106 protein-coding genes, 1 tRNA gene and 1 pseudogene (2 of these 108 cut by a window edge) are annotated in these 114,630 nt (G+C 58.7%); 42 read left to right on the forward strand and 66 right to left on the reverse strand.

Going from position 1 to position 114,630, the window contains the following annotated elements; translation table 11 throughout:
• From ACYSTU_RS03040 to treP, 3 genes are all read right to left on the reverse strand, one after another.
• Window positions 1-907, reverse strand: partial view of a maltoporin gene (locus tag ACYSTU_RS03040; protein WP_122611855.1) — the 5' portion only. 317 nt of this gene lie to the left of the window's left edge; only the first 907 of its 1,224 coding nucleotides appear in the window; it begins with the start codon at window positions 905-907; its stop codon lies beyond the left edge, outside the window.
• 106 nt (window positions 908-1,013) lie between these two features.
• Window positions 1,014-2,660: an alpha,alpha-phosphotrehalase gene (gene treC / locus ACYSTU_RS03045; RefSeq protein WP_498995860.1), complete on the reverse strand. Its 1,647-nt coding sequence runs from the start codon at window positions 2,658-2,660 to the stop codon at window positions 1,014-1,016.
• 21 nt (window positions 2,661-2,681) lie between these two features.
• A complete protein-coding gene (gene treP / locus ACYSTU_RS03050) occupies window positions 2,682-4,124 on the reverse strand; it encodes a PTS system trehalose-specific EIIBC component (protein WP_125917649.1) in 1,443 nt (480 codons plus the stop codon).
• Between the two features lie 234 nt (window positions 4,125-4,358).
• On the opposite strand from treP, the gene treR reads away from it, so the two are divergent.
• The 3 genes from treR to ACYSTU_RS03065 all read left to right on the forward strand — a co-directional run bounded on the left by treR (window position 4,359) and on the right by ACYSTU_RS03065 (window position 10,599).
• Complete coding sequence (treR, locus tag ACYSTU_RS03055) at window positions 4,359-5,063, forward strand: trehalose operon repressor (protein WP_016773346.1); 705 nt, start codon at window positions 4,359-4,361, stop codon at window positions 5,061-5,063.
• Window positions 5,064-5,146: 83 nt separating this feature from the next.
• A complete protein-coding gene (locus ACYSTU_RS03060; RefSeq protein ID WP_257221704.1) occupies window positions 5,147-7,357 on the forward strand; it encodes a TerD family protein in 2,211 nt (736 codons plus the stop codon).
• A 116-nt stretch (window positions 7,358-7,473) separates the two neighbouring features.
• On the forward strand, window positions 7,474-10,599 hold the full coding sequence (locus ACYSTU_RS03065) for a dermonecrotic toxin domain-containing protein (RefSeq protein ID WP_498995866.1): 3,126 nt from the start codon (window positions 7,474-7,476) through the stop codon (window positions 10,597-10,599).
• Window positions 10,600-10,676: 77 nt separating this feature from the next.
• Here the strand turns inward: ACYSTU_RS03065 and guaA are convergent, their stop codons facing one another.
• The 4 genes from guaA to ACYSTU_RS03085 all read right to left on the reverse strand — a co-directional run bounded on the left by guaA (window position 10,677) and on the right by ACYSTU_RS03085 (window position 15,362).
• Window positions 10,677-12,254: a glutamine-hydrolyzing GMP synthase gene (gene guaA, locus ACYSTU_RS03070; protein ID WP_016773344.1), complete on the reverse strand. Its 1,578-nt coding sequence runs from the start codon at window positions 12,252-12,254 to the stop codon at window positions 10,677-10,679.
• A gap of 80 nt (window positions 12,255-12,334) precedes the next feature.
• Window positions 12,335-13,804 (reverse strand): IMP dehydrogenase, encoded by a 1,470-nt coding sequence (gene guaB / locus ACYSTU_RS03075; protein ID WP_016773343.1) that lies wholly within the window; start codon window positions 13,802-13,804, stop codon window positions 12,335-12,337.
• Window positions 13,805-13,909: 105 nt separating this feature from the next.
• Complete coding sequence (locus ACYSTU_RS03080) at window positions 13,910-14,458, reverse strand: hypothetical protein (RefSeq protein ID WP_016773342.1); 549 nt, start codon at window positions 14,456-14,458, stop codon at window positions 13,910-13,912.
• Window positions 14,459-14,594: 136 nt separating this feature from the next.
• On the reverse strand, window positions 14,595-15,362 hold the full coding sequence (locus ACYSTU_RS03085; protein WP_136492760.1) for a sulfite exporter TauE/SafE family protein: 768 nt from the start codon (window positions 15,360-15,362) through the stop codon (window positions 14,595-14,597).
• Window positions 15,363-15,581: 219 nt separating this feature from the next.
• Here ACYSTU_RS03085 and xseA point away from each other — a divergent pair, with 219 nt between their 5' ends.
• The 3 genes from xseA (at window position 15,582) to leuA (ending at window position 19,929) form a co-directional block, all read left to right on the forward strand.
• Window positions 15,582-16,961, forward strand: a complete 1,380-nt coding sequence (gene xseA / locus ACYSTU_RS03090) for an exodeoxyribonuclease VII large subunit (protein WP_498995871.1) — start codon at window positions 15,582-15,584, stop codon at window positions 16,959-16,961.
• A gap of 3 nt (window positions 16,962-16,964) precedes the next feature.
• Window positions 16,965-17,786 (forward strand): peptidoglycan DD-metalloendopeptidase family protein, encoded by an 822-nt coding sequence (locus tag ACYSTU_RS03095; RefSeq protein ID WP_136492758.1) that lies wholly within the window; start codon window positions 16,965-16,967, stop codon window positions 17,784-17,786.
• 463 nt (window positions 17,787-18,249) lie between these two features.
• Window positions 18,250-19,929: a 2-isopropylmalate synthase gene (gene leuA / locus ACYSTU_RS03100; RefSeq protein ID WP_016773339.1), complete on the forward strand. Its 1,680-nt coding sequence runs from the start codon at window positions 18,250-18,252 to the stop codon at window positions 19,927-19,929.
• 178 nt (window positions 19,930-20,107) lie between these two features.
• On the opposite strand, the gene ACYSTU_RS03105 is transcribed toward leuA, so the two are convergent.
• The 21 genes from ACYSTU_RS03105 to trmJ form a co-directional block, all read right to left on the reverse strand.
• On the reverse strand, window positions 20,108-20,899 hold the full coding sequence (locus ACYSTU_RS03105) for an amidohydrolase (RefSeq protein ID WP_024014208.1): 792 nt from the start codon (window positions 20,897-20,899) through the stop codon (window positions 20,108-20,110).
• Entirely contained in the window at window positions 20,887-22,035 is a 1,149-nt protein-coding gene (locus ACYSTU_RS03110) for a pyridoxal phosphate-dependent aminotransferase (RefSeq protein WP_217878788.1), read from the reverse strand. Before ACYSTU_RS03110 ends, ACYSTU_RS03105 begins: the two co-directional genes overlap by 13 nt.
• Window positions 22,036-22,326: 291 nt before the next feature.
• Window positions 22,327-23,799 carry a ribosome biogenesis GTPase Der gene (gene der, locus ACYSTU_RS03115; protein ID WP_024014210.1) on the reverse strand — a complete coding sequence of 491 codons (1,473 nt, stop codon included), beginning with the start codon at window positions 23,797-23,799 and terminating at the stop codon, window positions 22,327-22,329.
• A 135-nt stretch (window positions 23,800-23,934) separates the two neighbouring features.
• Window positions 23,935-25,086 (reverse strand): outer membrane protein assembly factor BamB, encoded by a 1,152-nt coding sequence (bamB, locus tag ACYSTU_RS03120; protein WP_051600540.1) that lies wholly within the window; start codon window positions 25,084-25,086, stop codon window positions 23,935-23,937.
• Window positions 25,079-25,720, reverse strand: a complete 642-nt coding sequence (locus ACYSTU_RS03125; protein WP_016773334.1) for a tetratricopeptide repeat protein — start codon at window positions 25,718-25,720, stop codon at window positions 25,079-25,081. Before ACYSTU_RS03125 ends, bamB begins: the two co-directional genes overlap by 8 nt.
• A 41-nt stretch (window positions 25,721-25,761) precedes the next feature.
• Complete coding sequence (gene hisS, locus ACYSTU_RS03130; RefSeq protein WP_016773333.1) at window positions 25,762-27,051, reverse strand: histidine--tRNA ligase; 1,290 nt, start codon at window positions 27,049-27,051, stop codon at window positions 25,762-25,764.
• 22 nt (window positions 27,052-27,073) lie between these two features.
• Complete coding sequence (gene ispG / locus ACYSTU_RS03135) at window positions 27,074-28,183, reverse strand: flavodoxin-dependent (E)-4-hydroxy-3-methylbut-2-enyl-diphosphate synthase (protein ID WP_016773332.1); 1,110 nt, start codon at window positions 28,181-28,183, stop codon at window positions 27,074-27,076.
• A 3-nt stretch (window positions 28,184-28,186) separates the two neighbouring features.
• Window positions 28,187-29,206 (reverse strand): RodZ domain-containing protein, encoded by a 1,020-nt coding sequence (locus tag ACYSTU_RS03140; RefSeq protein ID WP_498995887.1) that lies wholly within the window; start codon window positions 29,204-29,206, stop codon window positions 28,187-28,189.
• Window positions 29,206-29,964, reverse strand: a complete 759-nt coding sequence (pilW, locus tag ACYSTU_RS03145) for a type IV pilus biogenesis/stability protein PilW (RefSeq protein WP_016773330.1) — start codon at window positions 29,962-29,964, stop codon at window positions 29,206-29,208. Before pilW ends, ACYSTU_RS03140 begins: the two co-directional genes overlap by 1 nt.
• A 12-nt stretch (window positions 29,965-29,976) precedes the next feature.
• Window positions 29,977-31,125, reverse strand: coding sequence for a dual-specificity RNA methyltransferase RlmN (gene rlmN, locus ACYSTU_RS03150; protein ID WP_024014215.1), 1,149 nt, complete (start codon window positions 31,123-31,125; stop codon window positions 29,977-29,979).
• A 28-nt stretch (window positions 31,126-31,153) separates the two neighbouring features.
• The gene (gene ndk, locus ACYSTU_RS03155; protein WP_016773329.1) at window positions 31,154-31,579 is read right to left on the reverse strand and encodes a nucleoside-diphosphate kinase; all 426 of its coding nucleotides are present in this window, start codon (window positions 31,577-31,579) and stop codon (window positions 31,154-31,156) included.
• An 87-nt stretch (window positions 31,580-31,666) separates the two neighbouring features.
• A complete protein-coding gene (gene iscX, locus ACYSTU_RS03160; protein WP_016773328.1) occupies window positions 31,667-31,867 on the reverse strand; it encodes a Fe-S cluster assembly protein IscX in 201 nt (66 codons plus the stop codon).
• 14 nt (window positions 31,868-31,881) lie between these two features.
• Complete coding sequence (gene fdx / locus ACYSTU_RS03165; protein ID WP_498995893.1) at window positions 31,882-32,223, reverse strand: ISC system 2Fe-2S type ferredoxin; 342 nt, start codon at window positions 32,221-32,223, stop codon at window positions 31,882-31,884.
• The gene (gene hscA, locus ACYSTU_RS03170; protein ID WP_258707156.1) at window positions 32,223-34,088 is read right to left on the reverse strand and encodes a Fe-S protein assembly chaperone HscA; all 1,866 of its coding nucleotides are present in this window, start codon (window positions 34,086-34,088) and stop codon (window positions 32,223-32,225) included. Before hscA ends, fdx begins: the two co-directional genes overlap by 1 nt.
• Window positions 34,089-34,138: 50 nt before the next feature.
• Window positions 34,139-34,660 (reverse strand): co-chaperone HscB, encoded by a 522-nt coding sequence (gene hscB / locus ACYSTU_RS03175; protein ID WP_016773325.1) that lies wholly within the window; start codon window positions 34,658-34,660, stop codon window positions 34,139-34,141.
• Between the two features lie 8 nt (window positions 34,661-34,668).
• Window positions 34,669-34,992, reverse strand: a complete 324-nt coding sequence (gene iscA, locus ACYSTU_RS03180; RefSeq protein ID WP_003227904.1) for an iron-sulfur cluster assembly protein IscA — start codon at window positions 34,990-34,992, stop codon at window positions 34,669-34,671.
• A gap of 34 nt (window positions 34,993-35,026) precedes the next feature.
• A complete protein-coding gene (gene iscU, locus ACYSTU_RS03185) occupies window positions 35,027-35,413 on the reverse strand; it encodes a Fe-S cluster assembly scaffold IscU (RefSeq protein WP_003227907.1) in 387 nt (128 codons plus the stop codon).
• Window positions 35,414-35,513: 100 nt separating this feature from the next.
• On the reverse strand, window positions 35,514-36,728 hold the full coding sequence (locus tag ACYSTU_RS03190; protein ID WP_016773324.1) for an IscS subfamily cysteine desulfurase: 1,215 nt from the start codon (window positions 36,726-36,728) through the stop codon (window positions 35,514-35,516).
• 50 nt (window positions 36,729-36,778) lie between these two features.
• Window positions 36,779-37,270, reverse strand: a complete 492-nt coding sequence (iscR, locus tag ACYSTU_RS03195) for a Fe-S cluster assembly transcriptional regulator IscR (protein ID WP_016773323.1) — start codon at window positions 37,268-37,270, stop codon at window positions 36,779-36,781.
• A gap of 240 nt (window positions 37,271-37,510) precedes the next feature.
• On the reverse strand, window positions 37,511-38,287 hold the full coding sequence (cysE, locus tag ACYSTU_RS03200; RefSeq protein ID WP_122693176.1) for a serine O-acetyltransferase: 777 nt from the start codon (window positions 38,285-38,287) through the stop codon (window positions 37,511-37,513).
• Between the two features lie 3 nt (window positions 38,288-38,290).
• Window positions 38,291-39,061 (reverse strand): tRNA (cytosine(32)/uridine(32)-2'-O)-methyltransferase TrmJ, encoded by a 771-nt coding sequence (gene trmJ / locus ACYSTU_RS03205; protein WP_426160112.1) that lies wholly within the window; start codon window positions 39,059-39,061, stop codon window positions 38,291-38,293.
• Window positions 39,062-39,206: 145 nt separating this feature from the next.
• Between trmJ and suhB the strand changes: the two genes are divergently transcribed.
• Complete coding sequence (suhB, locus tag ACYSTU_RS03210; protein WP_263219697.1) at window positions 39,207-40,025, forward strand: type III secretion system regulator SuhB; 819 nt, start codon at window positions 39,207-39,209, stop codon at window positions 40,023-40,025.
• 240 nt (window positions 40,026-40,265) lie between these two features.
• On the opposite strand, the gene ACYSTU_RS03215 is transcribed toward suhB, so the two are convergent.
• The 6 genes from ACYSTU_RS03215 to queA form a co-directional block, all read right to left on the reverse strand.
• The gene (locus tag ACYSTU_RS03215) at window positions 40,266-40,814 is read right to left on the reverse strand and encodes a glycine zipper 2TM domain-containing protein (protein WP_007916907.1); all 549 of its coding nucleotides are present in this window, start codon (window positions 40,812-40,814) and stop codon (window positions 40,266-40,268) included.
• A 122-nt stretch (window positions 40,815-40,936) separates the two neighbouring features.
• Entirely contained in the window at window positions 40,937-41,851 is a 915-nt protein-coding gene (gene secF / locus ACYSTU_RS03220) for a protein translocase subunit SecF (protein ID WP_016773319.1), read from the reverse strand.
• Window positions 41,852-41,860: 9 nt separating this feature from the next.
• Window positions 41,861-43,729 carry a protein translocase subunit SecD gene (gene secD / locus ACYSTU_RS03225; protein ID WP_016773318.1) on the reverse strand — a complete coding sequence of 623 codons (1,869 nt, stop codon included), beginning with the start codon at window positions 43,727-43,729 and terminating at the stop codon, window positions 41,861-41,863.
• Window positions 43,730-43,794: 65 nt separating this feature from the next.
• Window positions 43,795-44,133 (reverse strand): preprotein translocase subunit YajC, encoded by a 339-nt coding sequence (gene yajC / locus ACYSTU_RS03230; RefSeq protein WP_016773317.1) that lies wholly within the window; start codon window positions 44,131-44,133, stop codon window positions 43,795-43,797.
• Between the two features lie 43 nt (window positions 44,134-44,176).
• Window positions 44,177-45,292 carry a tRNA guanosine(34) transglycosylase Tgt gene (tgt, locus tag ACYSTU_RS03235; protein WP_160768392.1) on the reverse strand — a complete coding sequence of 372 codons (1,116 nt, stop codon included), beginning with the start codon at window positions 45,290-45,292 and terminating at the stop codon, window positions 44,177-44,179.
• Window positions 45,293-45,306: 14 nt separating this feature from the next.
• On the reverse strand, window positions 45,307-46,371 hold the full coding sequence (gene queA / locus ACYSTU_RS03240; protein ID WP_263219693.1) for a tRNA preQ1(34) S-adenosylmethionine ribosyltransferase-isomerase QueA: 1,065 nt from the start codon (window positions 46,369-46,371) through the stop codon (window positions 45,307-45,309).
• Between the two features lie 108 nt (window positions 46,372-46,479).
• On the opposite strand from queA, the gene ACYSTU_RS03245 reads away from it, so the two are divergent.
• The 14 genes from ACYSTU_RS03245 (at window position 46,480) to ACYSTU_RS03310 (ending at window position 58,472) form a co-directional block, all read left to right on the forward strand.
• Window positions 46,480-46,564, forward strand: a tRNA-Leu gene (locus ACYSTU_RS03245).
• A 165-nt stretch (window positions 46,565-46,729) separates the two neighbouring features.
• Window positions 46,730-47,971 (forward strand): tyrosine-type recombinase/integrase, encoded by a 1,242-nt coding sequence (locus tag ACYSTU_RS03250; RefSeq protein WP_122507804.1) that lies wholly within the window; start codon window positions 46,730-46,732, stop codon window positions 47,969-47,971.
• A 246-nt stretch (window positions 47,972-48,217) separates the two neighbouring features.
• A complete protein-coding gene (locus ACYSTU_RS03255) occupies window positions 48,218-49,156 on the forward strand; it encodes a hypothetical protein (RefSeq protein WP_498995913.1) in 939 nt (312 codons plus the stop codon).
• Window positions 49,157-49,238: 82 nt separating this feature from the next.
• Complete coding sequence (locus ACYSTU_RS03260) at window positions 49,239-49,493, forward strand: helix-turn-helix transcriptional regulator (protein ID WP_498995916.1); 255 nt, start codon at window positions 49,239-49,241, stop codon at window positions 49,491-49,493.
• Complete coding sequence (locus ACYSTU_RS03265) at window positions 49,490-50,098, forward strand: hypothetical protein (RefSeq protein WP_475272594.1); 609 nt, start codon at window positions 49,490-49,492, stop codon at window positions 50,096-50,098. The genes ACYSTU_RS03260 and ACYSTU_RS03265 overlap by 4 nt, the downstream gene beginning before the upstream one ends.
• Window positions 50,095-50,400, forward strand: a complete 306-nt coding sequence (locus ACYSTU_RS03270) for a hypothetical protein (protein ID WP_475272592.1) — start codon at window positions 50,095-50,097, stop codon at window positions 50,398-50,400. The genes ACYSTU_RS03265 and ACYSTU_RS03270 overlap by 4 nt, the downstream gene beginning before the upstream one ends.
• Window positions 50,401-50,773: 373 nt before the next feature.
• Window positions 50,774-50,932: a hypothetical protein gene (locus ACYSTU_RS03275; RefSeq protein WP_498995920.1), complete on the forward strand. Its 159-nt coding sequence runs from the start codon at window positions 50,774-50,776 to the stop codon at window positions 50,930-50,932.
• Window positions 50,929-51,213, forward strand: coding sequence for a hypothetical protein (locus ACYSTU_RS03280; protein ID WP_083354188.1), 285 nt, complete (start codon window positions 50,929-50,931; stop codon window positions 51,211-51,213). The genes ACYSTU_RS03275 and ACYSTU_RS03280 overlap by 4 nt, the downstream gene beginning before the upstream one ends.
• On the forward strand, window positions 51,210-51,482 hold the full coding sequence (locus ACYSTU_RS03285; RefSeq protein WP_475272590.1) for a DUF3077 domain-containing protein: 273 nt from the start codon (window positions 51,210-51,212) through the stop codon (window positions 51,480-51,482). The genes ACYSTU_RS03280 and ACYSTU_RS03285 overlap by 4 nt, the downstream gene beginning before the upstream one ends.
• The gene (locus ACYSTU_RS03290) at window positions 51,479-54,385 is read left to right on the forward strand and encodes a DUF927 domain-containing protein (protein WP_498995924.1); all 2,907 of its coding nucleotides are present in this window, start codon (window positions 51,479-51,481) and stop codon (window positions 54,383-54,385) included. Before ACYSTU_RS03285 ends, ACYSTU_RS03290 begins: the two co-directional genes overlap by 4 nt.
• A 93-nt stretch (window positions 54,386-54,478) precedes the next feature.
• On the forward strand, window positions 54,479-55,423 hold the full coding sequence (locus tag ACYSTU_RS03295) for a chromosome segregation protein SMC (RefSeq protein WP_498995927.1): 945 nt from the start codon (window positions 54,479-54,481) through the stop codon (window positions 55,421-55,423).
• A gap of 215 nt (window positions 55,424-55,638) precedes the next feature.
• Window positions 55,639-56,004, forward strand: coding sequence for a histone-like nucleoid-structuring protein, MvaT/MvaU family (locus ACYSTU_RS03300; protein ID WP_498995930.1), 366 nt, complete (start codon window positions 55,639-55,641; stop codon window positions 56,002-56,004).
• Between the two features lie 324 nt (window positions 56,005-56,328).
• Window positions 56,329-57,591, forward strand: coding sequence for an AAA family ATPase (locus tag ACYSTU_RS03305; protein ID WP_498995933.1), 1,263 nt, complete (start codon window positions 56,329-56,331; stop codon window positions 57,589-57,591).
• Window positions 57,588-58,472: a hypothetical protein gene (locus ACYSTU_RS03310; RefSeq protein ID WP_498995936.1), complete on the forward strand. Its 885-nt coding sequence runs from the start codon at window positions 57,588-57,590 to the stop codon at window positions 58,470-58,472. The genes ACYSTU_RS03305 and ACYSTU_RS03310 overlap by 4 nt, the downstream gene beginning before the upstream one ends.
• Window positions 58,473-58,845: 373 nt before the next feature.
• On the opposite strand, the gene ACYSTU_RS03315 is transcribed toward ACYSTU_RS03310, so the two are convergent.
• The 8 genes from ACYSTU_RS03315 to ACYSTU_RS03350 form a co-directional block, all read right to left on the reverse strand.
• The gene (locus ACYSTU_RS03315) at window positions 58,846-59,475 is read right to left on the reverse strand and encodes a hypothetical protein (RefSeq protein ID WP_498995939.1); all 630 of its coding nucleotides are present in this window, start codon (window positions 59,473-59,475) and stop codon (window positions 58,846-58,848) included.
• A 931-nt stretch (window positions 59,476-60,406) separates the two neighbouring features.
• A complete protein-coding gene (locus ACYSTU_RS03320; RefSeq protein WP_498995942.1) occupies window positions 60,407-61,462 on the reverse strand; it encodes a hypothetical protein in 1,056 nt (351 codons plus the stop codon).
• A 1,063-nt stretch (window positions 61,463-62,525) separates the two neighbouring features.
• On the reverse strand, window positions 62,526-63,275 hold the full coding sequence (locus ACYSTU_RS03325) for a hypothetical protein (RefSeq protein WP_498995945.1): 750 nt from the start codon (window positions 63,273-63,275) through the stop codon (window positions 62,526-62,528).
• Window positions 63,276-63,878: 603 nt separating this feature from the next.
• Window positions 63,879-64,166 (reverse strand): hypothetical protein, encoded by a 288-nt coding sequence (locus ACYSTU_RS03330; protein WP_498995948.1) that lies wholly within the window; start codon window positions 64,164-64,166, stop codon window positions 63,879-63,881.
• Window positions 64,163-64,885 carry an N-acetylmuramoyl-L-alanine amidase gene (locus ACYSTU_RS03335; RefSeq protein ID WP_123444203.1) on the reverse strand — a complete coding sequence of 241 codons (723 nt, stop codon included), beginning with the start codon at window positions 64,883-64,885 and terminating at the stop codon, window positions 64,163-64,165. The genes ACYSTU_RS03330 and ACYSTU_RS03335 overlap by 4 nt, the downstream gene beginning before the upstream one ends.
• On the reverse strand, window positions 64,885-65,424 hold the full coding sequence (locus ACYSTU_RS03340; RefSeq protein WP_498995953.1) for a PAAR domain-containing protein: 540 nt from the start codon (window positions 65,422-65,424) through the stop codon (window positions 64,885-64,887). Before ACYSTU_RS03340 ends, ACYSTU_RS03335 begins: the two co-directional genes overlap by 1 nt.
• Window positions 65,425-65,590: 166 nt before the next feature.
• Window positions 65,591-65,947, reverse strand: a complete 357-nt coding sequence (locus tag ACYSTU_RS03345) for a DUF7079 family protein (protein WP_136493028.1) — start codon at window positions 65,945-65,947, stop codon at window positions 65,591-65,593.
• Window positions 65,948-66,118: 171 nt separating this feature from the next.
• On the reverse strand, window positions 66,119-66,337 hold the full coding sequence (locus tag ACYSTU_RS03350) for a DUF6429 family protein (RefSeq protein WP_498995956.1): 219 nt from the start codon (window positions 66,335-66,337) through the stop codon (window positions 66,119-66,121).
• A 221-nt stretch (window positions 66,338-66,558) separates the two neighbouring features.
• Here ACYSTU_RS03350 and ACYSTU_RS03355 point away from each other — a divergent pair, with 221 nt between their 5' ends.
• Window positions 66,559-66,888: a hypothetical protein gene (locus ACYSTU_RS03355; protein WP_016773313.1), complete on the forward strand. Its 330-nt coding sequence runs from the start codon at window positions 66,559-66,561 to the stop codon at window positions 66,886-66,888.
• 17 nt (window positions 66,889-66,905) lie between these two features.
• Here the strand turns inward: ACYSTU_RS03355 and ACYSTU_RS03360 are convergent, their stop codons facing one another.
• Window positions 66,906-67,274 (reverse strand): PH domain-containing protein, encoded by a 369-nt coding sequence (locus ACYSTU_RS03360; RefSeq protein WP_039761415.1) that lies wholly within the window; start codon window positions 67,272-67,274, stop codon window positions 66,906-66,908.
• A gap of 240 nt (window positions 67,275-67,514) precedes the next feature.
• Between ACYSTU_RS03360 and ACYSTU_RS03365 the strand changes: the two genes are divergently transcribed.
• The 3 genes from ACYSTU_RS03365 to ACYSTU_RS03375 all read left to right on the forward strand — a co-directional run bounded on the left by ACYSTU_RS03365 (window position 67,515) and on the right by ACYSTU_RS03375 (window position 70,641).
• The gene (locus ACYSTU_RS03365; protein WP_136492747.1) at window positions 67,515-67,808 is read left to right on the forward strand and encodes a hypothetical protein; all 294 of its coding nucleotides are present in this window, start codon (window positions 67,515-67,517) and stop codon (window positions 67,806-67,808) included.
• Between the two features lie 92 nt (window positions 67,809-67,900).
• Complete coding sequence (locus tag ACYSTU_RS03370; protein ID WP_498995961.1) at window positions 67,901-68,650, forward strand: hypothetical protein; 750 nt, start codon at window positions 67,901-67,903, stop codon at window positions 68,648-68,650.
• 71 nt (window positions 68,651-68,721) lie between these two features.
• Window positions 68,722-70,641: an alkaline phosphatase D family protein gene (locus tag ACYSTU_RS03375; RefSeq protein ID WP_498995963.1), complete on the forward strand. Its 1,920-nt coding sequence runs from the start codon at window positions 68,722-68,724 to the stop codon at window positions 70,639-70,641.
• Between the two features lie 123 nt (window positions 70,642-70,764).
• On the opposite strand, the gene ACYSTU_RS03380 is transcribed toward ACYSTU_RS03375, so the two are convergent.
• Window positions 70,765-71,937 carry an aspartate aminotransferase family protein gene (locus tag ACYSTU_RS03380; protein ID WP_498995965.1) on the reverse strand — a complete coding sequence of 391 codons (1,173 nt, stop codon included), beginning with the start codon at window positions 71,935-71,937 and terminating at the stop codon, window positions 70,765-70,767.
• Between the two features lie 102 nt (window positions 71,938-72,039).
• On the opposite strand from ACYSTU_RS03380, the gene ACYSTU_RS03385 reads away from it, so the two are divergent.
• Together ACYSTU_RS03385 and ACYSTU_RS03390 are read left to right on the forward strand one after the other, a co-directional pair.
• Window positions 72,040-72,966, forward strand: coding sequence for a LysR family transcriptional regulator (locus tag ACYSTU_RS03385; RefSeq protein WP_498995968.1), 927 nt, complete (start codon window positions 72,040-72,042; stop codon window positions 72,964-72,966).
• A gap of 134 nt (window positions 72,967-73,100) precedes the next feature.
• Complete coding sequence (locus tag ACYSTU_RS03390; protein WP_016773307.1) at window positions 73,101-73,802, forward strand: hypothetical protein; 702 nt, start codon at window positions 73,101-73,103, stop codon at window positions 73,800-73,802.
• A gap of 256 nt (window positions 73,803-74,058) precedes the next feature.
• Here the strand turns inward: ACYSTU_RS03390 and ACYSTU_RS03395 are convergent, their stop codons facing one another.
• On the reverse strand, window positions 74,059-74,550 hold the full coding sequence (locus ACYSTU_RS03395) for a RidA family protein (RefSeq protein ID WP_498995972.1): 492 nt from the start codon (window positions 74,548-74,550) through the stop codon (window positions 74,059-74,061).
• Window positions 74,551-74,954: 404 nt separating this feature from the next.
• Here ACYSTU_RS03395 and ACYSTU_RS03400 point away from each other — a divergent pair.
• Window positions 74,955-75,500 (forward strand): annotated as a pseudogene (locus ACYSTU_RS03400) (AAA family ATPase); the annotation flags it as partial.
• Window positions 75,501-75,710: 210 nt separating this feature from the next.
• Window positions 75,711-76,076: a DUF8462 domain-containing protein gene (locus ACYSTU_RS03405; RefSeq protein ID WP_498996193.1), complete on the forward strand. Its 366-nt coding sequence runs from the start codon at window positions 75,711-75,713 to the stop codon at window positions 76,074-76,076.
• 145 nt (window positions 76,077-76,221) lie between these two features.
• Here ACYSTU_RS03405 and cyoE read toward each other — a convergent pair whose 3' ends face one another.
• The 5 genes from cyoE to cyoA are packed head-to-tail and all read right to left on the reverse strand — an operon-like array spanning window position 76,222 to window position 81,057.
• Window positions 76,222-77,109, reverse strand: a complete 888-nt coding sequence (gene cyoE, locus ACYSTU_RS03410) for a heme o synthase (RefSeq protein WP_016773305.1) — start codon at window positions 77,107-77,109, stop codon at window positions 76,222-76,224.
• A 10-nt stretch (window positions 77,110-77,119) separates the two neighbouring features.
• Window positions 77,120-77,455 carry a cytochrome o ubiquinol oxidase subunit IV gene (cyoD, locus tag ACYSTU_RS03415; protein ID WP_011335842.1) on the reverse strand — a complete coding sequence of 112 codons (336 nt, stop codon included), beginning with the start codon at window positions 77,453-77,455 and terminating at the stop codon, window positions 77,120-77,122.
• Window positions 77,455-78,078, reverse strand: coding sequence for a cytochrome o ubiquinol oxidase subunit III (cyoC, locus tag ACYSTU_RS03420; protein ID WP_498995976.1), 624 nt, complete (start codon window positions 78,076-78,078; stop codon window positions 77,455-77,457). Before cyoC ends, cyoD begins: the two co-directional genes overlap by 1 nt.
• A gap of 3 nt (window positions 78,079-78,081) precedes the next feature.
• Complete coding sequence (cyoB, locus tag ACYSTU_RS03425) at window positions 78,082-80,112, reverse strand: cytochrome o ubiquinol oxidase subunit I (protein WP_016773302.1); 2,031 nt, start codon at window positions 80,110-80,112, stop codon at window positions 78,082-78,084.
• 3 nt (window positions 80,113-80,115) lie between these two features.
• Window positions 80,116-81,057 carry a ubiquinol oxidase subunit II gene (cyoA, locus tag ACYSTU_RS03430; protein ID WP_024014231.1) on the reverse strand — a complete coding sequence of 314 codons (942 nt, stop codon included), beginning with the start codon at window positions 81,055-81,057 and terminating at the stop codon, window positions 80,116-80,118.
• Window positions 81,058-81,407: 350 nt separating this feature from the next.
• Between cyoA and ACYSTU_RS03435 the strand changes: the two genes are divergently transcribed.
• Window positions 81,408-81,743 carry a hypothetical protein gene (locus ACYSTU_RS03435; protein WP_498995980.1) on the forward strand — a complete coding sequence of 112 codons (336 nt, stop codon included), beginning with the start codon at window positions 81,408-81,410 and terminating at the stop codon, window positions 81,741-81,743.
• A gap of 141 nt (window positions 81,744-81,884) precedes the next feature.
• Here the strand turns inward: ACYSTU_RS03435 and ACYSTU_RS03440 are convergent, their stop codons facing one another.
• Complete coding sequence (locus ACYSTU_RS03440; protein ID WP_498995982.1) at window positions 81,885-82,394, reverse strand: disulfide bond formation protein B; 510 nt, start codon at window positions 82,392-82,394, stop codon at window positions 81,885-81,887.
• Window positions 82,395-82,616: 222 nt separating this feature from the next.
• Window positions 82,617-83,798: an NO-inducible flavohemoprotein gene (gene hmpA, locus ACYSTU_RS03445; RefSeq protein ID WP_498995985.1), complete on the reverse strand. Its 1,182-nt coding sequence runs from the start codon at window positions 83,796-83,798 to the stop codon at window positions 82,617-82,619.
• 165 nt (window positions 83,799-83,963) lie between these two features.
• Between hmpA and norR the strand changes: the two genes are divergently transcribed.
• The 5 genes from norR to ACYSTU_RS03470 all read left to right on the forward strand — a co-directional run bounded on the left by norR (window position 83,964) and on the right by ACYSTU_RS03470 (window position 88,546).
• Complete coding sequence (gene norR / locus ACYSTU_RS03450) at window positions 83,964-85,526, forward strand: nitric oxide reductase transcriptional regulator NorR (protein ID WP_498995988.1); 1,563 nt, start codon at window positions 83,964-83,966, stop codon at window positions 85,524-85,526.
• A gap of 317 nt (window positions 85,527-85,843) precedes the next feature.
• Window positions 85,844-86,746: a chemotaxis protein CheV gene (locus ACYSTU_RS03455; RefSeq protein ID WP_016773296.1), complete on the forward strand. Its 903-nt coding sequence runs from the start codon at window positions 85,844-85,846 to the stop codon at window positions 86,744-86,746.
• A gap of 3 nt (window positions 86,747-86,749) precedes the next feature.
• Complete coding sequence (locus ACYSTU_RS03460; protein WP_498995991.1) at window positions 86,750-87,232, forward strand: GNAT family N-acetyltransferase; 483 nt, start codon at window positions 86,750-86,752, stop codon at window positions 87,230-87,232.
• 154 nt (window positions 87,233-87,386) lie between these two features.
• A complete protein-coding gene (locus ACYSTU_RS03465; protein WP_498995994.1) occupies window positions 87,387-87,713 on the forward strand; it encodes a hypothetical protein in 327 nt (108 codons plus the stop codon).
• Between the two features lie 83 nt (window positions 87,714-87,796).
• Window positions 87,797-88,546 (forward strand): YkgJ family cysteine cluster protein, encoded by a 750-nt coding sequence (locus ACYSTU_RS03470; RefSeq protein ID WP_498995996.1) that lies wholly within the window; start codon window positions 87,797-87,799, stop codon window positions 88,544-88,546.
• Between the two features lie 128 nt (window positions 88,547-88,674).
• Here the strand turns inward: ACYSTU_RS03470 and ACYSTU_RS03475 are convergent, their stop codons facing one another.
• Window positions 88,675-88,914: a hypothetical protein gene (locus ACYSTU_RS03475; RefSeq protein ID WP_016773292.1), complete on the reverse strand. Its 240-nt coding sequence runs from the start codon at window positions 88,912-88,914 to the stop codon at window positions 88,675-88,677.
• A 421-nt stretch (window positions 88,915-89,335) separates the two neighbouring features.
• Here ACYSTU_RS03475 and ACYSTU_RS03480 point away from each other — a divergent pair, with 421 nt between their 5' ends.
• The 7 genes from ACYSTU_RS03480 (at window position 89,336) to ACYSTU_RS03510 (ending at window position 99,385) form a co-directional block, all read left to right on the forward strand.
• Window positions 89,336-90,496 (forward strand): efflux RND transporter periplasmic adaptor subunit, encoded by a 1,161-nt coding sequence (locus ACYSTU_RS03480; protein WP_498995999.1) that lies wholly within the window; start codon window positions 89,336-89,338, stop codon window positions 90,494-90,496.
• The gene (locus ACYSTU_RS03485) at window positions 90,493-93,606 is read left to right on the forward strand and encodes a multidrug efflux RND transporter permease subunit (protein ID WP_498996002.1); all 3,114 of its coding nucleotides are present in this window, start codon (window positions 90,493-90,495) and stop codon (window positions 93,604-93,606) included. The genes ACYSTU_RS03480 and ACYSTU_RS03485 overlap by 4 nt, the downstream gene beginning before the upstream one ends.
• 7 nt (window positions 93,607-93,613) lie before the next feature.
• Entirely contained in the window at window positions 93,614-94,291 is a 678-nt protein-coding gene (locus tag ACYSTU_RS03490; protein ID WP_498996005.1) for a heavy metal response regulator transcription factor, read from the forward strand.
• Window positions 94,281-95,645: a heavy metal sensor histidine kinase gene (locus ACYSTU_RS03495; RefSeq protein WP_071173546.1), complete on the forward strand. Its 1,365-nt coding sequence runs from the start codon at window positions 94,281-94,283 to the stop codon at window positions 95,643-95,645. Before ACYSTU_RS03490 ends, ACYSTU_RS03495 begins: the two co-directional genes overlap by 11 nt.
• 299 nt (window positions 95,646-95,944) lie before the next feature.
• Entirely contained in the window at window positions 95,945-96,166 is a 222-nt protein-coding gene (locus tag ACYSTU_RS03500; RefSeq protein WP_016773285.1) for a hypothetical protein, read from the forward strand.
• A 194-nt stretch (window positions 96,167-96,360) separates the two neighbouring features.
• Entirely contained in the window at window positions 96,361-97,677 is a 1,317-nt protein-coding gene (locus ACYSTU_RS03505; RefSeq protein ID WP_498996009.1) for an OprD family porin, read from the forward strand.
• Window positions 97,678-97,876: 199 nt separating this feature from the next.
• A complete protein-coding gene (locus ACYSTU_RS03510; protein WP_498996012.1) occupies window positions 97,877-99,385 on the forward strand; it encodes a sensor domain-containing diguanylate cyclase in 1,509 nt (502 codons plus the stop codon).
• 148 nt (window positions 99,386-99,533) lie between these two features.
• Here the strand turns inward: ACYSTU_RS03510 and lpxC are convergent, their stop codons facing one another.
• The 13 genes from lpxC to ACYSTU_RS03575 form a co-directional block, all read right to left on the reverse strand.
• Entirely contained in the window at window positions 99,534-100,445 is a 912-nt protein-coding gene (lpxC, locus tag ACYSTU_RS03515) for a UDP-3-O-acyl-N-acetylglucosamine deacetylase (RefSeq protein WP_007916984.1), read from the reverse strand.
• A gap of 112 nt (window positions 100,446-100,557) precedes the next feature.
• A complete protein-coding gene (gene ftsZ / locus ACYSTU_RS03520; protein ID WP_016773283.1) occupies window positions 100,558-101,754 on the reverse strand; it encodes a cell division protein FtsZ in 1,197 nt (398 codons plus the stop codon).
• A 103-nt stretch (window positions 101,755-101,857) separates the two neighbouring features.
• Complete coding sequence (ftsA, locus tag ACYSTU_RS03525; RefSeq protein ID WP_016773282.1) at window positions 101,858-103,117, reverse strand: cell division protein FtsA; 1,260 nt, start codon at window positions 103,115-103,117, stop codon at window positions 101,858-101,860.
• Between the two features lie 15 nt (window positions 103,118-103,132).
• Window positions 103,133-103,999 (reverse strand): cell division protein FtsQ/DivIB, encoded by an 867-nt coding sequence (locus ACYSTU_RS03530; protein WP_039761388.1) that lies wholly within the window; start codon window positions 103,997-103,999, stop codon window positions 103,133-103,135.
• Window positions 104,000-104,003: 4 nt separating this feature from the next.
• Window positions 104,004-104,978 carry a D-alanine--D-alanine ligase gene (locus ACYSTU_RS03535; RefSeq protein ID WP_016773280.1) on the reverse strand — a complete coding sequence of 325 codons (975 nt, stop codon included), beginning with the start codon at window positions 104,976-104,978 and terminating at the stop codon, window positions 104,004-104,006.
• Complete coding sequence (gene murC, locus ACYSTU_RS03540) at window positions 104,975-106,435, reverse strand: UDP-N-acetylmuramate--L-alanine ligase (protein ID WP_125917615.1); 1,461 nt, start codon at window positions 106,433-106,435, stop codon at window positions 104,975-104,977. The genes ACYSTU_RS03535 and murC overlap by 4 nt, the downstream gene beginning before the upstream one ends.
• Complete coding sequence (murG, locus tag ACYSTU_RS03545) at window positions 106,428-107,498, reverse strand: undecaprenyldiphospho-muramoylpentapeptide beta-N-acetylglucosaminyltransferase (RefSeq protein ID WP_122611820.1); 1,071 nt, start codon at window positions 107,496-107,498, stop codon at window positions 106,428-106,430. The genes murC and murG overlap by 8 nt, the downstream gene beginning before the upstream one ends.
• Window positions 107,488-108,705 (reverse strand): putative lipid II flippase FtsW, encoded by a 1,218-nt coding sequence (gene ftsW, locus ACYSTU_RS03550; RefSeq protein WP_016773276.1) that lies wholly within the window; start codon window positions 108,703-108,705, stop codon window positions 107,488-107,490. Before ftsW ends, murG begins: the two co-directional genes overlap by 11 nt.
• A complete protein-coding gene (gene murD / locus ACYSTU_RS03555; RefSeq protein WP_498996025.1) occupies window positions 108,702-110,048 on the reverse strand; it encodes a UDP-N-acetylmuramoyl-L-alanine--D-glutamate ligase in 1,347 nt (448 codons plus the stop codon). Before murD ends, ftsW begins: the two co-directional genes overlap by 4 nt.
• 5 nt (window positions 110,049-110,053) lie before the next feature.
• The gene (gene mraY / locus ACYSTU_RS03560; protein ID WP_016773275.1) at window positions 110,054-111,136 is read right to left on the reverse strand and encodes a phospho-N-acetylmuramoyl-pentapeptide-transferase; all 1,083 of its coding nucleotides are present in this window, start codon (window positions 111,134-111,136) and stop codon (window positions 110,054-110,056) included.
• The gene (locus ACYSTU_RS03565) at window positions 111,136-112,503 is read right to left on the reverse strand and encodes a UDP-N-acetylmuramoyl-tripeptide--D-alanyl-D-alanine ligase (protein WP_024014246.1); all 1,368 of its coding nucleotides are present in this window, start codon (window positions 112,501-112,503) and stop codon (window positions 111,136-111,138) included. Before ACYSTU_RS03565 ends, mraY begins: the two co-directional genes overlap by 1 nt.
• A complete protein-coding gene (locus ACYSTU_RS03570) occupies window positions 112,496-113,959 on the reverse strand; it encodes a UDP-N-acetylmuramoyl-L-alanyl-D-glutamate--2,6-diaminopimelate ligase (protein ID WP_498996030.1) in 1,464 nt (487 codons plus the stop codon). Before ACYSTU_RS03570 ends, ACYSTU_RS03565 begins: the two co-directional genes overlap by 8 nt.
• Window positions 113,959-114,630 carry the final stretch of a peptidoglycan D,D-transpeptidase FtsI family protein gene (locus ACYSTU_RS03575; RefSeq protein ID WP_174823877.1) on the reverse strand. It continues 1,068 nt past the right edge of the window, so only the last 672 of its 1,740 coding nucleotides appear in the window; the start codon falls outside the window, past its right edge; it ends in the stop codon at window positions 113,959-113,961. The genes ACYSTU_RS03570 and ACYSTU_RS03575 overlap by 1 nt, the downstream gene beginning before the upstream one ends.

Here is a 114,630-nt window from a genome sequence, read left to right on the forward strand (position 1 = left end):
GGGACAGCCAGTTCTGGTCGGCGCCGCCCTGACGAATATCTTTCTGATACACCGCCTGGAATTGTCCGCCAAAACGTGGCGTCAGTTGCCAGTCGAAGAACTCGACGATGCGATAGCTCTTGTTGCGGTCATCAAGCCTGACGTTACCGGTATAGCCCAATCCGGTGCCCGGCCCTTCGCCGTATTGCAGCGCCAGTTTGTTCTTGCCACCGAAAAAGTCCTGCTGCACATGCTGGGTGGTGATCGCCCAGCCACGGTGGGCATCGCGGCTGTCGGGCTTGTCGATGTAACTCAGGCCGAACTCCAGTTCACCGCCCGGGTTACTGTTGAAACCGCCGACGTTGAAGTCGTGGCGGTTGATGTAATCCTTTTGGTAAAGGTTGTCCTTGCGCGAAAAGGCGTAGCTGTATTTCAGGCCGCCGAGCAACACGTCTTCAATGCCTGCCCCGGTGGCGCTCTGGTTCCAGTAATAGAAATCGGAAATATGGATGTCGTTACGTTTGTAGTAACGCCGCCCTGCCCACAGCGAGCCGCCGTTGAGCGCGGGCATCGCCGACCATTGCGCATACGCCTGCGGCAAACGAATCGAGCCGTTGTCTTCCTTGAACGTCAGGCTGCGGTCATAGCGGTTATACAGCGAGGCCATGCCGTCGACGCTCAGCACCGAGCCGTCGTCGAGGGTGTACAGATCCTGGCGCAGCTCGAGCTCACCGTACTGCTCGCACTCGTTACCGAGGCGATATTTGGTCTGCGCGCCGGGCAACTGGAAACACGACTGGCTGCTGCTGTTGACCGATGTACCGACCCCGCTACGCAGATAGCCGCCGAACTCCAGCGCATGTGATGACGTAGGCATTGCCAGACAAATCCCCGCGATTGCCAGACTGTAATTTATGGTTGCTCTCATATATGCCACCCGTTGTTTTTATTGTGTGGTTGCAGGAATTCAGCGCGCACAAATCCCCCGCGCAGCGTTCTGCGTGTTTTTTCAAAGGTTGTTATTCAGTTAAAAATCAGGGGTCGGTCAGGTGCAGCACGAAGGATTCGTAAGGTCGCAACTGCAGCAAACGCGAGCGTTGCGGGCAGTCCGGGTAGTTGCTGATCAACAGGCGCTGCTCCTGGGCTTCGTCGAGCAGCGCCGGTAGCTCGACCTCACAGGCAGTGCCATAGAAGTTGTTCACCACTAACAAGCGTTCGCCCGTCCCCTCGCGCAGGTACGCCCAGACCTGTGGATGCTCCGGCAACAACTGGCGATAGATGCCATCGGAGATCAACGCTTCAGTGCGGCGTAAAGCGATCAGGCGCCGATAGTGATGCAGCACCGATTCCGGGTCGTGCAGTTGATGCGCGACATTGATCTGTGCGGCATTCGCCGGCACACCAATCCATGGTTCGCTGCGCGTGAAGCCGGCGTTGTGCCCGGCGTGCCAGTGCATCGGCGTGCGCCCGTTGTCGCGGGACTTCTGCATGATCGCCGCCATGTTGTCGAGGTCGCTGGTGCCGGATTCACGCTTGAGGCGAAAGATATTCAGGGTTTCGACGTCACGGTATTGCTCGATGCTCTCGAACCCCGGATTGGTCATTCCCAATTCTTCGCCCTGATAAACGAAGGGCGTGCCCTGCAGAAAGTGCAGCGCAGTGCCGAGCATCTTCGCCGACAGCTCGCGGTATTCGCCGTCATTGCCGAACCGCGAGACCACGCGTGGCTGATCGTGGTTACACCAGAACAGCGCATTCCAGCCGCCGCCCGCCTGCATGCCGGTCTGCCAGTCGGAGAGAATCTGCTTGAGCTGGAGGAAGTCGAAATCGGCGCGGACCCACTTCTGCAAATTCGGGTAATCGACCTTCAGGTGATGAAAGTTGAAGGTCATCGACAATTCTTTCGACTGCGGGTTGGAGTAACGGATGCAGTGTTCGAGGCGGGTCGAGGACATCTCGCCGACGTTGATCAGCTCATGCCCTTCGAAGACATCGCGGTGCATTTCCTGCAAGTAGGTGTGTACGTTCGGCCCGTCGGTGTAGAAGCGCCGACCATCGCTGTCGTCCTCGGGGAAGTCCGCCGGTTTCGAGATCAGATTGATCACGTCCAGACGAAAACCACCGACGCCCTTGTCGCGCCAGAAGCGCATCATCTTGAACACTTCGTCGCGGACCTTGGGGTTGTCCCAATTGAGGTCGGCCTGAGTGTGGTCGAACAGGTGCAGGTAATACTGGCCGGTCTGCGCTTCGTATTCCCAGGCCGAACCGCCGAACTTGGATTCCCAGTTGTTCGGCTGGTCGCGCCAGATATAGAAATCACGGTAAGGATTGTCGAGGCTGCTGCGGGCCTGCTGGAACCAGACGTGCTCGATCGAGGTGTGGTTGACCACGATGTCGAGCATCAGCTTGATCCCGCGTTTGCCCGCTTCGGCGATCAGCAGTTCACAGTCGGCCATGCTGCCGTAACTCGGATCGACCGCGTAGTAGTCGCTGATGTCGTAGCCGTTATCGCGCTGCGGCGAGCGCAGGAACGGCGTGATCCACAGGTAATCGACCCCCAGCCATTGCAGATAATCGAGCTTGGCGACGATGCCGAGCAGATCGCCAGTGGCGTTGCCGGCATGGCTGTGAAAGCTCTTCGGGTAGATCTGGTAGATCACCGAACGTTGCCAGTCTTGCATGGCGCAACTCCTTTATTGATTTCAGGCAACCCGGTAACCCGGACGGACGATCTTCATGCTCAGCACGCAGGTCAGGGCAAACGGCACGAGCATGGCGATCAGCATCCCGATGACGAACATCGGGATGAACTGCGGAATGATTGAAATGAAACCGGGCAAGCCACCGACGCCGATGGCCGAGGCCTGGATCTTGTTCAGTGAGAGGAACATGCAACCCAGCGCCGAACCGGCCAGCGCGGCGTAGAACGGAAACTTGTAGCGCAGGTTGACGCCGAACATCGCCGGCTCGGTGATGCCGAAATACGCAGAAATCGCCGAGGTCGAGGCCATGCTCTTGTCCCGCGCATTGCGCGTCATCCAGAACACCGCCAGGGCCGCACTGCCCTGCGCCAGATTGGACATGACAATCATCGGCCAGATGAAGGTGCCGCCCTGGCTCGAAATCAATTGCAGGTCCACGGCGAGGAACATGTGGTGCATGCCGGTGATCACCAGCGGCGCATACAACAGGCCGAAAATCAGACCGCCCACCAGCGGCGCCAGATCGAACAGCATCACCAGCCCTTCGGTGATGTAGATGCCGATATGCCGGGTCACCGGGCCGATGATCGCCAACGCCAGCACGCCAGTGACAACGATGGTGGTGATCGGCACCACCAGCAACTGCACCGCGTTGGGCACGCGTGCGCGCAGCCATTTTTCGATCACGCTCATTACGTACGCCGCCAGCAGGATCGGCAGGATCTGCCCTTGGTAGCCGACTTTTTCCACCTGGAACAGGCCGAGGATGTCGAAGTACGGCAGTTGCTGCCCGTCCAGCCCGGCCACGGCCTTGCCGTAATTCCAGGCGTTGAGCAGGTCCGGGTGCACCAGCATCAGACCGAGGACGATGCCGAGGATTTCGCTGCCGCCGAAACGCTTGGCTGCCGACCAGCCCACCAGCGCCGGAAGGAACACGAACGAGGTGTTGGCCATCAGATTGATCAGGCTCCACAACCCGTCGAGGTTGGGATAGGCATCGAGCAGGGTCTGGCCCTCGATGAACATGCCCTTGGCGCCGAGCAGGTTGTTGATGCCCATCAACAGGCCGGCAATGATCAGCGCCGGCAGGATCGGCATGAACACATCGGAAAACACCCGCACCAGCCGCTGCATGGCGTTGATCTTCTCGGCGCTTTTCTGTTTAACGTCGGCGATGGTCGATGCCGCAAGGCCAGTCTGCTGGCGCAGTTCGGCATAAACCTTTTCAACATCACCCGGGCCGATGACCACTTGATACAACCCGCCGGTGAAGAACGAACCCTTGACCAGATCGACGCCATTGAGCGCGGCCACATTCACCAGCGCGGGGTTCTTCAGCGCCAGGCGCAAACGCGTGACGCAATGCGCCGCCTGCTCGATGTTGTCAGGGCCACCGAGGCTTTCCAGCAGCTCCTTGGCGATGTTCGGATAGTCATGGCTCATGCTTGTTCTTCCGTCGTGGATTGTTGTTATTGGCAGCACGCCGAACGAAAAATACTCGTCTGTACGAGTTAATGCAACAACTCGTCTGTACGAGTTTGCATCCGTGGATGAACGTCAGAAAAACGCGGATTCTTCCTACTCTGACCTAAGATGTTTTCCTTCGTCCGCATGGACAAACCCCTACCCTGCCCTTAAGGTTCGGGGTTTTGAGCACCGTCGGCACAGAGTCCAGCCATGAGCAAATACAACCAGATCTACAGCGATTTGCTTGCCAGTATCACCACCCAGCGCCTGGAGCGCGGCGCCCGGCTGCCTTCCGAAACCGAACTGATGGACACCTATCAGGCCAGCCGTGGCACGGTGCGCAAGGCCATCGACCAGTTGCAGGAGCGCGGTTTCGCTCAGAAGATTCACGGCAAAGGCGCGTTCGTGCTGTCGACCAACCCGATCGAATTCCAGCTCGGCGGCATCGTCAGCTTCCAGGAGACCCACCCGCGACTGGGCAACGACGTCAGCACCGAAGTGGTCGAGATGTGTCAGGTGCCGCTTGAAGGTGCATTGCTTGAACATATCAATGCCGAACCCGGCAGCCCGATCACCCGGATCAAGCGGGTACGGCGCATCGACGGCAAACGCGTCATCCTCGACATCAACCACTTCGTCAGCGACGTGATCCCCGACCTGTCAGCAGACATTGCCGAACATTCGATCTACGCCCACATCGAACAGACCCTGCAACTGCAGATCGCCTACGCCCAGCGCACCATCGAAGCCGTACCGTCCAGCAAGGACGACCAACAACACCTGGACCTCGACGGCCAGAGCCATGTCATCGTGGTCAGCAACCAGACCTTCCTGCAGGACGGCCGCCAGTTCGAATACACCGAATCGCGGCATACGCTGGACAAGTTCTATTTTTCGGATGTGGCGCGGCGCTGACGTTCGCCAACAGGCGAGCCCATTTCAAAATATGTGATTCGCTGACAAGCCGCGATGACCTCCGGTAGTATGCCGCCGTGGCTATGGAACACCTTCCTTCTATCCTCCATGAACTAGGGGTTCCGCTCTCCACACCGCGCCTGCTTATTGCAGGCGTTTTCGTATCGATTGCACAGGTGAGCTTCAGCTCACTGGAAACGGCGACCAAGGAAGAAATCATGATGAATCAGGAGCTGTTCCTGCGGCGCCGTACAAAACTGCACGTTCCTGCGGGCTCTGGCGGAGCCACACGCGCGCAGGTCGCATCAGCTGTCAAAGAAGTTACAGCGTTTCGATGCGTTCTCTCCGAGCCGCTGATCGAGCGAATCAGCATGCTCTCTGCGGTCGAACTCAAGAACTGGCTGCGTGAAGTCATTCGAGTCCTGCGGCGGCGCAGCGGTGCTCATGTACATCACCGACCGTTTTATCCTGACTTCCCCAATCAAGTCCTCGAAGCGACAGAGGCGGAGTTGTATCTCAACGCCGTCATTCACTACCACACACTTCGGCGCCTGCCACCCAGCGAACAGGTTCGGCCAGCCATGCTTGAAGGCAACTTCATCCATTGGGTCATCGAACCGGGAAGTGTCAGCGAGTTCGAGGCATTGCTCGAGCCGCTGGTCTCATCACGCACCTCGCTGTCCGAAGAGGAAGCTGCGGATGTCGGCTGGTTTATCCGAACGTACAAAAACGATGTGTTCCGTCTACTGCCCGAGACCATCCCGTTTCGCGAGATTCGCGCGCTGGTTGGCGGCGCACTGATCCTGCATATCGACGACGATGCGCAGGTTGAGGCCTTCCTTGAGCAAAATGTCGAAACGGCAACGGACGTGCTGCGCGTGGCGATCGCACTGCATGGTGGAGACGTGTCGCTGGCAACAGCGCAGACGCGCTTTGGCAAAATGAAACGCTCGATGCGGCGCAAGCTGTTGCGCCTGCTCGACCGCACGCCCAACGCTACGGAAGATGTGATGCGCCAGGCCGAACGCTGGAAACGACTGGCCGAAGTCCTGCATCCAGGCGATTACGCTGAGAAGTATCCGCGAGCATTCGCGGCCATCACCGCAGCGCGACGCAACGATCCGCCGTCCTCGTTCGGGTCGCGTGTCGAAACCATGCTTGCCCAACGCCAGATCGCCGCGCTTACGCCGGTGCTGCAGGATCGTCCCGGAGAATTCGCGCGCCGTCTGGACGTGATGTTACGGCGTGCCACAGAACCAGACGCGGTGCTCGACGCCTTTGCGGCTGTCGCGGCGCAAGTGTCCTCACCTGTGCTGCTGCAATTGCTGGCCCAGGTAAATGCCCCGCGCCCCCTGCCCTTGCGGGCGTTCACACCTAAAGGAGCACTGGCGAAAGTCTTCGGTACTGCTGATCGTCGAGAGTCGATCGCACCGCAGGTATTGGCACGTGCCGCACAGATTTGCGAGAACGCCCTGATCGCGCGTTTCACGTTGCTGCCACCACTGGGGCGTTGTTTCATCGATCCGGCGTTGCGCGAATACCGGGTGCCACTGGCACAGCGCGCCGCAGCGAAGTCGCTGCGAACACTGGTACGCGGCAGTCGGTTGCCAATGCCGGACACGCGATTCATTCGCCTGTTCCTGTGGTGGAAGAATGGTCGTGACCGCACGGACATCGACTTGTCCGCCGCCTTCTTCGACACCGACTTCGTCTTCAAGGAAGCGATCGCCTATTACAACCTCAAAGGTTATGGCGGTTACCACAGCGGCGACATCGTCGACGCGCCCAACGGCGCCTCCGAATTCATCGACCTCGACCTTGATGTTCTCGTCAAAAAGGGCGTCCGCTACGTCGTCACGTCCCTCAATTCGTTTACCTGGCAGCCATATTGCGACCTTCCTGAATGCTTCGCGGGCTGGATGGCCCGTGCCGACACTGCATCGGGGGAAGTGTTCGAGCCTCGCTCCGTGGTCGACCGCATCGATATCGCCTCCGACACGAGTATCTGCCTGCCATTCGTGATGGACCTGGAGGAGCGACGCATGATCTGGGCCGATCTGGGGCTGACTTCATCGCCCCGCTGGAACAACGTCGACAACAACCTCAGCGGAGTTTCGTTGATGCTGCGCGCCCTGGTGCATACACCAAGGCCGGATCTGCACACGCTTTTCGATTTACATGTGCGGGCACGAGGCGAACGAGTGCCCTCTGCAGAGCAGGCGCAGAGGGTGTTCGCACCTGAACAAGGTCTGACTCCGTTCGATACTGATCTGATTCGGTCTGAATATCTTTGATATCTGCGAAAGCATTGGCTCACTTTCAAAAGGACATCACGCAATAGCCGAGTAACACCCTCCCCTTGAGCACATCGGTCATCTTCCGCCTTTGTGTCTCAAGGATGAACACCCGCATGACCGCTCCCGAACGTCGTCTGCTGCCAAACGCAGCGGACAAAACCGCCCTCAAAGCCATCGCCACGACCATTGTGCAGAACTGCCCAAGTCTGCTCGATGCGGCCCGGCAAGTTGCGATCGAACTGCTGACCGACAAAGGGCTATCCGGCCTCGATCCCGACCAGGTTTATTTCCATCGATTCAAAACGGCGCAAAGCAGCGCGCTGACCTTTACCGGTTGGGAACACTTGCTGGAAAAGCCTTATGAAACGCTCACCCTCACGCAGTTGGTGATCCATCGCTTTCGTGCGACCGATCAAGACAACGCAGATTTGCTGGGCCTTTACTGTGGCTTCTACTCGGATGGCCCGGACGCGGAGAATTTCAATCAGGACAACGAAGTGCGACTGCTTGGCAGCGATGTGCTGAAGGCATTCTGGGCCGTTGATTTCAGCACGCGTTACAGCGATCAATTGGCCAAATTCTGGCAAACCTCGTCGGAAGATTTCCGCGCCATGGCCAAGTGCAGTTTCCTCAGTCAGGCGGTGCAGGCGCTGCAACAGGGGGACGTTGACGGCAATGATTTTCAACGCATCGTCAGCTCGCTGATCGGCCCCGTTACCTGGCCGGTAACCCTGCAAATGCTCCGATCGACGTACCCGGTCGGCGCGCAGGTGCGCACGCTGGATCTGGACGGTCACGTCGCCACTAACGTGCTGCGTCTGGTCGAAGACAGTGGCCGGCAGACCCTTTACCTGCCGGGACAAGCCCAGGCCTTTCGGCTGATGGACACTGCGGCGGATCTGCACTGGTGGTTGCTCGAACAGATGAATTCAGAGCAGAAACGCCCTTTGTTTCTCAAGCACTTCTCGCTGGCTGACAGCAATCACATCACCGAGAACCTCACTGATTTGATGAACCGTTTGGTGAGCACCTGGGGTCACAGCGATCACCGGATGATCAACCGCAGCAACGTTGCGATCAGCGGTGATGCCTTCACGTGGTTAAGCGATTCGACTCGCGCGGGCATGGCTGCCGAGGCGCATCTGGTGCTCACGTCCAACAGTGATTTGCGCAAGAAACTCTGGACCGGGTATCTGAGCGCCGGGCTGAAAGTGTTCGGCCCGATGGCGGCCGTGGGCTGGCCTGTGGCTTTGCCCTTGATCGGCGCCGGCGTCGCGAACATGGGGCTGAACATCGATCAGGCGATCAACGGCATTACGGCGACCGAACGTAGAGCCGGGGTGATCGGTGCGGTGCTCAGCGCTATCGAAACCGTATTCAATGTGCCGTTCCTGATCGGTACCGGCGCGCAACTGGAAGTCGGGCCACAGGTCGAGTATGCCGAGGCTGAAGAGATGCGCGGGCTGGTCGAACTTGCCTCGGCTGACACGCGATTATTGCCACCTGTGGATCCGCCACCCGTCACAGCGGCTGAAGAAGCAAGCAGCGAGTTGGCAAACGAGTTACCCAGCGGGGCGACATTGGTCGACGCCACTGAGCCCTTGAATACGGCTGCTACACGGCGAGGTTCGACATTTCCACAAGTACCTGCCAGCTATCGATGCAACGAGTTACTTGCGCAACATTCCGTAGAGGCGACGCCGGGGAAATACGAAGGCATTTACCGCCTCGACAACGAGCCCGGCCATGCCATCGAAATGGATGGCGATGCCTACTACGTGCGCTACTTCGCAGACTCGCAGGACAGCGGCAACTGGGCAATCATCAATCCCGAGCGCCCCAATCAGTTCGCTTATTCGTTGCCGGTCCGCCTGGGAAGCGCTGGCAAGTGGGAGCGCATGCCTGCGCTGCGGCTGCGCGGAGGTGGCCAATGCGTGGGCAAGGCGTGTGCGCCGGAGACAGATTTGAGCCCTTCTGAGGCAACACCATCGGTGGATCTGCCACGCGTCGAACCGCTTCCAGGCGTTCCGTGCCCGCTGCGCCTGGTTACGGCGCTCAAAGATATTTCAGAGACGGAAAAACCCGGAATGAGGAGATGGGCAATGAACTTGCCCAACGCTTCTGCCGAGTCAACAAGCGCTGGACGCCGTTATTTACTGGCTACCGACCGTTACCAGGCGCATTTCAGCGAACAACGAACAGCACTGCTGAACAACGCCGGAGAATTCTTTCGAGAGCTGAAATGGACAAATCTGCCGGGACGGCCGCTCATTCCGCAAATCGATCCCTTGATGCAAACCGAAGAGCTGATAGATCTGATGTTTGCCAATACCGATGGACTGGCGGTCGGAGAAACCCTCGATCGCATCGCCAGCATGCGCTTCATGATCGAGAACATGCCAACGTTCGCGCGGCATATCAGAACGCTCTACGTGCGTGGATTGCTGAGTGATTTCGCCCAAGAGGACCTCAACCATTTCTACCTCTCTGGAGACATGTCAGAGGAGCTCACTACCTATTTGTCCAGCCTGGGTACCGACCCTGAGAACCGGTTCAACATGCTCGAATTGATCAGGTCTGCCCAAGCCAATGGCGTCCGCGTCCATGGACTGGACGCAGCACAAACCTGCACGCTGAAAGTCCCACTCACTTCGATCGAAGAGCAGATGATCAAGACCCGCCTGGCAACGCAGATCATGCGTGACAAGCTCCTCAACAGACCCGGCAAGTGGGTGGCTCTGGTCGATGCCACGAACACCAATACCTTCAGGGACCTGCCAGGCATAAGCGAACTCAGGGGCGGTATCGGTTTGCGCATCGAAGAAGTCTGGCCCGACGAGGCAGCCGACGTCAGGATTGACCCGGGAGTGGAAGTCGCTCGCGGTCCATTTCACAACGGGGCGACGACAAGCAACGCCTTCGACCCTCTGTTCGCTGACCTGCGATTGCAGGTCAAGGCCCCCGTGCCGCCATGGAATGACGCTACGCTGGAAAAGCTTCTGCATCGCAATGGCATGTTCGTGATACGAAAAACAGAACCCAGCACATACACACTCGTGCGGCGCAACAGCGCCAGCAACATCGTGCAAACAAGGGTGCATTGCACCGCAGATGGCCGGTTTTATATCTGGGACCAGTCGATGCGCCGCATCACCGGCATGATATTCCGCGACATCGCCGCAGTAGCCGAGCGCCTGATTGAGCTCGGTATGACCCTGCAAAGTCGTTTACCCGCCTGACCTGTTTGCAGGGGTCTGAAACGAAAAAACCCTTGGCTTCACGCCAAGGGTTTTTCGTTATTCGAACCGCAGCGGGATCACTCCCACTCAATCGTCGCCGGCGGCTTGCTCGACACGTCGTAAGTAACGCGCGAGATGCCTTCGATTTCGTTGATGATGCGGCCGGAAACGGTTTCCAGCAGTTCGTAAGGCAGGTGCGCCCAACGCGCGGTCATGAAGTCGATAGTTTCCACGGCACGCAGGGCCACGACCCAGGCGTAACGGCGGCCGTCACCGACCACGCCGACCGATTTGACTGGCTGGAATACTACGAACGCCTGGCTGACCTTGTGGTACCAGTCGGCCTTGCGCAATTCTTCGATGAAGATGTGGTCGGCGCGACGCAGCAGGTCGGCGTATTCCTTCTTCACTTCACCGAGGATGCGCACGCCCAGGCCCGGGCCCGGGAACGGGTGACGGTAGACCATGTCGTACGGCAGGCCGAGTTCCAGGCCCAGACGACGGACTTCGTCCTTGAACAGCTCGCGCAGTGGCTCGACCAGTTTCAGGTTCATTTCTTCCGGCAGGCCGCCCACGTTGTGGTGTGACTTGATCACGTGGGCCTTGCCGCTTTTCGCGCCAGCCGACTCGATCACGTCCGGGTAGATGGTGCCCTGAGCGAGGTACTTGATGTTGTCCAGCTTGCAGGACTCGGCATCGAACACGTCAATGAAAGTGCGGCCGATGATCTTGCGCTTCTTCTCCGGGTCGGCTTCGCCGGCCAGGTTGTTGAGGAACTGCTCCTCAGCGTTGGCGCGGATTACCTTGACGCCCATGTTCTCGGCGAACATGGCCATCACTTGCTCGCCTTCGTGCAGACGCAGCAGGCCGTTGTCGACGAAAACGCAGGTCAGCTGATCGCCGATGGCCTTGTGCAGCAGCGCGGCAACCACCGAGGAGTCAACGCCACCGGACAGACCCAGCAGCACGTTGTCGGTGCCGACCTGGGCGCGGATGTTGGCGATGGCGTCTTCAGCGATCTTCGACGGCGTCCACAGGGCTTCACAACCGCAGATGTCGAGCACGAAGCGCGACAGGATGCGACCGCCCTGTTTGGTGTGGGTCACTTCCGGGTGGAACTGCACGCCGTAGTAAGCGCGGTCGTCGTTGAACATACCGGCGATCGGGCAGCTTGGGGTGCTGGCGAGGATGTGGAAGTCTTCCGGCATCTTGGTGACTTTGTCACCGTGGCTCATCCACACGTCGAGGCCGAACAGGCCGTCGGCGTCGATGTGATCTTCGATGCCGTCGAGCAGGCGGCTCTTGCCGACCACGTCAACGCGGGCGTAACCGAACTCACGCAGTTCGGAACCTTCCACCTTGCCGCCCAGTTGCTCGGCCATGGTCTGCATGCCGTAGCAGATGCCGAATACCGGAACGCCCAGGTCGAACACTGCCTGCGGGCAGCGCGGGCTGTTGGCTTCGTGCACGGACTCGGGGCCGCCGGCGAGGATGACGCCTTTAGGGGCGAATTCGCGGATCGCATCTTCGTCCATGTCGAACGGGTGCAGTTCGCAGTACACGCCGATCTCGCGCACGCGGCGGGCAATCAGCTGGGTGTATTGCGAACCGAAGTCGAGGATCAGGATGCGGTGAGCGTGAATGTCGAGGGCCATGACTCATTCTCATGTAGTGAATCAGAAACAACTCGGGGCTGAATGAACAGCCCCGGTGATTTAACGTTTTGCTGGAAGCCTCAACCTACGCGGTAGTTCGGCGCTTCCTTGGTGATCTGCACGTCGTGAACGTGGGACTCGGCCATGCCGGCACCGGTGATCCGCACGAACTCGGGCTTGGTACGCATTTCTTCGATGTTGGCGCTGCCGGTGTAACCCATCGAGGAACGCAGGCCGCCCATCAACTGGTGAATGATCGCGCTCAGGGTGCCTTTGTACGGCACACGGCCTTCGATGCCTTCCGGAACCAGTTTCTCGGCACCGGCCGAGGAGTCCTGGAAGTAACGGTCGGACGAACCTTGAGCCTGGGACATGGCGCCCAGCGAACCCATGCCGCGATAAGCCTTGTACGAACGACCCTGGAACAGTTCGATCTCGCCCGGGGCCTCTTCGGTACCGGCGAACATCGAGCCCATCATCACGCAGGACGCACCGGCCACGATGGCCTTGGACAGGTCACCGGAGAAACGGATACCACCGTCGGCGATCAACGGCACGCCGGTGCCTTCAAGGGCGGCGGCGACGTTGGCGATGGCACTGATTTGCGGCACGCCGACACCGGCGACGATACGGGTGGTGCAGATCGAGCCAGGGCCGATACCGACCTTGACTGCGTCGGCGCCCGCTTCGGCCAGAGCCTTGGCGGCAGCGCCGGTGGCGATGTTGCCGCCGATCACCTGCACTTCAGGGAAGTTCTCTTTGACCCAGCGTACGCGGTCGATCACGCCTTTGGAGTGACCGTGTGCGGTGTCGACCACCACCACGTCCACGCCGGCATTGACCAGTGCGGTCACGCGATCGCCGGTGTCTTTACCGGTGCCGACCGCAGCGCCGACGCGCAGACGACCTTGATCGTCCTTGCTGGCCAGCGGATAGGCTTTGGCTTTTTCGATGTCGTTGACGGTCATCATGCCTTTGAGGGCGAATTTGTCGTCGACGATCAGCACGCGCTCGATGCGGTGCTTGTGCAGCAGTTCACGGACGTCGTTCTTGTCGGCGCCTTCCTTGACCGTGACCAGACGCTCTTTAGGCGTCATCACTTCGCGGACAGTGGCTTCCAGACGGTTTTCGAAACGTACGTCGCGGGAGGTGACGATGCCGACCAGGTCGCCATCGTGCAGGACCGGAACGCCGGAAATGTTGTGCAGACGGGTCAGTTCGAACAGATCACGCACCGTGGCATCGGCCTCGATGGTGATGGGATCCTTGACCACACCGGCTTCGAACTTCTTGACCTTGCGCACTTCGGCAGCTTGCTGCTCGATGGTCATGTTCTTGTGGATAATGCCGATGCCACCTTCCTGAGCCATGGCGATTGCCAGACGGGCTTCAGTAACGGTGTCCATGGCGGCAGAAACCAGAGGAATATTCAGTTCGATGCCACGGGTAAGACGGGTCTTGAGACTGACTTCGTTGGGAAGCACCTCGGAATAACCGGGCACTAGGAGAATGTCGTCGAATGTCAGAGCTTCTTGGCTGATACGCAGCATCGCGGGGGCTCCCGAGCGGGAAAATGGAAGCGCGCCATTATAGTCAGACACCCCCTGCTGTTCAATGTAAAACTCAGCCTAATTGATAGATGGAAAAGCCCGGCCCTACAGCTCCACCTTGACCCAAGAGACAGGTTGATCGAGCCAATCGGCGAACTCGTCGATAAAGCTCTGCTTGAACCCCGCCTCCAGCCAATTATTGAAAATGAAACCGAGGTTGGAAAACGCGCACTCCTGCAAAAACAGGAAGCCGTTGATGTCGTCCTCATGCCCGCATTCGGGGCAGGTGAAATTGTCGGTGCGGCCTGGAAACCAGTCTTCAAGACTTTCGAACAGCGCCTCACCCACTTCGCGGCGGCACTCGGCGCAACCAGCCTCCTCGAGAAAGCCCTTGGCCGGTGTGTAGATGCAGCGTTTGGTGACGATCTCCAGGCCATTGATCGGCTCGCCGAACGGCAGCGCTTCGGGGTACAGCACCACGGCGCGAGCACCGTCGGCGATGGCATGGGCCATGCGGTTGCCGGTGCGGCCGCAGGTGGTCAGCTGTTCTTCGATGATGTTCTTGCGCACCAGCCAGCGCACGATCGCCCGCGCCCGGGGCTCGTGCACCGGCAGGGTGGAGATTTTCGGGACGATGATGCTTTGCGAGTTCATGGGAAATCCTGCGGTGTGACTTCTGACGCCTTCGCGAGCAGGCTCGCTCCCACATTCGAATGCAATCCCCTGTGGGAGCGAGCCTGCTCGCGAAGGCGCTCTAAAGGCCGGCAGCTTAATCCCTGAAGAAATCCGGTCAAGTGCTGAAATAGCGCACGATCAACGCGATGCCGCTAGCCAGCACCAGCCACGTCACCAGCCGCACAAACGCCTCGCGCGACAATTTCATGGTAAGCCGCCGGCCGATCCACAAGCCCAGCGCCATGGCCGGCAACAGACACAGCGCCAGCATCAACAAGGGTAGCTCGGCATACACACCGGCGATGACAAACAGACTCAAGCGCACCACGGTGCTGCAACTGATCAAGGCACTTTGCGTGGCCCGCGCCGCGTCCTTGGGCAGGCGGCTGTTCAGATAGATCGCGTAAAGAAAGCCGCCACTGCCAAACAAAGCGCCGAACAACCCGCCCACTGTGCCCATCGGCACCGCCCACGCTGCCGACAACTGTGCCGGCCGCGCTTTCACCCACAGGCTGTAAACCGCATAGGCGCTGATAAACAGCCCCATCAAAAGCAGTAACAGATCGGATTTCAGATTCAGCAGGAAGATCACCCCCAACGTGCAGCCGATCGCCATGCACGGCAGCAGCCTGAGCAATTCCGGCTTGGCGACGTCGCGCCGCGAGGGCAGCAGATTGCCGAATGCGGCGACGAAATCGAGCAGCACCAGCAGCGGCACGATTTTCGACAGTGGCATGAACAGGATCAGCATCGGCCCCGCGACCAGCGCCGTGCCGAAACCGGCGATGCCGAATACGATGTAGGCCAAGGCGATGGCCACCCCGATGACCGCCCAACCGCCCGCGCCCCACGACCACGCCCCCAACAGCTCCATCATGCTCATCGTCCGCATCCTTTATAAGACCGCGCTGACTGTAGCCAGTAGCGGGCAGCACGACCAGATATCAAATTGATCCCATGTGGGAGCGAGCCTGCTCGCGAAGGCGGAGTGTCATTCCCGTTGTTGTCCGCTGACACAATGCTTTCGCGAGCACGCTCGCTCCCACAGGGTTTTGTGCGGCGTCATGGTGATTGGCGGGCAAATGCCTTTAAACTGCGCCCCATGATTAAAGATCCCTTTGCAAGACTTGGCCTGGACCGTGAAGTCCTGACCGTCAGCCAGCTCAACGGCCGCGCGCGGGTGTTGCTTGAAGACGTGTTCAGCAACATCTGGGTCGAAGGCGAAATTTCCAACCTCGCACGTCCGGCGTCCGGCCACGTCTACTTCACCCTCAAGGACAGCGGCGCGCAGGTGCGTTGCGCGTTGTTCCGGCAGAACGCGGCCCGCGTGCGCCAAGCGTTGAAGGACGGTCTGGCGGTCAAGGTGCGCGGCAAGGTTTCGCTGTTCGAAGGTCGTGGCGACTATCAGCTGATCCTCGACACCGTGGAACCGGCCGGTGACGGCGCGCTGCGTCTGGCCTTCGATGCGCTGAAGGAAAAGCTCAGCGCCGAAGGCCTGTTCAGTGCCGAACGCAAAGTGCCGCTGCCCGCGCATCCGCAGCGCATCGGCATCATCAGCTCGCCGACCGGCGCGGTGATTCGCGACATCATCTGCGTGTTCCGCCGCCGTGCGCCGCAGGTGCAACTGACCCTGATTCCGACCGCCGTGCAGGGCCGCGAGGCCACCGCGCAAATCGTCCGCGCGCTGAAAATGGCCGATGCCCGCGGCTTCGACGCGCTGATCCTCGCCCGTGGCGGCGGCTCGCTGGAAGACCTCTGGTGCTTCAACGAGGAAGCGGTGGCGCGCGCGGTCGATGCCTGTGTCACGCCGATCGTCAGTGCCGTCGGCCATGAAACCGATGTTTCGATCAGCGATTTTGTCGCCGACGTTCGCGCCCCCACGCCCTCGGCCGCCGCCGAACTGCTCGCCCCGGATTCCAGCCATCTGATTCGTCAGGTCGAGAGCCTGCACCGGCGTCTGGTGATGCGCATGCGTGATCGCTTGATGCGTGATCGCCTGCGTCTGGAAGGCATGGCGCGACGGTTGCGCCATCCCGGCGAACGTCTGCGCCAGCAGGCGCAGCGTCTGGATGATCTGGACATGCGCATGCGCCGCGCTTTCGAACGCAGCCTCAATACCCGCCGCGAACGCCTGATCCGCCTGGAAACCCGTCTCGCCGGGCAACATCCGGGGCGCCAACTGGCCATGCTTCGCCAGCGCCTCGACAGTCTTGCCGAACGCCTGCCCCGGGCCATGCGCGATGCTTTGAAACAGCGTCGGCAGCAATTGCACAGTCAGATGCAGACCCTGCACGTGGTCAGCCCATTGGCGACTCTCGGTCGCGGTTACAGCATTCTGCTCGACGAGCACGGCCACGCGATTCGCAACGCTGCGCAGACCCACACCGGCCAGCGTCTGAAAGCCAAGCTCGGCGAAGGCGAACTGCAAGTGCGCGTCGAGGACAATCACCTGACGCCCGTCACCCTCTCTTTACTGGACTGATCCATGCCGCGTTTTCTCGCTTCGCTGCTGTTGCTCTGCCTGACCCTCAACGCCCACGCCGACAGTTACATCACCCGGCTGCTGAACAAACCGGTGCCGGGCGGCGTCGCCGTGGTGGATCTGGGCACCGCCGCGCAGGCGCCGAAAGCCACTTATCAAGGCAAACCGGTATTGGTGGTCAAAGAGCAGAACAACTGGTTGGCGATCGTTGGCGTGCCGCTGACGGTCAAGCCCGGCACGCAGCAGATCAGCAGTGGCGGGCGCAATCTGCCCTTCACCGTGGGCAGCAAGAAATATCCGGAACAGCACATCACCCTGAAGAACAAACAGCAGGTCAATCCGAACGCCGACAACCTCAAGCGCATCGAGGGTGAACTGGCGGAACAGATCGCGGCTTACCGCAGTTTCAGCCCGAACACTCCGAGCAATCTGCTGCTGGACAAACCGGTCAACGGGCCGCTGTCGAGCAAGTTCGGCGTGCGTCGTTTCTTCAATGGCGAAGAACGTAATCCTCATGCCGGTCTCGATTTCGCAGTGCCCGCGGGCACGCCGATCAAGACCCCGGCGGCGGGCAAGGTGATTCTGATCGGCAATTACTTCTTCAACGGCAACACGGTGTTCGTTGACCATGGCCAGGGCTTTATCAGCATGTTCTGCCACATGTCGAAGATCGACGTGAAGAACGGCCAGCAACTGGCCCGTGGCGCGGTGGTGGGCAAGGTCGGCGCGACCGGCCGCGCGACCGGGCCGCATATGCACTGGAACGTCAGCCTGAATGATGCGCGGGTGGATCCGGCGATTTTCATTGGTGCTTTCCAACCTTAAATATGTGTTGAGGCGACCGGCCTCTTCGCGAGCAGGCTCGCTCCCACAGGGGATCTTTGTTGTGAATAAGATCCAGTGTGGGAGCGAGCCTGCTCGCGAAGGCCGCCTATAAAACACCGCCATACTCAATGAATCTCCAAAAACTCAATTGCGCCCCAATCTAGCCTTACGCAAACATCAACAACTTCCACCGCCTAAAGCGCAATAAATTCCTGCAAAATCCCGCTTTCCGGGTATTCCTCTCAATTTTTTCCGACTGCTTGCCATCCTTTCCCCTCGCGGTTAGGGTTGAAGCCATGAAAACCTCTCACACCCTCATTCAGCTTCGCCAGCACCGCAGCCTGTGCCTCGTCAGTGCACGACTGCCAGGCTGAATCGCTGCGCCTCGTCCCACGCTTTTCCAAGAACATTCGTTCAACCGGCAGGCCGCCTCTTTTCGGCCCAGACAACAAGGAATTTCCCGATGAGCATGCTCAAAGACCCGTCTTCGAAATACCGCGCGTTTCCCGTCATCAACCTGCCGGATCGCACCTGGCCGTCGAAAACCATCGACGCCGCGCCGATCTGGTGCAGCTCCGACCTGCGTGACGGCAACCAGTCGCTAATCGAGCCAATGGACGCGGCGAAGAAGCTGCGCTTCTGGAAAACCCTGGTGCAGGTGGGCGTAAAGGAAATCGAAGCGTCGTTCCCCGCCGCGTCGCAAACCGACTTCGATTTCGTGCGTACGCTGATCGAAGAAGGCCACATCCCCGACGACACCACCATTCAGGTGCTGACCCAGGGTCGTGAAGACCTGATCGAGCGCACTTTCGAATCCCTGCGCGGGGCGAAGAAAGCCATCGTTCACCTGTACAACGCCACTTCGCCTTCTTTCCGTCGCATCGTCTTCAACCAGGACAAGGACGGCATCAAGGCCATCGCCGTCAACGCTGCCAAGCTGTTCGTCAAATATGCAGCCATGCAGCCAGAGACCGAGTGGACCTTCGAATACTCGCCGGAAACCTTCAGCGCTACCGAGCTGGAATTCGCCAAGGAAGTCTGCGACGCCGTGATCGAGGTGTGGAACCCGACGCCTGAGCACAAGATGATCCTCAACCTGCCGGCCACGGTTGAATGCGCGACGCCGAACGTCTACGCCGACCAGATCGAATGGTTCGGTCGCAACATCAACCGTCGTGACAGCGTGATCATCAGTCTGCACACCCATAACGACCGTGGCACTGGCGTCGCGGCCACTGAGCTGGGCCTGATGGCCGGCGCCGATCGCGTCGAAGGCTGCCTGTTCGGCAACGGCGAGCGCACCGGTAACGTCGACCTCGTCACCGTCGCGCTGAACATGTACACCCAGGGCGTCGACCCTGAGCTGGACTTCTCCGACATCGACGGCGTGCGCAAGGTCGTCGAAGAGTGCAACCAGATCCAGGTCCACCCGCGTCATCCGTATGTGGGCGACCTGGTGCACACCGCGTTCTCCGGCTCGCACCAGGACGCAATCCGCAAAGGCTTCGCCCAGCAGAAACCGGACACCCTGTGGGAAGTGCCATACTTGCCGATCGACCCGGCCGACATCGGTCGCAGCTACGAGGCGGTGATCCGCGTCAACAGCCAGTCGGGCAAGGGCGGCATCGCTTACTTGCTGGAGCAGGAATACGGCATCAGCCTGCCGCGTCGCATGCAGATCGAGTTCAGCCAGGTTGTGCAGCGTGAAACCGATCGCCTGGGCCTGGAGATGACAGCCAAGCAGATTCACTCACTGTTGATCAGCGAATATCTGCAGGCTAACACTCCGTATGCGCTGGTCAGCCATCGTCTGCAGGAAGAGAACGGCAACAGCGCCGTCGAAGTCGAAGTGGCAAGCAAAGGTCAGGGCGAAACCAACCTGCACTGGCGCGGCAAGGGCAACGGCGCGCTGGAAGCACTGGTCGCCGGCCTGCCGATTCCGGTGGAAATCATGGACTACAACGAACACGCGATCGGCGCGGGCACCAATGCCAAAGCGGCTGCCTATATCGAACTGCGGGTGAACGGTGAACGTGCAGTGCACGGCGTGGGTATCGATGAAAACATCACCACGGCGAGTTTCAAGGCATTGTTCAGCGCGCTGAACCGCTCGCTGAGCCAGCCAGAGGCAAAAGCAGCGTAATCGACCGCTGAAATGCGAAAGGCCCCGGAGTGCAAACTTCGGGGCCTTTTTTTGTAGATCAAAGGATGCGATCGTTCCCATGCTCCTCGTGGGAATGCCTCAAGGGACGCTCCGCGTCCAGTGACGCGGAGCGTCACGGGCTGCATTCCCACGCAGAGCGTGGGAACGATCGGCCTCGTTAGGTGAACTCGAAAGTGTCGGCATCCAGATTCGCCGGAAAGCGCTCGCGATACGCCGCCAACGGCGCCGCTTCCAGAATCACCTTGAACACGCCATCCGCCTCCCCCGCCGCCAGCAACGTCTCGCCCTGAAAATCCAGCACCTGACTGTCGCCGGTATAGGCGAAGCCTTTGCCGTCGCTGCCCACCCGATTTACCGCTGCCACGTAGCAGAGATTTTCAATCGCTCGTGCCGGCAGCAGGCGGTTCCAGTGCAGACGCCGTGCGCCCGGCCAGTTGGCGGTGTACAGCAGCAGATCGGTGTCCTGCGCGTCCCTGCTCCACACCGGGAAGCGCAGGTCGTAGCAGATCAGCGGACGAATCCGCCAACCCTTGAGCTCGAACTGCACCTGCCGCTCGCCGGGCGTGTAATGGTTGTGCTCGCCGGCCATGCGGAACAGGTGACGCTTGTCGTAATGCAGCACTTCGCCGTCCGGCCGCGCCCAGAGCAAGCGGTTGCGATGGCTGCCGTCGGCCGCCTGAATGATCACGCTGCCAGTAATCACCGCATCGAACTTCGCCGCCTGCGCCCGCAGCCATTTGCTGGTCGGGCCGTTTTCCGCTTCGGCGAGGGTTTCGGACTCCATTGAAAACCCGGTGGTGAACATCTCCGGCAGGATGATCAGATCGGCGCCCCGCGCCTGCTCAAGCAACAGCTCGAAATGCTCGAGGTTGGCCTGGCGGTCATGCCAGGCCAGGCTGGTCTGGATCAGCGCCAGGGTCAGGTCCGGCAATGCACTCAGATCACGCATAGCTTTTCCGCCGCTTCACGCAGCGTCTCCTCGCGTTTGGCAAAGCACAGGCGTATCAGGCGCTGGCCTTGCAGTGGAGTCTGGTAGAACACCGACACCGGAATGCTCGCGACACCGTGCTCGCGGGTCATCCACATGGCCATGTCGACATCATTCAGATCAGGACGGATCTGCGAATAATCGACCAACTGGAAATACGTGCCGGTGACACGGGTGAAGCTGAACCGCGACGGCGCGAGCAGATCGCAGAACAGATCACGCTTGGCCTGATAGAAACCCGGCAGTTCTTCAACGTGCTCCGGGTGCTCGGCCATGTAATCGGCCAGCGCGTATTGCAGCGGTGTGACGCCACAGAAACTGACGTACTGATGCACCTTGCGCAATTCGGCCGTCAGCGCTGGCGGTGCGACGACATAGCCGGTTTTCCAGCCGGTGACGTGGTACGTCTTGCCGAACGAGCTGACCACGAACGCGCGCTGATACAGCTCTTCATGGGCCAGCACGCTGACATGCGGCACGCCGTCGAAGACCAAGTGCTCGTAGACTTCGTCGCTGATCAGATAGATGTCGCGATCACGGATCAACGCCGCCAGTTGATCGAGCTCGGCGCGGCTGATCAATGCGCCGCTCGGGTTGTGCGGGGTGTTGATGACGATCATTTTCGTCCGCGGGCTCAGGGCCGCAGCGAGCTGGTCGAAATCGATGGAGAAGTCGACCGGATTCAGCTGCACATGCACGCAACGACCACCCGCCAGCTCCGTTGCCGGTGCGTAGCTGTCGTAGCACGGATCGAAGACGATGACTTCATCGCCGCTGTGGATAATGGCCTGAATCGCGCAGAAGATCGCCTGGGTCGCGCCGGGCGTTACCGTCACTTCGTGATCGGCATCGACAGTCACGCCGTAGCTGCGGGTGATCTTGGCCGCGATCTGCTGACGCAACACCGGCAATCCGGTCATCGGTGAATACTGGTTATGGCCACTGGCGATATGCCGCCCGACCGCATCACGCAGCGACTGCGGGCCGTCGAAATCCGGGAAACCCTGGGACAGGTTGATCGCGCCGGTCTGCGCCGCGAGCTGAGACATCTGCGTGAAAATAGTGATGCCGACATTCGGCAGCTTGCTGGTGATCATCGGGGGTTCTCTGCTCAACACCCGGCTCTGACGACGGCGCGGGAGAGCCCGAGGATAGCCCATCCGGCGCCCATAAAAAAAGGGCGCCAAACGGCGCCCTTCTCTCATTGAACAAACCCAATCCTGTGGCGAGGGGATTTATCCCCGTTCCGGCTGCGAAGCAGTCGCAAACCCGTTGAATGCGGTTTGACTGATACACCGCGGACACAGGTTTTGGGGCTGCTGCGCAGCCCATCGGGGATAAATCCCCTCGCCACAAAAGCCCCACACAAAATTGTGCAGGGCCTCGGATCACTTCTTGTCGCGGCGCTTCTTGCTGGCTTTCTTGTTGTGCGACATCAAGCGACGCTTCTTGTTGACCTGGCGGTCGGTCAGCGTGTTCTTGTTGCCTTCGTACGGGTTCTCGCCGCCCTTGAACTCGATGCGGATCGGCGTACCGACCAGCTTGAGTACACGACGGTAAGTGTTTTCCAGATAGCGCACGTACGACTTCGGCACTTTCTCGATCTGGTTACCGTGGATCACGATGATCGGCGGGTTCGCACCACCCAAGTGAGCGTAACGTAGCTTGATCCGGCGGTTGTTGACCATCGGCGGCGCGTGCTCGCCCACCGCATCTTCCAGAATCTGGGTGAGTCGGTTGGTCGGCCAGCGGGTAACCGCCGACTTGAACGAGTTCTGCACCGAGGCGTAGAGGTTGCCCACGCCCGTGCCGTGCAACGCCGAGATGAAGTGAATGTCGGCGTAGTCGACGAAGAACAGCCGGCGTTGCAGCTCGACTTTGACGAAGTCGCGCTCGCTCGGCGTCATGCCGTCCCACTTGTTGATCGCGATGACCAGCGCACGACCGGATTCGATCGCGAAGCCCAGCAGGTTCAAGTCGTGATCGACCACACCCTCGCGGGCGTCCATCACGAAGATCACCACGTTGGCGTCTTTGATCGCCTGCAGGGTTTTGACCACGGAGAATTTTTCGACTTCTTCGTGGATCTTGCCGCGCTTGCGCACACCAGCAGTGTCGATCAGCGTGTACTTCTCTTCATTGCGCTCGAACGGAATGTAGATGCTGTCGCGGGTGGTGCCCGGCTGGTCATACACGATGACGCGGTCTTCACCGAGCATGCGGTTGACCAGGGTCGACTTGCCGACGTTCGGACGGCCGATGATGGCGATCTTGATCCCGTCTTTTTCGCTCGGACCAGGAATGCGCTTGGCTTCCTCGCCTTCGGCAACGACTTCTTCCTCTTCGCCTTCAGCCGGCTCGTCATCATCGCGCGGGAATTCGCTCAGAGCGGCTTCCAGCAATTGCGTGATGCCACGGCCGTGGGCGCCGGCGATCGGGATCGCGTGGCCCATGCCCAGCGGGGCGAATTCGGCGCGGGCCATTTCCGGGTCGATGTTGTCGACCTTGTTGGCCACCACGTGGGAACGCTTGTTACGTTTGCGCAAATGTTCGGCGATCATCTGGTCGGCAGCGGTAAAACCGGCCTTGGCATCTACCAGAAACAGCACCACATCGGCTTCTTCGATGGCCAGCAGCGACTGCTCGGCCATTTTTTCGTCCATACCATGTTCGTCACCGGAAATACCGCCGGTGTCGATCAGAATGTAGGAACGCCCTTGCCACTTGGCCTCACCGTACTGGCGATCACGGGTCAGACCGGACAGGTCGCCGACGATGGCGTCACGCGTCCTGGTCAGGCGGTTGAACAAGGTGGACTTGCCGACGTTCGGTCGGCCCACCAGGGCGATTACGGGAACCATGCGGCTCTCCACTTCGTTATTTCAGAAAATACAAAAGCCGCTGCGAGGCAGCGGCTGGTGCTCGGGGCAACACCCGGGGGCGCTGCAAACCCTGCTGATGCAGGGCCGCTTGGGGATGAAACCCAAGCATAGTTGTTACTTGATGGTCAGGGCTTCCAGTTTGCCGCTGTTGCCATACACATAAATCGTGTCGCCCACCACCAGCGGACGGGCACGCAGGCCGTCGCTGTCGATGCGCTCACGGCCGACGAAACGACCGTCGACCTGACTCAGCAGATGCAGATAACCTTCCAGGTCACCCACAGCTACGTAGCTGGAGAACACTTCCGGTGCCGACAGTTGACGGCGAGCCAGTGAATCGTTGCTCCACAGTGCGGTGGTGGAACGCTCGTCGACGCCTTCAACGGTGCCTGAAGACAGGCTCACGTAGACGCTGCCGAAACCTTGAGCGATACCGGCGTAGCTCGACGCATCGCGCTGCCACAGTTGACGACCGCTTTCCAGGTCCAGTGCCGCAACGCGACCCTGATAGCTGGCCACGTACAGCGTGCCGCCGGACAGCAGCAGACCGCCGTCGATGTCGACCACGCGCTCCAGTTCCGAACGACCCTGTGGAATGGCAATGCGTTGTTCCCACACCGGCACGCCGTTGGAGATGTCCAGCGCAACCACTTTACCGGTCGACAGGCCGGCCACCGCCAAGCGGTTGGTCACCAGCGGAGCACTGGTGCCACGCAGGGTCAGGACCGCCGGGGTGCTGTCATACACCCAGCGCTGGTTGCCGGTGGCAGCGTCCAGACCGATCAGACGATCGTCCTGGGTCTGCACGACGACCACGTCGCCATTGTTGGCCGGCGGCGCGAGGACTTCACTGTTGACGCGGGCACGCCACTTCTCTTCACCGTTGCTGGTGTCCAGAGCGACGACTTCGCCACGCAGGGTACCGATCAGTACCAGACCGTAACCCACGCCAACGGCGCCGGAGACAGGCAGTTCCAGATCCTGGTCCCACTTCACGTCGCCATTGCTGCGATCCATGGCCATTACGACACCGGTAACATCGGCGGCGTAGATGGTGTCACCGTCGATCGCCGGCACCAGCATGTTGTAGGTTTCGCCCTGACCGTCACCGATCGAGCGGCTCCACTGCTTCTGCAGAACCACTTCTTCTTTGAAGTCGGTCAGTTCGGCCGGTGGCAATTCTTTCTTGCTGTTGCTGCTGCAACCCGCGGCCAGAAGGGCCAGAGCCAGCAATGCTGCATGCTTCCAACGGATCACGTCACGCATCCCCTTTGGCCAGGTCGTCGAGCTTGATTTGAAGGCCACCGACCGCCGCTTCATCCGACAGTGCCGCCTTGGCTTTTTGATACGCCTTGTTCGCGTCATCGGTACGGCCCAAGCGCACCAGCAGGTCGCCCTTGAGTTCTTCGCGAGTGGCCAGGAACGCTTTGTCGGCATCGCCGTCGAGTAGTTTCAGGGCGTCTTCGGCCTTGTCCTGCGCGCCCAGCACCTGCGCCAGACGCTGACGGGCGATTTCGCCCAGCGCCGGGTTGGCCGGCTTGTCGACGATGGCTTTGAGTTCGGTTGCCGCGTCGTCCAGCTTGCCGCTGTCGACCGCTACTTTGGCGACGAACAGGCTGCCGTACTGCGCGTAGGCCGAACCGCCGTATTCGCTGTTGAGCTTGCCGGCCAGATCCGCAACGCGGGCGGCATCAGGCTTGCCGTCAGGCGTCAGCGTGGTTTCCAGCAATTGCTGATAGAGCACCGAGGCGCCTTGCGACTGGTTACTCTGGTATTTGTGATATGCCTGCCAGCCGAACACGATGACCAGCGCCAACAGGCCGCCGGTGACCAGAGGTTTGCCGTTGCGTGTCCACCAGTCCTTCAAATCCGCCAACTGTTCGTCTTCGGTACTCGACACCCCAATACTCCTTAATCGCTAAATCGGCTGTTAAGACAGCTTCAACCCTGCACGACGCAGGTGGCCAGGTGAGCGGCGAGCGCATCCCAGGCAATGCTTTGTTGTTCGCCCTGGCCACGCAGGGGTTTGAAACCTACCACTTGCTGGGCCATTTCGTCGTCACCGAGGATCAATGCGTACAGCGCACCGCTCTTGTCGGCCTTCTTGAACTGGCTTTTGAAACTGCCGGCGCCGGCATTGACTTGCAGGCGCAGGTTTGGAAGTTCATCGCGAACCCGTTCGGCCAGGGCCAAACCGGCCAGCTCGGCCTCTTCACCGAAGGCGCAGAGGTAGACGTCGACCTGACGGGCAATTTCCTGCGGGATCTGCTCAAGGGTTTCGAGCATCAATACCAGACGCTCGATGCCCATGGCGAAACCGACGCCCGGGGTTGGCTTGCCGCCCATCTGCTCGACCAGACCGTCGTAACGGCCGCCCGCGCACACGGTGCCCTGGGCGCCGAGCTTGTCGGTGACCCATTCGAAAACGGTTTTGCTGTAGTAATCGAGGCCACGCACCAGTTTCGGATTGAGCACGTAAGGAATGCCAACGGCATCCAGACGCGCCTTCAGGCCTTCGAAATGAGCGCGGGACTCGTCGTCGAGGTAGTCGGCCATTTTCGGCGCATCGACCAGCACGGCCTGGGTGTCGGCATTTTTCGTGTCGAGCACGCGCAGCGGGTTGGTTTTCAGACGACGCTGGCTGTCTTCGTCGAGCTTGTCGTGGTGCGCCGAGAGGTACTCGACCAGCGCTTCACGATAGCGACCACGGGATTCGCTGGTACCGAGGCTGTTGAGTTCGAGCTTGACCGCATCACGGATGCCGAGCTCGCCCCACAGGCGCCAGGTCATGATGATCAGCTCGGCGTCGATGTCCGGACCGTCGAGGTTGAACACTTCCAGACCGATCTGGTGGAACTGGCGATAACGGCCTTTCTGCGGACGCTCGTGGCGGAACATCGGGCCGATGTACCAGAGTTTCTGCACCTGACCACCGCCGGTGATGCCGTGTTCGAGCACTGCGCGCACACAGGCCGCAGTGCCTTCCGGACGCAGGGTCAGGGAATCACCGTTGCGGTCTTCGAAGGTGTACATCTCTTTTTCGACGATATCGGTGACTTCGCCGATCGAGCGCTTGAACAGCTCGGTGAACTCGACGATCGGCATGCGGATCTGCTTGTAACCGTAGTTATCCAGCAGACGCGCCACGGTGCCTTCGAAATAACGCCACAGCGGGGTCTGTTCGGGCAGGATGTCGTTCATGCCACGAATGGCTTGCAGAGACTTGCTCACAAAATTTCCTTAATTCGTTCGATCAGCCGCGCGCGATAACGGCAGCGTCAGCTTCGACCTTTTCGGCCGCTTTCTGGCGGATCAGCTTTTCCAGCTCGTCCACCAGATTGTCATTCGTCAGCTTCTGCGACGGCTTGCCGTCGATGTAAATCAGGTTGGGCGTGCCGCCGGTTAATCCGATATGGGCTTCCTTGGCTTCGCCGGGGCCGTTGACCACGCAACCGATGACCGCGACATCCAGCGGCACCAGCAGGTCTTCAAGGCGCCCTTCCAGCTCGTTCATGGTCTTGACCACATCGAAGTTCTGCCGCGAGCAGCTCGGGCAGGCGATGAAGTTGATGCCACGGGAACGCAGGTGCAAAGACTTGAGAATGTCGTAACCGACCTTCACTTCCTCGACCGGGTCGGCCGCCAGCGAGATGCGGATAGTATCGCCAATCCCTTCGGCGAGCAGCATACCTAGGCCCACGGCGGATTTCACCGTACCCGAACGCAAACCACCAGCTTCGGTAATACCCAAGTGCAGCGGCTGAACGATTTCCTTCGCCAGCAGGCGGTAGGCTTCGACGGCCATGAACACATCGGAGGCCTTCACGCTGACCTTGAAGTCCTGAAAATTCAGGCGTTCGAGGTGTTCAACGTGGCGCAGCGCGGATTCAACCAGCGCCGCCGGGGTCGGCTCGCCGTATTTCTTCTGCAGGTCTTTTTCCAGGGAACCGGCGTTGACGCCGATGCGGATCGGAATGCCGCGATCACGGGCAGCATCGACCACGGCACGCACACGGTCTTCACGACCGATGTTGCCCGGATTGATGCGCAGGCAGTCCACACCCAGTTCGGCCACGCGCAAAGCGATTTTGTAGTCGAAGTGGATGTCAGCCACCAACGGCACTTTGACCAGTTGCTTGATCTTGCCGAACGCCTCGGCGGCGTCCATGTCCGGCACCGAGACGCGAACGATGTCGACGCCGGCGGCTTCCAGACGATTGATCTGCGCCACGGTCGCAGCGACATCATTGGTATCGCTGTTGGTCATGCTTTGCACAGCGATCGGCGCGTCGCCGCCCACCGGTACGTTGCCGACCCAGATCTTGCGCGATTCGCGACGTTTGATTGGAGATTCGCCGTGCATGACTTATTGACCCAACTTCAGGCGAGCAGTCTCGCCACTGGTGAACGGAGCGATATCGACCGGTTGGCCGTTGTAGCTGACCTGTGCTGCGCGGGCAACGCCCAGACGCACATTGAGCGGCGGTTTGCCGGAAACGGTCACGCTGTCGCCTTTATGCTTCAGACCACTGAAAATCACTTTGCCCCGGCCATCGGTCACCTGCGCCCAGCAATCGCCGGTGAACTGCAGCTGCACCTGGCCTTCGCCGGCAACCGGCGCAGCTGCTTCAGCGCTTGGCGCTTGAGCGACCGGCACGGCCGGGGCAGGTGTCGCTGGGACGTTCGGCGCTGGAGTGGCCGGAGCTGCCACCACTGGTGCAGGCGTCTGTGCCGGAGCGCTTGGCGCAACTGCCGGGGCAGTTGGCTCGGTAGCTGGCGCAGCAGATTCGGCGCCGGTCGATTCGGCATTGGTTTCCGACTGCGGCAAGGCCAGCGATGTCGAATTGTCAGCCTGATTTTCGGCGACAGCCTGGTCTTCCGGCTCGTCTATCGGGTGGATCTGCGTGGTGCCGTCAGCGCCTTCGACTTCGACGTGTTCCGGTGCGAGGCTGGTCAGATCGCGGGGGCGCTGGGAGGTCTGATCCTGCCACCAGACGAAACCGCCGCCGATGACCGCAATCAGCAACAACAGGCTGACGATACGCAAAATGGTGTGGGAAACCCGCACCGGCTCTTCGATACGACCGAGGGCGTGAACGTTGCTGCCCTGGGAGTCGGTGCCGGTGGACTGGTCGAACTGCTGAACCAGAACGGTCTGGTCCATGCCGAGCAATTTGGCATAGGCGCGAATGTAACCGCGAGCGAAGGTATGCCCCGGCAGCTTGTCGAAAGCGCCGGCTTCAAGATTGCTCAGGGATGTCACGGTGAGGTTGAGCTTGAGGGCCACTTCGGCCAGCGACCAGCCATTGCTTTCGCGGGCCTGGCGCAGGGTCTCACCGGGATTTACGCGATTCGCTGCTACAACTTCGGGATGCGCCGCTTTCATCATTGCTCCGACAGGTATTGCTGATATTCCGGCGTACCGGGATAGAGTCGTTTTAATTGCAGACCGTAACTGGCTGCCTTGTCGCGATCTTCAAACACTTTTGCCAGCCGAACGCCGAGCAATAGACTACGTGCATTTTGTTCGGTGAGCTGGCTGAAACGGTCGTAATAGTCACGCGCGGGCACATAATGCCTGTCTTCGAAGGACAACTCAGCCATTTCCAGCAATGCGCGTGGTTGTTGGCGATTCAGGCGCAGGGCTTTTTCCAGCTGTTGCTGTGCCAGATCACGCTGGCCAAGCTTGGCGGCGGTCATGCCGAGATTTTCGAAGACCCGCGAGCGCTCAGGATACAGGGTATCGGCGGCCGCTTGTTCAAAACGCTCGTAGGCTTCCTTGTAGCGCTGTTCTTCGTAGAGAAAACTGCCGTAGTTGTTGAGGATGCGCGCATCGGCGGGACGTGAGGACAGGGCCTTGCGAAAGTGCTCGTCGGCAAGTGCCGGCTCCATCTCGGCCTGAAACACCAGACCGAGGGCCGCATTGGCGTCGGGGTCGGAACCGTCCAGCTCCAGCGCTTTCTTCAATGGCACCTTGGCGCGCTCGGTCATGCCTTGCTGCAGATAGCCCAGCCCCAGCTGCACGTAGGCAGCCCGCGCTTCATCGCGGCCCTTGCTGGTCTTCATCGGGTTGTAGTCACCCGACAGGACACAACCAGCACACAGGCTGGCCAACAGCAACAGCAGCGCAAAGCGCAGGGACATAGAGATCCTCTCTTAGTTAGTGTTCGCGGCGTTCTGTGCCAGATCGCTGTCGGCGCTCAACTCGCGCACGGCGATGTAACGTTCGCTGCGACGGGTGCGATCCAGCACCTGCCCTACCAATTGACCACATGCGGCATCGATGTCTTCACCTCGGGTGGTGCGCACGGTGACGTTGAAACCGGCCTGATGCAACTGATCCTGGAAGCGGCGGATGGCATTGTTGCTCGGCCGCTCGTACCCGGAGTGCGGGAACGGGTTGAACGGGATCAGGTTGATCTTGCACGGGATATCTTTAAGCAACTCGATCATTTCCACCGCGTGCTCAAGCTTGTCGTTGACGTCCTTGAGCAAGGTGTACTCGATGGTCAGCACACGTTTCTCGCCAAGGGCGGACATGTAGCGCTGGCACGACTCGAGCAGCATCTTAAGCGGATATTTCTTGTTGATCGGCACCAATTGGTTACGCAATGCGTCATTCGGTGCGTGCAGGGACAACGCCAGGGATACGTCGATGTGCTTGGCCAGCTCATCGATCATCGGCACCACACCCGAGGTGGACAGGGTCACGCGGCGCTTGGAGATCCCGTAGCCGAGGTCATCCATCATCAGATGCATGGCGGCGACGACGTTGTCGAAGTTCAGCAACGGCTCGCCCATGCCCATCATCACCACGTTGGTGATCGCACGGTCGACGGTGGCCGGGACGCTGCCGAAAGATTTGTTGGCAATCCACACCTGACCGATGACTTCGGCGGCGGTGAGGTTGCTGTTGAAGCCTTGCTTGCCGGTGGAGCAGAAACTGCAATCCAGGGCACAGCCTGCCTGGGACGAAACGCACAAGGTGCCGCGCTTGCCCTGGGGAATGTACACGGTCTCGACGCAGCTGCCGGACGCCACGCGAACCACCCATTTACGGGTGCCGTCGCTGGAGATGTCCTCGCTGACCACTTCCGGACCACGCACTTCAGCAATGGCCTTGAGCTTGTCGCGCAAGGCTTTGCTGACGTTCGTCATGGCGTCGAAATCATCGACGCCAAAGTGGTGAATCCATTTCATTACCTGACCGGCACGGAAACGCTTCTCCCCGATTGAGTCGAAGAATTTTTCCATTTCCGGCTGGGTCAGACCCAGCAGGTTTGTTTTAACAGTCGATGTAGTCATGGATTCACCTTCACTCTGCAAGCAATGCTTAGCGAGTGGTTACTTCAGTAGCTGCGAAGAAGTAAGCGATTTCGCGAGCGGCAGCAGCTTCGGAGTCCGAACCGTGAACGGCGTTGGCGTCGATCGATTCAGCGAAGTCAGCACGGATGGTGCCTGGAGCAGCTTCTTTAGGGTTGGTAGCGCCCATCAGCTCACGGTTGCGAGCGATAGCGTTTTCGCCTTCCAGAACCTGAACGACAACCGGACCGGAAGTCATGAAAGCAACCAGGTCACCGAAGAAACCGCGCTCGCTGTGCTCAGCGTAGAAGCCTTCGGCTTCGGCTTTGGACAGTTGCTTCAGTTTCGAAGCTACAACGCGCAGGCCAGCGTCTTCGAAGCGAGTGGTGATCTTGCCGATCACGTTTTTAGCAACGGCGTCAGGCTTGATGATGGAGAAAGTACGTTGAACAGCCATGGTGTAACTCCAGAAACGGTAATTTGCGAAAAATTAAACCCGCGAATTATACGCGGGTTCTTGGGTATTGCCTAACCTGCGAGACGATCAGTCCAATTCTGCGGCCCAGAGCTCCTGAACCGCTTCGAGCACCTTCTCGCCGACCCGGCCGGAAGTAGCATCGAAGTCAGGCAGTTCAAGAATCATCTGCTGCAAACGGACAAAACCTACAGAGTACGGGTCGAGTCCCTCGTGGGCCTCGGCCAGCTCTTCTGCAATGCGTTGAACATCATTCCAACCGTAGCTCATGACAGTCTTACCAGTCAGTGCGGCGCTTCGGCCGCATGGTTAAGCGAATATTTCGGAATCTCGACGGTGAGGTCTTCCTCACCGACGATGGCCTGGCAAGCCAGACGTGATTGCGCCTCAAGACCCCAGGCACGGTCGAGGAAGTCTTCTTCCAGCTCGTCGGCCTCTTCCAGCGAGTCGAAACCCTCGCGGATGACGCAATGGCACGTGGTGCAGGCGCAGACGCCGCCGCATGCGCTTTCCATCTCGATATGGTGTTCGTGGGCCAGTTCGAGAATCGATGTGCCGGGCGCAGCCTCGACCACCATGCCTTCAGGGCAGAACTTCTCGTGGGGCAGAAAAATGACCTGCGGCATCAGATATCCTCGATTTCATTCAGGTTGCGCCCCGACAGAGCGGCTTTCACCGTCAGATCCATGCGGCGGGCAGCAAAAGCATCGGTCACTTGCGACAGACGCTTGGTCTGCTGCTCGATGGCATAACCATCGGTACCTTTCATCAGTTCGGCCAGTTCCTGCATTTGCAGTTCGATGACCATGCGCTCTTCGGCATCGAGCAAACGCTCGCCATCGGCATCCAGCGCGCCCTGCACCGCTTCGAGCAGGCGCTGGGCATCGACTTGCTGCTCACGCAGAACGCGGGCGACCTTGTCGTCATTGGCATGCTGGAACGAATCCTTGAGCATCTTGGCGATTTCGCCATCGGTCAGACCATAGGAAGGCTTGACCTGAATGCTCGCCTCAACGCCCGAACCCAACTCACGGGCAGACACGCTGAGCAGACCGTCGGCATCGACCTGGAAGGTCACGCGAATTTTCGCCGCGCCCGCCACCATTGCCGGAATGCCACGCAATTCGAAGCGCGCCAGAGAGCGGCAATCGCTGATCAGCTCGCGCTCACCCTGCAACACGTGGATCGCCATGGCAGACTGGCCGTCTTTATAGGTGGTGAAGTCCTGGGCGCGGGCGACGGGGATGGTGGTGTTGCGCGGAATCACCTTCTCCATCAGACCGCCCATGGTTTCCAAACCAAGGGAAAGCGGAATCACGTCGAGCAGCAGCAGTTCGCCGCCATCGCGCTTGTTGCCAGCCAGGGTGTCAGCCTGGATCGCGGCCCCGATGGCCACCACTTGATCCGGGTCGATTTCCGTCAATGGCTGACGACCGAAGGCTTCGGCAACAGCTTCACGCACACGTGGCACGCGGGTCGAACCGCCGACCATGACCACGGCATGGACGTCTTCCAGTTCGATACCAGAATCGCGAACGGCGCGGCGGCAGGCTTTCAGGCTGCGTGCGACCATTGGCTCGATCAGCGCATCGAAGGCTTCGCGGGTCAACTGTGCTTTCCAGTCGCCGTAAGCCACTTCCACACTGGCCGCATCGGTCAGGGCTTCTTTGGCCGCGCAGGCGGTTTGCAGCAGATTGCGCTGTGCGCCCGGATCGAGATCAGCGGACAGGCCAGCGCTCTCGATGATCCAGCCGGCAATCGCGTGATCAAAGTCATCGCCGCCCAGCGCGCTGTCGCCGCCAGTGGCCAGAACCTCGAAAACGCCGCCGGTCAGACGCAGAATGGAAATATCGAAAGTACCGCCGCCCAGGTCATAAATCGCCACCAGACCTTCAGCGTGCTGATCCAGACCGTAAGCCACCGCAGCCGCAGTCGGCTCGTTGAGCAGACGCAACACGTTCAGACCGGCGAGCTTGGCCGCATCTTTGGTGGCTTGGCGCTGCGCATCGTCGAAGTAGGCAGGAACGGTGATTACCGCGCCAACCAGTTCGCCACCCAAGGTCGCTTCAGCGCGCTGACGCAGGACCTTGAGGATATCGGCGGAAACTTCAACCGGGCTTTTTGGGCCTTGCACGGTGTCGATGAACGGCATGTGCGATTCGCCGCCGACAAAGCGGTACGGCAGTTGCTCGCCCAATTGCTTGACGTCGGACAGACCACGACCCATCAAGCGCTTGACCGAGAGCACGGTGTTCAGGGGATCGGAGGATGCCGCCAGCTTGGCGGACTCACCGACTTCGACGCGGTCGGCGTGATAACGCACAGCGGACGGCAGGATGACCTGCCCGTTGGCGTCGGCCAGCGGTTCGGAAAGACCACTGCGCAGCGCAGCGACCAGCGAATTGGTAGTACCCAAGTCGATGCCCACAGCCAGGCGACGCTGGTGCGGTTGAGGACTTTGGCCGGGTTCGGCGATCTGCAGTAGAGCCATGGTGATCAGGTCTTGTCTGTCTGTCAGCGTGCAATCAGGGCAGCACTGGGTTAATCGTCGAGGCGCTCTTCCAGCTGGCGCACTTCGTAGGTGAGCTTGTCGAGGAACTGCATGCGCCGCATCAGGCGTTCGGCCTGCTCGCGTTGCGCTGCATCATCCCAACAGGCTGCGAAGCTTTCGTTGAGCTGCTCCTGAGCCGCCTTCAAGCGACGCTTGAACACGGCGACACCGTCGAGGTCGGCACTGTCCTGCAGATCTTCGAGCTCTTCGCGCCATTGCATCTGCTGCAGAAGGAATTCGGGATCGTGGACAGTGACTTCCATCGGCACTTCATGCCCGCTGATTTTCAGCAGGTAGCGTGCGCGCTGGGCCGGACTCTTGAGCGTCTGGTAGGCGTCGTTGAGCCGCGCCGATTGCTCGAGCGCCGAGCGCTGCTCGCGTTCGGATGCATCGGCAAAACGGTCAGGATGGACGCCGCGCGCCAACTCACGGTAGCGCGTGGCCAACTGCTCGAGATCCAGGCGGAAGCTCGGTTGCAGCTCGAATAAAGCGAAATGACAAGGAATACCCACGACCAGCCTCAGATGTTGAAGCTTTCGCCGCAGCCACATTCACCGCGCACGTTGGGGTTGTTGAACTTGAAGCCTTCGTTCAACCCTTCCTTGACGAAGTCGAGCTCGGTGCCATCCAGGTAGGCCAGGCTTTTCGGGTCGATGATCACCTTTTCGCCGTGACTCTCGAACACCTGATCCTCCGCCACTACCTCGTCGACAAACTCCAGCACGTACGCAAGGCCGGAACAGCCTGTGGTGCGAACACCCAGACGAATCCCTTCACCTTTGCCGCGCCCGTCGAGGGAGCGCCGCACGTGTCGAGCAGCCGCTTCTGTCATGCTGATAGCCATCGTTGACTCCTTACTCGTCGCCGAATCTTGAAATTCAGATCAAGCCTTTCTTCTGCTTGTAATCGCGAACAGCCGCTTTGATAGCGTCTTCAGCGAGCACGGAGCAGTGGATTTTCACTGGCGGCAAAGCCAGTTCTTCGGCCAGCTGAGTGTTCTTGATGGTTTCGGCTTCGTCCAGGGTCTTGCCCTTCATCCACTCGGTGGCGAGAGAGCTGGAGGCGATCGCCGAACCGCAACCGTAGGTCTTGAACTTGGCGTCTTCGATAACGCCCTGATCGTTGACCTTGATCTGCAGACGCATCACGTCGCCGCACGCCGGAGCGCCGACCATGCCGGTGCCGACATCAGGATCTTCCGCGTTCATCTTGCCGACGTTGCGCGGGTTTTCGTAGTGGTCGATGACCTTTTCGCTGTAAGCCATGATTCTCAATCCTCACTCATCAGGGCCGCTCTTGAGACCCTGCAACTGCGCTGCGTTAACGCCGCGTCGCTACAGGATCTGTATCCGGCGGCTTCTATAGTTAGTGTGCCGCCCACTCGATTTTCGAGATATCGACGCCGTCTTTGTACATGTCCCACAGCGGCGACAGAGCGCGCAGCTTGGTAACGGCCTCGCAGACTTTCTGCGCGGCGTAATCGATTTCTTCTTCGGTGGTGAAACGGCCGAAGGTAAAGCGGATCGAGCTGTGTGCCAGTTCGTCGTTGCGGCCCAGGGCACGCAGTACGTACGAAGGCTCCAGCGACGCCGAGGTGCAGGCCGAACCGGACGATACCGCCAGATCCTTGAGCGCCATGATCAGCGACTCGCCTTCAACGTAGTTGAAGCTCAGGTTCAGGTTGTGCGGAACGCGGGCGGTCAGGCTGCCGTTGACGTACAGCTCTTCCAGGTGCTCGACCTGCTTGTAGAAGCGATCGCTCAAGGCTTTGATGCGCACGTTTTCAGCGGCCATGTCTTCCTTGGCTACGCGGAACGCTTCGCCCATGCCGACGATCTGGTGGGTCGCCAGGGTGCCGGAACGCATGCCGCGCTCGTGACCGCCGCCGTGCATGGTCGCTTCGATGCGCACACGCGGCTTGCGGCTGACGTACAGCGCGCCGATGCCTTTAGGGCCATAAGTCTTGTGGGCGGAGAACGACATCATGTCGACTTTCAGCTTCTGCAGGTCGATCTCGACCTTGCCAGTTGACTGAGCCGCGTCGACATGGAACAGCACGCCTTTGGCGCGCAGCATCTCGCCGATGGCAGCGATGTCGTTGATGGTGCCGATTTCGTTGTTGACGTGCATCACCGACACCAGAATGGTGTCTTCGCGCAGTGCGGCGTCAATCATTGCAGGGGTGATCAGACCGTCTTCGGTCGGCTCGAGGTACGTCACTTCGAAGCCTTCACGCTCCAGCTGGCGCATGGTGTCGAGGACAGCCTTGTGCTCGATCTTGCTGGTGATCAGGTGCTTGCCCTTGGAGGCGTAGAAATGTGCCGCGCCCTTGATCGCCAGGTTGTCGGATTCGGTGGCACCGGAGGTCCAGACGATTTCGCGCGGGTCGGCATTGACCAGATCGGCCACCTGACGACGAGCGTTTTCGACAGACTCTTCAGCCTTCCAGCCGAACACGTGGGAACGGGACGCCGGGTTACCGAAGTTTCCGTCGACCAGCAGGCATTCACTCATTTTCTGCGCAACGCGCGGATCAACCGGGGTGGTTGCAGAGTAATCAAGGTAAATCGGCAATTTCATGGACTATCTCCTAAATCAGGGCTGGCGTGCCGCGGGTAGCTCTTCGGCTGTCATTCGACGGCGGACGCTTCAATCTTGTCCAGGCGTGGCGCCTTGCTGCTGCAACGGCGCTGGTCCTGACGCTGGGCCACTTCTTGTACCTCACGGCGAGTCACAAGGTCGGCCAAGCTGATACCGCTCAGAAATTCGTGAATCTGCAGGCTCAAATCGCACCACAGATGATGGGTCAGGCAGGTATCGCCGGAATGGCAATCGCCCTGGCCCTGGCACTTGGTGGCATCGACCGATTCGTTCACCGCATCGATCACCTGGGCGACCTGAATGCCCTGCATGTCGCGGGACAACTGGTAGCCACCACCCGGACCGCGAACGCTGGAAACCAGGTTGCTGCGGCGCAGCTTGGCGAAGAGCTGTTCGAGGTAGGACAGGGAGATGCCTTGGCGCTCGGAGATATCGGCCAGAGACACCGGCCCGTGCTGCGCGTGCAACGCCAGGTCAAGCATGGCGGTCACGGCGTATCGGCCTTTTGTAGTCAGTCGCATGGACAGTTACCACGGAGTTCGGAATGGGCGGGAGTATGCAATTCCCGAGCATTTAAGTCAACTATAAGACCTAGTGCTTTAGTCGGGTTTACCCGCAAAAGAGCGCGCGCACTATAGCAAAGACGGGGCGCGGACAGCCAGCGCAACCGCGTGATCGTTCTTCGCGAGCAGGCTCGCTCCCACATTGGAATGCATTGCTCTTGTGGGAGCGAGCCTGCTCGCGAAAAGCAGCGCCGCGGTTCAGCCGGCTTTCGATTCGTCCTTGCCCTTGACGCAAGCGAAGTCTTCTTCGCGCAGCTCAGGCAGATCTTTCGCACAGTAATTGCTGCCCAGATCCTTCAGCGCGCCGCACATGCCTTCCAGACGCCCGTCCACCGCTTGCAGATGATCGAGCAGCTGGCCGATGGCGCGGGCCACCGGGTCGGGCATGTCTTCGCTGACGCCATAAGCGTCGAAGCCGATCTTTTCCGCCATGGCTTTGCGCTTGGCGTCCTGCTCTTTGTCGGTCTTGATGATGATCCGCCCCGGAATCCCCACCACCGTTGCGCCCGGCGGCACTTCCTTGGTGACCACAGCGTTGGAGCCGACTTTGGCGCCGGCACCCACCGTGAACGGGCCAAGCACCTTGGCGCCAGCACCAACCACCACGCCGTCACCCAGTGTCGGGTGGCGCTTGCCTTTGTTCCAGCTGGTGCCGCCGAGGGTCACACCTTGATAGATGGTGACGTCGTCGCCGATCTCGGCGGTTTCACCAATAACGATGCCCATGCCGTGGTCGATGAAGAACCGCCGACCGACCTTGGCGCCCGGATGAATCTCAATCCCGGTCAGCCAGCGACCGAAGTTCGACACCAGTCGCGCCAGCCACTTCAACTCGTTGCGCCAGAGCATGCCGGCCAGACGATGAATCCAGATCGCATGCATGCCGGGGTAGCAGGTCAGGACTTCAAAAGCGTTACGCGCCGCCGGGTCTCGATGGAATACGCTTTGGATATCTTCACGCAAACGCTCAAACATCATTTAATCCTTCCGCTTTAGAAGCTCGCCACGGGCCGCTTTCTGGGTTTCCGTGAGGATGCCACGCAAAATATTCATTTCCGCCCGGCTGACCGAGCTGCGTCCGTACAACCGGCGCAGGCGCGCCATCAAGTGCCGAGGCTTTTCCGGGTCGAGGAACTCGATGGCAACCAGCGTCTGCTCCAGGTGCTCATAGAATCGCTCCAGCTCATCCATGGTCGCCAGCTCGGCACTTTTCACCGAGGCCACTTCTTCTTTCTCGACCTTGCTTGGCTGACCCTGTGCGGCCAGCCAGGCCATGCGCACTTCATAACTCAACACCTGCACCGCCGCCCCGAGGTTCAGCGAACTGAACGTCGGGTCGGAAGGGATGTGCACGTGAAAGTGACATCGCTGCAGCTCTTCGTTGGTCAGGCCGGAGTCTTCACGGCCGAACACCAACGCAATCTCGGCACCCTGCCCGGCTTCCTCGACCACTTTGTTACCGCATTCGCGCGGATCCAGCAGCGGCCAGGGAATACGCCGGTCGCGGGCGCTGGTGCCGAGCACCAGATTGCAGCCGACCAGAGCATCTTCCAACGTGGCGACGACTTGCGCGCTTTCAAGGATGTCACCGGCACCAGAGGCGCGGGCATCGGCCTCGTGGTGCGGGAAGACCCGCGGTTCGACCAGCACCAGTCGCGACAGACCCATGTTTTTCATGGCGCGCGCGGCCCCGCCGATGTTGCCGGGGTGGCTGGTGTTGACCAGGACGACACGAATGTTCTGCAGCAAGGGAGGCGCTCTCGGACACAGGAAAGGGGGGCAAATCTTACAGAACAGCCTACCGTTAAGCTATGAAAGCGAACAGCGTCCTTCACCTGAAGAAAAGTTCTGATAGAATGCGCGGCTTTCTTTAACAACCTTAGGTGACACATCCATGCAGCCCATGCTGAATATCGCGCTGCGCGCCGCCCGCAGCGCCAGTGAACTGATCTTCCGCTCCATCGAGCGCCTGGATACCATCAAGGTCGACGAAAAAGACGCCAAGGATTACGTATCCGAGGTCGATCGCGCCGCTGAACAGAAAATCATCGATGCCCTGCGCAAGGCTTACCCGAATCACTCGATTCAGGGTGAAGAAACCGGCCTGCACGCTGGCAACGGCATCGAAGGCGAAGAGTACCTGTGGATCATCGATCCGCTGGACGGCACCACCAACTTCCTCCGTGGCATTCCGCACTTTGCAGTGAGCATTGCCTGCAAATATCGTGGTCGCCTGGAACACGCAGTGGTTCTGGACCCGGTCCGCCAGGAAGAATTCACCGCCAGCCGTGGTCGCGGCGCTCAACTGAACGGTCGTCGTCTGCGCGTAAGCGGTCGCACCAGCCTCGACGGCGCTCTGCTCGGCACTGGCTTCCCGTTCCGTGACGATCAGATGGACAACCTCGACAACTACCTGGGCATGTTCCGCGCCTTGGTTGGCCAGACTGCCGGCATCCGCCGCGCCGGTTCGGCGAGCCTGGACCTGGCTTACGTGGCTGCCGGTCGTTTCGATGCGTTCTGGGAATCGGGCCTGTCCGAGTGGGATATGGCTGCAGGCGCGCTGCTGATTCAAGAAGCCGGCGGCCTGGTGAGCGATTTCACCGGCGGTCACGACTTCCTGGAAAAAGGCCACATCGTTGCCGGCAACACCAAATGCTTCAAGGCAGTGCTGACGGCGATCCAGCCGCACCTGCCAGCCTCGCTGAAGCGCTAAGTTTTCCGCGAAACCAAAAAGCACCCTTCGGGGTGCTTTTTTATGCCTGCAATTCCAAACAGCACAATTCCCTGTGGGAGCGAGCCTGCTCGCGAATGGGCGTGTCAGCAAAGGAAATATCAACTGTTGGACCGCATTCGCGAGCAGGCTCGCTCCCACAGGTGAGAATCGCGCGCCGCCCTGAATCGCGGGTATAAAAAAAGCACCCCGCAGGGTGCTTCTTTTCACAACCGTAAATCCTTACTGAGCCGGCTCATTCTGCGACAGGATCAGCTTGCCTTCCTTGTCGACCGGAATCTGGTTGCCCGGATCGCGATCCATCCGCACCTTGCCTTCCTTGCCATCAAGCGAGTAACGCACGTCGTAACCGACGACCTTGTCGCTGATGTCATTGACCGTGTTGCAGCGAGTTTGCGTGGTGGTGTAGGTGTCACGCTCCTGCATGCCCTCCTGCACCTTGTTGCCCGCATAACCGCCACCGACCGCACCGGCCACCGTGGCAATCTTCTTGCCGGTACCGCCGCCAATCTGGTTACCCAGCAAACCACCGGCCAGCGCGCCGACCACGGTACCGGCGATCTGGTGTTGATCTTTTACCGGTGCCTGACGGGTCACCGTTACATCCTTGCATACTTCACGTGGAGTCTTGATCTGTGTCTTGACCGGCTCAACGGCTAATACTTGCGCATACTCAGGGCCGCTTTTAACCAGGCTGTAGGTGGCAACAGCACCCCCGGCTGTGACACCGACAGCACCCAATACCGCACCAACCAGCAACGACTTGTTCACATGAACCTCCTGACCATCACAAGCGGGACGCGCCCGCGCTTCTCCCAGCCTTGGAGCACAAAAAAAGGCGCGAGTTCAACTCGCGCCTTTTGTTGGCTGACAGCCGGAAAAATCGCTGGCCGTTATGGACGGTCGTCGACTTCCTTGTCGGTGTTAGCCGGAGGAATCAGATCCTCGGTGGTCAGGTTCAGCCAGATCAGCACCACGTTGGCGATGTAGATCGACGAGTAGGTACCCGCCAGTACACCGATGAACAGTGCGATGGAGAAACCGAACAGGTTGTCGCCACCGAAGAACAGCAGCGCCGCGATCGCCAGCAGAGTGGAGATCGAGGTCGCCATGGTGCGCAGCAGGGTCTGAGTGGTCGAGATGTTGATGTTCTCGATCAGCGTCGCCTTGCGCAGCACGCGGAAGTTCTCACGCACCCGGTCGAAGACCACGATGGTGTCATTCAGCGAGTAACCGATGATCGCCAGCACTGCCGCCAGCACTGTCAGATCGAAGGTGATCTGGAAGTACGAGAGGATACCCACGGTCACGATCACGTCGTGGATCAGCGACACAATGGCGCCGACCGCAAACTTCCACTGAAAGCGGAACGCCAGGTAGATCAGAATGCCGCCGAGCGCCAGCAGCATGCCGAGGCCGCCCTGGTCGCGCAGTTCTTCACCGACCTGCGGGCCGACGAACTCGACACGCTTGACCGTCGCCGGGTTGTCACCGCCGACCTTTTGAAGCGCTTCCGCTACTTGATGGCCCAACTGCGGGTCTTCACCCGGCATGCGCACCAGCAGGTCGGTCGTCGCACCGAAGTTCTGCACCACGGCTTCGTGATAACCGGAAGTCGCCAGTTGCTCGCGCACCTTGGTGACGTCGGCCGGACGCTCGTAGGTCAGCTCGATGAGCGTACCGCCGGTGAAGTCCAGGCCCCAGTTCATGCCCTTGGTGGCGACACTGAACAAGGCAATGACGGTAAGCAGCAATGTGACGCCGAACGCGAAGTTGCGAACGCCCATGAAGTTGATTGTACGTAACATGGCAGCCCCTTAAATCCACAACTTCTTGAAGTCACGTCCGCCAAAGATCAGGTTGACCATTGCGCGGGTCACCATGATGGCCGTGAACATCGAGGTAAAGATCCCGAGGGACATCGTCACTGCGAACCCCTTCACCGGGCCGGTGCCCATGGCGAAGAGAATGCCGCCGACCAGCAACGTGGTCAGGTTGGCGTCGAGAATCGCGGTGAATGCCCGGCCGAAGCCTTCGTTGATTGCCCGCTGCACAGTCATGCCGGCGGCGATCTCTTCACGAATCCGCGAGAAGATCAGTACGTTGGCGTCGACCGCCATACCCATGGTCAGGACGATACCGGCGATACCCGGCAGGGTCAGCGTGGCGCCCAGCAATGACATCAACGCCAGCAGCAGCACCATGTTCACCGCCAGCGCGACGGTGGCGATGACGCCGAAGAAGCGGTAGATGGCGATGATGAACAGCGATACGAACAGCATGCCCCACAGGGAAGCATCGATACCTTTGGTGATGTTGTCAGCACCCAGGCTCGGACCGATTGTGCGCTCTTCAGCGAAGTACATCGGTGCAGCCAGACCACCGGCACGCAGCAGCAGCGCCAGTTCGGACGACTCGCCCTGACCGTTCAGGCCAGTGATGCGGAATTGCGCACCCAGCGGCGACTGAATGGTCGCCAGACTGATGATCTTCTTCTCTTCCTTGAACGTCTGCACCGCAACGTCTTTCTCGACGCCATCGACCACTTGCTTGGTGTAAGTGGTGACCGGACGCTGTTCGATGAAGATCACCGCCATGCTGCGACCGACGTTGGAACGGGTCGCGCGGCTCATCAGCTCGCCACCGTGACCATCCAGACGGATGTTCACTTCAGGCGTGCCGTGTTCGCCGAAACCGGCCTTGGCGTCGGTGACCTGGTCACCGGTGATGATCAGGCCACGCTCGATCTGCGCAGGAGGACGGTTGCCTTCGCGGAATTCGAACGATTCGGAAGTGGCTTTCGAAGCGCCCGGCTCGGCGGCCAGACGGAACTCAAGGTTGGCCGTCTTGCCGAGAATGCGCTTGGCTTCGGCAGTGTCCTGCACGCCCGGCAGCTCAACCACGATGCGGTTGGCGCCCTGACGCTGGACGATCGGTTCGGCAACACCCAGCTCGTTGACGCGGTTACGTACCGTGGTCAGGTTCTGCTTGATGGAGTATTCACGGATTTCCGCCAGCTTGGCCGGGGTCATCGCCAGACGCAGCACCGGTTGACCGTTGAGGTCGGCCGGAACAATGTCGAAATCGTTGAAGTTCTTGCGGATCAGCGCACGGGCCTGTTCGCGAGAGTCTTCATCGCTGAAGCCCAACTGAATGGCACCGCCCAGTTGCGGCAGGCTGCGATAGCGCAGCTTCTCTTTGCGCAGCAGGCTCTTGACGTCGCCTTCGTAGACTTTCAGGCGCGCATCGAGGGCTTTGTCCATGTCCACTTCGAGCAGGAAGTGCACACCACCGGACAAGTCCAGACCCAGCTTCATCGGGTGCGCACCGAGGTTGCGCAGCCATTGCGGGGTGGTCTGTGCCAGGTTCAGCGCGACGACGTAGTCATCACCCAATGCCTTGCGTACAACGTCCTTGGCCGGCAGCTGATCTTCAGCCTTGCTCAGACGGATCAGACCGCCCTTGCCGCCCGCCGTCAGCGTAGCCGCCTTGACGTTGATGCCGGACTCTTTCAGCGCCGTGCTGACTCGAGCCAGATCGGCGTCATTGACCTGCAGAGCCGTGCTGGCGCCGCTGATCTGAATCGCCGGGTCATCGGGGTAAAGATTGGGAGCGGAATAAATCAGACCGATCGCCAGCACCGCCAGGATCAGAATGTATTTCCACAGAGGGTATTTGTTCAGCATCACGCCGCCCGTTATGAACGCGGGGCGCCTTGCGCGCCCCGTCGATTGAGTAGAAGTTGTTGCTCTTAGATCGCTTTCAGCGTGCCTTTTGGCAGCGTGGCGGCGATGGCGCCTTTCTGGAACTTCATTTCCACGGTGTCGGAAACCTCCAGAACCACGAAGTCATCGGCAACCTTGGTGATCTTGCCGGCGATGCCGCCAGTGGTCACGACTTCGTCGCCCTTCTGCAGGCTGCTCAGCAGGTTCTTCTGCTCCTTGGCGCGCTTGGCCTGTGGACGCCAGATCATCAGGTAGAAGATGACCAGGAAGCCGACCAGGAAAATCCACTCGAAGCCGCCGCCCATTGGGCTTGCAGCAGCCGGTGCAGCTGCGTCAGCCATGGCGTTAGAGATAAAAAAGCTCATTTAGCACTCCAGTTGCAAATGTTGAATCTTGGGGTCAGAAAACTCAGTCCAAAGGCGGAACGGGAAGTCCGCGTTTGGCGTAGAAGGCATCGACAAAGGCGGCCAATGTACCCTGTTGAATAGCCTCGCGCAAACCAGCCATCAGCACCTGATAATGGCGCAAGTTATGGATGGTATTGAGCATGCTGCCGAGCATTTCGCCGCACTTGTCCAGGTGATGCAGATAAGCGCGCGAGAAGTTCTGGCAGGTGTAGCAATCGCAGGTCGGATCCAGCGGCGATTCATCATGGCGATGGAACGCGTTACGGATCTTCAGCACACCGGTATCGATGAACAGATGCCCATTGCGGGCATTACGGGTTGGCATCACGCAATCGAACATGTCCACCCCGCGGCGCACACCCTCAACCAGATCTTCCGGTTTGCCAACGCCCATAAGGTAACGAGGTTTGTCAGCGGGCATCTGGCCCGGCAGATAATCCAGCACCTTGATCATTTCGTGCTTCGGTTCGCCCACCGACAGACCGCCGATGGCGAGGCCGTCGAAGCCGATCTTGTCGAGGCCTTCGAGCGAGCGCATGCGCAGGTTTTCATGCATGCCACCCTGGACGATGCCGAACAGCGCCGCGGTGTTGTCGCCGTGGGCATTCTTCGAACGCTGCGCCCAGCGCAGCGACAGCTCCATCGATACCCGCGCGACGTCTTCGTCAGCCGGATACGGCGTGCATTCGTCGAAGATCATCACGATGTCGGAACCCAGATCGCGCTGCACCTGCATCGACTCTTCCGGGCCCATGAACACTTTGGCGCCGTCGACCGGAGAAGCGAAGGTCACGCCCTCCTCCTTGATCTTGCGCATCGCGCCGAGGCTGAACACCTGGAAGCCGCCGGAGTCGGTGAGGATCGGGCCTTTCCACTGCATGAAATCGTGCAGGTCGCCATGCTCCTTGATCACTTGAGTGCCGGGACGCAACCACAGGTGAAAGGTGTTGCCCAGAATGATTTCCGCGCCCGTGGCGACGATGTCGCGCGGCAGCATGCCCTTGACCGTACCGTAGGTGCCGACCGGCATGAACGCCGGGGTCTCGACGGTGCCACGGGGGAAGGTCAGGCGACCACGACGAGCCTTGCCATCGGTGGCCAGCAGCTCAAAGGACATTCGACATTCGCGACTCATTCTGTTTCCTCTGGGCCTGTCTGTTCAGGGGCAGTTGGAGCGGGATTGCGGGTGATGAACATCGCATCCCCGTAACTGAAAAAGCGGTAGCCGTTTTCCACGGCGGCCTTGTAGGCAGCCATGGTTTCGGGATAACCGGCAAACGCGGAAACCAGCATCAACAGGGTGGATTCCGGCAAATGGAAATTGGTCACCAGGGCATCGACCACATGAAACGGCCGGCCCGGATAGATAAAGATGTCGGTGTCGCCACTGAACGGCTTGAGCACACCATCGCGCGCCGCACTTTCCAGCGAACGCACGCTGGTGGTGCCGACCGCAATCACCCGACCGCCCCGCGCACGGCACGCAGCGACCGCATCGACTACATCCTGGCCGACTTCCAGCCACTCGCTGTGCATGTGGTGATCTTCGATCTTCTCGACACGCACCGGCTGGAACGTCCCCGCGCCGACGTGCAACGTCACGAATGCAGTCTCGACGCCCTTGGCAGCAATCGCCTGCATAAGCGGCTCGTCGAAATGCAGCCCCGCCGTCGGCGCCGCCACCGCGCCCAGACGCTGGGCATACACGGTCTGGTAACGCTCGCGATCCGAGCCTTCATCCGGGCGGTCTATATAAGGAGGCAACGGCATGTGCCCGACGCGGTCGAGCAGCGGCAAGACTTCCTCGGCAAACCCCAGCTCGAACAACGCATCATGACGCGCGAGCATCTCGGCTTCGCCACCGCCGTCGATAAGGATCTTCGAACCCGGCTTCGGCGACTTGCTGGAGCGCACATGCGCCAGCACGCGGTGCGCATCGAGCACGCGCTCGATGAGAATTTCCAGCTTGCCGCCGGACGCTTTCTGCCCGAACAGCCGCGCCGGAATCACCCGGGTATTGTTGAACACCATCAAATCGCCCGGGTGCAAATGCTCAAGCAAATCAGTGAATTGACGGTGTGCCAGGGCGCCGCTCGGCCCATCAAGGGTCAGCAGGCGACTACCGCGACGCTCGGCCAACGGATGGCGGGCGATCAGCGAATCAGGAAGCTCGAAAGTAAAGTCAGCAACGCGCATGATGGGGTTCGTCTAGCAGGGCCGGAAAGTCTAGCGGAAATATCAAAAATTGACCATGAAACGTGATTGACCAACGGTAATCACCTCTCTATACTTCGCCGCCATTGAGCCCTGATGGCGGAATTGGTAGACGCGGCGGATTCAAAATCCGTTTTCGAAAGGAGTGGGAGTTCGAGTCTCCCTCGGGGCACCATATAGCAGTATCTGAAAGTCTCTACCAGACTCTCAGACCCAGAGAAACCGGCCACTTGAGCCGGTTTTTTTGTGTCTGGCTATCTACTCCTGTATCCCTTTATCCGTTGTATCCCTGTATCCCTGCTTGTATCCTGAGAAAATTACCGAACTTTGGGATACAAGGATGAAGCGCGCAGACATCAAGCGCCGCCCTCTCGCTGACACGACACTCGCGGGATTGGAGCCGGAATCAAAGGAATACCGGGAGCTAGACGGAAACGGCCTCTATTTCAGGGTCAAACCTGATGGTGGCAAGTCTTGGCAGCTTCGCTACAAACGTCCGGCGGGCAATTGGGCTTGGATGGGGCTCGGGGGGTACCCGGAAGTAAGCGGTGCACTTGCACGAGACAAAGCGGCCGATCTACGCAAGATCGTAAGTAGCGGTGCCGATCCTCTCGAACAGAAGAGATCTGCCAAAGCAGCCATTAACGCTGCCAAGACTCGAACCTTTCGAGCGGCTGCTGAAGCTTGGCTGAAGGCCAAAGAGGAAAAGGGCCTCGCCACCTCCACCCTTAACAAAATTCGCACCTACCTCGACAAAGACATACTCCCAGCATTGGGAGATAAGCCACTCGATGAAATAACCCGTACCGACTGCGCGAATCTTCAGGCGTCCCTCGAAGCCCGAAACGCACACAACGTGGCGGAAAAGTGTCGCACCTGGGTCAACCAGATTTTCGGCCGTGCTATCGGATTAGGACTGACTGAAAACGATCCGGGCAGCCGCCTTCGTGACATTGCAGCGCAGGCCCCTAAGACTCAGCAACACCCACACTTGCTTGAACCTGAGCTGGCTGAATTTCTTCACGCACTAAAAAACACTCCGAGCAGACTGACAGCCCGCACAGCTGCATGGCTTTGTTTATGGACAGCATCGCGTCCAGGCATGGTGCGCTTGGCCGAATGGAAAGAGTTCGACCTTGAGAAAGCCATCTGGACTACGCCCGCCGCCAAGATGAAGATGCGTCGGGATTTTGTGTGCCCTTTGCCCCAGCAAGCGGTTACCGCCCTTAAGGAACTGCACTGCCTAACAGGACGGAGTCGCTGGCTTTTCCCCGGCGTAGGAGCCAAGAACCCGACCATCAGCGAAAACACAATTAACAAAGTCTTCGCGACCATTGGCTACAAAGGGCGCCTCGTTGGGCACGGTACTCGACACACAGCGAGTACGTTGCTTCGAGAACATGGCTGGCCGAAGGAGCATGTTGAAGCGCAGCTAGCACACAAGGAAGAAGGTATTTCAGGGGTCTACAACAAAGCTCAATACTTAGAGCAGCGCGTAACCATGATGCAGTGGTATGCCGATCATCTTGATGGACTTGCAGCTGGCAATGTAGTGCAAGGCCAATTTGGAAAGGCAATATGACTTCCCTACCTCTCACCCAGTGCAAAACCAGTGTAACGCGTGTTACAGGTGTAACTAAAAACGACAACCAGCTGATTTCATTGGTTTTATTTCCAGTTACACGCGGCAAAACACCGGCCCTTTCTTTGTGTAACATCCCTGAATCGTGTAACAGGACTCTACCCCCCTCAGCAATGCTGGCGGCCTATCCATTTGACGTGCGCCGCTGCGATAACACGCCGATTCCGGGGCGACGGGGGAGCCAGAATGGATATTGAAGTGGACGCTGACTTAGGGGAGCTGGAAATTGCAGGAGTCGACGTCGAATGCCTAATTAGGGACATGGACGATATCGAAACAGCTGTTCTAGAGTTAGCGCTGTACCCGCAGTTCAACGACTATTTTCGAGAAACATTCGATCTTATCAATGCCGCCACTTCATTCTGGCTTGAGGATGGGGCCTACGCGCTCTGTGCCGAGCGCGTCACAGGAACCTTGTTTCGACTCCGTGACGTCATCGACGAACATGCTAGTGCCACGGAAGCCGGATCTTTGCCAAATGTCATTCGACAGCTCCCAGGCTTCAATCACCAAGCAACGGACTCGCAACTGGTCGCGGCCTTCGCCCTAGTGCTCGGTACCCAAGCATTGGAGATCCTCGCGAATTGGCTGTTCGAACTTGAGCTAGCGACTTACGACATCGATGCCGACCTGATAGAGCAACTGAGAAATGAATCGCCGCGCCAGTACCTTGCCCTCATTGAGAAAGAACGATATCGACGTAGCGGACTTGAAATTCGAGCACGAGAGCAATTTGCTGTTTTTATGGGAGAGGCTAATCAGACGCTGTTGATGGCAAATTTTTATCAACAAGTGGAGCGCATGGATGTATCCAAAAATGGTTTCAACACATCAAGTCTAATGCGCCGACTACTCGACGAAGCTTTCTCAGCGAAAGCAACGAGGCGTGGCCAAGAGGCAGGTAAAGGCAACCTAGACCCCAGCTCAAAAACACAAACGGAGGCCATGGATCGACGGTCAAAAATCAAGGCTGCCGCAGAAACGATTATTGAGGGACGCAAGATTGAGAAGCGAAGCCTTAGCGATGCGGAGCTAACCAACCTTCTTTTCGATCAAACAGTACATGGTACAAAAAAAACCATCCGAGAGCATTTGACCGCCCTAGGCCTTAGACCCTTGAAATAAAAAGGGGAACAGACACAGTCCGTTCCCTCTCCGCTCCGTAGCGTATGACCTGTTGTCTCTATTCACACAGGTTTGGATCGCTATGACTACCCAACTAAAAACCATCCCCCCGCACGACCCCGCTACGACGCTCATTCGCATGCCGGAGGTCATCTCAATCGTAGGGCTCGCACGCCCGACTATCTACAAGCTCATGCGCCAACCTGAGAGCGGATTCCCGCTGCCAGTGAAGCTGAGTACCAGCAACGCCCGAAGTGCTCCAGTTGCATGGGTATTGGGAGAGGTACAGGCGTGGACACGAGCGCGTATCGCCGCCCGTGACCAGGTGGCCGCATGAAGCGAAATTACTGCCCATTCACGGGACCATTTCTAGACTCTTACAGCATCGGATTCCGCCTCTACCAGCCCGAGGGGATCAACTGGCGCCATCGCACCATCGCAGGAGTGAGCTGGAACGGCGAAGAGCAGGAAGCATTCTTTTTCAACCCTGACGGTTTCGTGCTTCCACTCAAAGCCAACCCTTGGGAGCTGCCAGAACTGATCCGCAAAAATGCGGTGCGCAGAGAGTTTTCGAGCGTTCACGGCTCCGGCTATTTCGCTATGAGCGAAAGCCGCCTCGCCTCGTTGAAATCGCGCGGCATGACCGACTGGGTTACCTACTGGCTCGTCGATCAATCAGCGGGATTCGCGAACGATCCGGCGGTATGGCAACGCATCACGGATGAGGATCTTGCCGTCGAGAAGACGACAAGCGAGCGCGCTCATCAAGATATGCGCTTGACCTCCGACCTGAACGGTTATGTCGCGGAGTGTGTTGCACAACGCCGCGAGCAAATGGCCGTTGTACGCCGTCGCCGCTGCGCTGAAGACAGCAAGATCCTCGCTTGGCTCAAAGGTGAAACACCGCCTCCACTGTTCGCTAATACGCAGGAGGCAGCATGAATCGCAAGATCGCTGATAACGCCTTGATGCATCCGTTCGCCGTACTGCGCCGGATCGGATTTTCTACTCGTCTCATGCAGCGCCTCGAACGCCACCGCAGCCGACAGGAAAAGCGAGGCCGCGTGGTTAGCGTGCTGAGTTGGGCCGACGGCACCTGGTGTGCCCTCTCCCTCCACTGCGAAAAAACCGGCGCGGTGATCGTCGACGAAGGCCAGCAAACCCAAGCCTACGAAGACGCCCGCTCGATGCTCAGCGGCGGCTTCCTACCCCTCCTATCCCTGCGCTTGGAAGCCCATGCCTGAAACGAAAACGCCTCCGGGGGCGATCCGGAGGCGTTGAGGTCAATCTACATGTACGAACAATTTATGCCGCACCTGAAAAAACCGCAAGCCATCAGCGCAGTTGCACTTTCGAAAGACGGACGTTACTCTCTGGTCGTCGCTGCAAATTCAGTGACCGGACTTGGCCGTCCGAACCGCAAAAGGCGCACAAGCGCCCTCCATCCGAACGCAGGCGCTTTTTTTGTGCCCGCCGTATCGTGTTATGGCGGCTGTGCGTGGGACACCTTCGGGTGTGCCGGGTCCCTTTTGCCCCGGTCGGCCAACCCGCGTACAGCTGTCACCTTTCCTTGCTTGGCCGCAAGCGGTGGCAGCTCCTCAGCAAAAGGAGCTCTACATGACCGCTATCAATACGTCCAAAATTCGCGCCGCTGCACACCGTGCAATGGCTCTCGCCGCTTTACACGCCAATTCCAGCCTCGCTACACGCCTATCCCGTTACAACGCTCACATGGCCAAAGCCCGCGCACTCGAAACCGCAGGCGGTGCCCAATGAACAATGCCTTGAGTTTCGCCCTGCCCGAAGACCTGCTCTGCGTGAATCCGACCGCCGAAGCCGGTGTGCCCATCGACGCCATCACCTGCGCCATTGCTCGCGCCGACTCGGTTCTGACGCTGCTTGAAGAACACTTCGAAAACGACTCCTCGCGCCTTGCTAATCACGTCATCGCGGCCGTCCTCTGGGACGTGCGCGGCACCCTTGGTTTGATCAAGACGCTGACCCTTCACGGCGACTCCACCTCGATGCCTGCTGCGCAGAAAGGCGGTGCGCTATGACCACGTCCACCACGCTGGGTCACGCCACATTTACTCGCGTGAACGCCACCGATTTGAAGTTGTTCCGGGTCAATGCCGGAGTACCGGTCGAGGATGCACTGGAGATGGTTTCCCTGCTGCAGCATCACGCCAACCAACTTAACTTCGACGCCGCCATGAGTGACAGCGGTGAGCGTTTCAGTTGGCCTGCCATGTACCTCGGCGAGATGGCAAAAGCTCTGATCGATGACATCAACGACGCATTGTTTCTGCCGAGGGCTGACGCATGAGCCAGCGCCCGAGTAGCAACACCAGACGTCCAAGTTTCGCCGACGTGAAAGCCGCTGCACTAAATGACATTGATCGTGTCTTGTCGCACTGGCTGCCCAACGGCAAGCGCGTCGATGGCGGCAAGGAATACACCGCTCCGAATCCGACTCGCAGCGATAAGCGCGCCGGTTCGCTCAAGATCAGTTTGGGCAAAGGCACATGGTCCGACTTTGCCACCGGCGACAAGGGTGGCGACCTGATTGATCTGGTGCGCTATCTGGACGGCGGCACCGACATCGAGGCCTGCAACCAACTCGCAGAATTGCTCAAAGTATCGCCCCGCGCCGCCCAGGCGAAGACAGCTCCTGCCAAGACAAAAGCACCTGAGTGGATTGCCATTCAGCCGATACCAGCGGAGGCCATGAACAAGTGCCCTGCCAAGCATCGGCAGCACGGCGCGCCGTCCAAGGTGTGGATCTACCGTGATGCGCAAGGCCAGCCGCTAATGGCGCTCTATCGCTTCGACTTCGCCCCTGACGAGGACGGCAAACCGAAGAAGGTTTTTGCACCCCTAACATGGTGTCAGCGCGCCGATGGCCAGACCACGCAATGGCGCTGGCAGGGTCTGCCCGATCCACGTCCGCTGTTGCGACTTGATGAACTCGCTCAGCGCAGTGACGCGCCAGTGGTTTTATGCGAAGGCGAAAAAGCTGCCGACGCTGCCGCCGGACTGCTGCCGAGCCACGTGGCCACCTGCTGGCCGAATGGTTCGAACTCTTGGCATAAAGCTGACCTGACACCCCTTAAGGGTCGCGATGTGCTGTTGTGGCCTGACAACGACGACAGCGGCAAAGCTTGCATGAAAACCGTCGCCGAGAAGCTGCGCGAAATCGGCGCCGCCTCGGTCCGTTTCATTGCTCTGGACTCGTTCAAACGCAAGCCCACGCTGAAGAGTGGCCGCGCCGCTTTCGCCAAAGGTGGTCAATGGGATGATGGTGATGACGCTGCCGATGCGCTCACCAAAAATTGGACAGCCGCGCATTTCGCCGAGCTGCAAAGCAGCGGCGAGCTGTTTGGTTTGGTCGAGGAAAAACCAGCCCCCGAGCAAACTGAAGCCAAGACGGACGCGAAGACGAAATCCGCAGCCAAGCGCCCGACAAAATCGAAAACCGACCTGATGCCCGGCGGCTTTCGGCTGACGTCCGAAGGTGTGTTTTATGCCGGTGACGACGGTGAAGCGCGTCCAGTGTGCTCGCCATTGGAGATCCTCGCCCGTACTCGCGACGACAAAGGTCAGAACTGGGGTTTGTTGGTTGAATTCGACGATCCCGACGGCGCCAAGAAACGCTGGAACATCCCGGCGCGCACCATGACCGGTGACTTTGGCAAAGACGTGCTCGGCCCGCTGGTGGACATGGGGCTACGTCTCGCAGCAAGTCGGTCAGGGCGTAATGCACGCAATGATCTGCAGAGTTATCTCGGCGGCTTCGACAGCGCGCAACGGGCTCGACTGGTCACGCGTTTGGGTTGGCATGACACGGCGTTTCTACTGCCCGAGCAGCAGGTCGGTGCTCACAGCGAGCACCTACACTTCTACGAAGCCGGTTCGCAACTTCCGCCAATCAGCGAAGCGGGCACGCTTGAGCAATGGCAAGAGCAGATCGGCGCGCTGTGCGTCGGCAATCATCGTTTGGCATTTGTCGTCGGCGTGGCCTTCGCGGGGCCGCTGTTGCACCTGCTTGGTCATGAGTCGGGCGGTTTTCACTTGTACGGCGACAGCTCCGGCGGCAAGACCACCCATTTGCAGGTCGCAGCCTCGATCTACGGCGGACCGCGACTGGTGCGTTCGTGGCGTTCCACCGACAACGCGCTGGAGTCTATCGCCGCCGCGCATTCCGACGGCCTTCTGGTCTTGGATGAAATCGGCATGTGCGACCCGCGCATCATCGGCGAGACGGTGTACATGCTCGGCAACGGCACAGGCAAGGCACGCGCCAACGATCGAGGCCAAGCTGGCCGACAGGTACAGGAGTGGCGCCTGCTATTTCTCTCCACCGGCGAGAAGACGTTGGCCCAGCACATGGCCGAAGCGAACAAGGAACTGAAAGCGGGTATGGAAGTGCGCATGCTTGCTGTCCCGGCCGATGCCAGCAAAGGCCTCGGCATGTTCGATGTGCTTAACGGTTTTGAAGATGCAGCGGCACTGTCCGACGCGCTCAAAGCACGCGTAGCGAAGTACTACGGCACGCCGCTCACAGCCTTCATTACCGCGCTGTGTGAACCCGGTAAGCGTCACGGCTGGGCAGCCATCCTGCGCCGCACGCTGGAAGGTTTTATCGCCCAGTCATTACCGGCGTCGGCCAGTGGACAAGCGCACCGTGCCGCCGCTCGCTTCGGTCTCGCCGCTGCAGCGGGCGAGTTGGCAACCGCGATGGGGATCACAGGCTGGCCCGACGGGACCGCCACCACCGCTGCTCGCGTGTGCCTCAACGCATGGATGAACGAGCGTGGCGGCGCCGGCAACTTCGAGGGCGATGCAATCGTGGCGCGACTTAGACAGATCATCGAGCGCTTCGGTGAAAGCCGCTTTACGCGTTGGGAATCGACGGCGGCGAAGATCGACGAACACGGTCCGCGCACCATCGACCGACTCGGTTTTCGTAAAACGTTGGAGCACGGTCTTGGTGATTCCCTGCACACAACAAACACCTACTACGTGCTCCCCGAGTTATGGCGCTCGGAAATCTTCCGAGGCATGAACATCAACGCGGTGAACAAGGAGCTGCTGCAGCGCGGTGTTCTGGAACCGGGGAAGGACGGTAAGGCGTCGAGCCTGATCCGGTTACCAGGTCTCGGCACGCAACGTTGCTACATCGTGAAGACGATTCCGGGAATGGATGAGAGCGAGGCTCGGGCTGCCTGAGGGCATCTCTGCTGATCGAGGTAGCGCCGGCTTGTTCCCGGCCTCGCCAGCCACCCAACAAACCCATAATCGAATTGAACAGAGACCAACCACATGAACGAGATTCAAAACCTGAAAGACCGCCGCGACCATCTGTTGAGCGAGGCCAACCAACTGCATGCCGAACTATTGCCTCTTGAGGCTGCGCTGGAAAGCGAGGAAACCATAGAGCCGACTCAGGAGCGCGAACTCCGCAACAGGTACAACGAGCTGAAACGGAATTTCGATTCGCGCAAAAACAACGCCGACCTTTTGGACAGGAAGATCAGTCGCCGCGAGAACCTTGCCTGCTGCGATTCCCTGATGGCGGGATACATCGAAGCGATGGATAACTGGACCGCTGATGAACAGGAGTTGAAGGAGAAGCGCCAAAGCCTCAGCACCCGTTTGGAGCAGATTCAGCAGCAGGCGGAAGAGGATATGGCGAAAGCTCGTCAGGCCGAGACGGACGCTGCCACGGCTTACGCACAGGCAGTCGCCTGGGGTGATACCGACGGCGAGAAGACCGCCAACACTGATGCGCAGAAGGCGGCGAAGAACCTCACGGTGGCCACCGAACACGATCGTCGCCAACACCTGATCATGAAGGCTTTAGAGCAGGAGCTGGTCACCGTAGATAAATACATCGCAGAAGCACAGGTAAAGCATAAGGGGATAGAGCGCACCGCCCTGCTGCTATCGCAGACGGTACTCGAAGAGAAGTGGAACGAGGCCGCAAAAGCGTTGTTCGAGGTGGGCGGAAAATTGTGGGCCAATTACAACCTGCTTGACCGTGACCAGATTGGACTTATGAAGCTTGCCGTTCCAGAGCAAGGTGAGAACTTTGGGAATTGGACGTGGGAAGAGCTATCAGCTCGTTCGCGCCAATATCGCGCGCGGGACTTAATCCAGCTCGACAGCCTGACGGTACCGCAGTACCTCGAAGATATGAAAAATCCAGAACGACGCAAGGATGAACGTAATGAACAAGCCGATACAGAACAGCGCCAGTTGGTCTGACACGCTCAAAACTCGGAAGGCCCATCTCAATGCCCTCTTGAAGACCATCAACGCAGGCCCGGGCAAATCCAGTCCAATACAAACGCTGACGATTAACGCGATCAAATCGGAAATGACCCACATTGACAACCAACTGAACCGTCGAAAATAGCGCTGAACTTATAACTAACTCGTTTTATCTTAATAACTACTCACGATCACTCAAGGGAAAGACAATGTCCAAACTCGCAGAGTACCGCCAGCTGGAAAAACACCTCGCTGAGCAGCTCCAGGCACTGGAAGCACTAAAAGGTGATGACGGACTGAAGAAAGAAATCGAGTTCGAGACCAAGCTGCGCAAGCTGCTTGAACACTATGGTTTCAGTCTGAAGCACATCGTCAACATTCTGGAACCGCAAACCACGGTTAGGCGTCAAGCCGCAGCTCCGGCCGTGGGCACACGCAAACCACGCGAACTCAAGGTCTACAAAAACCCTAATACTGGGGAAGTCATCGAAACCAAGGGTGGGAACCACAAAGCTTTGAAAGAGTGGAAAGCGAAACACGGTGCCCAGGCCGTCGAAGGATGGCTGAAGAAGTAAAGACTGCTTCACCTGAAAAAGGGCCCTGACAGGCCCTTTTTGCTACTGAAACTTAACCCACAAAATTAGCTGACAGCTGGCAGCTGTAAGATTGCAGAACTGCACAGTCGTCGGGCTCCAGAGCAAATTTGGTGGCGTTTTTTGGCCAAAAGCAAAAGGTCGTAGCACTACATTCGAGAACGATTATCCGTTCGAAACCTTATTCCTAGGCGTCCTGCGTATGGGAACCACCGATGTCTTGTTGCCCCCATCAACACACCTTCCGCTCGTGCCATCACTCTGCTACCTTTACATTTGATCATAGGACAAATTAAGTAGGATGCTATGCACATCATTGAGAGTGTTCAAATAAGGGGATTTTGGGGTAGCCATCAAGTCGATATCCGAACTGCGGAAGATTATAACTTCATTATCGGCCCCAATGGCTCTGGAAAATCTACTGCACTCAAGTTAATCGCAGGTGTTCTATTGGCCGACAAAGAGTATCTATCGACCCTAGAATTCCAATCTATAAAAATCAACCTAAAAGAACCTGGTTCTAGAAAAAAGCCGAGCATCGAAGTTACTAAAAACTTAGATGCACCTTTTTTTCACTGTGATTATAAAATTTCTGAAGCGGCTACAGAAAAGCCTTTCACTTACATTTTGAGTGAAACTGAAGGTTACGAAGCGATATTTCGAAAATCCTATTTTCTGAGAGCCAATCTAGCAGGAAAAGATGCAGCAGCAAAAACACTAACTTCGCACTTATCGGAAATGGTTTCGTTGACTTGGCTGTCTGTAGAGCGAGTAACGAAAATCGATAGCAGCAACGGAGCTGATCCGATCGACATTCGATTGGAGGACCTTTCTAACCGCCTAGTCCGCTACCTGTCTTCTCTAAGCAAAAAAATTAATGCTTTGCATGAAAAATTCCAAGAACAGGTATTCCTTTCGCTACTAGTAAGAAAAGAAGAGAAGGTATCCAGGATACCTGATGACGCAAAAGTTGAAAATGAGAAAAAAGCTTTACTGCAAATTTTCTCGGAGTTTCATGTCGAAAAGAAAAACTATCTAAAAAAAGTGCAAGAGCATTTCGGCATGATTGAAAGGCTTCAGCATAAAATGATAAAAAAAGAACCATTGGAAACCGACGAGGCAGTCACTCTTTTCTCTCTCAACCGAATTGAAACAACGGTTAATTTTTGGGAGGGCATTACCTCTGATAAAAAGCGACTGGTTGCACCAAGAGATACCTTCATCGAGTTGCTCAACAAATTGATGCAAAGAAAGCGATTATGGCTGAACGAGCGAAATGAGATAGTAATTTCCACTAGCTCTGGAAAAGTACTAAGGCCAAACCAGTTATCTTCCGGGGAAAAACAGATGCTAATTATACTTGGAGAGGCTTTACTGCAAGAAGGTAAAAACTACATATATATGGCGGACGAGCCGGAGATATCCTTGCATGTAGCTTGGCAAGAAACACTCGCGCACAACATCAAAATTCTTAACCCAGCAGCCCAAATAATTTTTGCAACGCACTCTCCAGATGTCGTTGGCCCCGATCAAAATAGACTAATAAAAATGGAAAATTGCATAAAATGAATTTTACAAGGACGAACTCTGGCCTCAGCAATTCAGCCGCATTTCACGGTGTAGACTTTATAGTTTATTCGGAGGGTGGTGAGTACGATCCTGAGTTAAAATGCAGCAAGTGGGCAATAGATACGATTTTCTGGGGTGGAGTATTTTCAAAGTACCTCCCCAGTCTTCAATATAAATTTCGCCCATTAGGCTCGAAAGAAAATGTTATTCCTGTAGCTAGAAAAATCGTTGATTCTCAGATCGCGAACACAATTGTAGTAATGGATCGTGATCATGATAGCCATAGGGGCTGTGTCATAAAACACCCGTGTGTAATTTATACCTATGGGTACAGTTGGGAGAATGACGCTTGGAGAGCTGACAATTTAATCTCAAAACTAGCAAAGCTGTCACCAGAGAAAGAAGTCAACGCTCAGATAAAAAAACAAATTAATGAACAGTGCAAAAATTTCTATGCTGATTTTAGACGCTTAGTATACATAGATGTCTTGTGCTCAATTGGTCGAATCAAAGGTTTAGATAGAGAAAAATTCTGGTCTTATGTAGATCAGAAAAACTGTGATCGCTTGAAAGTAAAAAAAGAAAAATTCCGTCAACTGATCAAAGACGTGAAACTCAAAAGGGTCGCACCCTTTAAGTATTCTGGAGGACACAGCATAGATGCGGAGAGAGATTGTTACGGGAAGCTCCTGGCAAAATTTTTCTATGGAATATTTTGTGATTCATATAAAAAAATTACTGGAGCCAAAAACCTCAATCGTTTTGATGCAGATTTAATGATTGCCGAACATATTGAGTACTGCATATTCGAAGAAGAGCAAGGCATTAATCTTTACTATCTAAAAAAGGCAGACAAGCTATTAAAGTTTATTAGCGCATGATTGATCACGATTTTTTAATGATTCTGGCGAACAGTCGTTGTAGCCTTCATCCCTTCGTTTGCCAGACATAGAAAATCCCGCATTCAAAGAGCCTGAGGCGTAGACAAACTAGCAGTAATACTCTTCATAGAAATGGTCATCGAAATTTTCAACGAGCTTTCCCACTTAATCCACATCGATAAAAAACTAGAATGCAAGTGTTGTCATTAATCAATAAATAATCGATTATCTAAAAATCGAGGCTGCCACTTCAGAAAGCAAAGATAGCGTAATGATTGCACTGGCGGACACTGTTGGGGATAAGCCGTTATTCTGGCACTCGTCGCACGTACTCCTAACAATTGCGGCATTTTAAAATGCTGCCATGCAGAAACTAATTCTTCGTTGCTTCCTTGTAGAAAGCTCCTGGTTCAATTGCAGGATAAAGCAACCTTAACCGCTCAACGCATCGATGCTCAAACTCTTCGTGCACTGACATTTCTCCTTGAAACTTTCTCTTTTGGCCGACGGCCGCCTCATGAGTCATCTCGCTACTGATGATATCAAGGACCTTTTTCCTACATAACGCTTCGTAAGATACTACTACTTGCAGAAAGCAAACGCTGAAAATAGTTTTCAACACCTCAACATTGTCCTTTTCTTCCTTAAAATTCTTAGGAACCAAACGGTGCGAATGGGAAAGCAACAAACTTTTCGCTTTAATAACATCTTTATCTTGAAAGGTCGCGTACGGATTATGCGCAAAGGTATTCCTAATACTATTGCAATAGTCGAAGAACTTGCGCACATCTGTAGTTAAAATACTCAGCGCAGAAAGAAAATCAAACTTTAATAAGAAAGAAACCCTTTTGAGCTCCATTGCGTTAGCCATAGGTAGAGCTTCAAAGAGAGCTTTATCCAACACCTTATCTATCGAGAAATGTAACTTCACAACCAGATTTAACAAATCGGTTTCACCTTCGATCAAAGCCCTAAATTCTTTCTCAATTGACTCAACGTTCATCGACTTCCCCGAGTAATGTCTTAATGCGTCACTTCGCCGTTGCCCAATTGTACAGTGAGCGATCAGCGATCAGGCTGCACACATCATCTTCCGTTGAGAATGAGTCGAGCCTCGATCCCACACATGGATACTGATGATCAACAGTATCAGCGCCTGCTTTCTAAACTCGCATCCAGCATGGGTCGCTTACGGCCGAGGGCAGTCGCTCGCAATGAGCCATGTTCGCCATCACAGCTGCTGAATCCCATTACTACTTCACGCTGAGCGCACCTACCGCCACCACGTACGAATTTGCCAAGGCGGCGAGGTTAATGCCGCGAGCGCCTCGGCATCAAAGCGCACCAATGCCGCACGTGTAAATTGAAAGGCTGTATTCGGGCCCGCTATCGATTCTAACCATCAAGCGTTCACGGACGGCATGTCAAATGCTCGGCACCTATTCCTAAATGCCGTCGCCGATCCCCCTTGCAGCTTCTCATGACGCGCTTGCGCGATAAGCTCGAGGAGCAGATACATACCTTCAATCCTACCCCGATGCAGAGCGTGTAGGGTTTCAAGTCCGAATAAACCCGCGTCGCAACTGTTAGGCGCTGCGGATCCCAAGTGCGGACGCAGACCTCGAATCGAGCCAAAGAATAGGCTCTCTGTGAAACAACGGAGGTAGGTAAGTTTTACCCGACCAACGAGTCGAGCCGGCTTAAAGCCATGTCTAGTCTGTAAGATTCGGGGGAAGTCTCAAGCGACAGCTCACGCTCTTCGACATCAATCAACAGCCATCTGCGGGCCGCCTGATCCCACCTGAGGATGATCTGCACTTGCAGCAGTCAGCCCGGCAATATGTGACGCATAGCCTTTACGTCACTCGGTCCTAGCAGGTAGCAATCAAACTCAATGCGAAAACGTCCTCGCTTTGCGTTACGTAACCGTACCGTCAATTCCAGCTAGGTGGCATTCGACGGCCGCACCTGATCCTTTCGAGGGTCTCGTTGACGTGCTTCGGGTATTCACCGCTGAAATACTCAAAGGTGAGCGGGTTGGCAGTGTAGAAGTGACAGCATAAATCGACCCAGTCTTTCGTTTTCAGCGGGCCATTTATCTTGAAGAGCTTGTTTGATCTGGCCTTGATGTGCGCAGGGTTCTTCATCGTCATGTTGAAATCGGAATCGCGCCGCTGGAAATATTCATCTTCCGTGAAAAGCTGGATCGCGCCATCGAAGTGCCTAAAACAGTTGTTCGCGAGATCGAACTCGGCGTGGAGGTAGCGGGCGGGGAAGTAGTGCTGCCCTTCAACCTCGATCCGAATGTCCTCCGTCTTCATTTCTAAGGCCTGAAACGACTTGATGCCATTCAACTCGCTCCATTTAATGTCGAGACAGTACGCGCTGGCAAAGAAGAAAGAGATGTGTCGAGGTTCGAGATCCAGGGGCGGGCGCAGCTTGGCGATTCCGGTTTTGATGTTTCGTATGTCCTCGTCGAAGGGAGCACCGTACCAAGTGTCGGCCTCGAAATAGCCAAGCCCGCCGACGTCGATCCGGACCCGGTCTTCGTCGAGGGCAATGTATTTTTCTATTTCGGAGCTGTCGAACCGCCAGAACAGATCTATAAATCTCGGGGCCCAGTTATTAACTGGGTGCATTCCTCGTCGGTAACAGGAGTGGGCCATCAGAATAAATTCGGGGCCGGCAAAGCATCCTTCGTAATGGGGGCTGGGAGGGAATCGGCATGCGATCTCGTTGAACGGCAGCAGTCCATCGCGCTCGGCCTTGATTGGTCCCAATAGCGTTCTTGCGATGCCTGGCGCCTTGGCAACGATGCCGATGGTCTGGATGTACTCGAAGGACTCCGCGCCGAGGATCACGTCTTTGGATGCGGCTAGATCGGTGAACTTCGCAATTAGGTCAGTTGCGTCGGCAAGCCGTTTGCGGGACTGTTTTTCGATGTCCGCTAAGTAACGGGCCATTATTTCTTCGTATTCTTGGTCAGCCATCGCTATTTCCGAGCAGATGATAGGGGGCACTCAATATACATTCGCAATACTTATGAATGGACGATTGTCCCCGTAGAGCGAGTTCGTAAGCGCGGCGTCCAAATCCTAGAACGACTGTCCCTGGCCGGAAGCATCTCTGGTCGAACGTTCACTATTGGCCGATAGCGGCCCGTTACGACTGCTGACTGATCACTGGCAGAGCGGCCAAACTGTTGATTACAGGCCGTTAATCGCATCTATCGGGCAGACTGGGAGTGGGGAAGTACTTGATCTCCTGCGCATGGACATGACGTCCTCCGTCCCTCTTTCAAGCATCGGAGCGTTACACCAGATGGCAGAGTTACACACCTAAAGGTTTGTGTACGAAGCCTATGTAACATCAAAAAATTCAATAAATACAGATACTTACAAACCATCGTTACACCAGTTACACGAGTTACACCGAATTTTTGAGGGGTACATACCCCCACACCCCGTAAACATCAATCCCACCAGCGAACGTCAGGTGTATCTCCCGCAGTGTGCCGGGGCCCCTGAGGTTTTCTTCGAGACACGGGGTCGGAAACCCGCCGGACTTTGTTAGCGGACAGGTGCGCAGCTTAGTGAACTGGTGAACCGGGTGAACACACAGTTCACCAGTGCAATTGCACAAGGTGTTGGGAGGTCGCCGGGGACCCTGAGCATTTCCGAATGGCACGGGGCATAAAACCCGCGTGATCTTGGCAGTGGCTGATTTTTGTACATTGGTTGACAGGTTGACTTGGTTGACGGCCCAAGGTGTCCATAATCATCAACACAAAAGGCCATCGTTACCGCTGCGGTAACGATGGCCTTTTTTCAGCAGAATTCTTTCGATTTCAATGCCTGAAATTTCAGTAACTTTGAAATCCTCCCACTAGCACAGTCCTGCGGGTTTCCGACCCCGTACTGTTCGATGAATCCCAGGGGCCCCGGCATTGATTTCATCGCCCCAAGCAATGCAGGACCAATATGCATCTACCAAACAAGACTTAAAACTATATAAAACCGAGCCTAAAAACACTGACACATTTCAACTATGGCATTAAGGATTAACTTCAACCTGCACCCTCTGAATATTTGAGACAACTCTTCTTTTCTCCTTGAGCAACTCGTCAAATAGAGCCTTATCCACAGCCGTCTTTAGTATCAATCTCGCGCGAGTAATTTTCAGAGATTTAACGCCATCCAGTAAGGCCGACTTCAACAGCGCTCTATCATCGACATCCTGAACATTATCAAAGAGCTCCATTGTATATTTGTTCACGTCTAACAAATGGTTCATCACGACTGATGGCTTACTATCTCTTTTCTCCAAGCAGCGCTCAATCTCGCCAATCTTATTATTTATCTTCTCTAACGATCCAAATACTCCCTTGCGCGCCTCTGTTCGAATGATTTCCTTCTTCTCACGTGACTTCGTTTGAAAAAGAACTTCAGAATTTATTGAGTCTGCGAGTCGCCCAACGTCAGTTACGATTGTTTTCACCCCCTCCTTATATGCTGGAAATTTCTCGGTAAAATCAAGCGCATGTCCAACCCCACCACCAAGAAGAGCCATGATACTGCCATAAGCAGTAATCTTGGCAATAATGGATCCCTCTTGAAAATCCACAGTAATCACAACACCGTCATGCAAAAAGAATTGCATGCGCTCATTTGCATATTGCGTAATTTGACTCTTAATCACATCAACTTGTCGCAAACGCTCTTTATTACTTACTTGCGACAACCACTTAGGTTCAACATGAACGTAGGACTGCGCCAAAATATTCTTATTAATGTAATCCGCCATCAGTTCCACTTCCTTTTTTTTACAACTGAATCCTATTGAGACGCCAGTGTTATCAAATCCTACGACTCAGCTCTCAAGGCGCAATCCACGAAGCTAATTGATATCAATGCTGAAACGCAAGAAAAGCATAGTCAAAAATTGGCACCCGCCGATCGATCATTTTCTGAGGCGCTGGAGAGGCAAAGGCGGGATCACGAACCGAACGTTGGAACGGTCCGCCTGCTTTCGGAGATGAAGCCTTTTTTCTTTGGAAAGGTTTGCATGTCAAACGCGTACTAACCCATAGTAGCCCCAGCGACCGTGATCATGTATCCCCGCATGTATCCCGAGCAAGCAAACCTCGCTGGAGGCCACGAGTTTACTGGAAAGTTACAGTCTCCCTCGGGCACCAACACAGAGAAAAAGGTCTTGCGAAAGCAGGGCCTTTTTTTCGTCCGTAGGAAAGTGGAGGTCGGCTTTTGCCAATGTGAGGCGCATAGGCTTGGGCTCACCAAGGAGGCCAATCCCGAGACGCTGGAAGCATGGATAACCAAGCATAAGGCTGAGCAATTAGCGCTCGATGAGAAAAGGCCTGCGAAGAGGCCCTCTCTTTATCCCAACGAGCTATTTTTTCCTGCAGATCTCAACATCGTTTTGTGTTTTCAGATCGGTGTCGATGCCAAGCCGATACCTGCAGTAGTCAATGATCCATTTACGCTCCTGCTCCGTGAGTCGCTCGACTTGTCGAATCTCCCCGTCATTGGCGTGGATGTTGTAAAACTTCATCAGAAACGTCGGATGCTTCTTGATGAATAGGATGGTTTCGATGTCTCCGTCTTCTAGCGCTTCGTAATACCCAACGTGAAGCACAGTCACCAAAGCCAAAACAATCAGGGCAATCAGCTTCTTCATTCTTGCGGTGCCGGAGGTGGGAGTAGTTGAGTTTTTGCTCTGAGATTCCTGACCAACTCCATGCCGATGTTTCCGGGACAGATCTTGCCTTCAGATGCTTGGCCTGGGTATTCCCGATGCCCGCCAAAATGCTTGATCACAAACACACTCTTCAGCGCATCGATCAGATGCATCAGCGCAGTGATTTGGGCAGCAGGTATCACGTTGGTCGTGCTGTATCCGAGGCTATCAAGCGCAACACGGCCCTTGGCGACCCAATCCCCGCCCTCCTCCGGTGTCGTCAGGTTTTCCAGTAAAACAATGCCAATCAGGCCTGTATTGAATTTCAGGACACTCGAACCTTGAAGGCGTATGTCGCGCCCCTCATAAACTTGCCCGGTGCAATCAATACCGAAGTGGTAGCCGATATCGTCGTATTTCTGGCTTAGGTGCCCCTTCTGGATTTCCTGCATCTGCTCTGCACCGGGTGTACAGCTGTGGCTTCGACCGGCGTGATGCAGGGCGATCATGGTGTAATCCCAATCCATCACCATATCCGGCTTGCCTTTCACCGCTCCCCACGAGGATCGCTCTACGAACGTGGTGTTTAGTGAGCGGACCTTCTTGATGATCGCTTCACGCGTTGCCGCTCGATCATTGACGGTAATCGGTATCGGACACATGAACTCGCCGGGCTTGATTTCTTGGGCGGTCGCTTGAGTTGCGAATAGATTGGTCATCAAGCCCCCTCCGCCAGCTCATGGAGCGTCCGAGCCGGAGCGCTGAACATGACGTGCAGTGAAATCTTCGCATCGGGAGTCGGTGTTTTTACGTGAGCAATTCCATTGGCATCGGTTACGCCCGTGGTTTCTACACCGTTGACTGTCGCCACAAAGTTACGGAAAGCCAACGGAGTGCCCGTTTCGCTGTCGGTGATGCTGAAGGCCTGGCCGTAGGTCTTCTGGATCGCAAGAGGAAGTGGAGGCTCGAACGGAACAGGCGTATGCGAATCCCCGATGATTACGGTGCCGGAGCCGCCGACTACTACGTCACCGTGCGTACCAACGGAATCAACCAGAGCTGCGTTTTTACCATTGATAAAAACGGTCGCTGATACACCTGAAACCAATGCGCTGCCGCATGTGCAGGTATCACCTTTACGAGCGGCAGCAAGTCCATCGAAGAAAACATCAGCAGAGCCTGAAGCGATGGCTTTGGCGCCATGTCCTGGCATTGGGCAACTGGTGGGATCGGTTAAACGTGCTGCGGGCTTTGGCATTATTGACTCCTTGTCATGATCGCCTGGGAACGCAGAACTTATCAGACTCGGCCATCTCAGTCTCGACCTAGGTAGGAATCACCGGATCGCTGACACCAAAGATACTCTAGCCAGATCACCAATCGCGGGACACCAAATGTGTTCCACCTAACTCGTAAATCCGGCCTTATAGCCTGGACGCTATCTCTTTCCACATGTAGTCATAGTTGTACTCCAACCAACGCACCAATAATCTGTCGTACTGCCTGCGAAACCAATTGCGCCGTCGCGCCGCGAGCCTCTCCTCTATCTCGGATCTGAGCCAATCAGGGTCGAACCCAGTCCATACAGTGGGCAGAACTGCAGCAATGTTTGTGAAGCAAACTGGTGCTACTTCTGAGTAAAAAATCTTGTAGAGCACCGCTGGATCAACGCCCTTGAGCTGTCGAACGACGTAGTCGTAATCAGTGGGGAAATGATTGAAAGGCTCTGATAAGGCATCTCTGACCCTAGTCAGTTGTGGTTCATTCAGAAGATGTCCCAATGCAAAAATCCTCTGATTCCTTATCCAGTAACTCGCTACCGTTTCGCCTGCAGAACTGCCTGCAACCGCACCAACAACAATCGTATGCATATCCCCATGGCGAGCCATGATCAAACCTGACGTTATCTTGCCAAGCAACAGCTCAAGTCCAGAATCGGGCGCTTGCCCAACCTATTCCTTAGCCCCAAACATCCGCTCAGCAATCTCCCGCCCCCGCTCCAACCCTTCCTCCGCCAACCATATCGACTTGTTCCTGTTCACCGGATTACTGATCAAACCCTGCTCGTGCAAGCGGTTCATGATCTCGAAGTCATAGCCCTTCCACGCATTGCCGGCGTCGGAGCTATAGGCTGCCAGGAGAGCAAGGACGGCGTCGTCGATCAGTTTCATGTCGTATTCCATGATGGTCACTCCGCTGATGTTCAGTGTTTGTAATCAAAGCGTCGTATCAAAGTGGATGTCAATGCTGCGCGAGCTTGTAGGTTTTAGATGCCCGATTGCTGGTTGCCTCGACTGCGATCCCCGCCCGTATAATCACGCCCGCACGGCAAACCGCCTCTGGTATTTCGCGTATTGGTTTCAAGCCCTCCACTTCACTGACAGACATCCCCATGGAAACCTCACTGGAAACCGTCGCCCTCTTCTCCCTCAAACTTGCCTACGAAGAAGAGGGCCTGAGCCCGATCCTGCGCGATGACATGGTCATGGGCGATTACCAGAAAGACGTCTTCGAGTTACTGGTGAAACGCGGCGATGTCGAGGCCATTCAGTTCAAGATGAACGAATGCCTGAACCTGGCGCTGGATGCTTTGGGCGGGGTCGAGAAGCCGTTGGGGCGGGAGTTGCGCAAGTTGTCGGCGGAGTTGGCTCAGGCGCGATCGGTGGAGCAGCTGGGTCAGCCGCTGCTCGCGCTGAAGGGGTATTTGCGCGACATTCTTTGAGGCCGCGCGGTGGGTTATTACAGCAGGTAACTGGAAATGTATTTGGAAATCTCCACCATTGAGGTCTTGCCGGTGAATTCGAATTTCACTTTGCCCAGCGACGAAAAGTAGATCTCGAGTTCCGAATCCAGATCGAAGGTGCCCGAAGTCTCCACGGAGTAGGCGACGATGTTTTTGTAGGGCAGTGAGGTGAAATCCTTTTTGCTGCCGGTGATGCCCTGGACGTTGACGGCGATGATGCGTTTGTTGGTGAAGACCACGCCGTCACGCATGGCTTTGTAGGAATCGATGACTTGTTCGCCTTCCAGTAGCAGCGCGGTGACGCGCTCGGCGTACTCATCGTTCTGCTTGAGTTTGAAGAAGCCTTTGTTGTTGAAGTCGATCATCTGTCCATCCTCTGAGTAAAAAACTCCCGGTAAAGCTTTGGCTCAATGACGCGCCCTTAATGCGAAAGTGGCGCGATGCCAGTATTTTGTTATCTTGCGCCCAAATCTTTCGAGAGGCACTGGCGCCTACCCGATCAAAGCGTTTTTCTGGAGTGGATTGCAATGGATGGGTGGCTTTTTGTAATAGCTCTGGTCGTAACGTGGGTATGGGTCGTAGGCGAACGAGGTGATTGGAACCTGGTGACAGCCAACCTCGCCGGGTGTTTCGCTGGTTGGGTTGTCGGGTTGGTAGTGAAAGCGGTGTACGAGGGTTTCGTGGGCGAAACAAGCATGCAATCGTCGCCACACGTTGTGCGATCCCTGCTGATGGTGCTCAGCAGCCTTGGCGCGTTCGCCGGCGTTTGGATTTGGGTGGTGCAACGCAAACGCCCCACGAGCAAGTTGACACGCCATATCATTGGCGCTGCTTTTGGCATTTTTGCTGGTTTCGATACGCTGATGCTGCTCACTCGGTTCATTCCTTTGAGTGCCTGATAGGGCGGACCAACAGGTTTGCTATCGTGCAGCCATGTTGGAATGATTCGTGTGTCATCTAAAGAATTTCAAGGTTTGAGGAAAAGGATCAAATGGAGTTTCTGTATTTCCTGTTGTTTTTGCTCGTCTGGGGCCTCATGTGGCGCTGGGTGATGAAAAACCGCGGCAGCTGGAACCTGTTCTTTGGCACGTTCGCTGGTGTTCTGGCCGGGTTCATCGTCGCCCTCGTGGTACTGTCGATCACCCTCGCCTTATTCCCTCTGGCGCCGCGCTCCCCTGTGGAACCAACGCAAAGGGACGAGGCTGAAATCTCTTATTCCCCCGCGCCCGTTACACAAACCGTGTCCAGGTTGATGCCAGTGATCGCCTCCACACCGGATACCTCCGACAACCTTGTCGACTACGTCGCCAGCGCACCTCAGAACGAGCCCTCTCCGCCCGAGTCCGCGCTGTTGCCGAACTACAGCGAACGCCTGCCCTCTTCGCTGCTCGAAAGGGATTTCAAAGACATCATGGGCAATGACTTTGTCGTGTCGCGCCGGCTGGCGGGCAGCAATGCGAATGCGGACAGATCGTTGATGGCGTTCATGATGTGCGAGCCCTTCATAAAGCGCGCCATGCGTTTTGCAGCAGCGACTTCCGTCGCAGGTGCCGAGAGCGCCAGCAGCCATCGGTTCAAAGATCAGACTTACAGCATTAACGGCACCCTGACCGCTCGCAACATGTTGGGCGACGATGTCCCCTATGCCTACGATTGTTCAGTTCAGCAAGTGGACGGCAACAATCCTGACAAGGCCGCATGGCGACTGCTCGGCCTGAAGTTGAAAAAGGCCGACTCTTAAGACTCATTTAAGGGATCAAGGCGCCGGCTGCGCTATCATCGCCGGCCTGTGCGCCTTGAACCTTGCCCTCGATGTTTTCAACACCTGATGACCTCACCTCGCTGCCTCCCGTACTGGCCGGCCCGCTGCTGCGGCGGCTGGAGCCGACGCGCGTGGTGCTGTGGCTGGTGGGCTCACGTGAACTGGCGCTGACCTTGCGCCTGCAGGGTGTAGGAGATATTCCGCTCGACTCGGAGAAATGCACGGTCATTGCCGTAGGCCGTCATGCGTTCGTGCATCTGATAGACGTTCAGCTTGAAAGCGCCCTGCCCTGCGACACGTTTATCGATTACGACCTGCTGATCGACGACGCCATCGGTATGGCTGAGTGGGCGCCTCATCTGCTTTACCCCGGCGCTACCTGCGCGAACCTCGTCGTGCGTTCGCGGATCGAGCAATTGCTCCACGGTTCCTGCCGCAAGCCGCATCATCCGGCAACCGATGGCTTGCTCTGCGTCGATCAATTGCTGGCCGACGAAACCGATGCGCAACGGCGCCCGGCGCTGCTGATGATGAGTGGTGATCAGGTCTATGCCGACGACGTCGCCGGGCCGATGCTGCGGGCGATTCATGCCTTGATCGAGCGTCTGGGTCTGTTCGATGAGCACCTTGACGGTGCCGTGGTCAGCGACAGCGCCAAGCTCTATGAGCACCCGGCCAGCTACTACCACCGTGCGGATTTGTTACCGGCGCTGGAGAGCAACGAGACCTTGCGCGAGCGATTTTTCGGTGGCGCGCGTAAGCCGATTTTCACCAGCAGCAGTGCCGACAATCATCTGGTGACGTTCGCCGAAGTCATGGCCATGTACATGCTGGTGTGGTCGCCGACGCCGTGGTCGCTGATCAATCCGAGCTCGCCGACGCTGACGCCGGAACGCCGCAAGCGCTACCAGCTTGAGCAGACTCGCATCGATGCCTTCAAGGCGGGCCTGGGCAACGTCGCGCGGGCGCTGGCGCATCTGCCGAGCCTGATGATTTTCGATGATCACGACATCACCGATGACTGGAATCTTTCTGCGCAGTGGGAGGAAACCGCCTACGGCCATCCGTTCTCCAAGCGCATCATCGGCAACGCCCTGATTGCTTATCTATTGTGTCAGGGCTGGGGCAACAATCCGGACGCCTTCAAGGGCGTGTTGGAGCAGACCGCGCAACTGAGCGCCAGCGGTGATGACGGCTATCTGCACATGCCGGTGCAGGACGATCTGATTGATCAGTTGCTGCGTTTTCAGCAGTGGCATTTTGTGTTGCCGAGCAGTCCGGCGCTGGTGGTGATCGACACGCGCACCCGGCGCTGGCGCAGCGAGATGGCGCTCAAGCAACCATCGGGCCTGCTCGACTGGGAGGCCTTGAGCGAACTGCAACAGGAACTGCTCGATCACCCGTCGGCAATCATCGTGTCGCCGGCGCCGATCTTCGGCGTGAAGCTGATTGAAACCGTGCAGAAGGTGTTCAGCTGGTGCGGTTATCCGCTGCTGGTCGACGCGGAAAACTGGATGGCCCATCGCGGCGCGGCGCAGGTGATCCTGAACATTTTCCGACACTCGCGCACACCCGGAAACTACGTGGTGCTGTCCGGCGATGTGCATTATTCCTTCGTCTACGAAGTCCTGATCCGCCACCGCAAGGCCGGCCCACGGATCTGGCAGATCACCAGCAGCGGCATCAAGAACGAATTCCCACCAACGCTGCTGGAATGGTTCGACCGCCTCAACCGCTGGCTCTACTCACCGCGCTCGCCATTGAACTGGTTCACCAAACGCCGCCTGATGCGCATCGTCCCGTATACGCCGGAACATGCCGAGGCCGGGGAGCGGCTGTGGAATTCGGCGGGGATTGGACAGGTGTTTTTCAATGAACAGGGGCAGCCGAGCGAGATTGTTCAGCACAACTCGAATGGGGCGGAAAAGACGAGGATGCTGGCGCCGGAGTTTAAAGATGTGCCGGACTAAAGCCATGCGCTGACCTGTGGGAGCGAGCCTGCTCGCGAAGGCGCAATTTCAGTCGACATCTACTGTGAATAGTCGACTGCTTTCGCGAGCAGGCTCGCTCCCACAGGGTTTTGCGCAGACCAATCAATGTGCGTCCAGAGCCCGCCCAACCCCTCTGACAATCATCCCTACCTCGCGCTCATCAATCGTCAGCGGCGGCAGCAACCTGATGGTCTTGCCACGAGTCACGTTGATCAACAAGCCGTGATCCCGTGCGGCGATCAGCGTCAGGTCGCGCACCGGTTGTTTCAGCTCGATGCCGATCATCAGGCCCTGCCCCCGGATTGCCAGCACGTTCGGGTTGTCTGCCAATTCGGCGCGCAAGCGTTCCAGCAGCCGTGCGCCCTGCACCCGCGCATTCTCCAGCAGGCCTTGTTCCTCGATGATGTCCAGCACCGTGCAGCCGACCCGGCAGGCCAGTGGATTGCCGCCGAAGGTGCTGCCGTGGCTGCCCGGGGTGAACAAATCCGCCGCGCGGCCACGGGCCAGGCAGGCGCCGATCGGCACGCCATTGCCGAGGCCTTTGGCCAAGGTCATGACATCGGGCACGATGCCTTCGTGCTGAAAGGCGAACCACTGCCCGGTGCGGCCGATGCCGGTCTGGATTTCATCGAGCATCAGCAGCCACGCGTGGCGATTGCACAGTTCGCGCAGCGCTTTGAGATAACCCGACGGTGCGATTTGTACGCCGCTTTCGCCCTGGATCGGTTCGACCAGAATCGCCACGATGCGCGCGCCGTGTTTGCGCTGTATTTGCTCCAGCGCCGGGAGATCGCCGAACGGCACTTTGACGAAGTCCCCTGGCAGTTCGTTGAATCCCAGGCGCACTGCCGGGCCATCGCTGGCGGACAAGGTGCCAAGGGTGCGGCCATGAAACGCGTTGACCATGACCACCACCAGCGGCTGCTCGATGCCTTTGCGCCAGCCGTACAGACGCGCCAGTTTCAGTGCCGTCTCGTTCGCTTCGGCGCCGGAGTTGTTGAAGAACGCGCGCTCCATCCCCGACAACGCCGTCAGGCGTGTGGCCAGTTGTTGCTGCCAGTCGATGCTGTACAGGTTGGAAGTATGCAACAGCAATCCCGCCTGCTCGCTGATCGCCGAGACAATGCGCGGATGCGAGTGGCCGACGTTGGTCACTGCCACACCGGCAACAGCGTCCAGATATTCGCGCCCCGCCTGATCCCACAGACGCGTGCCCAGGCCCTTGGTGAAACTCAGGGCCAGGGGTTGGTAGGTGTTCATCAGGGCGGCGGTCATGACGTGAAACTCCATTGCAGGTCGGTGTTTTTGCAGTATGGTTAGCCACTTGAGCTGGATAAACCCGGAAAAACTTCAATCATTTAAAAGCCGAGCTTGATAATGGATTTGTTTCAGTCGATGGGCGTCTACGTCAAAGTGGTCGAAACCGGGAGCATGACGGCCGCCGCTGCGAAGTGCGAAATGTCGACGACGATGGTGGGCAATCATCTGCGCGCGCTGGAGCAACGGCTCGGCGTGCAACTGCTGCAACGCACTACGCGCCGCCAGCGACTGACCGAATTCGGCAGCGTCTATTATCAGCGCTGCCTGGAAGTGCTCGGCCTGGTGGCCGACTCCGAACGCCTTGCCGAACAAGCGTCGGACGGGCCGCGCGGCTTGCTGCGTATCACTGCGCCACTGACCTTCGGCGTCGAACGACTGACCCCGGCTCTCAGCGAATACTCCTTGCTCTATCCGCAAGTGAAGCTCGACGTGGTGCTGACCAACAGCCGTCCGGATCTGCTGGAGAACGGCCTCGATGTCGCATTCCGCCTGGGCAATTTCGACCAATCCAACCTGATCGCCCGGCCCTTGATCGACTACACCCTGACGGTCTGCGCCTCCCCGGAATACATTGCGCGGCGCGGCATGCCGCACACGCCACAGGATTTGCAGCAACACGATTGCCTGTCCTTCGCCTATCCGGCTGGCGATGACTGGCAATCAGTGGAAAAACGCTGGCGTCTGAGCGGCCCGGAAGGTGAAGTCCTCGTCGACGTCAGCGGGCCGATGCTGATCAACAGCTCCGCCGGTCTGCACCAGGCGGCGCGCAACGGCATGGGCATCATGATGCTGCCCGACGCGCTGGTGGAGCAGGATCTGCGCGACGGCAAACTGGTCAGGGTAATGACGGACTACCAACCGCCAAGCAGGCCGATGCATCTGCTGTATGCGCAGGATCGCTATCGACTGCCGAAGCTGAGACGCTTTGTCGAGTTTGCGATGCGTACTTGGGGGAAACCCGCTGACGCCATGCTCGGAAAATAACGCACGCCGGGAAAAATCCCGACCACCAGACCGTTGCTCCGTGACAACGCCGCCCCGCTCCCCTAAATTAGTCGGCCTGAAAAAGACCTCGTGCTTTCTCGCCTCAACTCAAGTTAAAAAGTAGTGAAATTTCAATGTCCGATTTCAACACCGCTGAATCCGTAGTCACCCAGTCGTCCAAAGCGGAATACGAAAACTCCATCAATCTTTCACAACACCTCCCACAAGCCAAAATCATCAGCGAGATGGTCCTGGACGCGTTCCAGTCGACCCGCGAAAGCGACCAGATCCGCGAATTGCGTGCGGCGATCCGTCAGGCGCATGACAGCTTTGATGACGACAAGGCGTACGAGCTGATGGGCGAACTCAAGCGCCTGAAAGACGCCGAGGCAGCCGATATTGCCGCGCTGGAAGACCTGAGCAGCAAGTTCTCGATCGGGCGCATTCTGTCCAGCTTCAAGGACGATCCGGCATTTCAGGAAATCGTCTATGGCCTGGCGCTGAAGGTGCTGAATCAGACCCATCAGGCGATCAGCAATCCGAGCGGCGGCAAGAGCAAAGCTGCGAAGAAGAAAGAAGTGGAAATCTTCACCATCAGCAAGGACGGCGCCAGCGTGACCCTGCCAATGCGCACCCCGCGTTCGCGTCTGAACGTTGATCGTGAGGCGCTGGAATTCCTCGGTTTCACCTTCGTGGGTGAAGGCGATGAAGCCGAGCTGGAGAGCGAAACCTTCGTCGATAACGCCGGTACGGAACAGGCGGTGAACCGCAAGAACATCATCACCGCGCTGCAGCAGCAGACTGCGTTTGACGGGTATAGCATCGCGGCGCAGTAATCTGCAAAGCGCTTGCGAAAAAGCCCCGCACTGAGATTCAGGCGGGGCTTTTTGTTGTCCGGCTTGTGATTCGTGAGGAGGCGAAAATCGTCGCCCCTCACCCCAGCCCTCTCCCGAGGGAGAGGGAGCCGACTTGTGTGATTTTCAAACCTGAGTTCGGCTCGGTATTTCAGGTCGGCGTATATCTTGAGAGCCCCTCAGTCAGTCCCCTCTCCCTCCGGGAGAGGGTTAGGGTGAGGGCAAACAGCTACCCCCCTCAAGCCGAAGGATGCAACGCCGCAATCATGTCCACTTCAATCGCCGCATTCTTCGGCAACTGATACACGCCGATGGTCGTGCGCGTATGCCGTCCGGCATCGCCCAGCATATGGCTGAACACATCCGAAGCGCCGTTGGCCACTTCGCTCAGGTCGACAAAGTCAGCAGTCGACTTCACATACACCGTGACCCGCAACAACGCGCGAATCTTGTCCAGCGAACCGACCGCATCGACGATCAGCGCCAGGCAACGCATGGCGCTGATGCTCGCCGCGGCTTGCGCATCCTTGAGGTTCAATTCCAGCCCCACGCGGCCGGGATACAGGATCTTGCCATTGACCCGCGGCACCATGCCGCTGATGTAGAGCTCATCGTGATGACGGATCAGCGGCGCGTAATTGCCACCGGCGGTGTTCTCGCCATAGATGTCGTAGTTGAGTTCTTCAGCCAGGGCGATAAAGCGCTCATCGCAGGTCATCCGTTCGGTCATTGCGCCCAGCCTTTTTGAGTTAAGCCAATTATCTAGCGAGTTGAAGGCCGCAACAGGATCGCGGACAAACCGCTGACATATTTGGATCCAAATCTAGGTCTTTTACCTGCTCTGCGCAACCACCCTTTACAGCGGCCGATTTCACAGTACTTCAGCTTTCAACCACACCAAAAATCAGTAGGACGGGCACTTCGCTACGATTGTCTCGTTCCGGCAGCGAACCTAAAGTTTGAGGGAACCGAATCAAGCAATTCAGCCCTCTGCCGGGCAACTTTAGCTACTTATCTGCAGTTATATAAAAATCTCACTATAACTATGAATAATTTCGTATGAGAGCGAGCTGTGGATAAGAATACTAACCCCTCAATCCCGGAGCAGGAGTTTCCCCACCGGAACTAGCAGGGCGATCAGAAGTACTGGAAACGGCAGACACCGCATTGGCGCGCACGAAGCGCGGCAAGCACGCCAAATCCCTGATGATATTGGGCCTGCGCGGTGTCGGAAAAACAGTGCTTCTGAATCAGATCAAAGATCGAGCTTTGGCATTGGGTTATCTCGCCGAAATGCAGGAGGCCCATGACGGTGCGGAGTTGAAACAGCTCCTGATTCCGGTGTTACGCCGAGTGCTGTTGCGTTTGGACCGAGTGCAGAACACGGTCGAGACGGTCAAAAGAGGGATACGCATACTTCGTAGCTTTATCGGCAATATCACTATCGCGGCGGGTGGGGCCGAAGTTACGCTGGGCGGAGACTCCGAAGCTGGCTATGCCGACAGTGGCAATCTGGAAGATGATCTTCGTGACGTTCTGATAGCAACAGCGGAGGCCGCGAGGGACGCAGGCATACCAGTCGCCATTCTGATTGACGAATTACAGTATCTTTCAAAAGATGAGCTTGGCGCGCTTATTCGCGGCATCCACGCAGTCAATCAGGCAGCTCTCCCTCTGATTCTTTTTGGCGCGGGTCTTCCGCAGCTGGCGGGGCAAGCAGGCGATGCCAAAAGCTATGCGGAGCGACTATTCGAATTTCCTAGTCTGGGCGCTCTCTTGGAGATAGATGCCTGGAAAGCCTTACGTGATCCTGTTGAAGAAGAAGGCGCCAGTATCTCTGACGATGCATTGCGTGAGATTTTTGAAAAAACCCACGGCTATCCCTATTTTTTGCAGGAGTGGGGCTATACCGCTTGGAACATTGCCAAAGCACAGACCATAACCGAGGCCGATGCGCAGGCAGCGACAGAGGAAAGCATCCGTAAACTTGACGAGTCTTTTTTCAGGGTCCGCTTTGATCGGACCACGCCGGCTGAAAGGGACTACATGCGTTGCCTTGCCGAGCTGGGAGAAGGACCGCAACGCTCTGCTGAGGTTGCTAAAGCGCTGGGGCGAAACGCTACGAGCATGGGCCCCGTACGCGATAGCCTGATCAAAAAGGGCATGATCTACAGTCCGGAATACGCACTGATAGCATTTACCGTTCCGCTGTTCGATGAATTCATGAGGCGTGTGACTGCCTCACCACTTGCTTAAACGTCGCATTAGCTCACACACTCATCAAGCCGCCGCCACAAGCTGTTGGGCCAAGGGAGCAGGCAAATCGGCACACTCCAGGCCAACCAACAAAAAACCCCGCACATCTCTCAACGTGCGGGGTTTTTCCTGAAGCTTGCAAACCTTACGGCGCGTACGTCAGCAGCAGCTCTGTCGGCACCTTGAAGTCCAGGGACATCATGACGCTCAACGCAGTGATGGTGAAGATCGAGAACACGAACAGCTTGCGTGCCCAGACGGTGTCATCGACTGCCTTGTAGCCGGTCCAGGCCATGTACAGCCAGTACATGCCCATGGCGGCGGCGACGGCGAGGTAGCTCATGCCGGCGTAGCCGCTGAAGGTCAGCATCAAGGTCGCCACGAGGAACGCCAGGATGTAGAGCAGGATGTGCTTCTTCGCCACTTGAATGCCGCGTTTCACTGGCAGCACCGGAATCGATGCCGCCAGGTAATCGTTGAAACGGAAAATCGCGATGGCGTAGGAATGCGGCATCTGCCACAGGCTGAACATCACCAGCAGGGTCAGTGCGGCCATGTCGAAGCTGTTGGTCACGGCAACGTAACCGATCACTGGCGGCATGGCCCCCGACAGACTGCCCACCAGCGTGCCGTGAACCGACTTGCGCTTGAGGTACAGGCTGTAGAAGCCGACGTAGATGATGAAGCCGATTACTGCGAACAAGGCAGCCAACGGGTTGGCCACCTTGTACAACAAGGCAACGCCGAGAACACCCAGAATGGTCGCGTAAACCAGGGCCAGTTTCAGGGAGATGAGGCCCTGGACCAGCACACGGTTCTTGGTGCGTTCCATCTTCAGGTCGATGTCGCGGTCGATGCAGTTGTTGAACACGCAACCGGAGGCCACGACCAGGGAAGTACCGATCATGGCGGCCAGAAACACCGCCAGATCGACATGCCCTTTCGAGGCCAGGAAGAACCCGCCTGCCACAGAAAGCACGTTACCGAAAATGATCCCCGGTTTGGTGATTTGGATAAAGTGCTTGAGCGACATCGGGTCTACCTCACTTCGCCATCATGTACGTGTGGATGCTGAACATGATCCACAGCGACAGGCCAACCAGCAGCACGATCACGATCGCCGTAAAGACGAATGCGATCACGTTGTTACGCTGTGCAATGGAACGGTCCAGATGCAGGAAGTAATACAGGTGAACGATCACCTGGATCACTGCAAACAGCAGAACGATTGCCAGCGTCGTCGACTTCGGCAGGGTCGGGTACATCACCAGACCGAACGGAATGACGGTCAGGATTACCGAGAGGATGAAGCCGATGGCGTACGACTTGACGCTGCCGTGGCCAGCATCGTGGCTGTCATGGGAGTGTGCGTTAGCCATTACAAAGTCCCCATCAGGTAAACAACGGTGAAGACGCAGATCCAGACCACGTCCAGGAAGTGCCAGAACAGGCTCAGGCAGCTCAGACGGGTCTTGTTGGTCGACGTCAGGCCATGCTTGTTGACCTGATACATCATGATGCCCATCCAGATCAGACCGGCCGAAACGTGCAGACCGTGGGTACCGACCAGGGTGAAGAACGCCGACAGGAAGCCCGAACGGCTAGGACCGAAGCCCTCGGAGATCAGCAGGTGGAACTCGTTGATCTCCATGGCGATGAAGCCCGCGCCGAGCAGGAAGGTCATGAGCAACCAGCCCAGGACTGCCTGCTTCTTGCCCTTGTACAACGCCAGCATGGCGAAGCCGTAGGTGATAGAACTGAACAACAGCAGAGCGGTTTCGCCCAGCACGTAAGGCAGTTCGAAGATCTCGTGGCCCGACGGGCCACCGGCTACGTTGTTTACCAGTACTGCGTACACCGCGAAGATCGACGCAAACAGAATGCAGTCGGTCATCAGGTAGAGCCAGAAACCGTATACGGTCATCTCGCCCGAGTCGTGGTGATGGTCATCGTGCCCATGGTCACCATGGGCGTGTCCAACATTGGTCACTAAGTTCGACATGGTTTAAGCCTGTTCCAACGAGGTTTCAACACGGGTGGCATTGGCCGGGATTTTCCCTGCCGCGACCAGACGCTTGTGCTGCTCGGCTTCGATACGCTCGATCGTTTCAACCGGAACCATATAGCCCTGGTCGTCACGTGCAGCGTGGATCACGAAGTAAACGACGGTGCCCACCAGGCTCGCGATCGCCAGCCACCAGATGTGCCAGATCATCGCGAAACCGAAGACGGTCAACAGCGCGCCCATCACCACGCCAGTGGCGGTGTTGTTCGGCATGTGGATCGGCTCGTACTTGGCCGGACGCTGGTACGCAGTACCGTTTTCCTTGGCTTCGGTGAACGGGTCGATGCAGTCAGCCTTAGGCAGCACAGCGAAGTTGTAGAACGGTGGTGGCGACGAGGTCGACCATTCCAGGGTGTGTGCATTCCACGGGTCACCGTGATCGCAAACGTTCTCTGGCTTGTTGCGGTCACGCACACTGACGTACAGCTGGATCAGTTGGCAGGCGATACCGACAGCGATCATCACCGCACCGAACATGGCAACGTACAGGTACGGTACCCACTCAGGGTTGGTGGTGGCGTTCAGACGACGGGTCATGCCCATGAAGCCCAGTGCATAGAGCGGCATGAACGCGACGAAGAAGCCCGAGATCCAGAACCAGAACGCTGCTTTACCCCAGCCTTCGTGCAGCTTGAAGCCGAACGCTTTCGGGAAGTAGAACGCGAAGCCAGCGATGTAACCAAATACCGCACCGCCGATGATCACGTTGTGGAAGTGCGCGATCACGAACAGGCTGTTATGCAGTACGAAGTCAGCACCCGGGATGGCCAGCAGTACGCCGGTCATGCCGCCGATGGCGAAGGTCACCATGAAGCCCAGAGTCCACATTACCTGGCTGGTGAAGCGCAGACGGCCCTGGTAGATGGTGAACAGCCAGTTGAACAGCTTCACACCCGTCGGGATGGAAATCAGCATCGTCGCCAGACCGAAGAAGGCGTTGACGCTTGCACCCGAACCCATGGTGAAGAAGTGGTGCAGCCAGACCATGAAGCCCAGTACCGAGATCGCGCCCGAGGCGTAGATCATCGAGTGGTGGCCGAACAGTTTCTTGCCGGTGAAGGCCGAGATCACTTCCGAGAAGATGCCGAAGGCCGGCAGGATCAGGATGTAAACCTCAGGGTGGCCCCACGCCCAGAACAGGTTGACGTACATCATCGGATTGCCACCAAGTTCATTGGTGAAAATGTGGAAATCCATGTAACGGTCAAGGGTCAGCAGTGCCAGGGTAGCGGTCAGGATCGGGAACGAAGCCACGATCAGAACGTTTGCCCAGGTGCAGGTCCAGGTGAAGATCGGCATGTCCATCAGTTTCATGCCAGGGGTACGCATTTTCAGTACGGTCGCGAGGAAGTTGACCCCGGTTAACGTCGTACCCAATCCGGATAGCTGTAGCGCCCAGATGTAGTAATCCATACCCACGCCAGGGCTGTATTGCAGACCCGACAGCGGCGGATACGCAACCCAACCGGTCTTGGCGAATTCACCGATACCCAGCGACAGGTTGATCAGCACAACGCCGGACACCAGCAGCCAGAAGCTCAGGGAGTTCAGGAACGGGAACGCAACGTCACGCGCGCCGATCTGCAGCGGCACTGCAAGGTTCATCAGGCCGGTGAAGAATGGCATCGCCATGAAGATGATCATGATCACACCGTGAGCGGTGAAGATCTGGTCATAGTGTTCAGGTGGCAGGTAGCCAGGCGAACCCTCGGTGGCCATGGCCAGCTGGGTACGCATCATGATCGCATCGGCAAAGCCGCGCAGCAGCATGACCATGGCGACGATGATGTACATCACGCCGATTTTCTTGTGGTCGACCGAAGTCAGCCACTCGGTCCACAGGTACGTCCACTTCTTGAAGTAAGTGATCGCAGCGAACAGCGCCAGACCACCGAGGGCGATCATGGCGATGGTCACCATCACGATCGGCTCGTGGAATGGGACTGCTTCCCAACTTAATTTACCAAACATCGTTTACTCCTCTGCCCCGGCAGCTGAATGCGAACCCGCGTCAATATCCGTGGCCGCCACTTCTTTCTCTTTCTTCTCGTGCTTCAGCGGCTTGCCCGGCTTCATACCTTCGTACTTGTCGACGATGATCTGGAACTGGTTCGGCGTGACCGACGAGTAGAGTTCGACTGGGTTGTTCTGGCTCGGTTTGGCCAGGGCCGCGTATTCAGCCTGATCAAGCTGTTTAGGCGACTTCTTGACTTCACTTACCCAGGCGTCGAAATCTTCCTGAGTGGTGGAGATAGCCTTGAATTTCATACCGGTGAAACCGGCACCGCTGTAGTTGGCAGAGATACCGTCCATTTCAGCGTTGCGGTCAGCGATCAGGTGCAGCTTGGTCTGCATGCCCGCCATCGCGTAGATCTGGCCGCCCAGGCCCGGGATGAAGAACGAGTTCATCACGGCGTCGGAGGTGATCTTGAAGTTGATTGGCGTGTGCGCCGGGAACACGATCTTGTTGACCGTGGCAATGCCTTGTTCCGGGTAGATGAACAGCCACTTCCAGTCCAGCGCGACGACTTCGATGGTCACCGGCTTGACGTCAGACTCGATCGGACGATACGGGTCCAGCTCGTGAGTCGAGATGTAAGTGATGTAGCCCAGGGCGATGATGATCAGCACCGGGATGGTCCATACGGCCACTTCGATCTTGGTCGAGTGCGACCACTTCGGCGTGTAGACGGCGTTCTTGTTCGAAGCGCGGTACTTCCAGGCAAACAGGAAGGTCATGACGATGACCGGCACGACGACCAACAGCATCAGCAGCGTGGCGGTGATGATCAGGTTGCGCTGTTCCAGGCCGACCTGGCCCGTTGGATTGAGCAAGGTCATGTTGCAGCCTCCCAGCAACAACGTGCCGAGCAGCGGCACTAGGCCTAGTAATCTGGGGTACCTGTTTTTACTCATCTCACGACCTCTAAAGCAGCTTGCGCAATGCAGTTGGGTTTTGATCGCCAACACTTCACCCTGCCAAGGGTTGGCATTTTCTTTGGATTGAATAAGGGCCGCCCGTCGCGCGTCTCACGCTCGACAAAACCTTGGGACAGCGTTCAGTTCTTATTCGAATTCGTGGTCAAAGGCCTTGTTACAGACCAATTCCATTTGGTGCGGAAAATTGGAAAGGCACCGACACCAGGGTGTCTCGAAAGCCTCGCGGCTCGCTCGACACCCGACCTCCTGATCAGTTCCTTGATAAAGGCTGAACAGCGTCGGGAATTCAGTGCGGGCGATTGTAGATAGGTAGCGCCCTATACACCATGTCTTATCCCGAAATAATTTTTATCACTCAGAGCAACAATCCATCGCCATTTTTGCAAAAGTTGCGCAAGTTATCGAAAGCGTTTCTCAATAAAAGCGGCAAAATCTGCCAGCGTAACCGCCTCAAATCAGACAGCTCTGCACTCGATCTACAAACGCTGGAGCGGCGCAAAGCCCGATGTTCCAAGGGCTTCGTCCATCTGCCGGCGCCTGTTAAAACTGCCTGCTCTGGTACGTCCGTGCTCAAGCCCGAAAACGCTGAAGCTGGCCAATGTTTTTATGTAACAGGCGGCCAATCCGCCGCATCCCGAGTCCCTGCGACAGCCCCTGTGTGACAACATGTCGCACATTTGCCGCACGCTTCATTGCCGTTCGTCACGGTGTTTTCACAAACGCTCTGAAATGCAAAACGCCCCGATTTTCAGCAGCGAAAATCGGGGCGTTTTGTTTATCGGCAGCTCTGCCGAGAAGTTGACTCAGTGCAGCGCTTTTCGATTACGCGAAGTCAGCAGAGGCACCAGAATGACCACCAGCACGAACGCCACCAGCGCCCATTGCGCCAGCGACAGACCGAGGATTGGCGGATACGGCGTCGAGCAGAAACCGTCAACCTGGAAGCCCAGCGGGAAGATCTTTGCCAGCGGCAGATCATCGACAATCGGCTGCAGCACATCGACGCCACAGCTCACCGCCGGATAGAACTGCGTATAGACGTGATGCCCGGCCACACCAGCCCCGGCGATCGCACAGATCACCACCAGCGTCTCGAACACGGTGATGCTGCGACGGCTGCGCATGCCCGCACCGATAAAGGCGAACACTGCAATCAGCAACAATGCATAGCGCTGCAGAATGCACAGTGGGCAAGGTGCTTCGCCGAGCACGACCTGCATGTAAAGTGCGCCGCCGATCAACGCCAGGCAGATGATCCCCAGCAACACCAGATAGCGCCGCTCACGCCCCAACCGCATCGTTTCCTCGCTCATTGCCTTTCCTTTGTAAGTCCATGGTCCAGCCGGCCGGCGGCTGAAATTGTCGCAAGTCTACACCGGGGCAATAAACGATAGAGCGGTTAAGGAATGATTAACCAATATGGCTTTGCGGCGCGCAGAAGATTCGCGAGCAGGCTCGCTCCCACAATGGAACTGCGTCGAACGCAAATCCGGTGGGAGCGAGCCTGCTCGCGAACGAGACAACTCGGTCTCGGATCACTCCAGAGCAGCAGCCGGGCCGAAGAACTCGTAACGGCTCTGTTTCTCCGGCACGCCCAACGCTTTCAGATGCCGTTTGATCGCGCCCATGAACCCCTTCGGTCCCAAGAAGTAAGCATCGACATCACGCTGCGCCGGCAGCCACTGGCCGAGCAGTTCTTCGCTGAGCAGGCCAACCTTGTCCGCCGCCCGGCTGACCCCATCTTCTTCGGCGTAGCAATAGAAGCGCTTGAGTTGCGGATGACGCGCCGCCAGCCCATCGACCCAGTCACGGAATGCGTGGACGCTGCCGTTACGCGCGCAGTGGATAAAGTGCACCGGACGTTCGGTGGCCAGCGCTGCTTCCAGCATCGCCAGCGTCGGGGTGATGCCGACGCCGCCACTGATCAGCACCAGTGGTTTGTCGCTGGCCGCCAGGGTGAATTCGCCCGACGGCGGGAACAGTTGGATGCTCGCGCCGACGTGCAGTTGATCATGCAGGTAGTTGGACGCGCGACCATTCGGTTCACGCTTGACGCTGATGCGGTACTGACCATTGTTGGCCAGTGCCGACAGCGAATAGTTACGACGGATTTCTTCGCCGTCGAGGATCAGCTTCATGCCGATGTACTGACCCGGTTCGGCCGCAAGAATCGGCCCTTTGTCCGCCGGTTCGAAGTAGAACGAGGTGATTTCCGCGCTCTCCTGCACCTTCGCTGCGACGATGAATTCCCGCGCACCGCGCCAGCCGCCGACAGCGTGTTCCTTCTGGTCATAGATCGCGGTTTCGGCGCCGATCAGGATGTCGGCCAGTTGCCCGTACGCAGCGCCCCAGGCACTCATCACCTCAGGCGTGGCGATCTCTTCGCCGAGCACTTCGGAAATGGCGCGCAGCAGGCAGGTGCCGACGATCGGGTAATGCTCCGGCAGAATCTGCAGGGCGACGTGTTTGTTGATGATCTTCGCCACCAGATCGCCCAACTGGTCGAGCTGATCGATGTGCCGGGCGTACATCAGCACGCCGTTGGCCAAGGCACGCGGCTGATCGCCACTGGCCTGATGCGCTTGGTTGAACAGCGGGCGCACTTGCGGGTATTCGGAGAGCATCATGCGGTAGAAATGCGTGATCAACGCCTCGCCGCCGCTTTCCAGCAGAGGCACGGTGGATTTGATGATGGCACGATCCTGGACGCTAAGCATAAGGTGACTCCTGCGCTTTCTTGAAAGATTGCATTAGGGATATCAGCTTTCGTGCCAACTAATTAATCCTTTCAATTCAACAGTTTGAACCCCTCATAGTCATTTCGACACAAATGAACGTATAGTCATCGCGACTACACCTTGTCTCTTTGACTACAAAAAATCATGACCGCCAAATCCTTGCTTACCGCCCTGCTGCCTCTGGTCGCCGACCTCTCCCGCGAACTGCCCGAAGGTGAGCGCTATCGGCGTTTGCTCGAGGCCATGCGCGCCTTGTTGCCCTGCGATGCCGCCGCGTTGTTGCGTCTGGATGGCGAATCATTGGTGCCGCTGGCGGTGGATGGCTTGAGTACCGACACCCTCGGCCGGCGCTTCAAGGTCAGCGAGCATCCGCGTTTTGAAATCCTGCTGGCCGGCGCCGGGCCGACGCGCTTCGCTGCCGACAGCGACCTGCCCGATCCTTATGACGGATTGGTCGATGGCCTCGACGATCATCTTGAAGTTCACGACTGCCTCGGCTGTCCTTTATTCGTCGATGAAAAACTCTGGGGCTTGATCACCCTCGACGCGCTGGACCCGGAGCGTTTCGAGCCGATCGAACTCGACGCCCTGCAAGCCTTCGCCAGCCTCGCCTCGGCCACGGTCAATGCGGCCGAACGCATCGAACGTCTGGCCACCCGCGCCGAAGACGAACATCAGCGCGCCGAGGTCTACCGTCAGGCCAGCGGTCAGCAGCACCGCGAAATGATCGGCCAGAGCAAGGCGCATAAACGTTTGGTGGAAGAAATCAATCTGGTCGGCGGCAGTGATCTGACTGTTCTGATCACCGGCGAAACCGGGGTCGGCAAAGAGCTGGTAGCCCAAGCGATCCACGCCGCCTCCGCGCGCGCCGACAAACCGATCATCAGTCTCAACTGCGCCGCCCTCCCCGACACGCTGGTGGAAAGCGAACTGTTCGGCCACGTGCGCGGCGCCTTCACCGGCGCCACCAGCGACCGGCGTGGCAAGTTCGAACTGGCCAATGGCGGCACGCTGTTTCTTGATGAAGTCGGCGAGCTGTCGCTGACGGTCCAGGCCAAGTTGCTGCGCGTATTGCAGAGCGGTCAGTTGCAGCGCTTGGGCTCGGACAAGGAGCACCAGGTCGACGTGCGTCTGATTGCCGCGACCAATCGCGATCTGGCCGAGGAAGTGCGCAGCGGTCGCTACCGTGCCGACTTTTATCACCGCTTGAGCGTGTACCCGCTGCGGGTGCCGGCCCTGCGCGATCGCGGGCGCGACGTGTTGCTGCTCAGTGGCTTCTTTCTCGAGCAGAACCGCTCGCGCATGGGCCTCAATAGCCTGCGTTTGAACAGTGATGCTCAGGAAGCGCTGCTCGCCTATACCTGGCCGGGCAATGTGCGCGAACTGGAGCACTTGATCGGGCGCAGTGCGCTGAAGGCGCTGGGTAACTGCAAAGCGCGGCCGAAGATTCTGAGTCTGAGCGCGGCGGATCTGGATCTGCCCCGTGAGGTTGTGGACAACGTGGTTGCGCCTGCCAGTGCCGACTTGGCCAATGTGCTGCCGATAATCAGCGCGGATCTGCGCAGTGCCACCGATGAGTTTCAGCGGCGCCTGATCAGTGCAGCGCTGGAGCGTCACCAGGATAACTGGGCAAGTGCGGCCCGGGAGTTGGGGGTGGATCGGGCGAATCTGGGGCGGATGGCCAAACGACTAGGCATGAAGAGCTAAAAGCACACCCTCACCCTAGCCCTCTCCCAGAGGGAGAGGGGACTGATTGGGGGATATTGAAGAATTCCACTGACGTGAAAGATTTCTTCCGAATCCATAATCGACTCGGTCGTTCAGGTCGGTGTAAAACGCCAGACACCTCCGTCGGCCCCCTCTACCTCTGGGAGAGGGCTGGGGTGAGGGGCAGTGATAGAGAGAACAGCGATCAACTCAAGCCGACTACCCCGACAACTAACCTAAAGCCCATCCCTTTAACGCCGATAACACGGCATCAAAGGTTTCTGGCGATTTCCACTCTCGCCCCACAGAAGGTTCTTATGTCCTCCACCAAAGCCCGCGCAGATTCACTTTCGCTTCTGCTGTTTACCTTGCGCAGCGGCAAGCTGATGGCGATCAACCTGCTGAAAGTCAGTGAAATCATCCCCTGCCCGCCGCTGACCAAGCTGCCGGAGTCGCACCCGCACGTCAAAGGCATCGCCTCGCTGCGCGGTGCATCGCTGTCGGTGATCGACCTCAGCCGCGCGATCGGCGAGCGGCCGCTGGAAGATCCCAACGGTGGCTGCCTGATCGTCACCGATGTCAGCCGTTCCAAGCAGGGTCTGCATGTGCAGGCGGTGAGCAAGATCGTCCATTGCCTGACCACCGACATCAAGCCCCCACCGTTCGGCTCCGGCGGCTCGCGCGCCTACATCACCGGCGTGACCTCGGTGGACGGCACGCTGGTACAGGTGCTGGACATCGAAAAAGTCATCCACAGCATCGCCCCGGCGCAGATCGAAATGGCGCCGACCGACCTGACCATGGAAGACGCCGAAGTGCTCGGCAACGCGCGCATTCTGGTGGTCGATGACAGCCAAGTGGCCCTGCAGCAATCGGTGCACACCCTGCGCAACCTCGGCCTGCAATGCCACACCGCGCGCAGTGCCAAGGAAGCCATCGACTGCCTGCTCGACCTGCAAGGCACCGCGCAGCAGATCAATCTGATCGTCTCCGACATCGAAATGTCGGAAATGGACGGCTACGCCTTCACCCGAACCCTGCGCGAGACCCCGGACTTTGCCCACTTGTACGTCTTGCTGCACACCTCCCTCGACAGCGCGATGAACAGTGAAAAGGCCCGACTGGCCGGTGCCAATGCGGTGCTGACCAAGTTCTCCTCGCCGGAGCTGACCCAACGTCTGATCGAAGCGGCCAAGCACGTCGCGGCCAACGGGCACTGAGTCTTGGCCGAGACGTTTTGCTTTCTGCTGCGGCGCGACTTGAGTGGGGTTCTGCCGGATGCGCAGTGGCCGGACGGGATTGAGCTGTCCGTCTACCGCGAGGAGCTGGCGCCGGCGGTGCATCAGTTGATGCAGCTTGGACATCTGGAAGGTGGCGGTCGAGTGCCGTCACTTGACGATTGGCAGCGGCGCTTTGCCAGCGACCCTGAATCCGACCCTGCGTTGTGTTTCATTGCCTGCGATGCCGAGGGCGTGGTGGGCGTGGCGCAGTGCTGGACCAGTGCCTACATCAAGAATCTGGTGGTGCACCCACGAATGCAGGGTCGGGGGCTTGGGCGGGGGTTGTTGCTGCATGCCTTCAGCGTCTTTCAACAGCGACGCGAGGGGTTTGTCGATTTGCGGGTTCTGGAGGACAACCGGCGGGCGCGGCGGTTGTATGAGAGTGTCGGGATGTATGTGGTCCGCCGGGAATTGGTGCCGGACTGATCAAAGTCAAAAGATCGCAGCCTGCGGCAGCTCCTACAGGAAACCGCATATCCATGTAGGAGCTGCCGAAGGCTGCGATCTTTTAGCGGTGCCCCAGGCAACAAAACTCTTCAGGCAGACTCAAACCTTGGCCATAACCAAGGATGCCCCAACCATGAAAGCCATCACCCTGGCCCTGCTCAGCCTCACCGCCCTGGCCTCACAGGCCCACGCCTCCAGCCCCGACGCCTGGGCCGCTTACGACAAGACCGTACTCGCCAGCTGCACCATGGCCAGCGGTCTGAAAAACGTCAAACCGGTCGGCACACCTGCGCAATTCGACGACCGCGTCGGTTACACCGCCGTTCTGCTGCAAGGCCAATACCCGCAAAAACACATGAAAGGCCAGCAAGGCAGTGAGCTGTGCCTGTACAACAACCAGTCGAAAACCGCGTTCGTCACCGAGTGGGATTCGATTCGCCCGGCCACGAACACCCACTGAGTGGCGCAGTCCTTGCTTCGATCCGGTTCTGTGCGATGGTTTTCCGCCGTCGTTTCACACCCTGATTGAAGAAAGATCGCTCAATGAATACGACGTTTTCCTGCGTAGGCTGCGGCAAGTGCTGCACCGACCACCATGTCCCGCTGACGCTCGCCGAAGCCCGCATGTGGGCGGCCGATGGCGGTCAGGTGATCGTGCTGGTCGAGGCGTTTCTCGGCAATGGCCTGGGCCTGCCAGCGCAGCAGCGCGAACATGCCGAGCGCCGTTCGGCGGTGGTCCGCAGCGGCACTACTGATGCTCACGTGGCGATCACCTTTGCCGCCTACAACGTCGGGCCCTGCCGGAATCTTGACGACGACAAGCGCTGCCGGATCTACGAGCGCCGCCCGCTGGTGTGCCGGATTTACCCGGCGGAAATCAATCCGCACATCCCGCTCAATCCAGCTGCCAAGGATTGCCCGCCAGAGTCCTGGGAACAGGGGCCGGAGCTGATCGTGGGCGGCGAGTTGGTTGATCGGGAACTGGTTGAGCTGATCCAGCGTTCGCGTCAGGCGGATCGGGATGACATCAGACTCAAGGATGCGATCTGCGCAACGTTGGGGATTCGCACCACGGCGCTCAAGGGTGACGGGTTCACCGCGTACTTGCCGAACATGGATGCCTTCGCGGCAGTGATCGACCAGGTGAGCGCGCAACCGCTGACGGCGCGAACCAGTGAATGGCTGTTTCATTTGTCCGGCGATGATGTCGCCGGGCAAGTGCTGGCTGCGGGCGGGCAAGTGGTGACGGAACCGGCGCAGACTTATGCGTTTATTTCATTGCACGCGGCTTGATCTGATATTTGTGCTGTAGCGGATGTCGCTTTCGCGAGCAGGCTCGCTCCCACAGGTTTGGGTTCTACACAAATCCAATGTGGGAGCGAGCCTGCTCGCGAAGAGGCCGCCACCATCACTTTCCGATGTCAGCGCTTGCCCATCGACCGACGCGTACCCGGCGGCGCCATGCCCGGGGTTTTGGTGTGGCCATTCTTCGCGCCATTCTTGTACCACGGCTGATTCGAGCCTTTCGCCGAAGCCAGCTCGCCCGGCTTGAACGGGAACTTGAACGCCGGAATCTCGGCCTTGGTTTCGCTGGCGTCAGCCACTTCAGCCGGGACGTCGCTCACAGCGTCGTCAACCGGCGGTTGGGTCGGGGAAGTCATAAAAGCTCCGGGAACAAAAAGTCGGCCCGATCAGTGAGCCGCAAAGGCGCGCAGTATACCTGTGCGCTCTGGCTCGGCATCTGAAGATTTGCACCGTGCGCTGAACGGTTTTCCCCTCACCCTAACCCTCGCCCTGGGGAGGGGACAGACCGAGGTGTTTACTCGAGGTTCGCCGACATGGGATACCGAGTCGAACTCAGGTTCGAAAAGCCCACAAATCGGCTCCCTCTCCTTGGGGAGAGGGCTGGGCGGGCGGCGTTCCGATGAGGGGCGAATCCAACACAAGACCATCGCCGCACACTGCTACTCCCCATCTATACAAACGAAACTGACAATCCTGACAGGCAGCCGTCACCCTGCCGACCGCCTGAGCGGTTTATAACTGGTCAATCTGCCCAAACTCCAGACTTCGGCGCCGCGCATGTCCATCCAGAAAAACAAAACCCTGCTGGCCACTCTCCTGATTCTGCTGGCAGCCGCCGGCCTGTGGTTCGCGCTGAAACCGGCGCCGGCCAAACTGGCTACACCGACTGCCATTCCGGTGCGGGTGGTGACGGTCAGCGCCAAAGACGTGCCGCGCTATACCAGCGGCATCGGCTCGGTGCTGTCGCTGCACAGCGTGGTGGTGCGTCCGCAGATCGACGGGATCCTGACGAAAATTCTGGTCAAGGAAGGCCAACAGGTCAAAGCAGGCGACCTGCTCGCGACCATTGACGACCGCTCGATCCGCGCCAGCCTCGACCAGGCCCGGGCGCAGTTGGGCGAGAGCCAGGCGCAGTTGCAGGTAGCGCTGGTCAATCTCAAGCGCTACAAACTGCTCAGCGTCGACGACGGCGTGTCGAAGCAGACCTTCGACCAGCAGCAAGCGCTGGTCAACCAGCTCAAAGCCACGGCACAAGGCAATCAGGCCTCGATCGATGCGGCGCAGGTGCAACTGTCCTACACGCAGATTCGCTCCCCGGTCACCGGGCGCGTCGGTATTCGTACCGTCGATGAAGGCAACTTCCTGCGCATGACCGACACCCAGGGCCTGTTCACCGTCACGCAGATCGACCCGATCGCCGTCGAATTCTCCCTGCCGCAGCAGATGCTGCCGACCCTGCAGAGTCTGATCAGCGATCCGCAACGCGCCCCGGTCAAGGCGTACATCGGCGCCGATACTGATGGCGAAACCGGCAATCTGCTCGGCGAAGGTCAGCTGACCCTGATCGACAATCAGATCAACGCCAACACCGGCACCATCCGCGCCAAGGCCGAATTCGCCAATGCCAGCCAGAAGCTCTGGCCGGGTTTGCTGGTGACGGTAAAAATTCAGACGGCTGTGGATAAAGATGCGCTGGTGGTTCCGCCCACCGTCGTACAGCGTGGCCTCGAACAACACTTTGTTTACCGCGTGAAGGACGACAAGGTCGAGGCGGTGCCGGTGCAAATGGTTTATCAGGGCAGCGGCCAGGACATCATCAAAGGTGTCAACGCTGGTGACGTGCTGGTGACCGACGGCCAGTCGCGACTCAAACCGGGCTCGAGCGTGCAAGTCATGAGCGAGCCAGCGCAAGTGGTGCAGGCGGAGCCGAAGCCATGAACTCGCACAAGGGCATCTCGACCTGGTGCATCGATCACCCGGTGGCGACGATTTTGCTGACGTTCGCTTTGGTACTGGTCGGCGTAATTGCCTTCCCGCGTTTGCCGATTGCGCCACTGCCGGAAGCGGAATTTCCGACGATCCAGGTCTCGGCACAGTTGCCCGGCGCCAGTCCCGACACCATGGCTTCCTCCGTGGCCACGCCGCTGGAGGTGCAATTCAGCGCCATCCCCGGCATGACCCAGATGACCTCGAGCAGCGCGCTGGGCTCAACCCTGCTGACCTTGCAGTTCACTCTCGACAAAAGCATCGACACCGCCGCCCAGGAAGTACAGGCGGCGATCAACACCGCCGCCGGCAAGTTGCCCAAAGACATGCCGACCCTGCCAACATGGAAGAAGGTCAACCCGGCCGACAGCCCGGTGCTGATCCTCAGTGTCAGCTCGACACAGATGCCCGGCACCGAACTCAGCGACCTGGTGGAAACTCTGCTCTCGCGTCAGATCAGTCAGGTCGACGGCGTCGGCCAGATCAACATCACCGGCCAGCAACGCCCGGCGATCCGCGTGCAGGCGTCGGCAGACAAACTCGCGGCCATCGGCCTGACGCTGGCCGACATTCGGCTGGCGATCCAGCAGACCAGCCTTAACCTCGCCAAGGGTGCGTTGTACGGCGAATCGAGTATCTCGACGCTGTCGACAAACGACCAGTTGTTCCACCCCGAGGACTACAGCGAGCTCATCGTTTCCTACAAGGATGGCGCCCCGGTTCACCTGCGCGATGTCGCCAAAGTCGTCAACGGTGCGGAAGATGCCTACGTGCAGGCGTGGGCCGGTGATCGCCCCGGCGTGAATCTGGTGATTTTCCGTCAGCCCGGCGCCAACATTGTTGAAACCGTCGACCGCATTCAGGCCGCCCTGCCCGGCCTCGAAGCCATGCTGCCGGCCTCGGTGCAGGTGAAAACCCTGATCGACCGCACGCAGACCATTCGCGCCTCGCTGCATGAAGTCGAGATCACCTTGCTGATCGCGATCCTGCTGGTGGTCGCGGTGATGGCGCTGTTCCTGCGGCAATTGTCGGCGACGCTGATTGTTTCGGCGGTGCTCGGCGTCTCGCTGATCGCCAGTTTCGCCCTGATGTACATCCTCGGTTTCAGTTTGAACAACCTGACGCTGGTGGCGATCGTCGTCGCGGTCGGCTTCGTCGTGGACGATGCGATTGTGGTGGTGGAAAACATCCATCGCCATCTCGAGGCCGGCGATGATATGCGCGAGGCGGCGATCAAGGGGGCCGGCGAGATTGGCTTCACCGTCGTTTCGATCAGTTTCTCGCTGGTGGCGGCATTCATTCCGCTGCTGTTCATGGGCGGCGTGGTCGGGCGGCTGTTCAAGGAATTCGCCCTGACCGCGACATCGACCATCATGATTTCCGTGGTGGTCTCGCTGACGCTGGCGCCAACCCTTGCTGCGCTGTACATGCGCAAACCGGTGCATCACGCCAGCGCCAAACCGGGTTTCAGCGAGCGCTTGCTCGGCTGGTACGAAAAAGGCCTGCGCCGCGCCCTCGATCATCAGAAATTGATGATCGGCGTGTTCGGTCTTTCGCTGGCGTTGGCGGTCGCCGGGTACATTTTCATTCCCAAGGGGTTCTTCCCGGTGCAGGACACCGGGTTCGTCCTCGGCACCACCGAAGCCGCTGCGGACATTTCCTACGGAGATATGGTGAAAAAACACTTGGCCATGGCCGAAATCGTCGCGGCCGATCCGGCGGTGCAGGCGTTTTCTCATTCGGTCGGGGTTTCCGGCAGCAACCAGACCATCGCCAACGGGCGCTTCTGGATCGCCCTGAAAAAACGTGGTGATCGCGATGTCAGCGCCAGCCAGTTCATCGACCGCATCCGCCCGCAACTGATGAAAGTGCCCGGCATCGTCCTTTATTTGCGCGCCGGGCAGGACATCAACCTCAGCTCCGGCCCCAGCCGTGCGCAGTACCAATACGTACTCAAGAGCAACGACGGCGCGACCCTCGCCACCTGGACCCAGCGCCTGACCGAGAAACTGCGCAGCAACCCGGCGTTTCGCGACATTTCCAACGATCTGCAACTGGGCGGCAGCATCACCCACATCAGCATCGACCGCAGCGCCGCCGCGCGTTTCGGCCTGACCGCCAGCGATGTCGACGAGGCGCTGTACGATGCATTCGGCCAACGGCAGATCAATGAATTCCAGACCCAGGTCAACCAGTACAACGTGATTCTCGAGCTGGATACCAAACAGCGCGGCAAGGCCGAAAGCCTCAACTATTTCTACCTGCGCTCGCCACTGAGCGGCGAGATGGTGCCGCTGTCGGCGCTGGCAAGGTTTGACGCGCCAACCATCGGCCCGCTGTCGATTGCTCACGACGGCATGTTCCCCGCCGCCAATATGTCATTCAATCTCGCCCCCGGCGTGGCATTGGGCGATGCGGTAATTCAGCTCAATCAGGCCAAGGCCGAGATCGGCATGCCCACCGCGATCAGCGGCAATTTTCAGGGTGCGGCGCAGGCGTTCCAGAGTTCGCTGGCCAGCCAGCCGTGGCTGATTCTGGCGGCGCTGGTGGCGGTGTACATCATTCTCGGCGTGCTTTATGAAAGCTTCGTACATCCGCTGACGATCATTTCGACCCTGCCGGCGGCAGGTCTGGGCGCGGTGATCATGCTGTGGATCTGCGGCCAGGACTTTTCGATCATGGCATTGATCGGCCTGGTGCTGCTGATCGGCATCGTCAAAAAGAACGGCATCCTGATGATCGACTTCGCGCTCGAGGCGCAGCGCCAGCGCGGTCTGCCGCCGCAGGAGGCGATTTTCGAGGCGTGCATCACCCGGTTCCGGCCGATCATCATGACCACCCTCGCCGCCCTGCTCGGTGCGTTGCCGCTGATGCTCGGCTACGGCACCGGCGCCGAATTGCGCCAGCCGTTGGGCATTGCCGTGGTCGGTGGTTTGCTGGTCAGCCAGATGCTGACGCTGTTCACCACGCCGGTCATATACTTATGGCTCGAGCGGCTGTTTCACCGGCACTCACACCCACCAGCCCCAACGCCCGCAACGGCACTGGCGACCACAGACTGAGGCGGTCATGCGCGTTCTGATTATCGAAGACGAAGAAAAAACCGCGGACTATCTGCACCATGGCCTGACCGAACAGGGCTACACCGTCGACCTTGCCCGCGACGGTGTCGAAGGCCTGCATCTGGCGCTGGAATGCGACTACGCCGTGATCGTCCTCGACGTCATGCTGCCGGGGCTCGATGGCTTTGGTGTACTGCGCGCATTGCGTGCGCGCAAGCAGACCCCGGTGATCATGCTCACCGCCCGCGAGCGCGTCGAAGATCGGATAAAGGGCCTGCGCGACGGCGCCGACGATTACCTCGGCAAACCGTTTTCCTTTCTCGAACTGGTCGCCCGCCTGCAAGCGCTGACCCGGCGCAGCGGCGGCCACGAACCGGTACAAGTGACCATCGCCGACCTGTGGATCGACCTGATCAGCCGCAAGGCCACCCGCGCCGGCACGCGCCTGGATCTGACCGCGAAAGAGTTTTCCCTGCTCAGCGTGCTCGCCCGTCGCCAGGGCGAAATCCTTTCGAAGACCGCAATCGCGGAAATGGTCTGGGACATCAATTTCGACAGTGACGCCAACGTCGTCGAAGTCGCGATCAAACGCCTGCGCGCCAAGCTCGACGGGCCGTTCAACGAAAAGCTGCTGCACACTATTCGCGGTATGGGTTATGTGCTGGAGAGCCGTGGTGTCCAGTAACTCGATTGCGTTGCGCCTGAGCGGGATGTTCACGCTGGTGGCGCTGGTGGTGTTTCTGTTGATTGGCGGCGCGCTGTATCAGCAGGTCGACAAAGGTCTGGGTTTGTTGCCCGAAGCCGAGCTGGATGCGCGGTACAGCGTGCTCGAATCCACCGTCGGCCGTTACGGCACGCCGGAGCATTGGGTGAAGATCAACAACAAGCTCAAACTGCTCGGCGAGGAAGACAAGCGCATCAGCTTCTGGATCAGCAGCGGTGATCCGCGCTACGAATACGGCAACCTTACGCCGCAGATTCGTGCCGCCATCAATGGCCCGTTGGGCATGCACGATCTGCAACTGCCCGATCAGCCCTACCCGCTGAAAGTGCTGGTCAGTCAGTTCCCCGCCAAGGATCAGCGCCCGCCGTTGCGCTTCATGATCGGCATCGACACCGAGACGCTGCATCAGACCCAGCATCACTTGCTCATCGCCCTGATCAGTCTGGCGATTGTCGGGGTGCTGCTGGCCTCTGCATTGGGCTATTGGGTCGCAAGAATCGGTCTGAAGCCGCTGATCAAACTGTCGCAGGAAGCCCAGCGTCTGGCCCCACCACTGCGCGCCGGACGCTTGCGCCTGTCGCCGCTGCCGCCGGAACTGGAACAGTTTGTCGAGTCGTTCAACTCGACCCTGGAACGGGTCGAACTGGCCTATTCACGGCTGGAATCGTTCAACGCCGACGTCGCCCATGAACTGCGCTCGCCGCTGACCAACCTGATCGGCCAGACCCAGGTCGCACTGACTCGCGGGCGCTCCGCCGAACACTATTTCGAAGTGCTGCAATCGAACCTCGAAGAGCTGGAGCGGCTGCGTTCGATCATCAACGACATGCTGTTTCTGGCCAGCGCCGATCAAGGCAACAAGGCGACCAAACTGACCTCGACGTCACTGGCTGATGAGGTGGCGACGACGCTGGACTATCTGGATTTCATCCTTGAAGACGCGCAGGTTGAAGTGCAGGTCAGCGGCGATGCGCAAGTGCAGATCGAGGTCGCGCATCTGCGCCGGGCGCTGATCAATTTGCTCAGCAACGCGGTGCAGCACACCGAACCGGGTCAAGTGATCGAGGTGCGCATCGAGGTTGAAGAACATCAGGTGAGCATTGGCGTGGCCAATCCCGGGTCGCCGATTGCCAGCGAGCATCTGCCGAGGTTGTTCGAGCGGTTTTATCGGGTTGATGCCTCGCGTAGCAACAGCGGCAACAACCACGGCCTGGGGCTGGCCATCGTCAAGGCGATTGCGCTGATGCATGGCGGAGATGTGTTTGTGCGCAGTGACCGGGGCATGAACACCTTTGGCATCCATCTCCCGGTCTGAATGCTCAACCAAGCCCTGTGGCGAGGGGATTTATCCCCGCTCGGCTGCGCAGCAGTCGCAAATCCTGTGCACAAGGTCCAAGAATCTTTTAGGCTGGAATTCTTGGGGCCGCTTCGCAGCCCAACGGGGATAAATCCCCTCGCCACAGGCCACCATCACGCACAGACCGGGTTGTTACCCGTGCCGATCTTTGCTTTTGCCGTAACAGTCATTTATGAAAATCACGCTGTTTCCCAACCCTCGGCAACCTTATCTTTGCCCGCACCAAACAGCACTCGCCAAGCGAGAAGGTTTTCAAGATGTCCAACAGTATGGGTATTGCCAGCGCATTCGTTTTGTCCTCATTGATCCTGTCGCCGATGGCGATGGCTGAAGAATCGCAAGCGTTCGTGGCGCACAACGTCGCTCGCGCGCAGGCATTCGATCAGCATCAGGCCGAAGTGATGGCCAAGGCTCAAGACGCGACGCAATCCCCGCAGGCCGCTACTTCCCAGGCTCAAGCGCTCGAGAAAGACAGCTGAGTCGCACCGCGAAAGGTTTCCCTCGACGCGGTTGTTTGGCTCTTCCCGTTCAACCGTCGTCACTCCAGGCCGCTGCCATTCAGCGGCCTTTTTTCGTTGTGGTCTGAAAGCCGTCTGGTGCGTCTGTAACAACAAGAAACATCAAGCCGCTCAAGAAACAGAGCGGCCCGCTGACCCAAGGAGCTCCATCGCACGTGTTTTACCCTGCCCGCCTCACCCCTCTGTTCATTGCGATTGCCGCAACGATTGCCCCCGCTGTCCACGCCGATGAGTCTGCCCAACAGGGCTTCGTCGCAGGCTCGAGCCTCAACCTCAACGCCCGCAACTACTACATGAATCGCAACCGCTTGCAGAAGGCGGACGACAATATCGAGTGGGGTCAGGGTTTTCTCGGCGTATTCCAGTCTGGCTACACCGAAGGCACGGTCGGCTTCGGCGTCGATGCCCATGCCATGCTCGGCTTGAAACTCGATGGCGGAGGCGGAACCGACGGTTCGAGCATCCTGCCGATCAGCGATGGCAACGGCAAAGCGCCGGGCTCGTTCTCCACCGCAGGCGGGACGTTGAAGCTGCGCGCCTTCGATACCGAGTTGAAGGCCGGTGACCTGTTCCTCACCAACCCGGTCATCGCCGGCGGCGACACGCGGATGCTGCCGCAGACCTTTCGTGGCATCAGCCTGAGCAACCACAGCTTCGACGGCTGGCTGATCGAAGGTGGCCAGGCCAGTTTCACCAAACCCTATAACCAGAGTGGTCATACCCGCATCGGGACGTCATACGGCACCCTCGCCGACGGCGACGAAAGCCAGCACCTGAACTGGGCCGGTGTGGCCTGGAGCGGCGTTGAGGGCCTGACCAGCAGCCTTTACGCGTCCGAGCTCAAGGACATCTGGAACCAGTACTACTACGACCTCGACTACACCTGGCAACTGAACGATCTGGTCAGCCTCAACCCGGGCGTGCACTTCTATCACACGCAGGACACCGGCGATGCGCTGCTCGGCGACATCGACAACAACACCTGGAGCACTCATCTCACCGTCGGCATCGGCAACCACAGCGTCACTGCCGCGTATCAGCGGGTCAACGGCAACACGCCGTTCGACTACATCAGCCAGGGCGACAGCGTTTATCTGGACAACTCGCAGCAGTATTCGGACTTCAACGGCCCGAACGAACGTTCCTGGAAGCTCAAGTACGCCTACGACTTCACCGGTGCCGGCATGCCAGGGTTAACCTCGGCGCTGTCTTACTCACGCGGCACGGTCGACCTGACCGAAGCCGACCCGGACAGCACAGGCTATTCCAGCTGGTACAGCGCCGACGGCCATAACGCCAAGCATTGGGAACGCGACATCGATTTGCAGTACGTCGTACAAAGCGGCCAGGCCAAGGATCTCGTGGTGCGCCTGCAATGGGCGACCAACCGGGGCGGCAACGGCTACGGCGCGATTGATTCGGATACAGATGAATACCGCGTGATCATCGACTACCCGGTCAACGTCTTCTAAGATCGGCGCTGCGTTTTACAGATCCTGTGATCTACCCTGTGGGAGCGAGCCTGCTCCGGGCGGCGTTCCGACGAAAGCTGATTGTCAGTCAACATCTGTGTTGAATGACACACCGCTTTCGCGAGCAGGCTCGCTCCCACAGGTTCGTCCGGCGTCAGCCCTACTAAGCTTACGAAACCACTCCTACCGACAGCCCATCATGATCGCCAGCCGCACGCCTTCCATCACAGGCCTTACCGGTCGCCCCGAGCGCCTGCTGATCCTCGGCAGCCTGCTGACCGTGATTGCGATGGTGTGCATCGTCACCTTCCTGCTGATCCGCGAGTACGCCAGTGCGCAGGAAGTCGCCACGCGCCGCGCCACGACCATCGCGCAATTGATCGATGCCGATGTGCTGCGCACCGTCGAGCTGTACGACCTGACGCTGCAAGGGCTGATCGCCGCCGCTCAGCGTGACCACCTGCAGAACGTCTCGCCGCAGATCCGTCATCTGGCGCTGTTCGATCGCTCTGCCACCGCGCGCTTCAAGGGCGACATCCTGCTGCTCGACAAGCATGGCGAGGTGATCGCCGACTCCTCGCGCATCGAAGCGAAACCGGGCAATTTCGCCGACCGCGATTATTTTCTCGCTCACGCATTCAACCGCGATATCGGCATGTTCATCAGCCGCCCGTTCAAGACCCGCTGCGATTGCGAAGAGGCCGATCAGTGGCGCATCAGCTTCAGCCGGCGCATCTCCTCGCAGACCGGTGAATTCCTCGGCGTGGCGGTGGCGTCGCTGAAACTCGACTATTTCGACGACCTGTTCAAAAGCCTCGACATCGGCACCGACAGCACGTTGAACATCATCAACAGCGATGGCGTGCTGCTCGCGCAGAAGCCGTATCTGCAGAGCGATTCGGTCGGCAAGAGTTTCGGCAACCGCCCCAATGTCGTGCGGATTCTCAACGATCGCGATGGCAGCGGCAGTTTCACCAGCACCTCGAGCATGGATGACCAGCGGCGGCTCTATACCTACTCGCGGGTCGGCAATCTGCCGTTGACCGTGATGGTCGCGCTGTCCAGCGAGGAAGTGTTCGGCACCTGGCGGCGCACGGCGATCCTGATCAGCGGCGCCACCGGCGTGTTGTGCCTGGGGCTGTTGTGGCTGACCTGGCTGCTCGCCCGGGAACTGCGTTTGCGCCATCGCGCCGAACGCGAACTGGCGCAACTGGCTGCCACCGATGACCTGACCGGCGTGGCCAACCGGCGCATGCTCGATCAGACCCTGCGCCACGAGTGGTTCCGCGCCCAGCGCTCGGGCCAGCCGCTGTCGGTGATGATGATCGATGCCGACCACTTCAAGGCCTTCAATGATCGCCATGGCCATCAGGCTGGGGATCAGGTGTTGCGTGAACTGGCCAAGGTGATCACGGCGAACGTGCGACGCCCGGCGGATTTGGTCGCGCGGTATGGCGGTGAAGAGTTTTCGGTGATTCTCGCCGAGACCGACAGCGCCGGGGCGCAGCAGATCGCCGAGCAGATTCGCCAGGCTGTGGAAAACTTGCCCTGGGTTGAAGGCGCTGAGCGGGCGATGACCGTGAGTATCGGCATTGCTACGTGGACATCGGCGAGCGAGATGACCCTGGAGCAGCTGCTGTTTGCGGCGGACAAAGCGCTGTATCAGGCCAAGGAAGGCGGGCGTAATCGCGTTGTAGTGCCAGTTTAAAGTCAAAAGATCGCAGCCTTCGGCAGCTCCTACATCTGGAATGCGTTCCCCTGTAGGAGCTGCCGAAGGCTGCGATCTTTTGCTTTTGAAAGGGCATAAAAAAAGGCCATCCGAGGATGGCCTTCAAAAAACTAGAGAGGTTTTTTACTTACACCGCCGCAACCGGGCGCATGTAAGAGATTGGTGCGGTGCTGGCGTCTTCGAACGTCACCACTTCCCAAGCGTCTGTCTGCTCAATCAATTTGCGCAGCAGCTGATTGTTCAGTGCATGACCGGACTTGAAGCCTTTGAACTCACCAATCAGGCTGTTGCCCAGCAGGTACAGGTCGCCAATCGCGTCGAGGATCTTGTGTTTGACGAATTCGTCTTCATAACGAAGACCGTCTTCGTTCAACACGCCATCAGCGTCGACCACGATCGCGTTTTCCACGCTGCCGCCGAGTGCGAGGTTGTGCTTGCGCAGGTACTCGATGTCACTCATGAAACCAAAGGTACGAGCGCGGCTGACTTCTTTTACGAACGAAGTGCTGGAAAAATCCACGCTTGCACTCTGGGTGCGGTCCCGGAATACCGGGTGATCGAAATCGATCTCGAAGCTCACCTTGAAGCCTTCGAAAGGGACGAAAGTGGCGCGCTTGTCGCCGTCTTCCACTGTCACTTCACGCAGGATGCGGATGAATTTCTTGGCGGCGTCCTGTTCTTCCAGGCCTGCCGATTGAATCAGGAATACGAAGGGTCCAGCGCTGCCATCCATGATCGGGACTTCGGACGCGGAGAGCTCGACGTAGGCGTTATCGATGCCCAGGCCAGCCATGGCCGAGAGCAAGTGCTCTACCGTGTCCACTTTGACGTCGCCATTGATCAGCGTCGTCGACATAGTGGTTTCACCGACGTTTTCCGCGCGGGCAGGAATCTGCACCACAGGGTCGAGGTCAGCGCGACAAAACACAATGCCAGTGTCGACAGGCGCAGGCTTGAGGGTCAGATAGACCTTCTCACCGGAGTGCAGGCCTACACCTGTGGCACGGATAATATTTTTCAGTGTGCGTTGTTTAATCATGGCTTGGGCCGCTTCAGCGCAAATTGCGAACTGGTATCAACAAAGGCTGGCGATGATAGCAGACCATGCCTTTGCTGAACACCAATCACCTTCATAGCCCTGATACATTCCATCAATCGGCCTGACGACGCAGGAATGCCGGAATGTCCAGGTAATCCAGGTCATCCTGCGGATTCATCTTCGCGGCAGCCGCAGCACCGGCCTGAGCCTGGTTGCGCATGACGGTCGGACGGTCCAGATCACGGTAGTTCACCGCTGGCTGCTCCTGACGGGCCGGAGCCGGTTGTTGCACCTGCGCCGAAGCCATCGAGGTGTGCACGGTGTTGTCGATAACCTTCACAGGCTTCTCGATTTTCGCGCCCAGACCGGTGGCAACCACGGTTACGTGCAGCTCGTCGCGCATGTCCGGATCGATAACGGTACCGACCTTGACCATCGCGTGCTCGGAAGCGAAGGCTTCGATGATCGAACCAACGTCGGAGTACTCACCCAGGGACAGGTCAGGACCGGCGGTGATGTTCACCAGAATGCCGCGCGCGCCTTGCAGGTTGACGTCTTCCAGCAACGGGTTGCGGATTGCCGCTTCGGTAGCTTCACGTGCACGGTTCGGACCGCTGGCGCAGCCAGTGCCCATCATCGCCATGCCCATTTCGCTCATCACGGTGCGCACGTCGGCGAAGTCGACGTTGATCATGCCCGGACGCTTGATGATGTCGGAGATACCGCGAACGGCACCGGCCAATACATCGTCAGCCTTGGCGAAAGCCGACAAGAGGCTTGCGTCTTTGCCGAGGATGGTCAGCAGTTTTTCGTTCGGAATGGTGATCAGCGAGTCGACGCTTTCCGAAAGCATGCGGATGCCTTCGTCGGCGATCTGCATACGCTTGCGGCCTTCGAACGGGAACGGACGGGTCACGACCGCAACGGTCAGAATGCCCATTTCCTTGGCCACTTCAGCGATGATCGGCGCTGCACCGGTACCGGTACCGCCGCCCATGCCGGTGGTGATGAACACCATGTTGGTGCCGGCCAGCACTTCAGCGATGCGCTCACGGTCTTCCAGAGCGGCTTGACGGCCGACTTCAGGGTTGGCGCCGGCACCCAGGCCCTTGGTCACGCCGGTGCCCAGTTGCAGAATGGTCCGCGCGCCGATGTTTTTCAGCGCTTGAGCATCGGTGTTGGCGCAGATGAACTCAACGCCTTCGATGTTGCTCTTGACCATGTGATTGACAGCGTTGCCGCCGCCACCGCCGACACCGATAACTTTGATTACCGGGCTTGCGGGGATGTTGTCTACGAGTTCGAACATTTTCCCTCTCCTTACATTCTCTAGTTTTTTCGCCTACTGCTGTTTGTAGCGGTGTATCTACTGCAGTTGCTTGCCGCTTGAAGCTTGTCGCTCCAGGCTGCTTTTAAAAATTGCCCTGAACCCACTTTTTCAGTCGGTCCAGCAACGGCGCCTGAGGCTCTTCGCTGCTGTAGCTGTCGCGGCTGCCGATGCCGGAGAACGAAACTCCGTCGGACTGCTTCTGCAGCCCGTACATCAACAAGCCGACGCCAGTGGAATAAATCGGGTTGCGTACCACGTCATCCAGACCTTTCACGCCATGCGGCACACCGAGGCGCACCGGCATGTGGAAGATTTCTTCGGCCAGTTCAGTGGCGCCTTCCATTTTCGACGTACCGCCGGTGAGCACGATGCCCGCCGGGATCAGGTCTTCGTAGCCGCTGCGACGCAGCTCGGCCTGGATCAGGGTGAACAGTTCGTCGTAACGCGGCTCGACCACTTCGGCCAGGGCCTGACGCGACAGTTCGCGCGGTGGACGGTCGCCAACGCTCGGCACCTTGATGGTTTCGCCGGCACCGGCCAGTTTGGCCAGGGCGCAGGCGTAACGGATCTTGATCTCTTCGGCGTACTGGGTCGGGGTGCGCAACGCCATGGCGATGTCGTTGGTCACCTGATCACCGGCAATCGGGATCACCGCGGTGTGACGGATCGCGCCTTCGGTGAAGATCGCGATGTCGGTGGTGCCGCCGCCGATGTCGACCAGACACACGCCCAGTTCTTTTTCGTCGTCGGTCAGCACCGAGTAGGCCGAGGCCAGTTGCTCAAGAATGATGTCGTCGATTTCCAGACCGCAGCGACGCACGCATTTTTCAATGTTCTGTGCAGCGTTGACGGCGCAGGTGACCACGTGAACCTTGGCTTCCAGACGCACGCCGGACATGCCCAGCGGCTCGCGCACGCCTTCCTGGTTATCGATCACGTAATCCTGCGGCAGGGTGTGCAGCACGCGCTGGTCAGCCGGGATCGCCACGGCCTGGGCGGCGTCGAGTACACGCTCAAGGTCCGCCGAGCTGACTTCACGATCACGGATCGCAACGATGCCGTGGGAATTCAGGCTGCGGATGTGATTGCCGGCCACGCCGACGAACGCCGAGTGAATGCGGCAGCCGGCCATCAGTTGGGCTTCTTCGATCGCGCGCTGGATCGACTGCACGGTGGACTCGATGTTGACCACCACGCCCTTCTTCAGGCCGCGGGACGGATGCGTGCCGATCCCGACGATTTCCAGCTGGCCGTCGTCCGCGACCTCGCCTACCAGCGCCACCACTTTGGAGGTGCCGATATCCAGACCGACGATCATTTTGCCGCTTTGCACGTTTGCCATGGGTCCTGCCTCTTCTTAATTCTTTGCGACAGCGGGTTGGGCTGTCGTCGGCGCTACGGGTTCCCGCCAGCCAACAGCGAGGCCGTTGGCGTAGCGCAGATCGATGCGCGCAATGTTCGTAATCTGCTCTTTCAGCGTCTTGTCATAGATGGCGATGAAGCGGCGCATCTTTTCCACCAGGTTGCCGCGTCCCAGCAGCAACTCGATGCCGGGGCCGGAACTGCCGGCACCGGTGGTCAGGAACCAGCTGCCGCGTTCACGCAATTCCAGGCGTGCAATCGAAAAACCCAGCGGCCGCAACATCTGGCTCAGCACCTGATACTGCTGCATCACCTGCTGCTGAGCCCGTTGTGGGCCGAACAGCTGCGGCAGGTGTTCATAATTCGCCAGTTCCTTGGGCGTGAACGCCTGGCCCTGGTTGTTGAGCAACGACTCATCGCCCCAACGCGCCACCGGCAATTGCTCTTCGAGGCGGATCACCACCTGATCCGGCCACACCCGACGCACTTCGGCGTGGGCGATCCAGGGCATCTGCTCGAGCTCGGTACGCATACCGGCGAGGTCGATGGTGAAGAAGCTCGACGCCACGAACGGCGCGATCCGCTGCTGCACCGCCTGCTGGCTGATGTAGCTGAGGTCGCCCTGCACCGCGATCTTGCTGATCGGGCGGTCGGCGTACGGCAGCAAACGCTGCGCGCCTTCGTAGGTGCCAAAGCCCAGCGCCACCAGCAGCACTGGCCAGAACAGGCTTTTCAGAAAGCTGAAATTGGCTTTCGGCAGGCGCGCGGACATCGGCTCTTTCGCCACCATTCGGCTGGCACCCCGCGGCACCGGCTTGCGGCCGGGTGCGGGTGGCTGATGTCTGAGATGAGCGCCTTGCATGGTCTTAACCTCGCGCCTCTGTTGCGCCTGCGTCTTCAACGCTGGCGGCCAGAATGGCCAGAACCAGTTGCTGGAAATCCAGACCGGCAGCCCGCGCCGCCATCGGCACCAGGCTGTGATCGGTCATGCCCGGTGCGGTATTGACTTCGAGGAACCAGAACTGCCCGTCGGCGTCCTGCATCACGTCCGCCCGGCCCCAACCGGCGATACCCAGCGCCTCACAGGCCTTGGCCGTGAGTTCCATGAGTTCCTGTTCCTTGGCCGCGTCGAGCCCGCACGGAATGCGGTACTGGGTATCGTTGGCGATGTACTTGGCGTCGTAGTCGTAGAACGTGTGCGGTGTACCCAGGGCGATAGGAGGCAACACCTGGTCACGCAGGGTGGCGATGGTGAACTCCGGACCTTGAATCCATTGCTCGACCAACACTTGCGAATCGTAGGTACTGGCCGCTTTCCATGCGTCGATCAACTCGGACGCAGAATTCACTTTGGCCATCCCGATACTTGAACCTTCATGCGCCGGTTTGACGATCAAAGGCAGGCCCAGTTCCGTCGCTGCGGAAATACAATCGGCTTCGCTGCACAGTACGGCGTGACGCGGCGTCGGAATCCCGAGACTGTGCCAGACCTGCTTGGTACGCAGCTTGTCCATCGCCAGTGCGGAAGCAAGAATGCCGCTGCCGGTGTACGGGATGCCCGCGCACTCGAGCAGGCCCTGCATGCTGCCGTCTTCACCGCCGCGACCGTGGAGAATGATGAACGCGCGGTCGATCTTTTCGCTGAGCAGACGCTGCAGGAAGTCTTCGCCCACATCGATACCGAACGCGTCGACGCCAGCGCTTTGCAGCGCTTCGAGCACGGCGTTGCCGGATTTCAGCGAAACCTCACGCTCGGCACTCAGGCCGCCGAAGAGCACGGCGACGCGGCCGAAGTCTTTCGGCGCGATGGTGGAGAACAGCTTGGCGTAGGCAGCAGTCATTTCAACTTCCCCTCGACCGGCGCCGCCACGGCGCCGGCGAACAATTCACTTTTCAACAGCTTCGGCGCGAGACCGCCGATATCACCAGCGCCCTGGCACAGCAGAATGTCGCCGGCGCGCAGCAGCGGCTTGACCAGCGGCGCCAGGTCAACGCCCCGCTCGATGTAGATCGGGTCGAGCTGACCGCGCTGGCGGATGCTGTTGCACAGCTTGCGGCTGTCGGCGCCCGGGATCGGCTCTTCGCCGGCCGGATAGACTTCCATCAGCAGCAGCACGTTGGCGTCGGCCAGTACATTGACGAAGTCGTCGTACAGATCACGGGTGCGGCTGTAGCGATGCGGCTGGTAGACCATCACCAGACGACGCTCCGGCCAGCCACCGCGCACGGCTTTGATCACGGCAGCGACTTCGGTCGGGTGGTGACCGTAGTCGTCGACCAGCATCACGTTGCCGCCGTCCACCGGCAGTTCGCCGTAGACCTGGAAGCGTCGGCCAACACCCTGGAAGCCTGACAGGCCCTGAACGATGGCTTCATCGCTGACGCCTTCGTCGGTGGCGATGCAGATGGTCGCCAGCGAGTTGAGCACGTTGTGATTGCCGGGCATGTTCACCGACACGTCCAGCGGCTCGCGATCCGGGCGCAGCACCGTAAAGAAGGTCTGCATGCCCTGCTGGCGCACATTGATTGCGCGTACGTCGGCGTCTTCGCTGAAGCCGTAGGTCACGGTCGGACGTTTCACCAGCGGCAGGATTTCGCGCACCACCGGATCGTCCAGGCACATCACCGCCAAACCGTAGAACGGCAGGTTGTGCAGGAATTCGACGAAGGTTTTCTTCAGTTTGTTGAAGTCACCGTCGTAGGTCGCCATGTGGTCGGCGTCGATGTTGGTGACCACGGCCACCAGCGGCTGCAGATGCAGGAAGCTCGCATCGCTTTCGTCGGCTTCGGCGATCAGGTAACGGCTGGTGCCGAGCTGGGCATTGGTGCCCGCTGCATTGAGGCGGCCACCGATAACGAACGTCGGGTCCAGACCACCGGCCGCGAACACCGAAGCGATCAGGCTGGTGGTGGTGGTTTTGCCATGGGTACCGGCGACGGCGATGCCGTGGCGATAGCGCATCAGCTCGGCGAGCATTTCTGCACGCGGCACTACGGGAATGCGGCGCTCAAGGGCAGTCGCCACTTCCGGGTTGGACGTGTTCACTGCGCTCGACACCACCAGCACGTCGGCGGTAGCGGCGTTCTCGGCACGGTGACCGATGAAGATCTGCGCGCCAAACGACTCCAGGCGTTCGGTGACCGGGGACGCTTTCAGGTCGGAACCGGAGACTTGATAGCCCAGGTTCAACAACACTTCAGCGATACCGCACATGCCCACGCCGCCGATGCCGACGAAGTGGATGCGGCGGATGCGGCGCATTTCCGGTTGTGGAATGGCTTTCTGATTCTCAACCATGGGCCACCTCCAGACAGGTATCGACCACGCTACGGGTGGCATCGGGTTTGGCCAGTCGGCGGGCCGCTTGGGCCATTGCTTCGAGTCGTTGCGGTTGCATCAAGACCTCTGTCAGGCGCGCGGCAAGATCCGCGGCACCAGTCGTTCTTTGCGGCATCAGGAAGGCAGCGCCTTCGCGGGCCAAATAATCGGCGTTGCGGGTCTGGTGATCGTCGATCGCGTGGGGCAAAGGCACCAGCATCGAGGGCAGACCGGCGGCCGCCAGCTCACTGATGGTCAACGCGCCAGCGCGGCACACCACCAGGTCAGCCCAGCCATAGGCCTGGGCCATGTCTTTGATGAACGGCTGCACCTGCGCCTCCACACCCACGGCGCGGTAACGCTCGGCAGTCACTTCATCGTGATTTTTGCCGGCCTGATGAAACACTTCCGGGCGCAGGTCGGCAGCGACTTGGGCCAGGGCTTCAGGCAGCAATTTGTTCAACGGTTCTGCGCCCAGGCTGCCGCCAAGGATCAGCAAACGCGCCTTGCGCCCGGCCAGCGCCGGTCGCGATGTTTCGAGGAACAGCTCGCTGCGCACCGGATTTCCGGTGGTACGGCGGCTGTCCGACAGAGTAAAGGTGTCGGGGAACGCTTCACACACTCGGGCGGCGAACGGCACCAGCAACCGATTGGCGGTGCCGGCGACAGCGTTCTGCTCGTGAACGATCACTGGCACGCCGGCCAGTTTCGCAGCAAGGCCACCAGGGCCGGTCACATAACCGCCGAAGCCAACCACGCACACCGGCTTCAGACGGCGCATGATCGCCCGCGCCTGCCACACCGATTTCAGCAGCATCAGCGGCGCCTTGAGCAGCGACAGCTTGCCCTTGCCGCGCAGACCGCTGGCGTTGATCCGGTGCAGTTCAAGCCCGGCCGCCGGAACCAGTTCGTTTTCGATCCCCCGTGGCGTGCCGAGCCAGTGCACGGTGTAGCCGCGCGCCTGAAACTCGCGGGCACAGGCCAGCGCCGGGAACACGTGGCCGCCGGTACCGCCGGCCATGATCAATACGTTAGCGCCCATGAGTCGGCTCCTCGGCGAAGTCGCTCTCCTGGAATTCCATCTCTTCGCTGCCCAGGTGGGTCCGACTCTCCCACTCGATGCGCAGCAACAGACCCAGACAGGCACAGCAGATCACCAGCGAGCTGCCGCCGTAACTGAGGAACGGCAAGGTCAGTCCCTTGGTTGGCAGCAGGCCGACGTTCACACCGATGTTGATCAGGAACTGACCAATCCACAGGAACGACAAGCCGTAAGCCACGTAAGCGGCGAAGAACTGCTTGGCCTTCTCCGCCCACAGGCCGATGTACATGCCGCGAATACACACGAACACGAACAGCGCGACGGTGCACAGCGAACCGACCGCACCGAGCTCTTCGGCGAGTACCGAGAACACGAAGTCGGTATGCGCTTCCGGCAGATAAAACTGCTTCTGCACGCTGTTGCCCAGGCCGACGCCCAGCCACTCGCCGCGACCGAAAGCGATCAAGGCCTGCGACAACTGATAACCGGCGCCGAACTGGTCGGCCCACGGGTCGGCGAAGTTGGTCAGACGCGCCATTCGATAGGGCTGCATCTGGATCAGCAAAACCACCGCGCCAACCGCCAGCACCACCATCAGCGAGAAGCGGAACAGCCCGACCCCGCCAAGAAACAGCATCGCCGCCGCCGCGCCCATCATGACTACGGTGGCACCGAAGTCCGGCTCCATCAGCAACAGACCGGCCATTGGCAGCAGAACGATGAACGGCTTGAAGAAGCCCATCCAGCTCTCGCGTACTTCTTTCTGCCGGCGCACCAGATAACCGGCGAGGTAGATCACCACGAACACCTTGGCGATTTCCGACGGCTGCACGTTGAAGAAGCTGAAACCGATCCAGCGCATCGAACCGTTCACTTCGCGACCGATGCCGGGAATGATCACCATCACCAGCAGGCCGAACGCACCGATCAGCATCATCCAGCCGAGGCGCTGCCAAGTGGCGATCGGGATCATCATGGTGACAATGCACGCGCCCAGACCCAGCACCACATAGATAAGGTGGCGAATCATGTAATACAGCGGACTGCCCGACTGCGCCGCCGCCACTTCGGTGGACGCCGAAGCGATCATGATCAGCCCCAGACCCAGCAGCGCCAGGCAACCGGCGAGCATCGGGAAATCGAGGTCGATGCCACGCCCGGTGATCAGCGGCGACGGGTACGGCTTGATGATGTTTCTCAGGTTCATGCCAGTTCCTCCACAGCGCGGACGAACTGGTGACCACGGTCTTCGTAATTCTTGAACATGTCGAAACTGGCGCAGGCCGGCGACAGCAGCACCACGTCACCCGGTTGGGCAGCGGCGCGGCATTGCGCGACGGCGTCGACCAGCGAGGACGCACGGATCAGCGGCACGGCATCACCGATGGCTGCGCCGATCTTGTCGGAGTCGCGGCCCATCAGCACCACAGCGCGGCAGTTGGCCGCCACCGGATCGCGCAGATCGTTGAATTCGGCGCCTTTGCCGTCACCGCCGGCGATCAGAATGACCTTGCCGTCGATGTCTGCGCCCAAACCTTCGATGGCGGCCAGAGCGGCGCCAACGTTGGTGGCTTTGGAATCGTTGTAATAGGCCACGCCGTCGAGATCGCGGACCCACTGGCAACGATGCTCGAGGCCGGCAAACGTACGCAATGCAGAGAGCATGGCGTCGAACGGCAGGCCCACCGCGTGACCCAGTGCCAATGCGGCGAGAGCGTTGGACTGGTTGTGCGCGCCGCGAATCTTCAGTTCACGCACCGGCATCAGGTTCTGGAATTCGAAGGCCAGATACTTCTCGCCGTCTTCTTCGCGAATGCCGAACGCTTTGAAATCCGGTTTGCTCAGGCCAAAGGTCCAGCATGGCTGACCTTCACCGATCAATGGACGGCTCAGGGCATCCTGACGGTTGACCACAAACTGCTTCGCGCCCCGGAAGATCCGGTGCTTGGCCAGGTGATAGGCCGGCAGACCGCTGTAGCGATCCATGTGGTCTTCGCTGATGTTCAGTACGGTGGCGACCTCGGCGTTGAGCTGGTCGGTGGTTTCCAGCTGGAAACTCGACAACTCCATTACGTACAACTCGACATCATCGCTGAGCAGATCCAGCGCCGGGGTGCCGAGGTTGCCGCCAACGGCGACGCGCTTGCCGGCAGCAGCCGCCATCTCGCCGACCAGAGTAGTGACGGTGCTTTTCGCGTTGGAACCGGTGATCGCGACGATCGGCGCCCGCGCATTACGCGCGAACAGTTCGATGTCGCCGGACATTTTCACGCCACGGGCAGCGGCGGCTTGCAGGGCCGGGGTCGCCAGCGCCAGGCCGGGGCTCACGTAGAGCTCGTCGGCACGGCAGAGGAATTCGACGTCCAGCTCGCCCCAACGCACTTCCACGTGCGGATAGTCACGCTTGAGCGTGGCCAGTTCCGGTGGATTTTCCCGCGTGTCGGCCACAGCAAACGACGTGCCCCGGTTCGCCAGGAAGCGAACCAGGGACATGCCGCTCTTGCCGAGGCCGACAACGATGCGGAAGTGGTCAGAAGCGATCAGAGACACTCGTTCTACCTCAGCTTCAGGGTGGCAAGGCCGACCAGGACGAGAATCACGGTGATGATCCAGAAACGGACGATCACGCGCGGCTCGGGCCAGCCCTTGAGTTCAAAGTGGTGGTGTATCGGCGCCATGCGGAACACGCGGCGACCGGTCAGCTTAAAGGAGGCAACCTGAATGACCACTGACAGGGTTTCCATCACGAACACGCCGCCCATGATGAACAGGACGATTTCCTGACGGACGATCACCGCGATGGTGCCCAGTGCCGCGCCGAGTGCCAGGGCACCGACGTCGCCCATGAACACTTGCGCCGGATAGGTGTTGAACCAGAGGAAACCGAGACCGGCACCGATCAGCGCACCGCAGAACACGATCAATTCGCCCGCGCCCGGCACGTAAGGAATCAGCAGGTATTCGGCGAATTTCACGTTACCCGACAGGTAGCAGAAAATCCCCAGGCCGCCGCCGACCATCACGGTTGGCATGATCGCCAGACCATCGAGACCATCAGTCAGGTTGACCGCGTTGCTCGAACCGACAATCACGAAGTAGGTCAGCACGATGAAACCGGCGCCCAGCGGAATACTGTAGTCCTTGAGCATCGGCAGAATCAGCGTGGTTTCCACCGGCGTCGCGGCAGTCATATAAAGGAAGATCGCTGCGCCGAGGCCGAACACCGACTGCCAGAAATACTTCCAGCGGCTCGGCAGGCCACGGGAGTTTTTCTCGATGACTTTGCGGTAATCGTCGACCCAGCCGATGGCGCCGAACAGCAGGGTCACCAGCAGCACCACCCAAACGTAGCGGTTGCTCAAGTCAGCCCAGAGCAAGGTGCTGACGCCGATCGACGACAGAATCAGCGCGCCACCCATGGTCGGCGTACCGGATTTGGACAGGTGCGATTGCGGGCCATCGTTACGTACCGATTGGCCGATCTGACGGTTCTGCAGAGTACGGATCATCCACGGGCCATAGCACAGCGACAAGACCAGCGCGGTCAGCACACCGAGAATCCCGCGCAGGGTCAGGTACTGGAAGACCGCGAAGCCTTTGTAGAACTGTTGCAGATACTCCGCTAGCAGCAGCAGCATTAATGTTTCTCCAGACTGGACCCGCACAGAGCCGCAACGATGTTTTCCATCGCTGCGCTGCGCGAACCCTTGATCAAAATGGTGGTGTTTGTGTCCTGCTCGGCGGCGAGGGCCTGGATCAGCTCGGCCTGGGTGCCGAAGTGCTGCGCCTGCTCACCGAAAGCGTTTACCGCGTGGACCATGTTCGGCCCGACCGCGTAAAGCGCGGAAACCTTGCCTCGGGCGTACTCGCCCACGTCGCGGTGCCCCTGCTCCGCCCAGTCGCCCAACTCGCCGATATCGCCGAGCACCAGGACGGTGCGGCCGGAAAAGCCGGCGAGTATATCAACGGCCGCGCACATCGAGGTGGGGTTTGCGTTGTAGGTGTCATCGATCACGCGCATGCCGTTTTTCGCCAGTTGCGCGACGGTGCGCCCCTTGACCGGTTGCACCGCGCCGAGGCCGGTGGCGATGCCGAACAGCGAAACACCCAAGGCGTGGGCAGCAGCGGCGGCAGCCAGGGCATTGGCGACGTTATGAGTACCGAGCAGGTTCAGTTGCACGCGCTCGCTACCTTCTGGCGTGTGCAGGTTGAACGCCGGGCAACCACGGGCATCAGTGGCCAGATCGCTGGCGTGGAAATTCGCCTCGCTGTTGCTGAGAGCGAAGGTCAGCACCTGACGACCGGCAGCGCGGGTCTTCCAGATACCGAAAGCCTTGTCATCGAGGTTGAGCACGGCGATGCCATCGGCGGCCAGGCCTTCGATGATTTCACCTTTGGCTTCGACGATTTTTTCCGGACCGCCGAACTCACCGACGTGAGCGGTGCCGGCGTTGTTCAGGATCGCCACATGCGGCTTGGTCAGGCCGACGGTGTAGGCGATTTCACCGAGACGCGAAGCGCCCAGTTCGATCACGGCCGAGGTGTGTTCCGGCGCCAGTTCGATCAGGGTCAGCGGTACGCCGAGGTCGTTGTTCAGGTTGCCACGGGTCGCCAGCACCGGACCGCGCGTGCGCAGGATGCTCGCGAGCATTTCCTTGACCGTGGTCTTGCCACTGGAACCGGTCACCGCCGCTACTGGCTGGGTGAACGCAGCACGGTTCAACGCGCCGAGTTGGCCGAGGGCCTGACGGGTGTCCTTGACCAGCAATTGCGGCAACGCGCTGTCGGCGACTTCGCGCTCGACCAGTGCCGCCACGGCGCCTTTGCCGGCAACGTCGTTCAGATAATCATGACCGTCGAAACGCGGACCGGTCAGGGCGATGAACAGCTGGCCGGGCTGGATCGCACGGCTGTCGATGCTCACGCCGTCGAAACTCGCGTCGGCGCCGATCAAACGGGCCTCGAGCGCGTTGGTCAATTCGCTGAGTGTCAGGGCCTTAAGCATGGGCCACCTCCCACGCGGTCAGGGCGTGATCAGCCTCGACCAGATCGGAAAACGCATGGCGCACGCCGTTGATTTCCTGATAGTCCTCGTGACCTTTGCCGGCGAGCACAATCACGTCATCAGCGGTTGCGCCAGCAATCAATTGCGCAATGGCCTGGCCGCGACCGGCGACGAAGGTGACTTTATCCACAGCGGTAAAACCGGCACGGATGTCGTCGAAAATCACCGCAGGATCTTCGGTGCGCGGGTTGTCATCGGTGACCAGCACCTGGTCGGCCAGACGTTCGACCACTTCGGCCATCAACGGACGTTTGCCACGATCGCGATCCCCGCCGCAGCCGAACAGGCACAGCAGTTGGCCTTTGACGTGCGGGCGCAGTGCGGTGAGAACTTTTTCCAGCGCATCCGGGGTATGGGCGTAATCGACCACCACCAGCGGCTGCGTGCCGCCACCCAGACGCTGCATGCGCCCGGCCGGGCCTTCGAGCTTGGGCAGCACTTTGAGAATTTCGTCGAGGGCGTAATCCAGGCCAAGCAAGGCGCCGACTGCGGCCAGCACGTTGCTCAGGTTGAAACGGCCGAGCAATGTGCTGCGCAGGTGATGCTCGCCCTGCGGCGTGACCAGCGTGGCGCGTACGCCGTGGTCGTAGAACTGCGCTTCGCGGCAGAACAGGTAGGCACTGCTGTCGAGCAGGCTGTAGGTGATCAAACGCGACTCGCGCTTTTCCGCCGCCAGTTGCCGGCCGAAATCGTCGTCGAGGTTGACCACGCGGCATTTCAGGTCATTCCAGGCGAACAGCCGGGCCTTGGCCTCGGCGTACGCCTGCATGGTGCCGTGATAATCCAGGTGATCGCGGGACAGGTTGGTCATCACCGCCACGTCGAAGGCCAGCGCGGTGACCCGGCCCTGATCCAGACCGTGGGACGAGACTTCCATGGCCACGGCTTTCGCGCCGGCCTTTTTCAGGTCACCCAAGGTCGCTTGCACGGCAATCGGGTTCGGCGTGGTGTGCAGGCCGCTTTCCAGCGCGCCATAGAAGCCGGAACCCAGCGTACCGACAATGCCGCAATGCTGGCCGAGCAGATCCAGCGCCTGCGCGACCAGTTGGGTCACGCTGGTCTTGCCATTGGTGCCGGTGACGCCGATCAGGTTCAGGTGGTGACTCGGTTCACCGTAAAAACGCCCGGCAATGTCCGACAGCTGCGCCGCCAGCCCCTTGACCGGAATCAGCGGCACGTCAGTGATCGGCAGCACGGTGGCGCCTTCGACTTCATAAGCCACGGCAGCCGCGCCGCGTTGCAAGGCATCGGCGATGTGCGCACGGCCATCGAAGCGGCCACCGGGCACGGCGAGAAACAGATCGCCGGCGCGCACGTTGCGGCTGTCCAGCGCCAGTTCACGGATCAACAGATCGTGGCCGGCGTGGGGGAATATCTTGTTCAGACTTAATGACATCAGCCGCGCCCTCCATTGGCTTTCAGCGGAACGACCGGGGTGGCATTGGCCTGTTGGGTGGTCGGCAGGTTGTCCGGGGTCACGTTCATCAGGCGCAGGGTGCCGGACATCACACGGCTGAACACTGGCGCCGACACCAGACCACCGAAGTAACCGGCCTTGGTTGGCTCATCAATCACCACAACGATGGCGTAACGCGGATCGCTCATCGGGCCGAAGCCGGCGAACAGCGAACGGTAGGAGTTTTCCGCGTAGCCCTTGGTGCCGACCGAGGTCTTGCGCGCGGTACCCGACTTGCCGCCGACGTGATAAGCCGGCACCTGCGCACGGAACACTCCGCGCGGCGCTTCGATCACTTGCTGCAACATGCCCTGCATGGTTTTCGCCACGGCTTCCGGCAGCACTTGGGTGGTCTGCGGCATCTTGTCGGTTTTGATCAGGGTCAGCGGCGCGAGGCGGCCGTTGTTGGCCAGTGCCGAGAACGCATGCACCAGCTGGATCGCGGTCACGGAAATACCGTAGCCGTAAGACAAGGTTGCAGTTTCAGCCTTGCGCCATTCGCGGTAGTTGGGCAGATTGCCGACACGTTCGCCGGGGAAGCCCAGGCCGGTGTCCTGACCGAGGCCGACTTTCTGCGCGAGACGGAAAATGGTTTCGCCGCCGATATCGAA

The sequence above is a fragment of the Pseudomonas glycinis genome (assembly GCF_054871425.1).

What these genes read in the sequence shown, in the direction of transcription:
- ACYSTU_RS03330 (WP_498995948.1), bottom strand. Translation starts at nt 64,166, where the DNA reads ATGAAGAAGCTGATTGCCCTGATTGTTTTGGCTTTGGTGACTGTGCTT.
- iscU (WP_003227907.1), bottom strand. Translation starts at nt 35,413, where the DNA reads ATGGCTTACAGCGAAAAGGTCATCGACCACTACGAAAACCCGCGCAAC.
- ftsZ (WP_016773283.1), bottom strand. Translation starts at nt 101,754, where the DNA reads ATGTTCGAACTCGTAGACAACATCCCCGCAAGCCCGGTAATCAAAGTT.
- ACYSTU_RS03535 (WP_016773280.1), bottom strand. Translation starts at nt 104,978, where the DNA reads ATGACTGCTGCCTACGCCAAGCTGTTCTCCACCATCGCGCCGAAAGAC.
- ACYSTU_RS03455 (WP_016773296.1), top strand. Translation starts at nt 85,844, where the DNA reads ATGTCCTCCACCAAAGCCCGCGCAGATTCACTTTCGCTTCTGCTGTTT.
- ACYSTU_RS03280 (WP_083354188.1), top strand. Translation starts at nt 50,929, where the DNA reads ATGAACAATGCCTTGAGTTTCGCCCTGCCCGAAGACCTGCTCTGCGTG.
- treP (WP_125917649.1), bottom strand. Translation starts at nt 4,124, where the DNA reads ATGAGCCATGACTATCCGAACATCGCCAAGGAGCTGCTGGAAAGCCTC.
- cyoA (WP_024014231.1), bottom strand. Translation starts at nt 81,057, where the DNA reads ATGAGTAAAAACAGGTACCCCAGATTACTAGGCCTAGTGCCGCTGCTC.
- ACYSTU_RS03085 (WP_136492760.1), bottom strand. Translation starts at nt 15,362, where the DNA reads ATGAGCATGATGGAGCTGTTGGGGGCGTGGTCGTGGGGCGCGGGCGGT.
- ACYSTU_RS03285 (WP_475272590.1), top strand. Translation starts at nt 51,210, where the DNA reads ATGACCACGTCCACCACGCTGGGTCACGCCACATTTACTCGCGTGAAC.
- murC (WP_125917615.1), bottom strand. Translation starts at nt 106,435, where the DNA reads ATGGTTGAGAATCAGAAAGCCATTCCACAACCGGAAATGCGCCGCATC.
- ACYSTU_RS03250 (WP_122507804.1), top strand. Translation starts at nt 46,730, where the DNA reads ATGAAGCGCGCAGACATCAAGCGCCGCCCTCTCGCTGACACGACACTC.
- ACYSTU_RS03265 (WP_475272594.1), top strand. Translation starts at nt 49,490, where the DNA reads ATGAAGCGAAATTACTGCCCATTCACGGGACCATTTCTAGACTCTTAC.
- iscX (WP_016773328.1), bottom strand. Translation starts at nt 31,867, where the DNA reads ATGAGCTACGGTTGGAATGATGTTCAACGCATTGCAGAAGAGCTGGCC.
- yajC (WP_016773317.1), bottom strand. Translation starts at nt 44,133, where the DNA reads ATGAGCTTTTTTATCTCTAACGCCATGGCTGACGCAGCTGCACCGGCT.
- cyoC (WP_498995976.1), bottom strand. Translation starts at nt 78,078, where the DNA reads ATGTCGAACTTAGTGACCAATGTTGGACACGCCCATGGTGACCATGGG.
- mraY (WP_016773275.1), bottom strand. Translation starts at nt 111,136, where the DNA reads ATGCTGCTGCTGCTAGCGGAGTATCTGCAACAGTTCTACAAAGGCTTC.
- treC (WP_498995860.1), bottom strand. Translation starts at nt 2,660, where the DNA reads ATGCAAGACTGGCAACGTTCGGTGATCTACCAGATCTACCCGAAGAGC.
- ACYSTU_RS03110 (WP_217878788.1), bottom strand. Translation starts at nt 22,035, where the DNA reads ATGATCACCAGCAAGCTGCCGAATGTCGGCATCACTATTTTCACGCAG.
- murG (WP_122611820.1), bottom strand. Translation starts at nt 107,498, where the DNA reads ATGGGCGCTAACGTATTGATCATGGCCGGCGGTACCGGCGGCCACGTG.
- ACYSTU_RS03370 (WP_498995961.1), top strand. Translation starts at nt 67,901, where the DNA reads ATGGAGTTTCTGTATTTCCTGTTGTTTTTGCTCGTCTGGGGCCTCATG.
- ACYSTU_RS03325 (WP_498995945.1), bottom strand. Translation starts at nt 63,275, where the DNA reads ATGGCGGATTACATTAATAAGAATATTTTGGCGCAGTCCTACGTTCAT.
- ACYSTU_RS03565 (WP_024014246.1), bottom strand. Translation starts at nt 112,503, where the DNA reads ATGCTTAAGGCCCTGACACTCAGCGAATTGACCAACGCGCTCGAGGCC.
- ispG (WP_016773332.1), bottom strand. Translation starts at nt 28,183, where the DNA reads ATGCACGGCGAATCTCCAATCAAACGTCGCGAATCGCGCAAGATCTGG.
- secF (WP_016773319.1), bottom strand. Translation starts at nt 41,851, where the DNA reads ATGTTACGTACAATCAACTTCATGGGCGTTCGCAACTTCGCGTTCGGC.
- ACYSTU_RS03380 (WP_498995965.1), bottom strand. Translation starts at nt 71,937, where the DNA reads ATGACCGCCGCCCTGATGAACACCTACCAACCCCTGGCCCTGAGTTTC.
- ndk (WP_016773329.1), bottom strand. Translation starts at nt 31,579, where the DNA reads ATGGCTGTTCAACGTACTTTCTCCATCATCAAGCCTGACGCCGTTGCT.
- ACYSTU_RS03465 (WP_498995994.1), top strand. Translation starts at nt 87,387, where the DNA reads ATGAAAGCCATCACCCTGGCCCTGCTCAGCCTCACCGCCCTGGCCTCA.
- iscA (WP_003227904.1), bottom strand. Translation starts at nt 34,992, where the DNA reads ATGGCTATCAGCATGACAGAAGCGGCTGCTCGACACGTGCGGCGCTCC.
- ACYSTU_RS03485 (WP_498996002.1), top strand. Translation starts at nt 90,493, where the DNA reads ATGAACTCGCACAAGGGCATCTCGACCTGGTGCATCGATCACCCGGTG.
- lpxC (WP_007916984.1), bottom strand. Translation starts at nt 100,445, where the DNA reads ATGATTAAACAACGCACACTGAAAAATATTATCCGTGCCACAGGTGTA.
- ACYSTU_RS03350 (WP_498995956.1), bottom strand. Translation starts at nt 66,337, where the DNA reads ATGAAACTGATCGACGACGCCGTCCTTGCTCTCCTGGCAGCCTATAGC.
- treR (WP_016773346.1), top strand. Translation starts at nt 4,359, where the DNA reads ATGAGCAAATACAACCAGATCTACAGCGATTTGCTTGCCAGTATCACC.
- ACYSTU_RS03480 (WP_498995999.1), top strand. Translation starts at nt 89,336, where the DNA reads ATGTCCATCCAGAAAAACAAAACCCTGCTGGCCACTCTCCTGATTCTG.
- xseA (WP_498995871.1), top strand. Translation starts at nt 15,582, where the DNA reads ATGATTAAAGATCCCTTTGCAAGACTTGGCCTGGACCGTGAAGTCCTG.
- ACYSTU_RS03395 (WP_498995972.1), bottom strand. Translation starts at nt 74,550, where the DNA reads ATGACCGAACGGATGACCTGCGATGAGCGCTTTATCGCCCTGGCTGAA.
- ACYSTU_RS03080 (WP_016773342.1), bottom strand. Translation starts at nt 14,458, where the DNA reads ATGAACTCGCAAAGCATCATCGTCCCGAAAATCTCCACCCTGCCGGTG.
- ACYSTU_RS03095 (WP_136492758.1), top strand. Translation starts at nt 16,965, where the DNA reads ATGCCGCGTTTTCTCGCTTCGCTGCTGTTGCTCTGCCTGACCCTCAAC.
- ACYSTU_RS03500 (WP_016773285.1), top strand. Translation starts at nt 95,945, where the DNA reads ATGTCCAACAGTATGGGTATTGCCAGCGCATTCGTTTTGTCCTCATTG.
- ACYSTU_RS03060 (WP_257221704.1), top strand. Translation starts at nt 5,147, where the DNA reads ATGGAACACCTTCCTTCTATCCTCCATGAACTAGGGGTTCCGCTCTCC.
- leuA (WP_016773339.1), top strand. Translation starts at nt 18,250, where the DNA reads ATGAGCATGCTCAAAGACCCGTCTTCGAAATACCGCGCGTTTCCCGTC.
- ACYSTU_RS03260 (WP_498995916.1), top strand. Translation starts at nt 49,239, where the DNA reads ATGACTACCCAACTAAAAACCATCCCCCCGCACGACCCCGCTACGACG.
- ACYSTU_RS03140 (WP_498995887.1), bottom strand. Translation starts at nt 29,206, where the DNA reads ATGAAAGCGGCGCATCCCGAAGTTGTAGCAGCGAATCGCGTAAATCCC.
- ACYSTU_RS03375 (WP_498995963.1), top strand. Translation starts at nt 68,722, where the DNA reads ATGTTTTCAACACCTGATGACCTCACCTCGCTGCCTCCCGTACTGGCC.
- ACYSTU_RS03335 (WP_123444203.1), bottom strand. Translation starts at nt 64,885, where the DNA reads ATGACCAATCTATTCGCAACTCAAGCGACCGCCCAAGAAATCAAGCCC.
- ACYSTU_RS03440 (WP_498995982.1), bottom strand. Translation starts at nt 82,394, where the DNA reads ATGAGCGAGGAAACGATGCGGTTGGGGCGTGAGCGGCGCTATCTGGTG.
- ACYSTU_RS03105 (WP_024014208.1), bottom strand. Translation starts at nt 20,899, where the DNA reads ATGCGTGATCTGAGTGCATTGCCGGACCTGACCCTGGCGCTGATCCAG.
- ACYSTU_RS03510 (WP_498996012.1), top strand. Translation starts at nt 97,877, where the DNA reads ATGATCGCCAGCCGCACGCCTTCCATCACAGGCCTTACCGGTCGCCCC.
- bamB (WP_051600540.1), bottom strand. Translation starts at nt 25,086, where the DNA reads ATGCGTGACGTGATCCGTTGGAAGCATGCAGCATTGCTGGCTCTGGCC.
- iscR (WP_016773323.1), bottom strand. Translation starts at nt 37,270, where the DNA reads ATGCGACTGACTACAAAAGGCCGATACGCCGTGACCGCCATGCTTGAC.
- queA (WP_263219693.1), bottom strand. Translation starts at nt 46,371, where the DNA reads ATGCGCGTTGCTGACTTTACTTTCGAGCTTCCTGATTCGCTGATCGCC.
- ACYSTU_RS03305 (WP_498995933.1), top strand. Translation starts at nt 56,329, where the DNA reads ATGCACATCATTGAGAGTGTTCAAATAAGGGGATTTTGGGGTAGCCAT.
- guaB (WP_016773343.1), bottom strand. Translation starts at nt 13,804, where the DNA reads ATGCTGCGTATCAGCCAAGAAGCTCTGACATTCGACGACATTCTCCTA.
- pilW (WP_016773330.1), bottom strand. Translation starts at nt 29,964, where the DNA reads ATGTCCCTGCGCTTTGCGCTGCTGTTGCTGTTGGCCAGCCTGTGTGCT.
- ACYSTU_RS03275 (WP_498995920.1), top strand. Translation starts at nt 50,774, where the DNA reads ATGACCGCTATCAATACGTCCAAAATTCGCGCCGCTGCACACCGTGCA.
- ACYSTU_RS03300 (WP_498995930.1), top strand. Translation starts at nt 55,639, where the DNA reads ATGTCCAAACTCGCAGAGTACCGCCAGCTGGAAAAACACCTCGCTGAG.
- ACYSTU_RS03290 (WP_498995924.1), top strand. Translation starts at nt 51,479, where the DNA reads ATGAGCCAGCGCCCGAGTAGCAACACCAGACGTCCAAGTTTCGCCGAC.
- cyoB (WP_016773302.1), bottom strand. Translation starts at nt 80,112, where the DNA reads ATGTTTGGTAAATTAAGTTGGGAAGCAGTCCCATTCCACGAGCCGATC.
- ACYSTU_RS03475 (WP_016773292.1), bottom strand. Translation starts at nt 88,914, where the DNA reads ATGACTTCCCCGACCCAACCGCCGGTTGACGACGCTGTGAGCGACGTC.
- norR (WP_498995988.1), top strand. Translation starts at nt 83,964, where the DNA reads ATGACCGCCAAATCCTTGCTTACCGCCCTGCTGCCTCTGGTCGCCGAC.
- ACYSTU_RS03295 (WP_498995927.1), top strand. Translation starts at nt 54,479, where the DNA reads ATGAACGAGATTCAAAACCTGAAAGACCGCCGCGACCATCTGTTGAGC.
- ftsA (WP_016773282.1), bottom strand. Translation starts at nt 103,117, where the DNA reads ATGGCAAACGTGCAAAGCGGCAAAATGATCGTCGGTCTGGATATCGGC.
- cysE (WP_122693176.1), bottom strand. Translation starts at nt 38,287, where the DNA reads ATGTTTGAGCGTTTGCGTGAAGATATCCAAAGCGTATTCCATCGAGAC.
- ACYSTU_RS03530 (WP_039761388.1), bottom strand. Translation starts at nt 103,999, where the DNA reads ATGCAAGGCGCTCATCTCAGACATCAGCCACCCGCACCCGGCCGCAAG.
- ACYSTU_RS03355 (WP_016773313.1), top strand. Translation starts at nt 66,559, where the DNA reads ATGGAAACCTCACTGGAAACCGTCGCCCTCTTCTCCCTCAAACTTGCC.
- ACYSTU_RS03435 (WP_498995980.1), top strand. Translation starts at nt 81,408, where the DNA reads ATGTCTTATCCCGAAATAATTTTTATCACTCAGAGCAACAATCCATCG.
- ACYSTU_RS03570 (WP_498996030.1), bottom strand. Translation starts at nt 113,959, where the DNA reads ATGTCATTAAGTCTGAACAAGATATTCCCCCACGCCGGCCACGATCTG.
- guaA (WP_016773344.1), bottom strand. Translation starts at nt 12,254, where the DNA reads ATGGCCCTCGACATTCACGCTCACCGCATCCTGATCCTCGACTTCGGT.
- cyoD (WP_011335842.1), bottom strand. Translation starts at nt 77,455, where the DNA reads ATGGCTAACGCACACTCCCATGACAGCCACGATGCTGGCCACGGCAGC.
- ACYSTU_RS03340 (WP_498995953.1), bottom strand. Translation starts at nt 65,424, where the DNA reads ATGCCAAAGCCCGCAGCACGTTTAACCGATCCCACCAGTTGCCCAATG.
- ACYSTU_RS03310 (WP_498995936.1), top strand. Translation starts at nt 57,588, where the DNA reads ATGAATTTTACAAGGACGAACTCTGGCCTCAGCAATTCAGCCGCATTT.
- tgt (WP_160768392.1), bottom strand. Translation starts at nt 45,292, where the DNA reads ATGTCCTTTGAGCTGCTGGCCACCGATGGCAAGGCTCGTCGTGGTCGC.
- ACYSTU_RS03385 (WP_498995968.1), top strand. Translation starts at nt 72,040, where the DNA reads ATGGATTTGTTTCAGTCGATGGGCGTCTACGTCAAAGTGGTCGAAACC.
- rlmN (WP_024014215.1), bottom strand. Translation starts at nt 31,125, where the DNA reads ATGACTACATCGACTGTTAAAACAAACCTGCTGGGTCTGACCCAGCCG.
- cyoE (WP_016773305.1), bottom strand. Translation starts at nt 77,109, where the DNA reads ATGTCGCTCAAGCACTTTATCCAAATCACCAAACCGGGGATCATTTTC.
- suhB (WP_263219697.1), top strand. Translation starts at nt 39,207, where the DNA reads ATGCAGCCCATGCTGAATATCGCGCTGCGCGCCGCCCGCAGCGCCAGT.
- ACYSTU_RS03360 (WP_039761415.1), bottom strand. Translation starts at nt 67,274, where the DNA reads ATGATCGACTTCAACAACAAAGGCTTCTTCAAACTCAAGCAGAACGAT.
- der (WP_024014210.1), bottom strand. Translation starts at nt 23,799, where the DNA reads ATGGTTCCCGTAATCGCCCTGGTGGGCCGACCGAACGTCGGCAAGTCC.
- ACYSTU_RS03065 (WP_498995866.1), top strand. Translation starts at nt 7,474, where the DNA reads ATGACCGCTCCCGAACGTCGTCTGCTGCCAAACGCAGCGGACAAAACC.
- ACYSTU_RS03315 (WP_498995939.1), bottom strand. Translation starts at nt 59,475, where the DNA reads ATGAACGTTGAGTCAATTGAGAAAGAATTTAGGGCTTTGATCGAAGGT.
- ACYSTU_RS03390 (WP_016773307.1), top strand. Translation starts at nt 73,101, where the DNA reads ATGTCCGATTTCAACACCGCTGAATCCGTAGTCACCCAGTCGTCCAAA.
- hscA (WP_258707156.1), bottom strand. Translation starts at nt 34,088, where the DNA reads ATGGCTCTACTGCAGATCGCCGAACCCGGCCAAAGTCCTCAACCGCAC.
- secD (WP_016773318.1), bottom strand. Translation starts at nt 43,729, where the DNA reads ATGCTGAACAAATACCCTCTGTGGAAATACATTCTGATCCTGGCGGTG.
- ACYSTU_RS03270 (WP_475272592.1), top strand. Translation starts at nt 50,095, where the DNA reads ATGAATCGCAAGATCGCTGATAACGCCTTGATGCATCCGTTCGCCGTA.
- ACYSTU_RS03190 (WP_016773324.1), bottom strand. Translation starts at nt 36,728, where the DNA reads ATGAAATTGCCGATTTACCTTGATTACTCTGCAACCACCCCGGTTGAT.
- ACYSTU_RS03470 (WP_498995996.1), top strand. Translation starts at nt 87,797, where the DNA reads ATGAATACGACGTTTTCCTGCGTAGGCTGCGGCAAGTGCTGCACCGAC.
- ftsW (WP_016773276.1), bottom strand. Translation starts at nt 108,705, where the DNA reads ATGAACCTGAGAAACATCATCAAGCCGTACCCGTCGCCGCTGATCACC.
- ACYSTU_RS03255 (WP_498995913.1), top strand. Translation starts at nt 48,218, where the DNA reads ATGGATATTGAAGTGGACGCTGACTTAGGGGAGCTGGAAATTGCAGGA.
- fdx (WP_498995893.1), bottom strand. Translation starts at nt 32,223, where the DNA reads ATGCCGCAGGTCATTTTTCTGCCCCACGAGAAGTTCTGCCCTGAAGGC.
- ACYSTU_RS03490 (WP_498996005.1), top strand. Translation starts at nt 93,614, where the DNA reads ATGCGCGTTCTGATTATCGAAGACGAAGAAAAAACCGCGGACTATCTG.
- hmpA (WP_498995985.1), bottom strand. Translation starts at nt 83,798, where the DNA reads ATGCTTAGCGTCCAGGATCGTGCCATCATCAAATCCACCGTGCCTCTG.
- ACYSTU_RS03320 (WP_498995942.1), bottom strand. Translation starts at nt 61,462, where the DNA reads ATGGCTGACCAAGAATACGAAGAAATAATGGCCCGTTACTTAGCGGAC.